Below are 111,910 nucleotides of genomic sequence, written 5' to 3'. Positions count from 1 at the left end.
CGCTGGCCGCGAACTGGCGTCGACCATCAGCGATGCCGAGGGGCGTTTCGCCTTCAGTGCGGTCGCGGCGGGTGATTACGCTGTGGTGGCCGAAGGCGAGGAGGGGCATCGCGCCGAGGCACGTATTGCCTATGCGCCCGCCGCGGGGCCGGTGTCCGCGGCGGGTGTCGAGGACGCGAAGCTGACGGCATTGCTGCGCGCCGAACTGCAGCCCTTGCGCGAGGACATCGCCCGCTTCGAACAGCGCATCCGCCTGCACGACCTGATAGGCGGCATCGGCTTCATCGTCGGCTTGTGCGGCCTGCTGGTCGCCTGGCGTGCGCGCCGTCGTAGATAGGGACAGGACATGCATATTTCCGAAGGCGTACTTTCGTGGCCGGTGCTGGCCGGCGGCGCGGCGATCGCGGCGGCGGCGGTCGGCGTCGGCCTGCGCCGCTTGCCCGACGAGCGCATACCGGTGGCGGGGCTGCTGTGCGCGCTGTTCTTCGTCGCCGCGCTGATCCACATTCCGGTCGGCATCGCATCGGTGCATCTGGTGCTCAATGGCCTGTGCGGCGTGCTGCTGGGCTGGGCCGCCTTTCCGGTCATCGCCGCGGCACTCACCCTGCAGGCACTGCTGTTCGGCTTCGGCGGACTCAGCACCCTCGGTGTGAACATCCTGGTCATGGGCATGCCGGCGCTGATCGCGGCGGCCGCCTTCCGGGCGCCGTGGCCGCGCAGCGCAGCCCTGCGCGGCGCGGTGTGCGGCGCCCTGGCCATCGTCTGCGGCGTGCTGCTGATGGCGCTGGCCTTGTGGCTGTCCGGCGGCGCCGCATTCGCGTCGCTGATCGGCATGGTGATGCTGGCGCATCTGCCGGTGATCGCGATCGAGGCAGCGATGACGGCGGCCATCGTCGGTTCGCTGCAGCGTGCGCGGCCGGCACTGCTGCAGTTCCGGGTGAGCGCATGATCGCCATCGGTATCGCGCCGAGGTCGCCGCTGTCGCACGTCGATCCGCGGGTGCGCCTGCTGTGCGTGCTGACCGCCAGCGCGTGGATCGCGGCGACGCCGCGTCTGTCGTCCTTGCTGGTGCTGACGGCCGGCAGTCTGGTGCTGGCGCTGGTCGCACGCGTGCCGGCACGGACGCTGATGCGCCGGCTGCTGGCGCTGAACGCTTTCATGGCACTGGTGCTGGTGACGCTGCCGCTGTCGCCGGGCGGCGAAGTGGTGTATCAGGTGGCCGGCGTCAGTATCCATGGCGACGGGCTGATGCACGCCTTGCGCATCGTGCTGGCCGGACACGCGCTGGTGCTGCTGTTTGCCGCGCTGGTGGCGACCATGGAGCCGGTCACGCTGGCGCACGCGTTGCTGCACTTGAATGTGCCGGACAAGCTGGTGCGCATCCTGATGTTCGCCATACGCTACATCGACGTGCTGCACGACACCCGGCTGCGGCGTGAGCGTGCGATGCGTGCGCGCGGTTTCGTCGCGCGCTGCGATGCGCATACCCTGCGTACGACTGCGCATCTGGTCGGTGCGCTGGTGGGTGACAGTCTGGCGCGCGCCCAGCGCATCGAACAGGCGATGCGCGCGCGCGGCTGGCGCGGCGGCTTTCCGATGTTGCACCACTTCCACCTGCGTGCGAGCGATCTGGCCTTCGGCCTGTTGTTTGCGGCTTGCCTGCTGTCCATCGGAGTGATCGCATGACTGCCGCCCCGCATGCAATATCCGGCCCGGCGCTGATCCGTGCGCGCGATCTGTCGTTCAGGCACGTGCCGGAGCGGCCGCTGCTGGAGGGCGTGTCCTTCGATCTGCATGCGGGCGAACGGGTCGGTCTGGCGGGCGCCAACGGCTGCGGAAAATCCTCGCTGCTGCAGCTGTTGATCGGCCTGCTGCCGCGTGACGGCGGGGTGCTCGAACTGTGCGGGCAGCCCTGCTGCGACGAAGCCGATTTCCGGCCGCTGCGCGGGCGCGTCGGCCTGATGTTCCAGGACGCCGACGATCAGCTGTTCTGCCCCACCGTGCAGGAAGACATCGCCTTCGGGCCGCTGAACCAGGGGCTTGCCCACGCGGCGGTGCGCCGCATCGTCGGCGACATGCTGGCGCGCCTGCACATCGTGCATCTGGCCGAACGGCCGGTGCATCAGTTGTCCGGTGGCGAGAAGCGTCTGGTGGCGTTGGCCGGCGTGCTGGCCATGGGGCCCGAGGTGCTGCTGCTCGATGAACCGACGACCGGGCTGGATGCGGATGCGCGGCAGAAGGTGACCGCGGTGCTGCGCGCGCTGCCGCAGGCCATGCTGGTGGTGTCGCACGACCGGGATTTCCTGGCGCAGCTGACCACCCGCGTCATCGCGCTGGCCGATGGCCGGGTGGTCGCCGACGGTGCGAGCTTGCCGGCGCAGGTGCTCAGTCTGCGGCGCTGACCGTGCCCCGGCCGGCGCCGGCCTCAGCTTGCCAGCACCAGCCCCCAGACCAGCGCGACATTGATCAGCGACACCATGACGGCGGCCGAGCCGATGTCCTTGGCGCGTTTGGCCAGTGCGTGGTTCTCCAGCGAAATGCGGTCGACCGTGGCCTCGACGGCGGAATTGAGCAGTTCGACGACCAGCACCAGCAGCACCGAGAACACCATCAGCGCACGTTCGACACCGCTGTCGCCGAGCCACAGTGCGAGCGGCAGCAGCAGTACGGCGGCGATCACTTCCTGGCGGAAGGCGTCTTCGTGACGGAAGGCGGCACCCAGACCTTCGGCCGAGTAGCGGGTGGCATTGAGCAGTCGGCGCAGGCCGGTCTTGCCCTTGAACGGACTTTCTTGCATCGGCGAAGCGTAGGGCGGAAATGTTGCAGGGCGCCGGTCGGCGCCCTGCGGAGGGATTACTTCAGCGCTGCGAGCGCGGCGGCGTAGTCGGGTTCCTGCTTGATTTCCGGCACCAGCTCGGCGTGCAGCACGGTGTCGTCGGCGTCGAGCACCAGCACCGCGCGCGCGGTCAGGCCGGCCAGCGGGCCGTCGATGATTTCGACGCCGTAGTTGGCCATGAACTCGCGGCCGCGCAGCGTCGACAGCGACTGCACGTTCTGCAGGCCTTCAGTCTCGCAGAAGCGCTTCATCGCGAACGGCAGGTCGGCGGAAATGACCAGAACGACGGTGTTGGCGATGTTGCCGGCCTGTTCGTTGAACTTGCGGGTCGAGGTCTGGCACACCGGCGTGTCCAGGCTGGGCACGATGTTGAGCACCTTGCGCTTGCCGGCCAGGCTGGCAAGCGACACGTCGGCCAGGTCGGTACCGACCAGCGAGAAGGCGGGTGCCTTGGTGCCCTTGGCAGGGAAGTGACCGGCGAGGTGGATGGGATTGCCGGCGAGCGTGACGGTCTGGGTCATGGGGTGTTCCTCCTGGTGCGTGGCGCTGCGAGGGGCCCGATCGGTTGATCAGGGATAGAAGACGTAGAGGCGGTAGCCGCCGGCGTGGGTGTCCGTCGGGTCGACCAGCACGCTGACCGCCTGTTCCGACGCTGCTGCGAACTCGCTGCCCTGACGGTCGGCCGGCAGATAGTCGGCGGGCGCGAGTACGCGGCGCACGATGGGCCGGTCAGCGGTGTCAGTCAGGCTCAGTTCGAGGTGCGGCCAGTCCTGTGCGTGCGTGGCACCGTTGCGCAGAAGCGCATTCAGGCGCAGCAGTGGTGCGCGTTCGGTGTCCGGATTCAGCTCCGATGATTCGATGCTGATCAGGTCGGCGCGACGCGGCGCCGGCAGCGTGCAGCCGAGGCGGGCGCAGGCCTGCTCGAACAGCGGCTTCAGCGCCGGTTGCGCGATCACCAGTTCGGTGCGGAACAGATAGGCAAGCTGGGCAGCGGCCAGCAGCACCAGCAGCAGGATGCCCAGGCTCCACAGCGCCGTCTTCAGCGCGCTGCGGCGCGGCGTCTGGTCCTCGCCATACAGTTCGCGGCGGATGCGCTGTACCGCCGGGTCGCGCACCGGTTCGAGCGCCGGCGGCGGGTCGAGCAGAGGATCGCGTGCGGGCGCCGCCGGCGCGGCGACGATGTCGTCGTCGGGGGCAGGCGCGGCTTCAAGTTCGACGATGTCCAGCGGCTGCGTGACGTCCGGATCGGGCTCGGGTACCGCCTCGCTTGCGGCGGTCGTGCCTGGATGGTCGTCGACGGGGACTTCGCTTTCGGCGGCAGCTTCGACGGCCTCTGGGGCCTCTGCGGGCGCCGTGTCGTCGACGCGCGTCTGCCAGTAGTCGGTGGTGCGTTCGACCAGTGCCTCCATGCTGTCGCCGGGCAGTGGCGACGGCGGCGCGTCGGCGCTGCCGACGTCGAGGTCCAGCCGGTCGGTGGTGACGGCGGCCGTGTCGTCCGTCAGCAGTTCGATGTCAGGCTCTGCAGCGAAGGTCAGCGTGGCGTGGCTGTGTTCGGGTTCGTCCGCGACCGGGGCGGCGTTCTCGATTTCGGTGGCAACGGGCGGCGGTGCGAGGTCTGCGGCGGCGGGTGCGGGCGTGTCACCGCTTTTCGGGAGCGGAACGTCTACCATCGCGTCGACCGCGTCGAACACCGTGTGGCAGCGACCGCAGCGCACGCGACCTTCGCGTGCCCGGAGCTGCACCGTGTCGACGCGGAAGACGGTGGCGCAGGCCGGGCAGCGGGACAGCATCAGACGCGCGTCCCGGTCAGCAGCACCCAGCCTTCCCGCTCGCCGGCAACCTCCAGTTCGAAGGCCGGGCGATAGGCGGCGCGCACCATGTCGGTCTGCGCGGCGAGGATGCCGGACAGCGCGATACGTCCGCCGCTGCGTGTGAGGCCGCACAGCAGCGGCGCCAGCACGGTGAGCGGGTTGGCCAGGATGTTGGCCACCACGACGTCGGCTGTGTGGTCGATGTTGTCGCGCGAGTGCAGCAGTTCGAGCGTGGCGCCGTTACGTTCCGCGTTGTAGCGGGCGGCGTCCATCGCGTGCGGGTCGATGTCGGTGCCGGTCACCCGCGCTGCGCCCAGTTTGGCGGCGGCGAGCGCCAGGATGCCGGAGCCGCAGCCGTAGTCGATCACCGTTTCGCCGCCACGGATGACCGAATCCAGCCACTCCAGGCAGAGCCGGGTGGTCGGGTGTGAGCCGGTGCCGAAAGCCATGCCGGGGTCGAGCGTGATGTTGATCGCCGCCGGGTCGGGCTGGTCATGCCAGGACGGCACGATCCACAGCCGTTTCGATACCGGTATCGGTTCGAACTGGGCCTGCGTGATGCGCACCCAGTTCTGCTCGTCCAGCGGCGAGGTCGTGTACGGAGGCGGTGCGGTCAGGCCGGCCTGTTCGGCTGCCTCGGCCATCGCCGTCGCGTAGTCGGCGTCGCGATCGAACAGCGCGTGAATGCGCGAATGCGGCCACAGCTCGACGGCGACCGGCATGCCGGGTTCGCCGAACTGCGGCTTTTCGTCCGGCGTACCGGCGTCTGCGTCTTCGATGTCCACCGACAGCGCACCCGCTTCGAGCAGCGCGTCGGACAGCGCCTCGGCGTTGGCCGAGTCGGCCAGCAGCGTGACCGTGATCCAGCGGCCTGCCTGCTGTCCGTCCGGCTGTGCGCTCGACTCGCTCATTTGACCTTGGCCGCTTCCTGCGCCGCGAGCTTCTGCTCGAGGTAGTGGATGCTGGTGCCGCCGTCCATGAAGCGGGTGTCGTGCATCAGTTCCTGGTGCAGCGGGATATTGGTCTTGATGCCGCTGACGATCATTTCCGACAGCGCGATACGCATGCGGCGGATGGCCTGGTCGCGTGTGTCGCCGTAGGTGATCACCTTGCCTATCATCGAATCGTAGTGCGGCGGCACGGTGTAGCCCTGATACACGTGCGAATCGACACGCACACCGGGCCCGCCCGGCGGGTGGTAGCCGGTGATCTTGCCCGGGCTGGGCGTGAACTTGTACGGGTCTTCGGCGTTGATGCGGCATTCCAGCGCGTGGCCGGTCAGCTTGATGTCGCGCTGCTTGAAGCGCAGCTTTTCGCCGGCGGCGACGCGGATCTGCTCCTGCACCAGATCGATGCCGGTAATCAGTTCGGTGACCGGGTGCTCGACCTGGATGCGGGTGTTCATTTCGATGAAATAGAACTCGCCGTTCTCGTACAGGAACTCGAAGGTGCCGGCGCCGCGATAGTTGATGCGGCGGCAGGCTTCGGCACAGCGCTCGCCGACACGGGCGATCAGCCGTGCCGGAACACCCGGGGCCGGTGCTTCCTCGATGATCTTCTGGTGGCGGCGCTGCATCGAGCAGTCGCGCTCGCCCAGATAGACGGCGTTGCCGTGCGCGTCGGCCAGCACCTGGATTTCGATATGGCGCGGGTTCTCGAGGAACTTCTCCATATACACGGCGGGGTTGTTGAACGCCGCGCCGGCTTCGGCACGGGTCATCTGCACCGCGTTGATCAGCGCCGCCTCGGTGTGCACGGTACGCATGCCGCGGCCGCCGCCGCCGCCGGCGGCCTTGATGATGACCGGGTAGCCGATGCCGCGCGCGATGCGGACGATTTCCTTCGGGTCGTCGCCGAGCGCACCTTCAGAGCCGGGCACGCAGGGCACACCGGCCGCTTTCATTGCGTCCTTGGCCGACACCTTGTCGCCCATCAGCGTGATGGTTTCCGGGCGCGGCCCGATGAACACGAAGCCGCTGCGCTCGACGCGTTCGGCGAAATCGGCGTTCTCGGACAGAAAGCCGTAACCGGGGTGAATGGCTTCCGCATCCGTCACTTCGGCGGCCGAAATGATGGCGGGGATATTGAGGTAGGACTGGCCGGACGGCGCCGGGCCGATACAGACCGATTCATCGGCCAGTCTGACGTACTTTGCCTCGGTGTCGGCTTCGGAGTGCACCGCCACGGTGCGGATGCCCAACTCGCGGCAGGCGCGCAGGATGCGCAGCGCAATCTCGCCACGGTTCGCGATCAGAATTTTTCCGAACATGGGAAGGTCGCTCAGCCGATGATGAACAGCGGCTGGCCGTATTCGACCGGCTGGCCGTTCTCGACCAGGATGGCCTTTACGACGCCGGCGGCGTCGGACTCGATTTCGTTCATCAGCTTCATCGCCTCGATGATGCACAGCGTTTCGCCGATGGCCACCGACTGGCCTACATCGACGAAGGCCTTACCGCCGGGCGACGACGAGCGGTAGAAGCTGCCGACCATCGGCGACTTCACGACATGACCTTCAGGCAGTGCGGCTTCGGCCGGTGCGGCAGGTGCGGCGGCGGCCGGAGCGGCTGCGGCGGCGACCGGCGCGGGCGCAGCCACATAGGTGGCCTGGGCGGCCGGTGCCGGCAGATGCTTGGCGATCCGCACCTTTTCCTCGCCCTCGGTCACTTCCAGCTCGGAAATGCCCGATTCCTGGACGAGGTCGATCAGCTTCTTGAGTTTGCGCAAATCCATGGTGTATCCCCGCGTAAGCCGGCCTTCGTTGTGCCGGCGAGTGTTTATTTTCTGGTGTCGAGTCGCCGCAGCGCGAATTCGAGCGCGGCTTCGTAACCGTAGGCGCCCAGACCACACACCACGCCGACCGCGATATCCGACAGGTAGGAGTGATGCCGGAATGCTTCGCGTGCATGCACGTTGGACAGGTGCACCTCGACGAACGGAATGCTCACCGCAGCCAGTGCGTCGCGTATCGCCACGCTGGTGTGCGTGTAGGCGGCCGGGTTGATCAGGATGAAATCGACGCTCTCGCTCCGGGCAGCCTGGATGCGACCGACCAGATCGCCTTCATGATTGCTCTGGAAACATTCGAGCGATACGCCGGCAGCAAGCGCGTTCACCTTCAGCTTCGCGTCGATGTCGGCGAGCGTCAGATGGCCGTAGATTTCGGGTTCCCGCGTGCCCAGAAGATTCAGGTTGGGCCCGTGCAGCACGAGGATGCGACGGGTGTTTGGGGTCGCATCCTGCGCCGCCGGCTGCGTGGCAGGTTTGGTCGCCTTGCGGCGCGTTGTTGGCTGCATGGCGGCAAGTTTGCCGGAATTCGCGTCAGATTGTCCAGCCGGGCCAGGTCCGGGGCGCTCAGCGCAAGCGTGCGAGCAGGATGGCCTCCAGCTCCTCTTCCTTGTAGGTACCCAGCTTGCGCTCGACGATCTTTCCGTCTGGCGAGAAGATGACGGTAAAAGGCATGGCCTGCGCTCCATTGCCCAGATCGGCCGACAACTGGATGGCGTCCGAGCCGCCGATCAGCAGCGGATAGGCGATCTTCTCTTCCTGCAGATAACGGCGCACGTTGTCGGCGTTATCGATGCTGATGCCGACAAACTGCACGCCGCGATCGCGGTACTTCTCGGCCAGGCGGGAAAAGGCCGGCATCTCTTCGCGGCAGGGCGGACACCAGGTGGCCCAGAAATTCACCACCTGCAGCTTTCCGCGCCAGGCGGAGAAGGGCATGGGCTGACCGTTCGCGTCGGCCAGGCTGAGCGCTTCGAGGCGCGCGGCGTCGGTCGTCGCTGCTTCGGTCAGCTGCGGTTGCCGGCTCTGGCCGAACCACACCCCGGCCACACCGGCCGCGACGACCACCGCGGCGATCAGGCCGCGGCGCATCCATGCATTCATTCCGTTTCCTCTTCCTTGTCCAGCAGTGCACGCAGTGACTCGGCGCGCATGCGCTCGCGTCCGCGAGAGCGTTCCAGACCGGCCGGATAGACGGCGAGTTCAACCGGCAGGTCGTCCCAGTCGAACAGCAGCGTGGTTTCCGGACTGTTGCGGTCCGGCCGGCGCGGGTCGCGCGAGTCGAAGTCGACGCCGTTGTTGAGCAGGAAGAGCTCGACCTCCTTGGCGCTGTCGGCGAACACCTGCAGTTCGATCGCGGTGAAGCGTCCGGCCGTGCCGTCGACCACACCGCCGGTCGCATAGGGCTTGAAGCGGTCCAGTTCGACCATCAGCTCCAGCGTGGCGTTACGCAGAGTGCGCAGCTGTTCGGGTTGCTCGTCGGCGAAGTAGATGGCCTGGTAATCGCGTACCGCCTCCTCGATCTCGGCATTGGTGGGCAATTCCTCGTTCGGGCCGACGCCGAGCTGGCGGGCGGCCTTGCGTTTGGCCAGGCCGTAGTCGCGGATGCCTTCTTCCGCGATCAGTCGCGCCGCGGCACTGGCGATCTGGCGTCTGATGTTGCTGGGGCGCATGTCGGGTGCTGCAGGGAAAGGAGGGGCGGGTTGATAGAATCCGCGACCATTCTGTCACATCGACCCACCATGCACATTCACATCCTCGGCATCTGCGGCACCTTCATGGGCGGCATCGCCGCGCTGGCGCGCGAAGCGGGTCACCGCGTCACCGGCTGCGACGCGAACGTCTATCCGCCGATGAGCACGCAGCTCGAACAGCTCGGCATCGAGTTGATCGAGGGCTACGACCCTGCTCAGACAGCGCTGGCGCCGGATGTGTTCGTGGTCGGCAACGCGGTGTCGCGTGGCAACCCGCTGCTCGAGGAAATCCTCGATCGCGGTCTGCCCTATGTGTCCGGACCGCAGTGGCTGGCGGAGAACGTGCTGGCCGGCCGCTGGGTGCTGGCGGTGGCCGGTACGCACGGCAAGACGACGACCACCTCGATGCTGGCCTGGATGCTGGAGGCGGCGGGCCTGAAGCCCGGCTTCCTGATCGGCGGCGTGCCGCAGAACTTCGGCGTGTCGGCACGCCTGGGTGACGCCCCCTTCTTCGTCATCGAGGCCGATGAATACGACACCGCCTTCTGCGACAAGCGGTCGAAGTTCGTGCACTACCGCCCGCGAACCGCGATCCTGAACAACCTGGAATTCGATCACGCCGACATCTTCCCGGATCTGGCGGCGATCGAGACGCAGTTCCACCATCTGGTGCGCACCATGCCGCGGCTCGGCCGCGTCGTCGCGAATGGCGGTGAGGCCGCGCTCAAGCGCGTGCTGGCGCGCGGTGTGTGGAGCGAGGTCGAGTGGTTCAACGATGCCGCCGGCTGGCGCGTCGAGTCGACCGGCGACGCGTTGGCGGTGGTCGGGCCGGCGGGCGAACGCGCGACCGGGCGTCTTGCAATGCCCGGCATGCACAACGCGAACAATGCGTTGGCCGCCATGCTGGCGGCGCGGCATGCCGGTGTGCGGCCGGAGCAGGCGCTGGCGTCGCTCAGTGAATTTGTCGGCATCCGACGCCGGCTCGAGCGCGTCGGCGAGGCCGGTGGCGTCACCGTCTACGATGACTTCGCCCATCATCCGACGGCCATCGACGAAACCCTGCGCGCGCTGCGTTCGGTGGTGGGCGAGGCGCGCATCGTCGCGGTGATCGAGCCGCGCTCCAATACGATGAAGCTCGGTGTCATGAAGGCGCGTCTGCCCGAAGCGCTCGCCGGGGCCGACATGTGCTACTGCCTCGGCGGCCCCGCCCTCGGATGGGATGCGGCCGAGGCGCTGGCGCCGCTGGGCGAACGGGCCAGTGTCGCGTCGTCGGTGGAGGAACTGCTCGATGCGCTCGCCGACGGCGTGAAAGCCGGCGATCACGTGCTGGTGATGAGCAACGGCGGCTTTGGCGGCGTGCATCGCCGCCTGCTTGATCGCCTCGCCAGCAGGGGCTGAAGGCACCCGCTTGGTGCGGGGCAATATTGATAAGGATCAATACCCGTGCTAGCTTATGCCTGTTAAGCGGCCTGCAGAAGCCGTGTCAGGGGGAGATAACACTTCCGGGGCAGTTCAGTGTCCGCAGTGCTCAGCCAATCCAACGAGTTCAGCATCGTTGCACGCCGCAACTGTTCGATGTCGCCGCGTGCGCTTCTGGCCTTCTTCCTGGTCACGGCTGTGTTGTCCCTACTGATCGCGATGGCCTGGGCCATGGCTGGTGTCTGGTGGGTACTCCCGTTCGCGGGCGTCGAAATCGGGGCGCTGGGCATTGCCTTCATCGCTTTCGGCAGACGCGTCGGTGATTTCGAGCGCATCCATCTCGACGAGAGCCGGTTGGTCGTGGAGGTCTGCGAACGGGATCGTGTCTGCAGACATGAGTTTGTGCCCGCATGGGCAAAGGTCGAAACGCGCAGGGTCGGCCTGGGTTCCGAAGTAGTCGTGCGGTGCCGCGACCAGCAGGTCGTGGTGGGGCGGTATCTGGACGAGGGCGGCCGCGAGTTGCTGGTGCGGGAGCTGTCGGCTAGATTGCGGGAAAGACGGTTTTAAGACCGCGGTTTCAGAATCAATCACAACATATATTTGGGGTTGCAATATGGCGCTAACAAGAGGTGGCTCGTCCATCGCCCGCAGGGCGTGGGCCGGGATGGGGTTGTTTCTGCTTGCCGGGCTCGCCCAGGCGGAAATGAAGCTCAATCTGCAGGAGCCGATCACCGAACTGGGTCAGAAGGTGTATGACCTCCACCTGCTGATGACCATCGTCTGTGGCGTCATTTTCGTGGCAGTCTTCGGCGTGATGTTCTGGTCGGTGTTCGTGCACCGCAAGTCCGCCGGCCACAAGGCTGCAACCTTCCACGAAAGCACCACGGTCGAAATCCTGTGGACCATCGTTCCGGTCTTCATCCTGCTCGGCATGGCTTGGCCGGCGACCAAGACCATCCTGGCGATGCGTGACACCAGCAACCCCGATATCACGATCAAGGCCACCGGCTATCAGTGGAAGTGGGGCTACGACTACCTGAAGGGCGACGGTGAAGGCATCAGCTTCACCAGCAACCTGTCGACGCCGCAGCCGCAGATCCGCAACGAAGCGGCCAAGGGCACCGACTACCTGCTCGAAGTTGACAACGAGCTGGTTGTGCCGGTCGGCAAGAAGGTGCGCATCCTGACCACCGCGAACGACGTGATCCACGCATGGTGGGTGCCGGCACTGGCGGTCAAGCAGGACGCGATTCCCGGTTTCATCCGTGACACCTGGTTCCGTGCCGAGAAGACCGGCACCTTCCGCGGTCAGTGCGCAGAACTGTGCGGCAAGGACCATGGCTACATGCCCATCGTCGTCAAGGTCGTGACCGAAGACGAATACGCGGCCTGGGTCGAAAAGAAGAAGACCGAACTGGCCGCTGCTGCTGATGATCCGAACAAGATGTACACCGTCGAGGAACTGACCCCGCGTGGTGCCAAGGTGTTCGCCGCCAACTGTGCCGCCTGTCACCAGGCCAATGGCCAGGGTCTGCCGCCGGCCTTCCCCGCGCTCGACGGCTCGAAGGTGGTGCTCGGCTCGCAGGACGCGCAGATCCATCTCGTGATGAACGGCAAGTCGGGTACCGCGATGGCTGCGTTCAAGCACCTGAGCGATACCGATCTGGCTGCAGTGCTGACCTACACGCGCAACAGCTGGAGCAATGCGACGGGCGAGGTCATCCAACCGTCGGACATCAAGATGGCCCGCGAAGAGTAAGCGGCTCTCTGAACGTTCAGTCACTTTCTAGATTTCCAGGAGATACACATGGCTGCGATTCCGGGCGGTGCCGACCACTCGCACGATCACTCGCATGATCACCACCCCAGCGGACTGATGCGCTGGGTGACCACCACCAATCACAAGGACATCGGCTCGATGTACCTGTGGTTCTCGTTCGCAATGTTCATCGTCGGCGGCATCATGGCGCTGGTGATCCGTGCCGAACTGTTCCAGCCGGGCCTGCAGGTGGTCGATCCCGACCGCTTCAACCAGATGACGACGCTGCACGGTCTCATCATGGTGTTCGGCGCCATCATGCCGGCCTTCGTCGGCTTCGCGAACTGGATGATCCCGCTGATGATCGGCGCATCCGACATGGCGTTCGCGCGCATGAACAACTGGTCCTTCTGGCTGCTGCCGCCGGCCGCCATCCTGCTGACGACCTCGCTGCTGGTGCCGGGCGGTGCCGCCGCGTCGGGCTGGACGCTGTATCCGCCGCTGACCATCCAGATGGGCATCGGCATGGACATGGCGATCTTCGCGGTCCACATCCTCGGCATCTCCTCGATCATGGGCTCGATCAACATCGTCACCACGATCCTGAACATGCGCGCGCCGGGCATGACGCTGATGAAGATGCCGCTGTTCTGCTGGACCTGGCTGATCACCGCCTACCTGGTCATCGCCGTGATGCCGGTTCTGGCTGGCGCGGTCACCATGATCCTGACCGACCGTCACTTCGGCACCAGCTTCTTCAACGCTGCCGGTGGTGGTGACCCGGTGCTGTACCAGCACATCTTCTGGTTCTTCGGTCACCCCGAGGTGTACATCATCGCGATCCCGGCCTTCGGCGTCGTGTCGCAGGTGATTCCCGCCTTCTCGCGCAAGCCGCTGTTCGGCTACGCCTCGATGGTGTACGCGACCTCGTCGATCGCCATCCTGTCCTTCATCGTGTGGGCGCACCATATGTATACGGTGGGCATGCCGGTGGCCGGCCAGCTGTACTTCATGTTCGCCACCATGCTGATCGCCATCCCGACCGGCGTGAAGGTGTTCAACTGGGTGGCCACGATGTGGCGCGGCTCGCTGAGCTTCGAAACCCCGATGCTGTTCTCGATCGGCTTCCTCTTCCTCTTCACGCTGGGCGGTTTCTCTGGCCTGGTGCTGTCGATGACCGCGGTGGACGTGCAACTGCACGACAGCTACTACGTCGTCGCTCACTTCCACTACGTGATGGTGGCGGGTGCGCTGTTCTCGGCCTACGCCGGCGCCTACTACTGGCTGCCGAAGTGGACCGGCCACATGTACGACGAGAAGCTGGGCAAGCTGCATTTCTGGCTGTCGCTGATCTTCTTCAACATGACCTTCTTCGTGCAGCACTTCCTGGGCCTGGCCGGCATGCCGCGCCGTATCCCGGACTACTCGCTGCAGTTCGCCGAGTTCAACATGATCTCGTCCATCGGTGCCTTCGGTTTCGGCCTGTCGCAGCTGGTGTTCCTGGTTGTCGTGCTGAAGTGCCTGAAGGGTGGCGAGAAGGCTTCGGCCAAGCCGTGGGACGGTGCTGAAGGTCTCGAGTGGACGGTGCCGTCGCCGGCGCCGCACCACACCTTCGAAACCCCGCCGGTCTTCAAGTGAGTACTGGCGTGACCGAGATGGATGAAGCACTCCGCCGCCGCAACGTCCGTACGGCGTTGTGGCTGGCGGCCACCGCGGCGGCGGTGTTCGTGCTGTTTGTCGTGCGTTACGGGATGTCGGGTCAATGACCGAGCAAACCCGGGTTGCGGCCGGTTCCGAGCGCCGCAACCGTTCGACGCTGATACGCCTGGTGGTGTCGGCTTTCCTGATGTTCGGCTTCGGCTACGCGCTGGTGCCGTTCTACGAAAAGCTGTGCCAGGTGCTCGACGTCAACAACCTGAACAAGCAGGACAACACGCTGCCGCTGAATACCCAGATCGATCGTTCGCGTAACGTGACGGTCGAGTTCGATGCGAACCTGCACAAGCTGCCGTGGAATTTCAAACCGGTGACCGGCTCACTCGTGGTTCACCCGGGTGAGGTGGTGACGGTGGAGTACGAAGTTTCGAACACGCGCGAGAACGCGGTGACGGGACAGGCGATTCCGAGTTACACGCCGTCGGCGGCGATGCAGTACTTCCAGAAGCTCGACTGTTTCTGTTTCAAGCAGCAGACGCTGGCAGCCGGGGAAACGCGACGCATGCCGATCGCCTTCCTCGTGTCGCCGGATCTGCCGAAGGACATCAACACGATCACGCTCTCCTACACCTTCTTCGAGGTGCCGGGGGCGACTGCAGCGACGACGCAGGACGGTCGCACGGGAGGCTGATATGGCCGGGTTCGTGAAGGGTGTGGTGACAGTGCTTTCGGCCTTCGTCGGCATACGCCGCAAGGGCGATCACGACGCAGCGGTGTCATCGCTGACGCCGTTGCAAGTTATCATCACGGGCGTTGTGGCTGCAGCGCTGTTCGTGATTGCAGTGATCTTGGGTGTAAGAATTCTGATAAGCATCGCTTGAGAGAAACCGGGAAGGAAAAACATAAATGAGCTCGCATACGCCACAACAGGCCCCCTACTATTACGTACCGGCGCCATCGACCTACCCGATCACGGGCTCGATCGCGCTGTTCCTGTTTGCACTGGGTTCGGTGCTGACGATGAACAAGATCACCGGCGGCGGCTTCGTGCTGGGCGCCGGCGTGCTGGTCCTGTTCTACATGATGTATTCCTGGTTCGGCAAAGTTGCGCACGAATCCGAAGGCGGCCTGTACAGCAAGCGCGTGGGGGTTTCCTTCCGCTGGGCGATGGGCTGGTTCATCTTCTCTGAAGTGATGTTCTTCGCCGCCTTCTTCGGCGCGCTGTTCTACGCCCGCGTGCTCGCCGTGCCCGATCTGGCCAGCCTCGAACATCAGGCACTCCTGTGGCCGGAAGCCACGGCCATGTGGCCGAATGCAGGCCCCGGCTATGACGGCGGCCCGTTCACGCCTATGGGTGCCTGGGGCATCCCGGCGATCAACACGCTGCTGCTGCTGACCTCCGGCGTCACGCTGACCTGGGCGCACCACGGCCTGCTGCACAACAACCGCGGCCAGCTCAAGCTGGGTCTGTTCCTGACCATCGCGCTCGGCGTCGTGTTCCTCGGCTTCCAGGCCTACGAATACATGCACGCCTACTCGGACCTGAACGTCAAGATGACCACCGGCGTGTTCGGTTCGGTGTTCTACATGCTGACCGGCTTCCACGGCTTCCACGTGACGGTTGGTGCAACGATGCTTATCGTGATACTGTGCCGCGTCTTCGCCGGGCATTTCAGCCCGGAAAACCACTTCGGCTTCGAAGCGGTCGCGTGGTACTGGCACTTTGTCGACGTCGTCTGGCTGCTGCTGTTCGTCGTCGTGTACTGGATTTGATGTAAAGACGGGATCTGCGAGGAGGAGAGTGGGCCGGTAAGCAAAAAGAGCCCTTATAAAATAAACGCTCGGCGCCGCACATCGTGCGGCGCTTTTTTTCGTGGGTAGGGAGCGTTGGGGCGGGTGTTTCCCGGCGGCGTGGTCCCGCCAGTGTTCAGAGCTTGCCGGTGATGAAGCCGAAGCGGTAGCCGAGCATCAGGAAGATGAAAAGCGCCATCGACAGACCGACGCGGATGGCCAGCGAGCGCAGCATGCGGCTCGAATTGCCGCTGTCGCGAAACAGGAAGAACAGCGCTGAACCGAGGCTGGCGATCACGGTCAGCAGCATGAATATCACGAGATAACGCATCAGGAAGAATCCTTAGTCCGGGCGATCAGTGTACCCGCCGGACGTCCGACAGCAATGTTCCAGTTCCATTTAGCCCGCCGCCGTTTCTGCATTCGCCTGTGGCCGGCGCTGGCCTGCCTGCTGGTGATCGGTGTCACGCTGTCGGCAGCGCGCTGGCAGACCGCTCGCGCGCACTACAAGCAAGCACTGACGGACGCCTACGCCGCGCAGCAGCGGCAGCCGGCGCTCGACCTGGACCAGTGGAGTGATCAGGCGCCGCCCGAGTTCGCGCGGGCAACAGTGTCCGGTACGTGGCGCAGCGAGGTGCTGATCTACGCCGACAACCAGGTCCGCGACGGACAGGCCGGCTTCCTGGTGCACATGCCGCTGTGTCAGACCGCGCAGCGCTGTGTGCTTGTTGCGCGCGGTTGGGTCCGTCACGGCGGGCGGCGAGACGTGTTGCCGCCGGTTGCATCGCCGGCCGGGCTGCAACGCATCGAAGGTGTCGTCACGCGCGCGCAGCCGCGCTTCGTCGAACTGTCGGGCGATGCGGTGCAGGGCGCCGTCTGGCAGAACGTCACGGTCGACCGCGTGGCGAAGACGACCGGCCTGCAGCTCGCGCCCTTCATTCTCGTGCAGACCGGTGATGCCGCCGACGGCTTGAGGCGCGACGACGTGAAGCCGGAGTTCGGCGTCGAGAAACACTGGATGTACGCCGCGCAGTGGTACGCGTTTGCGCTGGTCACGCTGGTATTCGGGCTGTACGCAGCCATGCAGAAAGAGGGAGAGAAGTCTTGAAAGGCAAGAAGGTCCTGATCGTGCTGGCGGCGATATGCGTGTTGCCGCTGCTCGCGTCCTACGCCATGTATTTCCTGTGGCGCCCCGACAGCACGGTGAACTACGGTCAACTGCTGTCGCCCCGGCCCTTGCCGGCCGAAGCGCTGACGACGGTCGATGGCAAACCTTTCGACTTTGCTTCCATCAAGGGGCGCTGGACCCTGGTGCTGGCCGATAGCGGCGCCTGCGACGCGAAGTGCGAGGAACTGCTCTATTACATCCGCCAGGTGCGCAAGGCGCAGGGCGAGCACCAGGAACGCATCGAGCGCGTCTGGCTGCTGACCGACGGTACGCAGCCCAAGGCGGAACTGCTGACCGCGATCGAAGGCATGCACGTGGTCAAGGCGGCTGGCAGCGCGACGCTGGGCGCGTTCGCGACCGATGCGACGCATCCGCGCGCCATTCATCTGGTCGACCCGCTGGGGCAGGTGATGATGCGTTATCCGGATGACCCGGATCCGAAGAAGATGATCAAGGATTTCCAACGTTTGATGAAGTACTCGAGGCTGGGCTGATGAAAACCTACCGCACGCTGTTGCTTGCCACGATTGCAATGACTTTCGCGCTGATCGTCCTCGGCGCCTACGTAAGACTGTCCGATGCCGGCCTCGGCTGTCCGGACTGGCCGGGCTGTTACGGCCACGTCACGGTGATTCATGCGTCCGAGCACATTACCGCGGCACAGGAAGCGAACCCCGAAGGCCCGGTCACCTTCGCCAAGGCGTGGAAGGAAATGATCCACCGCTACTTCGCGGGCATCGTCGGCCTGTTCATCCTGGCGATCGCGGCACTCGCCTGGCGTCACCGTCGTGAAGCGGGCGCGTCGCCGGTGCTGGCGACGGTGCTGGTCGGCGTGCTGTTCCTGCAGGCGATGTTCGGCAAGTGGACGGTGACCATGCTGCTGAAGCCGGCCATCGTGACCGGTCACCTGATCGGCGGCCTGACCGTGTTGACGCTACTGGTCTGGCTTTACGCGTGCACGCGCGGGCCGGCGGCACCGACCGTGTCGCCGGCGACGCGCGCGCTGGCAGTCGTCGCCTTTGTCGTGCTGGCGATGCAGATATCGCTCGGCGGCTGGGTCAGCACCAACTACGCGGCGCTCGCCTGTACCGACCTGCCGACCTGCCACGGCGAGTGGGTGCCGCAGATGGATATCCGCAACGGTTTCCACATCGTGCGCGAGCTGGGGCAGAGCGCCGACGGCGAAACGCTGACCATGGATGCGCTGACCGCCATCCACTGGATGCATCGCGTCGGTGCCATCGTTGCTGCACTGGTGATCGGTGCGCTGGGCTTCGCGCTGCGCGCTGCCGGCCACCGCCCGTTCGGCACGGCACTGCTGGGTGTGCTTGCGCTGCAGATCATGCTGGGCCTGGCCAACGTGTGGTTCAGCCTGCCGCTGCCGCTGGCCGCCGCGCACAACGGTGGCGCTGCAGCATTGGTGATCCTCATGGTGCTGATAAACTACCGCGTCCGCGCCACGGCGCAGCAACGCGTTTCCGGAGTCCTAAATGAAAGCCCTGCGGCTTGATATCCAGCCCTTCTCGCTGAGGCTCGCGAATTACCTGCAGCTGACCAAGCCCCGCGTCGTGTCGCTGATCGTGTTCTGTGCGGTCATCGGCATGTTCCTGGCCGTACCGGCCGGACTGCCTGATTTCGGCATCGTTGCGGCGGCGACCATCGGTATCGCGCTGGTCGCTGGTGCGGCGGCTGCGGTGAACTGCCTGGTCGAGCAAAAGATCGACGCGGTGATGGCGCGCACCCGTGCCCGCCCGCTGCCGCGTGGCGAGGTGAATTCGCTGGAAACGCTGGCTTTCTCGGGCGTGGTCGGCGGCGCCGGTCTGTCCATGCTGTACCACTGGGTGAATCCGCTCACCATGTGGCTGACGCTGGGCACCTTCATCGGCTACGCCATCATCTACACCGTTTTCCTGAAGCCGGCGACGCCGCAGAACATCGTGATCGGCGGCGCCTCCGGCGCGATGCCGCCGGTGCTGGGCTGGGCCGCGGTGACCGGCGAGGTGTCGGCCGACGCACTGCTGCTGTTCCTGATCATCTTCGCCTGGACGCCGCCGCACTTCTGGGCACTGGCGCTGTATCGCACGCAGGAGTATGCCAAGGCGGGTCTGCCGATGTTGCCGGTGACGCACGGTGCCGAATACACGCGGCTGCAGGTGTTCCTGTACACCCTCATCCTGTTCGCGGTGACCATGCTGCCCTTTGCTTCGCGCATGAGCGGCTGGATCTACCTGGTATCGGCGATCGTCCTGTCGGGCATGTTCATCGTCTATGCCTGGCGTCTGATGCGTAATTACTCCGACGAGCTGGCGAAGAAAACCTTCCGCTTCTCGCTGTGGCACCTGTCGCTGCTGTTCGCCGCCCTGCTGGTCGACCACTACATCCCGTTATGAAACGCCGTCTTTTCCTGGCAGTCCTGCTGTCAGCAGGACTGGTCGGCTGCGCGCCGTCCGGTCCGACCTTCCACAGCGTGGACATCACCGGCGCCGACTACGGCAAGGGCTTCGCGCTGACCGATCACACCGGTGCGGCGCGTACGCTGGCCGACTACAAGGGCAAGGCGGTCACGCTGTTCTTCGGCTTCACGCACTGCCCGGACGTCTGCCCGACCAGCCTCGCAACGATGAAGCAGGCGCTGGCCCTGCTCGGGCCGGACGCTGCCAAGGTGCAGGTGCTGTTCGTCACGCTGGACCCGGAACGTGATTCGACCGAACTGCTGGCCGCCTATGTGCCGAAGTTCGATGCGTCCTTCGTCGGCCTGCGCGGCGACGCGGCGGCCACGGCCGCGGTCGCGAAGGAATACAAGATCTTCTACCAGAAGGTGCCGGGCACTACGCCGGACAGCTACACGCTGGATCACTCGGCCGGCACCTATGTGCATGACACTCAAGGGCGTCTGCGACTGTTCATCCGGCACGGCGAAACGCCGCAGAAGATCGCCGACGACCTGAAGGCGCTGCTGGCCCAGGGTTGATCCCCGGTGCCGATGCCAACAAAAAAGCGACCCGCGGGTCGCTTTTTTGTTGCGCCGGGTGAAGATCAGGCGGCCATGCCCAGCATCTTCTGCATCGACGCCTTCATCTTCTGCATCGCCTTGGCTTCGATCTGGCGGATGCGCTCGGCCGACACACCGTACTCGGCGGCCAGTTCATGCAGGGTGGCGGCTTCGCCGTCCTGCACCAGCCAGCGGCGCTGCACGATGGTGCGGCTGCGGTCGTCGAGCGAAGCCAGTGCCGAATGCAGACCTTCTTCCTGCAGGCGCACGTCCTGCGCGGCCTCCAGCACTTCCAGCGGCTCGGCAGCCGAGTCGGCCAGCCAGTGGATGGGCGCCAGACGAGCGCTGTCGCGATCGTCGTCCTCGCTATTGCCTTCGAGCGCGACGTCCTGACCGGTCAGACGGGTTTCCATCTCGACCACTTCTTCCGGCTTCACACCCAGCGTCTTCGCCACTTCCTGCACTTCGGCCGGGTTCAGCGTGTTGCTGCTGCTCTTGAGGCTGCGCAGGTTGAAGAAGAGCTTGCGCTGCGCCTTGGTCGTGGCGACCTTGACCAGGCGCCAGTTGCGCAGGATGTATTCGTGGATTTCCGCCTTGATCCAGTGGATGGCGAAGGACACCAGACGCACGCCGCGGTCCGGGTCGAAGCGCTTCACCGCCTTCATCAGGCCGATATTGCCTTCCTGGATCAGATCGGCGTGCGGCAGGCCGTAGCCGAGATAGCCGCGGGCGATCGCCACCACCAGACGCAGGTGCGACATGACCAGCGCGCGCGCGGCTTCGAGGTCTTCGTCGTCGCGGAAACGGCGGGCAAGTGACTGTTCCTGCTCTTCGCTGAGCAGGGGTACGCGGTTGGCGGCCTGGATATAGCTGTCGATATTGCCCAGCGCGCCGGGCATCGACAGATTCGGAACCATCAGAGCATGGGTCATGATTCATTCCTCCCTTGGGAAGCAAGATTAGCACTCCCCGCGTTTGAGTGCTAACAACTGCGACCGTTCATTGCGTTGCAACATGTAAGCCGAGCGGAGCGCCCCTCCCGCGGTGCGTTCGCGCTGGTTTGGGTTCGCCGGTAGCGCACGCTACAATCCGTGCATTCCCGACCGCTTTCTCGCCCCGGCTCCGATGCGCCTGCCTTCCGCCCTGTGTGCCGTCCTGCTCTGCCTGCCGCTGCTCGCTGCGGCGCAGCTGCGCGCGATTCCGCCGGATGCGATCAAGGCGAAGATGAAGCCGCCGGTCGATGGCATGGTCGAAGTCGGCAAGTACACCTTCAGGCTGGCGCCCGGCGCCCAGATCCGTTCGACCGACAACCGCATCCTGCTGCCGGTGATGATAGGCAGCGAGCTGGTGGTCCGTTACAAGCTCGACAATAACGGCGACCTGTATCGCGTCTGGGTGTTGTCGCCCGAAGAGATCGACCTGCCGGCACCCAAACAGTAATTTCTCCGTCCCCTTCGATGACCCGCAAGATTTACATCAAGACCTTCGGCTGCCAGATGAACGAGTACGACTCGGACAAGATGGCCGATGTGCTCGGCGACGCCGAAGGTCTGGAAAAGACCGACCGCCCGGAAGACGCCGATGTGATCCTGTTCAACACCTGCTCGGTGCGCGAGAAGGCGCAGGAGAAGGTGTTCCACGACCTCGGCCGGGTGAAGCACCTGAAGCGCGACAACCCCAACCTGATCATCGGCGTTGGCGGTTGCGTCGCCAGCCAGGAGGGCGCGGCCATCGTCGAGCGCGCGCCCTACGTCGATCTGGTGTTCGGCCCGCAGACGCTGCACCGCCTGCCTGACCTCATTTCGAAGCGCCGCGCCAGCGGCCGGCCGCAGGTGGACATCAGCTTCCCGGAAATCGAGAAGTTCGACCACATGCCGCCAGCGCGGGTCGAAGGCGCGACCGCATTCGTGTCCATCATGGAAGGCTGTTCCAAGTACTGCACCTTCTGCGTCGTGCCCTACACGCGCGGCGAGGAAGTGTCGCGGCCGCTGGACGACATCCTGACCGAGATCGCCACGCTGGTCGGCCAGGGCGTGAAGGAAGTGACCTTGCTCGGCCAGAACGTCAATGCCTGGCGAGCGCCGATCAGCCGCGGCTCGGACGACATCGGCGACTTCGCCTTCCTGCTCGAATGCGTGCATGAAGTGCCGGGCATCGAGCGCATCCGCTACACCACCTCGCACCCGCGCGAAATGACGCAGCGCCTGTTCGACGCCTACGCGAAGCTGCCCAGGCTGGTGTCGCAACTGCATCTGCCGGTGCAGTCGGGTTCCGACCGCGTACTGGCGGCGATGAAGCGCGGCTACACCGCGCTCGAATACAAGGCGGTCGTGCGCAAGCTGCGCGCGGCGCGGCCCGACCTGTCGCTGACCTCGGATTTCATCGTCGGCTTCCCTGGCGAAACCGAGGACGATTTCGAAAAGACGATGAAGCTGATCGACGACGTCGGCTTCGACGGCAGCTTCAGCTTCGTCTATAGCGCACGCCCGGGCACACCGGCCGCCGATCTGGCCGACGACACGCCGCAGGACGTCAAGCTGGCGCGGCTGGCGCGGCTGCAGAAACGCATCGACGAACAGGCGCAGGCGGTCAGTCAGAGCATGGTCGGCAGCGTGCAGCGCATCCTGGTCGAAGGGCACGCGCGCAAGGACGCCGCCGAACTGGCCGGTCGCACCGACAACAACCGCGTCGTCAATTTCCCCGGCCCGGCGCGGCTGATCAATCAGTTCATCGACGTACGCATCACCAGCGCGTTGCCACACAGCCTGCGCGGCGAAGTGGTCATCCGCGAGGCGGTCAGCGCTTGAAGACGCGACCGCTCGAACTGGTGCTGGAGCCGCTCGACAACGCGCGGCTGGCCAACCTCTGTGGTGTGCTCGACGAAAACCTGCGCCAGCTCGAAACGGCTTACGACGTCGAGATCGCCCGCCGCGGCGAGCGCTTCCGCGTCAGCGGCGAACCGGGCCAGTCGCAACGCGCGGCCGCGGCGCTGCGCCACTTCTACGCGGCGGCCACCGAGCACCTGAGCATAGACGCGATACAGCTCGGCCTGATCGAACTGTCGAATCGCATCGCCGCCGAGCCGGCAGCGCCTGTGCTGATGACGCGCAAGAGCAATCTGCACGGCCGCACGCCCCGCCAGACGCAGTATCTGCGGCAGATACAGGAACACGACATCACCTTCGGCATCGGCCCGGCCGGTACCGGCAAGACCTATCTGGCGGTGGCCAGCGCGGTCGATGCGCTGGAGCGTGAAACCGTCGCGCGCATCGTGCTGACCCGGCCGGCGGTCGAGGCCGGCGAGCGGCTCGGCTTCCTGCCGGGCGATCTGGCGCAGAAGGTCGATCCCTACCTGCGCCCGCTGTACGACGCGCTGTACGACCTGATGGGTTTCGAGCGCGTCGCCCGCGCCTTCGAGCGACAGGTGATCGAGATCGCGCCGCTCGCCTACATGCGCGGGCGCACGCTGAACAACGCCTTCATCATCCTCGACGAGGCGCAGAACACGACGCCGGAACAGATGAAGATGTTCCTCACCCGCATGGGCATCGGCTCGAAGGCGGTCATCACCGGCGACCTGACCCAGGTCGATCTGCCGCGTGGGCACAAGAGCGGTCTGGCCGAGGCGCGCAAGATACTGGCCGACGTACGCGGCATCGCGATGACCGATTTCCTCGCCGAAGACGTGGTGCGCCACCCGCTGGTGGCGCGCATCGTGTCGGCCTACGAACGGTTCGAGGCGCAACGCGAAGCCGAGGAGGCAATGCGCAAGGGGCCGCGCGGCTGATGCGGCTCAATCTGTCGGTGCAGTACGCCTGCGCGCGTGAGGCCTGCCCGCAGCGCGAGGACGTGAAGCGCTGGGTGCGCGCCGCGCTCGACCCGGACGTGGTCGCGCGTGCCGACATCACGGTGCGCTTCGTCGATGCGGAAGAGGGGCAGGCGCTGAATCTCGAATACCGTGGCCGCGACTACGCGACCAATGTGCTGTCGTTTCCGTACGAGCAGGGTGCACACCTCGCCGGCGATCTGGTGGTATGCCAGCCGGTGCTGGCGCGCGAGGCGGTGGAGCAGGGCAAGGCCTTCGCCGACCACGCCGCTCACCTGATCGTGCACGGCACGCTGCACCTGCAGGGCTGGGATCACGAAACGTCGGACGACGATGCCGACGCGATGGAAGCGGAGGAGCGCGTCGTCCTGCAGGGACTTGGCGTGGCCGATCCCTATTCGGACGACTACTCGATTCAATCAACGGAGGTTTGAAATGTCGGATCAGGACGACGACAGCAATGTCGGTTTGAGAGTGGTGGCCATCATCGTGATCGCGGTCGTTGCCGCGGTGGTCGGCTTTGCCGTGTCGCTGGCGGGCAAGCCGGCTGCCGATGCCACCGTGGTCGAGGTGGTGGAGGTGATCGAGGCGCCCGAGCCGGTGGGCGAGGCGCTGGCGCGCATCTATTTCGCCGTCGGCAGTGCCGAGCCCGGCGCCGACCTGGCCGATGCGGTGGCGCGGGCGCAGGCTGCGCTGAGCGCGACGCCGGACGCCATCGTGCTGCTGTCCGGCTTCCACGACCCGTCGGGCGATGCCGCCCAGAACGCCGAACTGGCCAAGGCGCGGGCGCTGGCGGTGCGCGATGCGCTGGTCGCCGCAGGTGTCGCCGAAGCCGGAATCAAGCTGCGCAAGCCGGAAGTCACCGCCGCCGACGGCCCGCCGGAAGAGGCGCGACGGGTCGAGCTGCGCGTCCAGTAAGGCCGTGACATCCGGGAAATTCCGGATGCCTGACTCGAAACCGACACGCTGGCCGGGTTACACTGCCGGCGTGTTCGTCTCCCGCGTCCCGCATGGACAGTAGTTCCTCACCTTCGCAGCGCCCCGGTTTTCTCGAGCGGCTGTCGCATCTGCTGATGCGCGAGCCGGAAGACAGAGAACAACTGCTGGTGCTGCTGCACTCCGCCTTCGAACGCAATCTGCTGGACGCCGACGCCCTCTCCATCATCGAAGGCGCGCTCCAGGTGTCCGACATGCCGGTGCGCGAAGTAATGATTCCGCGCGCGCAGATGGACGTGATCGACATCGACGATCCGCTCGACAAGATCGTGCAGACCGCGCTGCGCACCGCGCACTCGCGTTTCCCGGTGATCGGCGAGAACCGCGACGACGTGATCGGCATCCTGCTCGCCAAGGATCTGCTGCGTCTGCTGTCTGGCGATGACGACAGTCTGCGCGACATGCTGCGGCCAGCGGTATTCATCCCCGAATCAAAGCGCCTGAACGTGCTGCTGCGCGAGTTCCGCGCCAGCCGCAACCACATGGCCATCGTGGTTGACGAGTACGGCGGCGTCGCCGGCCTCGTCACCATCGAGGACGTGCTCGAACAGATCGTCGGAGATATCGAGGACGAGTACGACTTCGACGAGTCGGCCGACAACATCCGGGTCGACCAGACTGGTCGTTACCGGGTCAAGGCCGGCACCGAGATCGAGGACTTCAACGAGGTGTTCGGCACCGCCTTCGACGACGATGCCTACGACACCGTGGGCGGGCTGGTCATCCATCAGATCGGCCGCCTGCCCAAGCGCGGCGAGGTGGTGCAGATCGACGCGCTGCGCTTCACCGTGCTGCGCGCCGACAGTCGCCGCGTGCACACGCTGATGGTCGATCGCATCGCACCTCCGGCCGCACCGTCCGCCGTCGAATGAAGTCGGTCGTCCGACTGGCCGCTGCTACTGCGGCCGGTGCGCTGGCGGTCGGCGGTTTTGCGCCCTTCGGCGTATTTGCGCTGCCGGTCGTCGCGCTGGCCACGCTGCTCTGGCTGGTCGACACGCTTTCTGTCCGCGCCGCCGCGCTCACCGGCTTTGCTTTCGGCATGGGCTGGTTCCTCGCTGGCGTGTCCTGGGTCAATGTCAGCCTGAGCCAGTTCGGCGGCATGCCCTTGCCGCTGTCGCTGCTGGCCACCGTGCTGTTCTGCGCCTATCTGTCGCTGTTTCCCGCGGCCGTTTGCGCCGCCATGCGCACGCTGCGTCCGTCGGTCGCGCTGGCGCCCTGGCTGTTCGCCGCGCTGTGGGTGTCGTCGGAGTGGTTGCGCGGCACGCTGTTCACAGGTTTTCCCTGGCTGGCCAGCGGCTACGCGCACGCGACGCCAAGTCCGCTGGCCGGCTATGTGCCGCTGCTCGGCGTGCACGGGGCCGGCTTCGTCGCCGCGCTGATGTCCGGCGTGCTCGCGCTGTTCGTGCTGCGTCGCATCGCGCTGCGCCCGGTGCTGCTGTCGCTGGCGGCGTTGCTGGTGGTCGGCGGCCTGCTCGGCAGCGTGCGCTGGACCGAAGCCACTGGCCGCCCGCTGACCGTCAGTCTGCTGCAGGGGAATATCGAACAGAGCATGAAGTGGGTGCCGGAGCGCTTACCGGACTCAATGCAGACCTATCTCGATCTCGCGCGCGCCTGGCCGGCCGATCTGGTGGTGCTGCCGGAAACGGCCATCCCCTTGCCCTACGCTGAAATCGATCCGGCCTGGCTGGCGGCCGTGCGTGCCACCGGCCGCGACGTGCTGATGGGTGCGGTCACGCTGGGCGAGGTCGATGGACGCGCGCGCTATTTCAACAGCGCGGTCGCCGTGGGTGCGGACGACGTGCGCTACAGCAAGTCGCACCTGGTGCCTTTCGGCGAGTTCACGCCACCGCTGTTCGCATGGACGCTGCAACTGCTGTCCATTCCAATGTCCGACTTCGGCCGTGGCGCAAAAGTGCAGCCGCCGCTGGCGCTGGCCGGCGAGCAGGTGGCGGTGAACATCTGCTACGAGGACGTGTTCGGCGAGGAACTGATCGCCGCCGCGCGCGACGCGACGCTGCTGGTCAATGTGTCGAACACCGCCTGGTTCGGTGATTCGTGGGCGCAGCCGCAGCACCTGCAGATCGCGCAGGTCCGCGCGCTCGAACTCGGACGCCCGATGCTGCGCGCGACCAACACCGGCATGACCGCGGCGATAACACCCGACGGTCGGGTCGTCGCAGCGCTGCCGCCCTTCACCCGCGCGGCCCTGCGTGTCGAGCTGCAGGGCTATCAGGGCCTCACCCCCTTCATGCGCTGGGGCAATGTGCCAGTGTTGCTCGTGGCGCTTGCCGTCATCATCGTTGCCGCGGTGCAGCGCAAAAGAGGCTGAGCCGGTAAAATCCCGCCTTTCCCTCACGGTCTGGCTCCATGTCTGCTGCACCCACATTCCAGGAAGTGCTGCTGCGTCTGTCCCGTTTCTGGGGCGAGCAGAACTGCGCGCTGCTTCAACCTTATGACATCGAGGTCGGTGCCGGCACCTTCCACACCGCCACCTTCCTGCGCGCCATCGGCCCCGAGCCTTGGCGCGCCGCCTACGTGCAGCCGTCGCGCCGGCCGAAGGATGGCCGCTATGGCGAGAACCCGAACCGCCTGCAGCACTACTACCAGTTCCAGGTGGCGCTGAAGCCGTCGCCGCCGAACATCCAGGAGCTGTACATCGACAGCCTGCGCGCACTCGGTCTCGATCCGTCGCAGCATGACATCCGCTTCGTCGAGGACGACTGGGAATCGCCGACGCTGGGTGCCTGGGGCCTGGGCTGGGAAGTGTGGCTCGATGGCATGGAAGTGACGCAATTCACCTACTTCCAGGAAGTGGGTTCGATTCCGTGCAAGCCGGTGCTCGGCGAGATCACCTATGGCGCCGAGCGCCTGGCGATGTATCTGCAGGGCGTCGAGAACGTGTACGACCTGGTGTGGGCACCGGGCATCCGTTACGGCGACGTTTATCACCAGAACGAGGTCGAACAGTCGACCTACAACTTCGAACATTCGAATGTCGAATGGCTGTTCCGCCAGTTCGGCGATTACGAGTCGGAGGCGAAACGCCTGATCGAGGCCGGCCTGCCGCTGCCCGGTTACGAGATGGTGATGAAGGCCTCGCACAGCTTCAACCTGCTCGATGCGCGCGGCGCCATTTCGGTCACCGAGCGCGCCGCCTACATCGGCCGCGTGCGCGCGCTGGCACGGCTGGTGGCGCAGGCCTACTACGCGTCGCGCGAACAGCGCGGTTTCCCGATGGCCGACCTGAGCAGCCCGCGCCTGCGCGCATTGCTCGGCGAGGAAGAGTGCCAGCGCATCGAAGCGCTGCGCGCCGCCTGAGTTGTCCCGCTCCCGTCCCGATCCGACAGAACTGTTTTGAGGCCGCCGCGGCGGCCCTCTGGAAGAGCTATGCAAGCCACATTGCTGGTCGAACTGCTGACCGAAGAATTGCCGCCCAAGGCGCTGTCGCGTCTGGGCGAGGTGTTTGCCGACGCGGTGTTCAAGGCGCTGGTCGAGCGCAAGCTGGCCGCCGCCGACGCGCGCATGGACCGCTACGCCAGCCCGCGTCGCCTTGCGCTGACCGTGCAGGGCGTGACCGATCGCGCGCCCGATGCGGTGGTCGATGAAAAGCTGATGCCGGTCGCCGTCGCGCTCGATGCCGATGGCAAGCCGACGCCGGCACTGCTGAAGAAGCTGCAGGCGAAGAACATTCCGGTCGAGGCGCTGCCGCAGTTCACCCGTCGCATGGACGGCAAGAGCGAAACGCTTTTCTACGCGATGACGGTGCCGGGTGCCGCGCTCGACGACGTGCTGGCCGGCATCGTGCTCGACGCGCTGAGGAAGCTGCCGATTCCGAAGCTGATGCGCTGGGCCGACTGCGACTTCCAGTTCGTGCGTCCGGTGCACGGTCTGGTCATGCTGCACGGCGAGCGCGTCGCGCCGGGCCAGGCCTTCGGCCACGCCTCGGGTCGCAGCACGCGCGGCCACCGCTTCATGGGCGAGGGCGAAGTGACACTGGCGAACGCCGACGAATACGCGCGTGCGCTGTATGAGCGCGGCGCGGTGATGGCGTCCTTCGACGCGCGCCGGGCGCTCATCGTGCAGCGGCTGGCCCACGTCTGCGCCGACATCGGCAATGGCGTGCACCACGTCGATGACGCAGCGCTGATCGACGAAGTGACGGCGCTGGTCGAGAACCCCAACGTCTACGTCGCGCAGTTCGAAGCGGAATTCCTCGCCGTGCCGCAGGAGTGCCTCATCCTGACGATGAAGGCCAACCAGAAGTACTTCCCGCTGCTCGATGCCAACGGCAAGTTGCTGAACCGCTTCCTGGTGGTGTCCAACATGCAGGTGGCCGACCCGCACAACATTGTGTCCGGCAACGAGCGTGTCGTGCGTGCCCGCCTGTCTGACGCGCGCTTCTTCTTCGAGCAGGACAAGAAGACGCCGCTCGCCGCGCGCATTCCGAAGATGGAGGCGGTGGTCTATCACAATCGCCTGGGCAGCCAGTTCGACCGTGTCATGCGCATCCAGCGCCTGGCCACCGACATCGGCGGCCGCCTTGGCGCCGACGTGATGCAGGCGGCGCGTGCCGGCCTGCTGGCCAAGGCCGACCTGATGACCGACATGGTGGGCGAGTTCCCGGAACTGCAGGGCGTGATGGGTCGCTACTACGCACAGCACGACGGCGAAGCCGAGGTCGTCGCGCAGGCAGTCGAGCAGCACTACCGTCCGCGTTTCGCCGGCGACGCGCTGCCGGACGGTGCGGTGGCCTGCGCCGTGTCGCTGGCCGACAAGATCGACGCGCTGGCCGGTTTCTTCGGCATCGGCCAGATCCCGACCGGCGACAAGGATCCGTTCGCGCTGCGCCGCGCCGCGCTCGGCGTGCTGCGCATCCTGATGGAAACGCCGCTGCCGCTTGATCTCGCCGAACTGGTCGCCGCCGCGCGCGGCGGCTTCCGCGCCGGCCAGGTGGGCGAGGGCGAGGCTGCGAATTTCGAAACGCAGCTGCTCGACTTCATGTTCGAGCGCCTGCGCAACCTGCTGCGCGAAGCCGGCCACGATGCGCGCGCGATCGACGCCGTGCTGGCGCTGCGTCCGACGCGCATCGATCTGGTGCCGGCCAAGCTCGCCGCCGTGGTCGCCTTCTCGGCGCTGCCGGAGGCGCAGTCGCTGGCAGCCGCCAACAAGCGCATCGTGAATATCCTGAAGAAGGCGGATGGCGTGGCGGTCGGTGTCGACGCGGCCTTGTTCGCGGAAGCCGCCGAGCGCGACCTGCACGCCGCGCTGACGGCGGTGCAGCCTGCGCTGCGCGCCGATCTCGACGCGGGCCGCTACACCGAAGCACTGACCGCGCTGGCGCAGCTGCGCGCGCCGGTCGACCGCTTCTTCGACGACGTGATGGTCAATGCCGACGACCTCAAGGTGCGCGCCAACCGCCTCGCGCTGCTCGGCGAACTGGCGGCGGCGATGAATGCAGTGGCCGACATTTCCCGCCTTGAGCTGAAGGACTGAGCGGGTGAAGCTCATCATTCTCGACCGTGACGGTGTCATCAATTACGACTCCGACCAGTTCATCAAGTCGCCGCAGGAGTGGCGGCCGATCGAAGGGTCTATGGAGGCGATCGCGCTGCTGAACCAGTGGGGCTGGCGCGTGGTGGTGGCGACCAACCAGTCGGGCGTGGGCCGCGGCCTGTTCGACATGGACACGCTGGCCGCCATCCATGACAAGATGCACCGCACGGTGGCACAGGCCGGCGGCCGCATCGATGCCATCTTCTTCTGTCCGCACGCGGCCGATTCCAAGTGTTCGTGCCGCAAGCCCAAGCCGGGCATGCTGCTGGAGATCGCCGAGCGCTTCAACGTCGACCTCGAGGACGTGCCGGTGGTCGGCGACAGCCTGCGCGACCTGCAGTCAGCCGTCGCCGCCGGTGCACAGCCGGTGCTGGTGCGCACCGGCAAGGGCGGGAAGACCGAAGCCGATCCGGAACTGCCTCCCGGCACGCCTATCCATGACAATCTCGCCGCCTATGTGCGCGCACTCACGGTGAATACCGACTGATGGCCTTCGTCCGCTCGCTGCTGTTCTTCGTCTTTCTGATCGTCATCACGCCGCCGTTTTCGCTGATCGCCATCGTGGCGCGGCCGCTGCCGCCGCACGTGCGCTATCGCCTGATCGGGTTGTGGACGCATCTGACCATGTTCGCGCTGCGCATCATCGTCGGTCTGCGCCACCGCGTCATCGGCAGCGAGAACCTGCCCAAGGGCAAGGCGGTGGTGCTGTGCAAACACCAGTCGGCATGGGAAACGATGGCGCTGCAGGTGTTCCTGCCGCCGGTCGCCTTCGTGTTCAAGCGCGAGCTGCTGCGCATACCGTTCTTCGGCTGGGGCCTGGGCTGCATGCCGATGATCGCGATCGATCGTGGTGCCGGCAAGGACGCGCTGAAGCAGGTCGAGGAACAGGGCGCACGACTGCTCGACCTCGGTTTCTGGGTGACGGTCTTTCCCGAGGGCACGCGCATGCCGCCCGGGCAGACCAAGCGCTACAAGATAGGCGGCGCGCGGCTGGCCGAGGTGACCGGTGCGCCGGTGGTGCCGATCGCGCACAACGCCGGCGACTTCTGGAAGCGCAATGCCTTCCTCAAGCTCCCAGGCGAGATCACGGTCAGCATCGGACCGGCGATCGACACGCAGGGCTTGACGGCGGAACAGATCAACGGGCAGGCTCAAGCCTGGATCGAAAGTGAAATGCGCAGACTGTTCCCGCATCACTATGGCTCAAACCCACAGCCCGCAGCAGCTTGAATTGGCGCTCGATACGCCGGACAACGCGCCGCCGCAGCCGCGCGGTCGCCACATCGTGCTCGGTCAGCAGATCATCGAGTACGCCCTGCGTCGCAGCCGCCGCAACTCGATCGGCTTTTCCATCGGTGAATCCGGCCTGCGCGTGACTGCGCCGCACTGGGTGACGCTGCCGCAGATCGAAGAAGCGCTGCGCGAGAAGCAGCGCTGGATATTCACCAAGCTGGGTGAAGTGCGCGCCCGTCGCGCCCCAGTGCGCACCGACTGGCGCGACGGTGCCCGACTGCCCTGGCTGGGCACTCACGTCATGCTGCGCCTCGGCGACACCTGCGCGCGCCCGTTGATCGACGACGAGGTGCTGCGCCTGCCGCTACCGGCCGACGCCGACCACGACCGCGTGCGCGACGCGGTGTGTGGCTTCCTGCAGCAGGAGGCGCTGGCGCTGTTCACCCGCCGCGCGACCGAACTGGGTGCGCGCATCGGCGTGGCACCCGAACGTGTGGTGCTCAGTTCGGCCAATACGCTGTGGGGCTCATGCACCGCGCAGGGCGTGATACGACTGAACTGGCGACTGATTCATTTCTCGCCGGCGCTGATCGATTACGTGATCGCGCACGAACTGGCGCACCTGAAGGAACTGAATCACTCGCGCGCGTTCTGGGATACCGTGGCCGCCATCCTGCCCGGCTTCGAGGCGGCGCGGCGCGAACTGCGCGCGCACCACCCGGGGCGCATCGTCGCCCCCTGACACGAGGACTCACACATGCGCATCCTTCACACCATGCTGCGCGTCGGCAATCTCGACCGCTCCATCGATTTCTACACCAATGTGCTCGGCATGCGCGAGCTGCGCCGCAAGGACTATCCGGACGGCAAGTTCACGCTGGCCTTCGTCGGCTACCAGGACGAAGCCGACGGCGCGGTGCTCGAACTGACCCACAACTGGGACACCGACAAGTACGACCTTGGCAACGCCTACGGCCACATCGCGCTGGAGGTCGACGACGCCTACGCCACCTGTGAGCAGGTGAAGGCGCGCGGCGGCAAGGTGGTGCGCGAGGCCGGCCCGATGAAGCACGGTTCGACCGTGATCGCCTTCGTCGAGGACCCGGACGGCTACAAGATCGAATTCATCCAGCGCGGTTCGCAGTCCGCGGGCTGAGTCGCCACCGACGACGCACGTCCGTGAGATATTCACGTGGCGTGCGTGCCTTGCAGGTTTAGGTTGCCGGCTTCCAACATCGGAATCGGAGGTCGGACATGCGTTCCCACATCATCGCGCTGCTGCTGTCGCTCGGCGCGTCCCAGGCGGCCTTTGCCGCGCCGTCGAGCACCTTCGATTCCGGCAACGACGGCTGGACGGTGTCCGACACCAATCCGCCCTTCGATTCCTTCGGCGGCTCCTTCACACCGGACTACGACGAGGAAGGCCAGTTCATCCGCTACACCGATCCGTCGGCGATGAGCTTCTTCTTCGAAGCACCGGAATCCTTCCTCGGCGATCTGTCCGGCTACTACGGCGGTACGCTGCGCTACAGCCAGACCCTGTCGGTGCAGACACCGCAGTGGCGTGACGATCCGGACGTGGTGCTGGTGAATGGCGCGGGCCTGGTGCTGGTGTTCCAGCATGATTACCAGCCGGGCGTCGACTGGACCGACTTCACGGTGTCGCTGGCCGAGGGCAGCTGGCGCGTGGGCGGTCTTGGCGGCAGTTTCGCCTCCGCCGCACAAATGCAGTCGGTGCTCGGCGACCTTCAGCGGCTGCGCATCCGCGGTGAGTACATTTCGGGGGTGGTGGAGACGACGGCGCTCGACAACGTATCGATCACCGCCGTGCCCGAGCCTGCATCATGGGCGCTGCTGCTGTCCGGCGTGGCGCTGGTTGCCGGTGTGGCGCGGCGACGTTTCGGCTGATCAGGCCGCAACGCGGGCGGCCTGCAGTTCCGCCCGCAGTTCGGCGGCCAGGGCCTCCACTTCGGTTTCCAGCTGGTTGATCAGCAGGTCGGTGCCGGCGTCGTCCGGCGCCGTGGCGCCACTGCGTTCGAGCCGCCCGGCGATGCCGGCGGCCCGGGTGCCGCCGAAGTTGCGCACCGTTCCCTTGATCGTGTGCGCCTCGACGGCAAGCGCATCGCGCGATACCGACCGTGCCTCGCGCAACGCACCCAGCATGGTCCGGTAGTCGCGCAGGAAGAGCACGATGATGTCGCGCATCAGCACTTCGTCGCCGCCCAGATTGCCGAGCGTAAACGCGCGGTCGAACTGCGTGGCGTGCGTGTCGTCCGCCTTGCCGATGTTCTCTTCGCGGTGTTCGACCGGCGCCGACGCCGGCTTCTGCAATGCCTCTTCCAGTGCGCGTATCAGTGCCGGAACCTGTATCGGTTTCGACACGTAGGCGTCCATGCCGGCGGCAAAACACTTCTCGCGGTCGCCAGCCATCGCGTGCGCCGTCATCGCCACGATGGGCGTATGCCGCTCGCCGTCCTGTGCGCGGATGTGACGCGTGGCGTCGAAGCCGCCCATCTGCGGCATCTGCAGGTCCATCAGGATGACGTCGTAGCGGATGCAGGCCGCCTTCGCGACGGCTTCGAGGCCGTTCGCCGCCACGTCGACCTCGTGGCCCAGGCGCGCCAGCAGCCGCACGGCCAGCGTCTGGTTCACCGGATTGTCTTCAGCGAGCAGGATGTTGAGGCGCCGTCCTTCGCCGCCCTCGGTCACCGGAATGCTGCGCCGCTCGCCGGTCGTGCCGGTGCCGGTGGCGGCCATCAGCGCGTCGAGCAGGGCGGCGGTCTGCGCCGGTCGGGCGACCAGACCGCTGATGCCGGCCGGCAGGCCACTGGCCTTCGGCGCTTCGCCGTCGTGCAGCAGGATGATGGGCAGTTCGGCGGCGCACTGTCCCTTCAGCGCATGCACCAGCGCCCAGCCGTCGCGTGCGGCGAGGTCCTCGGCCACCAGCAGTGCGCGGAAGCACTGCGCCTCGCTCTCGGCCGCGACGATGGCACCGATGCCTTCGTCAAGGTCGGCGCACACGCGTGCCGCCATCTGCCACTGCGCGAGTTGCGCGGCAAGTTGCGTGCGCGATGTCGGGTCGGGCTCGATCACCAGCAGCGGCATCCGTTCCAGCGATCCGGTCTCCTGCGACGCCAGCTCACCTGCGCGCGCGCTGGTCAAGGGCACGGTGAAATGAAAGGTCGATCCTTCACCCGGTGCGCTGATCACTTCCAGCCTGCCGCCCATGCGCTTGACCAGCCGCGTGCAGATGGCAAGGCCGAGACCGGTGCCACCGAAGCGACGGGTGGTCGAACTGTCAGCCTGTGAGAAGGCGTCGAAGATGAGTGCCTGCTTGTGCGCGGGAATGCCGATGCCGGTGTCGCGCACGGCGAAGCGCAGGCCCTGCACGCCGTCGTCCTGGCTGTCGAGCGTGACCGACAGGTCGACGCTGCCACGCTCAGTAAATTTCAGCGCATTGCCGATTAGATTGGTCAGCACCTGACGCAGCCTTACCGGATCGCCGACGACGCCGTCGGTCACCGACGGATCAATGCGGCAGCCGAGCTGAACCGGCTTGCCCGGTTTCGGAGCGAGCGTGCGCACGATGCTGCCGATCACTTCGCGCAGGCTGAACGGGATATGTTCGAAGTCCAGATGCCCGGCCTCGATCTTCGAGAAGTCGAGGATGTCGTCGATCAGCGTCAGCAGCGTGTCGGACGACTGCTTCACCAGTGTCAGGTACTCGCGCTGCTCGCCGGTCAGGTCGGTGTCGAGCGCCAGTTCGGTCATGCCCATGATGGCGTTCATCGGGGTGCGGATTTCGTGGCTCATATTGGCCAGAAAGTCGCTCTTCGCCCGGCTCGCGGCTTCGGCCGCGTCACGCGCCTGCATCATCTGCTCGTGCACCGCGCGCCGCTCGCTGATGTCGGAAATGAAGGCGGTGAACAGTGCGCGTCCCTTCATGTGCGTCGAGGTGATGGCGAGCTGCGCAGGGAAGCGGCGACCGCTGCGGTGACGGATGTCCAGTTCCATGTGGTGGCCGATCACCGCGTCGAAGCGGCGGCCCAGCCACTGCAGCAGGTCGTGCTGACCCGGTTCGCGTTCGGCAGGTGCGACCAGCAGTTCGATCACCGGATGCTGCATCGCTTCGGCCGCCGTCCAGCCCAGCATGCGTTCGGCGGCCGGGTTGTACTCGATCACGTTGCCGAAGCCGTCGAAGGTGATCACTGCGTCGAGCGCCGCACCGAGAATCGCGCCGGTGCGTGCTTCGCTTTCGGCCAGTGCGCTGCGCTGGTCGTAGAGGCTCAGCGAGGCCCAGTTCAGTGCCCGGGCGAGCCGGTCGGTCTCGTGCGAACCGGTCGCCGTGGGCAGGGTTTCGCCCATCGCGTGGTCCAGTCTTTCGGCGAAGTCGGTGCACTGGTTCAGTGCGGCCAGCGGCCGGCGCAGCAGCAGGTAGAGGGCGCCGGCGCCGAGCAGCAGTGCGAACAGGCCGTGCAGCAGGCTGTCGCGCAGAATGTGCGCACGCATTTCGCGCGCTTCCGGCGTATCGGTCTCGGTGCGCAGCCATGCGGTCTGTCCGCCGGCCACCAGCGGCACCCAGCTGACGATGGTCTGCCGCCCCGCGTCGTCCTCTGCCGCGGCGCGCGCACGCGCGATCAGGCCCGGCGGCGGCGCGTCGGTCGGGCGGGTGTCGGCCGTTCGCCAGGCGCCGTCGCCGGCGCGTCGGAGTGCCGACAGGACTTCGCCGCTCGGCGTGACCAGCGCCGCCGCCGTCAGCACGGCCGTGTCGGGCAGCCGCGGTCGCAGCGCGACCAGCGCGTCGCGGTCGTATTCGATGTCTGCAGCCAGACCCGCCGCGATGGTGCGTGTCTCGGCCAGTGCGCTGCGCTCAAGCAGGTGCAGTGCTTCGTCCGCCTGTTCGCGGGCCGTGTACAGCGCGTTACCCGCTGCGCCGACGCCGAAAGCGAGGGCGAACAGCGCGGTGATGCGCAGCAGCAGGCGGTGCGTCCCGAGGGCAGGCAGCTTCATGACTCAGTCGTCCCGGAAGCGTGCCCGGATCTCCTGCACTTCCTCCCAGCGATCCAGCATGGCGTCCACGCAGTCGGGATCGAAGTGCAGAGAGCGTCCCGCGACGAGGAAATCGTGCGCGCGACCGACCTCCCATGCCTGCTTGTAAGGACGTGACGAGGTCAGCGCGTCGAACACATCGGCCACTGCGACGATGCGCCCGACCAGCGGGATCGCCTCGCCGGCGAGGCCCTTGGGATAGCCGCTGCCGTCGAATTTCTCGTGGTGACTGAGCGCGATCGTCGCTGCCAGCTGCATGTAGGGCGAAGCGGAGTCCTTGAGGATTTCGTAGCCGATGGCGGCGTGCTGCTTCATGATTTCGAACTCGTCCGGGTCGAGGCGACCCGGCTTGAGCAGGATGTGGTCCGGCGTGCCGAGCTTGCCAACGTCGTGCATCGGTGCGGCGATCAGCAAGGCTTCCTGCATGTCGGCGTCGAGACCCATCTCGCGTGCGATCAGCGCCGAGAAGTGCGCCATGCGCAGGATATGGGCGCCGGTTTCCGGGTCGCGGAACTCGGCGGCGCGCGCGAGCTTGTTCAGCGTCTCGCGCTCGCGTTCGAAAATTTCGGCGGTGGCGCGGCGCACTTCGTCGGCCAGCACCCGTGCGTGGTTGGCCAGCACGACCTGGCTGCGACGCAGCGACAGCATGTTCTTGACGCGGGAGGTGAACTCGACACGGTCGACCGGCTTGGTCAGGAAGTCGTTGGCGCCGGACTCCAGCGCGCGGTAGCGCACTTCGCGCTCGTGATCGGCGGTGACCATCAGCAGCGGCGTCTGTGTGCGCGCCAGATTGGAGCGGAAGCGCCGGATGAATTCGACGCCGTCCATGTCGGGCATCATGTAATCGACGATGACCAGATCCGGGTCCTCGCGCATGCAATGCTCCAGCGCCTCGGACGGCGACAGGAAACAGGTCGATTCAACGTCCGGCAGCTTGCCCAGCAGCGCAGACATCAGAACCAGATTCACCTGCGCGTCATCCACGACCACTACATTCATCCAGGGCACCCCGTGTGCGTATCTTGTTCGATGTGCGGCGGTGCCCGATCGGCCCGCCCGATCCATCCTTTCCGCACGAAGGAATAACGGCGCCGCGCGCGGGCGACTTTAGATGCCCCGGATCGCGGCTGACAGAATGAAACAGATGTGCGCGAGGGCATCAGGCTGTGCGCGAGCCCGGTCGGCGCGCTACCCTACTGCCCGATGAATGCTCCGACGCCCTATACGCTCCGTGCCTCCGCGCTGCGCAACTGGCTGCGCCAGCTGTCCTTCCGTGACATGTTCGCGCTCGGTCTGCCGGCCCTGCTCATCATCGCCGCCGGTTTCTGGTTCGCCGCCCGCTACATCAAGCCGGCGCCGCCGGATCAGACGACGATTTCCTGCGGCGCACAGGGTTCAGCCTACGAATCGTTCTGCGCGCGCTACAAGCCGCTGATCGAACCCTTCGGCGTCGGCGTGAAAGCGCTCGAGAGCGCCGGTTCGATCGAGAACCTGAAGCGCCTGAACGACCCGGAACAGACCGTCGATTTCGCTTTTGTCCAGGGCGGCAGCGCGGAAGATCACCCGCCCGGGCTGCTGTCGCTCGGGGCCGCCTATTACGAACCGGTGTGGGTGTTCTACCGCGGTCGGCCCGGGCTGGAGCGGCTGGATCAGTTGAAGGGTCTGCGCATCGGCGTCGGGCCCGAAGGCAGCGGCACCCGCCATCTTGCGCTGCAGATGCTGGCCGCGCACGGCATGGCCGACGACAAGCGGCGCCTGCTGCCGCTGAGCGGAATCGCCGGCGTCACCGCGCTGCGCGACCGCCGCATCGACGCGCTGGTCGTGGTTGGCGCGGTGCATTCGGCCAGCGTGTGGGCGCTGCTCTATTCGGACGGGATTTCGCTGATGAGCATGACGCAGGCGCCCGCCTACTCGCGTCGCTTCCCGCATCTGACCATGCTGACGCTGCCACGCGGCGCCATCGATTTCGTGCGCGACATTCCGCCCAGGGATGTGTCGCTGGTGGCGACGCAGGCTTATATGGTGGCGCGCGAGGACACGCATCCGGCGCTGATCGACCTGATGCTGGGCGCGATGAAGCCGGCGCATGCCGAAGCCAGCGTGTTTCAGCGGCCGGGCGAGTTCCCGAAGCCCGACGGCGGCGATTTCGAACTGCATCCGCGCGCCAAGCGCTTCTATGAGGTCGGTCCGCCTTTCCTGCAGCGCTACCTGCCCTTCTCGATCGCCAACCTGTTCGATCGCATGCTTGTACTGCTGGTGCCGCTGCTGGCCCTGGCCGTGCCGCTGTTCAAGATACTGCCGCAGCTCTACGTCTGGCGCGTGCGCAGCAAGCTGTACCGCTGGTACGGCGAACTGAAGGACGTCGAACGTCAGGCCATGCTGCCCGATCAGACGCGCAGCCGGGCCGAGTGGCTGGACGACATCGACCGCATCGAGGCGGCGGTGGCGCGCATCCACGTGCCGTTGGCGCATTCCGATTACCACTACCAGCTGCGCGCTCACATCCACATGGTGCGACGGCGTCTGCAGGGCATACCGGACGGTGCGGTGCACGAAAATCCGCAGGGCGCAGGAACCGAAACGGCGCCGTCCTGACTCAGTGACAGTTCGCCGGCCGCGCGTTGTACTGTCCGGCTGGGGCAAATTTACAAACATTCGTGCTTGTATATAATTGCAGGCCGAATTCAGGAGAGTTCCCCGATGCCTGTCCGCTCCGCGGCCGCCGTGCCCGCCTCGCGTCCGATTTCCCGCCTGGCCGTGCGCCCGGGACGCCGACTTTCTCCGCTCCACACCTCTTTCGGTTTCGTCGTGCTGATTGCAGCGGCGCTGTTGCTGTCCGCCTGCAGTGGTGACAAGTCAGCGCAGCCGGCAGCTGCGGCCCCGCAGGCACTGCCGGTCACCGTGATCGAGGTGGCGCCGACGCAGGCGCCGCTCGTCGTCGAGGCGGTGGCGCAGGCCGAAGGTGCGCGCGAAGTCGAAGTGCGTGCGCGGGTCAGCGGCATTCTCGAAAAGTGGCTGTTCCGCGAAGGTGAGCCGGTCAAGGCCGGGCAGATGCTGTTCCGCATCGAGCGTGCACCGTTCGAGATCGCACTGGCGCAGGCCAAGGCGCGTCTGGCCGAAGCGCAGGCGGTCGAGGAACAGACGGCGCGCGAAGCGCAGCGTCTGACCGGGCTGGTGGCTGAGAAGGCGATCAGCCAGAAGGAGTTCGACGACGCCCGCTCGGCCAGCGCAGTGGCCCGCGCCACAGTGAAATCCGCCGAGGCGGCGGTGCGCGAGGCGGAACTGAATCTGAGCTACACGCAGGTGACCGCACCGGTGGCTGGCGTGACCGGGCGGGCTCATCGCTCGGAAGGTTCGCTGGTGAATACCGGCAGCGACAGCCTGCTCACCACGATTGCGCAGATCAACCCGATCTGGGTGCGCTTCAGTCTGTCCGACAACGACCTGGCCGCCGTGCCGGGTGGGCGTGCCGCCGTGCGCAGCTTCCGCGAGGTCGAGCTGCAGCTGCCGGACGGCAGCATCCTGCCGCAGCGCGGCCGCATCAATTTCTCCGCCAGCCGTATCGATCCGGCGCTGGGCACGCTGGAAATGCGCGCCGAGTTCGCCAACGCCGACGCCGTCGTGCTGCCCGGCCAGTTCGTCCGCGCGCGGGTGATCGCCGGTGAGCGCGACAATGTGTTCCTGGTGCCGCAGGCTGCGGTGACGCAGACCGAGAGCGGTCCGGTGGTGATGCTGGCCAATGCCGAGGGCAAGGTGGAGCCGCGCCCGGTCAAGCTCGGCCAGTGGCAGGGCAAGGACTGGGTGGTGACCGGCGGCCTGCAGGCCGGCGACCGTGTCATCGTCGATAACCTGATCAAGCTGCGACCGGGCGCGCCGGTGGCGCCGCGCGCGGCGGGTGAAGCCGCGCCGCCGGCGAAGTCCTGAAGGAGCGCCCGCACATGGCCCGCTTCTTCATCAACCGCCCGATCTTTTCGGGCGTCATCTCCATCGTCATCATGATCGCGGGCCTGGTGGCCTCGCTGTCGCTGCCGATCGCGCAGTACCCGGAAATTTCGCCGCCCACCGTCATCGTCACCGCCACCTATCCGGGCGCCAACTCGGAAACGCTGGCGCGCACGGTGGCGGCGCCGATCGAGGAGCAACTGTCCGGCATCGAAGGTCTGCTGTACTTCAACTCGACGTCGACCTCCAACGGCACCGTCACCATCACGCTCACCTTCGAGGTGGGCACCAATCCCGATACCGCGCTGATCGCGGTGAACAACCGAATTTCAGTGGCCGAGTCGCGGCTGCCGGAAGACGTGCGCCGGTCCGGTCTGGTGGTGCGCAAGCGCTCGAACAACCTGCTGATGATCGCCGCGCTGAAGTCGAACGACGGTCAGCGCGACACGCTGTTCCTGACCAACTACGTGCAGGTGAACGTGCTGGAGGAACTGCGCCGCCTGCCCGGCGTCGGTGACGCCATCGCCTTCGACGCGCCGTACGCGATGCGCGTCTGGCTGAAGCCGGACGTGATGGCACGCCTCGGCATCACGACCACCGAGGTGGCGGCCGCCATCCGTGTGCAGAACGCGCAGAACGCAGTCGGCCGCATCGGTCAGGAGCCGGTCACCAACGGCCAGCAGCTCACCTACACGGTGACCGCCAAGGGCCGCCTGCTCGACATTCCGCAGTTCGAGAACATCATCCTGCGCGCCGACGGGCCTGGCGGCGTGGTGCGCCTGAAGGACGTCGCCCGCATCGAACTCGGTGCCGAGAACTACGACCGCACGACCAAGGTGAATGGCACGCCGGTGTCGGGTATGGGTGTCTATCTGCAGTCGGGCGCCAACGCGCTCGACACCGCCAAGGCAGTGCGCGCCAAGCTCGACGAACTGTCGCAGCGTCTGCCCGAAGGGACTGAATTCATCATTCCGAACGACACCACACGCTTCATCAGCGAGTCGATCAAGGAGGTGGTGCATACGCTGGCCGAGGCCACCATCCTCGTCGTGCTGGTGGTGTGGGTGTTTCTGCAGAACTGGCGCGCCACGCTGATTCCGCTGATCGCGGTGCCGGTGTCGCTGGTCGGCACCTTCGCCGGTCTGTGGGCGCTCGGCTTCTCGATCAACACGCTGACGCTGTTCGCGATGGTGCTGTCGATCGGCATCGTGGTCGATGACGCCATCGTCGTGCTGGAGAACGTCGAGCGCCAGATGCGCGAGCACGCGCTGCCGCCCAAGGAGGCGTCGATGGCGGCGATGCGCGAGGTGTCCGGCGCGCTGGTGGCGATGGTGCTGGTGCTGTGTGCGGTGTTCGTGCCGGTCGCCTTCCTCGGCGGCATCGCCGGTCAGCTCTACCAGCAGTTCGCCGCCACGGTGGCGATCTCGGTGACGATCTCCGGCGTGGTCGCGCTGACGCTGACGCCTGCGCTGTGCGCGCTGATGCTGAAGGAGCACGAGGGCGAGGTGAAATTCTTCCGCCCGTTCAACCGCGGCTTCGAATGGCTCACCCGGCTGTATACGGGCACCGTCGGTGCCACGCTGCGCCATCGTGTGGTGGCGACGCTGCTGGTGCTGCTGCTGTTCGCCGGCGCCGGTTTCATGTTCCGCGTCGTGCCCGGTGCCTTCGTGCCGTCCGAGGACCAGGGCTATCTGTTCGGTTTCGTCACGCTGCCCGACGGTGCGTCGGCCGAGCGCACCGAGGTATCGTTCGAGAAGATCCGTCGCGTCATCAACGAGCACCCGGCGGTGGAGAACGTGTTCATGGTGCGCGGCATGGACTTCATCACCGGCAACAACCGGCCCAGCGTGGCGATGACTTTCGTCGTGCTGAAACCGTGGAAGGACCGCGCGACCACGGCCGACGACCTGCAGAAGGTGATCGCGGCCGAAGGCATGAAGCTGACAGACGGCATGGGCTTCATCTTCAATCCTCCACCGATCCAGGGTCTGGGCGCAGCCGGCGGCTTCGAGGCCTATGTGCAGGCGCGCGAGGATTCGGACGCGCGCAAGCTGGCGGCCATCACCGGTCAGCTGATCGCCGAGCTGAACAAGCGGCCGGAACTGGTAGACGTGAAAACCTTCTTCCGCGTGTCGTCACCGCAGCTCGCGGTGGATGTCGACGAGCCGAAGGCGCTGTCGCTCGGCATTCCGCTCGACGCGCTGTATTCGACGCTGCAGGCGACGATGGGCACGCTTTACGTGAATGACTTCAACCGTTCGGGCAAGACCTACAAGGTGCAGCTCGGCGCCGACGCCCCCTACCGGATGAAGCCGGAGGATCTCGGCAAGCCCTACGTGCGGTCGAACTCCGGCGCGATGATTCCGCTGTCGGCGGTGATCAGCGTGCGCACCGTGGTCGGGCCGGAAATGGTCGAGCGCTTCAACGGCTTCGTCGCCGCCAAGATTCTGGGCAATGCGGCCCCCGGTCGCAGCTCCGGTGATGGCATCGCCGCGGTCGAGGAGGTGGCGCGCCAGGTGCTGCCGGCCGGTTACACGCTGGAATGGGTGGGTCAGGCCTACCAGGAAAAGCGCACCGGCATCACCTCGGTGCTGGCGCTCGGTTTCGGCATCATCATGGTGTTCCTGATCCTCGCTGCGCAGTACGAGCGCTGGTCGCTGCCGCTGGCGGTCATCATGGCCATCCCGTTCGCCATCCTCGGCGCGCTGCTGGCGGTATGGATGCGCGGCATGCCGAACGACATCTACTTCCAGATCGGTCTGGTGGTGCTGGTCGGCCTGGCGGCGAAGAACGCCATCCTGATCGTCGAGTTCGCACTGCAGAAGCAGCAGGAAGGCATGGACGCCATCACCGCCTCGCTGGAAGCGGCACGACTGCGCTTCCGTCCGATCTGCATGACGGCGCTGGCCTTCATCCTTGGCGTCGTGCCGCTGGTCACCGCCACCGGTGCCGGTGCCGCGGCGCGCCGCTCGATGGGTACCGGCGTGTTCGGCGGCATGCTGGCCGCCACCTTCATCGCCACGATATTCATTCCGATGTTCTACAGCTGGATGGCCGGCCGCAAGGCGGCGCGCCGCGACGACGGCCCGGCCGACGAGGTGACCGCATGAGTCCCGCCGCCCTGAAAACGCCGCTCGCACTTGCCTGCGCCGCGCTGCTGTCCGGCTGCATGGTCGGCCCCGACTACGTGCGCCCGACGGTCGATCTGCCGGCACAGTACGCGCCGGCGCAGGACGCGGCGCCGGTCGCCGTCGCGCGTGGCTGGTGGAAGCAGTTCAACGACGACACGCTGAACACCCTGGTCGAACGGGCGCTGGCCGACAACGCCGACGTGCAGCGCGCCGCGGCACGGATCGAACAGGCCGACGCGCTGTTGCGCGAAGCCGGTGCCGCATTGTTCCCCGACGTCGGCCTCGAAGCCGGTGCCAGCCGTTCGCGCATCAGTGGCGTCGGTGCGCCGATACCGGCCGGCGCGCCGCTCTACCGCAACAGCTTCCAGACGGCGATATCGACCTCGTTCGAACTCGATTTCTGGGGACGGCTGCGCCGCGCCAGCGAGGCGGCGCGCGCGCAGGCGCTCGGCACGCGGCACGCGAAGGACACGGTGGAATTGACGCTGGTGAGCCAGCTGGTCGGTGGCTACCTGAACCTGCGCGCGCTCGACGCACAGCTCGTGCTGTCGCGCGACACGCTGGCCACGCGACGCGAGAACGTGGACATCCTGCGCAGCCGCGTCGAGCGTGGCCTTACCAACGAACTGGAACTGCAGCAGGCGCTCGGCGCGGTCGCGGCGATCGAGGCGCAGATCGCCGATCTGGCGCGCAGCCGCGGCATCGCCGAAAACCAGATCGCGCTGCTGACCGGCAATCTGGGCATGCATATCGAGGCTGGTGACCTGCGCAGCCTGCCGCTGCCGCCCTTGCCGCCGGCCGGCTTGCCGTCGTCGCTGCTCGACGCCCGTCCCGATGTGCGACAGGCGGAGGCGGAACTGGCGTCGGCCAATGCGCAGATCGGTGTCGCCAAGGCGGCGCTCTATCCGTCGATTTCGCTGACCGGCAACTACGGCTCGCAGAGCCGCGAATTGTCGGACCTGTTCAGCGGCCCGGCCAATATCTGGTCGCTGGGCGTTGCACTCGACCTCCCGCTGTTCGACGCCGGCCGCCGCAGCGCCCGCGTCGATCAGGCGACGGCGCAGCAGAAGCAGGCGCTGGCCGGCTATGTGGCGGCCATCCGCAACGCCTTCACCGACGTGCGTGACGCACTGGTGGCTGCCGAGCAGTACGCGCAGAGCGTGAGCGCGCTGCAGGCGCAGTCCGATGCCGCGGCGCGCAGCCTGCAGCTGGCGCAGAAGCGCTACGACGCGGGCTACTCGCGCTATCTCGAAGTGCTCGATGCGCAGCGCACCGCCAACGAGGCATCGCTGGCACTGGTGCGCGCACGCCAGGGGCAACTGGCCGAAGTGGTGAACCTGTACGCCGCGCTCGGCGGCGGATGGGGTGAGGAGGCTGCGGCCGCGCCGGACGACGCCGCAGCGTCGTCCTCACGCTGATCCGCTTCAACCGGCGAGCGCGGTCAGCGACCGCGGCTCGTCGGCTTTGCGCTCGACCGGCTTTTCCTTGCCGGCGCTGGCCAGCGATTTAATGTCGCCGGAAATTTCGCCGCCTTCCTCGATATGGATCTTGCCGTAGCGGATCTTGCCGCTGACGCGGCCAGTGGCGTGGACGATGAGTTGTTCGCGTGCGGTCAGCTCGCCGTCGAAATTGCCGTGGATTTCAGCCACGTCGATGCTGACGGTGCCGGAGTAGGCGCCGTTCTCGGCGATGCGGATGACGCGGCTGTCCATCGTCGCTTCGACCCGGCCTTCGACCACCAGCGTGTCGCAATCGAGAATTTCCGCGCCACGCAGTTTCACGTCCGGGCCGACGATGAGGCGGCTGCCGTGGGTGGGCGAGGGTTCGATCGCTTCCGGCTTCGACGGCTGCGGCGCGGGGATGTCGCGCTGCGGCGACAGGGCGGCCGGCGACGGTGTCGTGCTCACCGTCATGCCGCTGCCGGACGTGCCGCCGCCGCCCGGTCGTATCGTGCGCGGCAGCGTGGATTCGGTGGATTTCGGGAACAGGCCGGGCTTGTTGAACATGTCTTCTCCTTGAAAGTGGCTCGCACCGTGCGGCACGGCGCGCACCGACCGTTCGCAAGTCGTGTGCCTGGAGTTAAATCTAATATTGAATCAATGATTTACATGCTTCGATTCGACCTTTCCCGGCGCCTCTGCAGCGAATGCCCGCGATTCTGTCGCCGCAGCGCGACAGTCGGCTGCGTGGAAGGGGGCGCAGCGCCCATCACGACGTGCGCTGCGCCCTGTCGCCGAGGGGCGACACACCGCCCAGGCGTGGCGGATTTAACGTTCTGTTGCATTCCATTACCGGGCCTTACCGCGGCCCGCGTCCGGGCTGCCTAGACTCGGACGTTCACCGGAAATCCCTCGACCCATGCCTCATGCATCCTTCCGTACCACCCTGCTGCTGACCGTGCTGCTGATCGCCGGCGCGCTCGGTGCCGCAGCAGCAAGTGGCTGGATCATGCTGCAGGACTTCGCCCGCGCCAGCCGTGAGGCCGGCAGTGGGGCACTGAACCTGACGACGGCGATGCAGCAGATCGACGAACGCTCGCTCGACATGGCGCGCAGCGCGCGTCAATACGCCGTGCTGCGGGACGACGGTTTGCGTCACCGCTACGATGAGGCCCAGGCTCAGGCGCTGGCCTCGCTGGCGACGATGACCGCGAGCTTGCCGCAGATCGCGCAGCACGCGGACACGTGGCGACGTACTGAAGCTCAGTTGCGTGCCGTGTTCGACCTGCCAGCCGAGGCCGCCGTCGGCGACGCGTTGCCCGATCTCGCTTCGATCAACGATCGCCTTGCCGCCGGCGTGCGCGAGGCCATCGATGGCCGCAATACGGCGCTGCTCGACACGCTGGAGTCGAGCCGCGACACCTTGGCGACGCAGGTGCTGGCGGCCATCGCTCTCGCGCTCCTGCTCGCAGTGGCCACCGGCTGGTGGATACTGCGGCCGCTGAAGCGTGTAGAGCAGGCCATCGCTCGCCTCGGCGAGGGGCAGTTCTCGATGCCGGTGCGGGTGGGTGGCCCGGCCGATCTGCGCCGACTCGGTGAAAAGCTCGAATGGCTGAGGGTGCGGCTGGCCGATCTGGAGGCGCACCGCAATCGCGTGCTGCGCCATGTGTCGCACGAACTGAAGACGCCGCTCGCGTCGCTGCGCGAGGGTATCGCGCTGCTGCAGGACGGTGTGACAGGACAGCTCAGCGACGAGCAGATCGAAGTCAGCGGCATACTCGACGCCAATGCGCGCGCGCTGCAGGAACGCATCGAACAGCTGATCGGCTATAACGCGACGCAGTTCGACGCCCGCCACCTCGAGCTGAAGCCGACCGCGCTGCGTGCGCTGGCGCGCGAAGTGGCGGCCGACCTCAAGCTGCAGGCGCAGGCCAAGGATATCCGGCTCGACGTCAGCGGCTACGCACCACCGGTGCGCGGCGACGCCGCCAAGCTGCGCATCGCGCTCACCAACCTGCTGTCCAACGGTATCGCCTTCAGCCCGCACGGCGGTACCGTGCGGCTCGAACTGAGCAGCGACGGCGACACCACGCGCATCGACTGCATCGACGAAGGTCCGGGGGTCGCACCGGACGAGACCGAACGCATCTTCGAACCCTTCTTCCGCGGCAGCCGCCGCGCCCCGCGCCCGGACAAGGGCAATGGCCTCGGATTGGCCATCGTGCGCGAGTTCATCGCCGCGCACGGCGGTCGCGCACTGGTGCTGCCGGCCGAGCGCGGCGCCCACTTCAGGATTGAATTGCCCCATGCCAGCTGACGCCCGTCTGACCCGTCTGATCCGTCTGATCCCGATCGCGCTTGCGCTCACGCTCGCTGCCTGCGCCGGCGTGAAGCCCGCTCCATCCGCGCCGGCGGCGGCCGAAGCGCCGCAGCCGGCGGCGCTTGAGACACACACCAACACGGCGGAACGACAGTTGCAGCAGGCGATGCAGGCAGCTCAGCCGCGCGGCGGCAATCTGACGCGCGCGCGCACACAGCTGGAGGCACTGGTCGCATCTACCGACGATGAGGCGCGCGCATTGCAGCCCTATGCGAAGTCGCTGCTCGAACAGGTGGTCGAGCGCCAGCGTCTGGACGCTGCCAACGTCAAGCTGACGCAGCAGCTCGAACGCAGCAGCCAGCAACTGAAGGACAGCCAGGCGCGGGCGGACGAACTGCAGCGCAAGCTCGACGCACTGGCCGACATCGAACGCAGCCTGCCGCCCGCGCGCATTCCGTCGCGCGGCGTACCGCGGTGAGGGCGGACGGGCAGCATCGCCTGCTGCTGGTCGACGACGATACCGATCTGCTGCGTCTGCTGTCGCTGCGGCTCAAGGCCAGCGGCTATCGCGTCAGCACCGCCGAAACCGCCGAAGCGGCACTGACGCGACTCGCGGTCGAGCGCTTCAGCCTGGTGCTGAGCGACGTGCGGCTGCCGGATCGCGACGGGCTCGCGCTGTTCGACGACATCCGAGCGCAGCACCCGGCGTTGCCGGTCATCCTGCTGACCGCGCACGGCAGCATTCCCGATGCGGTGGAGGCGACCTCGCGCGGCGTCGCCGGATATCTGACCAAACCTTTCGACAGCGCCTCACTGCTTGACCGCATCACGCAGGCGCTGTCGCACGCCGCCCCGGCCGGCGCGGTGACGGCGATTGACGCCGGCTGGCGCGATGGCTTCATCAGCCGCAGCGCACGCATGGAGGCGCTGCTCGACGAGGCGCGGCTGGTCGCCGCCTCCGATGCCAGCGTACTGATACGCGGCGACAGCGGTACTGGCAAGGAATTGCTGGCGCGCGCCCTGCACCGCGCCAGCCCGCGCGCGCAGGCGCCTTTCGTCGCCATCAACTGCAGCGCGATACCGGACGCGCTGCTCGAATCCGAACTGTTCGGCCACGAGCGCGGTGCCTTCAGCGGGGCGGTGTCGCGCCACACCGGTCTGTTCCGCGCCGCGCACGGCGGAACGCTCTTCCTCGACGAGATCGGCGACATGCCGCCGGCACTGCAGGTGAAGCTGTTGCGCGTGCTGCAGGAGCGGGCGGTACGGCCGGTCGGCGCGACGCAGGCGGAGCCGGTCGATGTGCGCATCGTGTCGGCCACGCACTGCGATCTCGACGCCCTGCTCGCGCAGGGGCAGTTCCGCGAAGATCTGTATTACCGCATCAACGTGGTCACGCTGTCACTGCCGCCACTGGCAGAGCGGCGCGAAGACATTCCGCTGTTGGCCGAACACTTCCTGCGCACACTGGCGAGGAAGTACGGCAAGCGCCTGCGCGGCTTCGCGCCCGACGCGCTGGAGGCGCTGGCGACCGCGCACTGGGCCGGCAATGTGCGCCAGTTGCAGAATGTGGTCGAGCAGGCCTGCGCGCTGGCCACCACGCCGCTGGTACCGCGCGCGCTGGTCGATCGCGCGCTGCGTGTGAAGCCGATGGAGGCCTTGGGCTACGCCGAGGCGAAACAGCGCTTCGAGCGCAATTACCTGGTGCAGCTGCTCAAGCTCACCGCCGGCAATGTGACCGACGCGGCGCGCATCGCCGGCCGCAACCGCACCGAGTTCTACCGGCTGCTGCAGCGCTACGACCTGAATCCCGGCCTGTTCCGGGGCGATGTCGCCGAGATGCGACAGGCCTGAACGGCGCGGCGCGCGAGATTGCCGCCGACGGTCGTGCGCGCGTCGCCGCAGCCCGACGCAAGGCGGGCGCCGCCGTGCTCAAGTATCTGAATTCAAAGGCGGGCACGGTGTGGCACGACGCATGCTGGTGCGCGCACTCCCGCCGGCCGGACCGCGCCGCCAAAACAGATACGGAGGCACACCATGATCACCCGCCAGTCCATCGCGACCTTGATTACCACGACGGCCATCGCCTATTCGATCTGCTCGCCCGCTCAGGCGGCCAGTCTGGTCGCCGCCACGCAGGCGACATTGCGCGATCCGGTCACCGATGATCACGACCGCGGCCTGCAGCAGGCGATCAAGGGCGCTCTTGGCGACGACGAGGCCTTGCGCGGCTGCTATGTCGCGGTGAGCGCCCGCGACGGGCGCGTCACTTTGAGCGGAGTGGTGCGCGACGCGTCGCAACTGGCGCGTGCGCTGCAGACGGCGATGGCGGTCCCCGGCGTGCGCTCAGTCGACAACGCGCTGGAAGTGGCCGGGCGCTGAGTACGCTCCGGCGCGCCGGTTCAGGGCGCCTTGTAGTGAGCCTGCGTCATCAGGTCGACGCCGCAGGGCAGGTTTTCTATCCAGTCGACGAAGCGCTTCACCATCGCCTTGCCCTCGAAGCGGGCGCCGTGCTGCGGCACGATCATGTCGATGTCGAGTCCGCGCACCATGCTGGCCCAGTAGCGGCAGATCTTGTTCGACACCATATAGCGGCGGTGGAAGCCGAACATGTGCGGAATGTGCGCGTCGAAATCGCTGACCGGCGGCAGCGCTTCGCTGTGACCGATCATCGAGGCGCCCATGTCGCCGGAGAACAGGATTTTCGACACCGGGTCGTAGAACTGGAAATTGCCTTCCGAGTGCATGAAGTGCGCCGGCAGCGCCAGCATTTCCATGCCGCCGAGCGGAATCCGCATGCCTTCGTCCGGAATCGGAATGATGCGCGCGGTGTAGTCGCGGCCGGTCGTGAAGTGCGGCAGGAAGCGCGCCCACAGCTTCGAGATCATCACCTTGCACGAAGTGCTCACCATCCACTTGTTCATCGACGCGATGATGTCCGGGTCGGCATGCGAGGCGAGGATGAGATCGAGGTCCTTCGACGGGAAGTAGCGCTGCATCGACATCATCAGCCCGGTGTAGGTCATGTTGCCGCCGGGGTCGATCAGCGCGCCGTGTTCGCCGTCCACCACCAGGAACTGGTTGCACTGCACTGCATGGTCGGCGCCTTCGTCGACCAGATCGTAGAAGGCCAGGCAGACGTGCTTGCCGTTGTTGAACAGTTCGACTGCCATTGCCCATCACCCCCTGCCGAAATGCCGACTGATTACCAAGGCGACAGTGTGCCGCAAATCGGCGAGCTTTTAGGCGCCGGCCGCGGGGGGCTTGATGACGATCAATGGGCGGGCGGCCGGAGCGGGGGGCCCCAGCCGCGTGCGGGCTGGGGCGGGCGATCTGGTGGGCCCCCTGGGAGTCGAACCCAGCACCAACGGATTATGAGTCCGCTGCTCTAACCAAGCATGAGCTAGAGGCCCGGAAGGGAGCGGTACTATAGCAAAGGGGCGCCGTATCGGGGCCTGCGGAGCGGGTTTCGGAGGAGGGTGCCGGACGATGTGGCCGGATTTCGAGGGCGGGTCGATCGCCGATCTGATGCAGGATGTGGTGCGCGCGTGCGGTGGCGGGAGCGCCGGCGAGGGCTTGCGCGATGTGGACGCGTCAGCCTGGCGTGACGCGCGCAGCGTCGTTTTGTTGGTGCTCGACGGCGTTGGCATGAAGCAGCTCGAACTGCTGCCGGAAGACAGCTTTCTGCGCCGGCACTGCATGACGACGCTGACTTCCGTGTTCCCGTCGACCACCGCCGCGGCCATCACCACCTTCATGACGGCGCGGCCGCCGGCGGTGCATGGGCTGACCGGCTGGCACCTGCGTTGTACCGAACCGAGCCTGGACGGTCGCGTGCTCGCCATCCTGCCGGTCACACTGCGCGGCGACGGCGAGCTGCCCTGTTCGCAGGAGGAGGTGCTGGCGCGGGTGTGCCGGGCGCCGTCCGTGTTCGCGTCGCTGCCTGCGGCGTCACAGGTGATTTCGCCCGCCGACATTGCGCACTCGCCGTTCAATACGCTGCACAGCGCCGGTGCGGGGGTCGTCGGCTATACCGGACTGGAGGGGATGCTTACTGCGCTGACGGACGCGCTGCGTGCCCCGTCACCGCCTGCTTACGTCTACGCCTACTGGCCGGACTTCGACCATTGCGCCCACGTGCGCGGATGCGCCTCCGACAGCGCGCGCGCACTACTGTGTGCGGCCGATGCCGCGCTGGCCGCCTGGGCCGCGACGATGGCGGGCTGCGGCGTTCAGCTGCTGGTGACGGCCGACCACGGCTTCATCGATGCGCCGACGGAGCGCCTGATCGAAGTCGAACACCTGCCTTCGCTGGCCGACTGTCTCGCCGGTCCGCTGTCGGGCGAGCGGCGCGCGGTGTTCTGTCACCTCAAGCCGGGTCGGGCGCGCGATTTCGAAGGTGCGCTGCAGGCGCTGGACTGCGCCTGCATCCCGTGGCGATCGAGCGACCTCGTCGCGGCCGGGCGTTTCGGTCCGGGCGAGCCGCATCCGCGCCTGCTTGAGCGCATCGGCGACTACACGCTGGAAATGAAGGCGGACTGGACCTTGCGCGACACCGTGCCGGGCGAACGTGCGCACCGGCTAATCGGCGTGCATGGGGGCACGAGCGAAGCGGAAATGACGGTGCCGCTGGTGGGGAAGGTGCTCTGAGGGGTGCGGGAGCGCGTTCGCGCTCCCGCCGTGAAGGTCAGCTCGCGATATAGCTTTCGAGCTGCTTGATCAGGAACTGCTGGTACTCGATCGTTTCCTTGACCATGTCACCGATGGACACGACGCCGACCAGCGAACCTGCTGGGTCGAGCACCGGCAGGTGACGGATGCGCTTGTCGCTCATCAGCTGCATCGCCTGATCGACCGTCATGTCCGGCGTCACATGGATGAGCTTGCTGGTCATGATGTCGCGCACCGGCGTGGTGGCCGAATCCTTGCCCTGCAGCACCACCTTGCGCGCATAGTCGCGCTCGGAAAAGATGCCGGCCAGCGCACCGTTGTCGGTCACCAGCACGGCACCGATGCCGCGGTTGGCCATCACGCGCAGCGCGCTGATGACCGTGTTGTCCGCTTCGACGGTCGCGATCGGACCCTGCTTGCCTTCTATCACCTGAGCGATGGTCTTCACGGTAGGCCTCCCTGTTGTTTTCCGTGACGATGGGGTCGCTCAAGTTTCACACGAAAATCAGGTTTCCGTGTCGAGGAAGCTGCGCAGTTTTTCGCTGCGCGACGGGTGACGCAGCTTGCGCAGCGCCTTGGCTTCGATCTGGCGGATGCGTTCGCGCGTCACGTCGAACTGCTTGCCGACCTCTTCCAGCGTGTGGTCGGTGTTCATTTCGATGCCGAAGCGCATGCGCAACACCTTGGCTTCCCTCGGCGTCAGGCTGTCCAGCACTTCCTTCGTGATGTCGCGCAGGCTGGCGAACAGCGCAGCGTCGGTCGGCGCCAGCGTCGCGGTGTCCTCGATGAAGTCGCCCAGATGGGAATCGTCGTCGTCGCCGATCGGCGTTTCCATCGAGATCGGCTCCTTGCTGATCTTCAGGATCTTGCGGATCTTCTCTTCCGGCATTTCCATGCGGATGGCCAGCGTCGCCGGATCCGGCTCGGCACCGGTCTCCTGCAGGATCTGGCGCGAAATGCGGTTCATCTTGTTGATCGTCTCGATCATGTGCACCGGGATGCGGATGGTGCGCGCCTGATCGGCGATCGAACGCGTGATGGCCTGGCGGATCCACCAGGTCGCGTAGGTCGAGAATTTGTAGCCGCGACGGTATTCGAACTTGTCCACCGCCTTCATCAGGCCGATGTTGCCTTCCTGGATCAGGTCGAGGAACTGGAGACCGCGGTTGGTGTACTTCTTCGCGATCGAGATCACCAGACGCAGGTTGGCTTCGGTCATTTCGCGCTTGGCGCGGCGCATCTTGGCTTCGCCGGTGGACATCTGCTTGTTGATGTCCTTCAGTTCCTTCAGCGGCAGGCCGATGCGGTCCTGGATGTCGATCAGCTTGCCCTGTTCCTCGATGATGGCGGGGGCGGCACGCAGCAGCTGCGCGCCATTCGACTTGGCCGCGGTGATTTCGCCCTTGAGCCAGTCGATATTTACCTCGTTGCCCGGGAACACCTTGATGAAGTGGGCGCGCGGCATATTGCCCTTGTCGACGCACAGTTCGAGGATCTTGCGCTCGTGCTTGCGTGCCGATTCCACCATGTTGCGCACCGAGTCGCACAGCTTCTCGATCATGCGCGCGGTGAAGCGGATGTTCATCAGCTCATCCGACAGCTGCTTCTGCAGCTTCAGATAGGTCTTGTCCTGCGAGCCCTTCTTGTCCAGCGTCGACTGCATCTTGGTGTACAGCGCGCGGATGCTTTCGAAACGCTCCAGCGCGTCGGCCTTGAGCTGGATCAGCGATGCGCTCATCGCGCCACCTTCGCCGTCCTCGTCCTCTTCGTCGCTGTCCTCGTCCTCTTCGTCGGACGCTTCGGCGCTGGCGGCCGCTTCTTCCTCTTCCTCGACCGCGTTCGGGTCGATCAGGCCGTCGATCAGTTCGTCGATGCGCATCTCTTCGCGCGCGACGCGATCGGCCATGTCGAGGATTTCGGCAATGGTCGTCGGGCAGGCGGAAATCGCCTGGATCATGTGGCGCAGGCCGTCCTCGATGCGTTTGGCGATTTCGATCTCGCCCTCGCGCGTCAGCAGTTCGACCGTACCCATTTCACGCATGTACATGCGTACCGGATCGGTCGTGCGACCGAATTCGGATTCGACCGTCGACAGCGCCTGTTCGGCTTCCTCTTCGACTTCCGACGCGTCGACCACGGCCGGCGCGTTCTCGCCCATGAGCAGGTCTTCCGAAGCGGGTGCTTCGTCGAAGACACGGATGCCCATGTCGTTGAAGGTCGAAATGATGGATTCGATCTGCTCGGCGTCGACGATGTCGTCCGGCAGGTGATCGTTGATTTCGGCGTAGGTGAGGTAACCGCGTTCCTTGCCCAGCGCAATCAGCGTCTTCAGACGCAGGCGCCGCTGATCGGCGTCCATCGGTAGGGCGTTCGCTTCGGCGGAACCCGCCTTCGCTTTCAGATCCTTGGCTTTGGCGTCTTTGGCGGCCTTTGCACCGCGGGCGGTGACGGGCTTTGCGGCTGCAACAGGCTTTTCTGCGACTTCAGCCTGCTTGCGTGTATCCTTCGACTTGTCCTTGGCGACCATGTATATCCTCAGATCTGCGTGTAACCAGCGGCGAACCCGGCAAGGCAAAACCCTCACCGGATTGCCGTCCGCCTGCGCACAGGACCCCGTCGTACCGGGCCGGCAATGAGCCCGACCTATGTAAGCGGTCGACAGGGAAAACCCGTCATTATACCCGTTTTAGGGGTTGGCTTCTCGTCTTTCAAGTCCGCGCCTTCTCCCTGAGCAGACGGCCGAGTTCGGCCTGTTGCTCTGCGGTCAGCGGCGTCTGACGACCGAGCATCGTCAGATGGTTGATTGCGCGGGAAATTCCCGTCTTCCTCAGGTGCTGCAGGGTGTCGTCGAACATGTGCGGCAACGCACCTTCGTCCGCCGGGTCGTCGATCGCCGCGGCGACCGCGTCCTCGATCAACGGTCCGTGCGGGCCGTCCCTGAAGTACTCCACCAGTGCCGCCGTATTGCCGGCATCGATGTCGCCATGCTCGATGCAGTCGGCGATCGCCTGCACCGCCCGCAGCCAGGGGTCGTCGTCGATGTCTTCCAGGTGTCCGACCTTGCTGCCGAGCGCGGGGCGCTGCATCAGCATGCACAGCAGCTTGCGCGCCGGCGTCGTCGGTGCGACGCGCGGTGCGGCCGGCGCCGGCGGTGCGTTGTAGCGGCCGGTTCGGCGCGGCATGCGCAGGCCGCAGGCTTCGGCCAGCTCCTGCGCCGACAGCCCGACGGCCGGCGCCAGCAGGTGCAGCAGCTGGGTGCGTAACGCACCGGCAGGAATCTGCGTCACCAGCGGCTTGGCCTCGTTGATGAACTGCGCGCGCCCTTCGGCGCTGCGCGTGTCGCAGCGCGACTGCAGTTCGTGCAGCAGGTATTCGCTGAGCGGTTGTGCAGACAGTGCGAGCTGACGGAAACGTTCGGCGCCCTGTTCGCGCACGAAGCTGTCCGGATCGTGTTCGGTCGGCAGGAAGAGGAAGGATGCGCTGCGTCCGTCGCTCAGTTCCGACAGCGCTGATTCGAGGCCGCGCCACGCGGCCTTGCGTCCGGCGCGGTCGCCGTCGAAGCAGAACACGATGCGGTCGGTCTGGCGGAACAGCTTGTGGATGTGGTCGGGGGTGGTCGCCGTGCCCAGTGTCGCGACCGCGTTACCGACGCCGAACTGGGCCAGTGCCACCACGTCCATATAACCTTCGACCACCAGCACGAAGCCGTTGTCGCGGATCGCGGCGCGCGCCTGGGTCAGGCCGTACAGTTCGCGGCCTTTGGAGAACAGTGGCGTTTCCGGGGAATTCAGGTACTTCGGCTCGCCACGGTCGAGCACGCGGCCGCCGAAGCCGATCACGTTGTTCCGTGCGTCGAGGATGGGAAACATGACTCGGTCGCGGAAGCGGTCGTAGCGTCGGCCCTTGCTCTGGCCTTCTGACGGCTCGGCATCGATCACCAGCCCGCATTCGGCCAGCGCTGCAGCTTCGTAATCGTCGAAGGCTTCGCGCAGGCCCTGCCAGTCGTCCGGTGCGTAGCCGATGCCGAAGCGGGCGGCGATCTCACCCGAGAGCCCGCGGCCTTTCAGGTAGTCGATCGCGCGCGGGCTCTTTTTCAACTGCTGCTTGTAATGCTGTGCGGCGCGCGCCATCACCTCGGTCAGCGACGCCGCCTGCTGGCGGCGCTGTGCCATTTCCGGCGTGAAGTCTTCGCGCGGTACGGTCATGCCAGCGTTGCGCGCCAGTTCCTCGATCGCGTCCGGATAGCTCAGTCCGGAATATTCCATCAGGAAGCCGATGGCGCTGCCGTGCGCACCGCAGCCGAAGCAGTGGTAGAACTGCTTGGCCGGGCTGACCGTGAAGGAGGGGGTCTTCTCGCTGTGGAAGGGGCAGCAGGCCTGATAGTTGGCGCCGGCCTTCTTCAGCGGGACGTAGCGCTCGACCACGTCGACGATGTCGACACGGTTGAGCAGTTCCTGGATGAAGGACTGCGGGATCATCCCGCGGTTGCTCAGCCGGCGTTGCCGCTCAGCGCGGCCTTCACCAGTGCGGACGCCTGCGCCATGTCGGTGCGACCGGCCAACTTCGCCTTCAGCGGACCCATCACCTTGCCCATGTCGGCAGGGCCGGCGGCACCCACCGCTGCGATCACCTCGGCGATGACGGCACGTACTTCGTCCGCGCTCATCTGCTGCGGCATGTAGGCGGTCAGCACTTCGAGTTCGAACTTCTCGGCGTCCGCCAGATCCTGGCGGCCGGCGCTTTCGTACTGGCTGATCGAATCGCGACGCTGCTTCAGCATCTTGTCGATCACCGCCGTGACCTGGGTGTCGTCGAGCGTGATGCGCTCGTCCACTTCCTTCTGCTTGATCGCGGCCAGCAGCAGGCGGATGGTGCCCAGACGCGCGCTGTCTTTAGCGCGCATCGCGGTCTTCATGTCTTCGCTGATCTGTTCCTTCAGGCTCATGGTGTCACTCGCAGCAGCGGTTGAAGGGAAGCAACAAACACAAAAAGCCGAATGCGTCACTGCGCATCCGGCTTTTTGGTTTCAAGCCCTGCAGCCTTGCAGGGCCCGGCGATCAGTACAGCTTCGGCGGCAGGGTCTGGCTGCGCAGCCGCTTGTGGTGCCGCTTCACCGCGGCAGCCAGCTTGCGCTTGCGCTCAGCCGTCGGCTTTTCGTAGAACTCGCGCGAACGCAGTTCGGTCAGCGTGCCAGCCTTTTCGATGGTGCGCTTGAAGCGGCGGATCGCAACTTCAAACGGCTCGTTTTCCTTGACGCGAATACCCGGCATACAAACAGCCCTCAATGGCGCACCCGCTGCTCGATGCAAGCGGATGCATAACGGAAAGCCGGCGAGTATATCTCGGTGCCGGCGATGTGCCAAGTCCGATTTGTGGGGCACGCAAGTACAATGCGTCGCATGTGGATACTTGGCATCGAATCGTCGTGTGACGAAACAGGGCTGGCGTTGTACCACGACCAGCGGGGCCTGGTCGCGCACGCCGTGCACTCGCAGATCGATCTGCACCAGGCGTACGGCGGCGTGGTGCCGGAACTGGCGTCGCGCGATCACGTGCGGCGCATCGTGCCGCTGTATCGCCAGGTGCTGGCCGAAGCCGGCATTGCCGCCGGCGATATCGACGCCATCGCCTACACGGCGGGGCCGGGGTTGGCCGGCGCGCTGCTGGTCGGTGCGGCGTTTGCCGAATCGCTTGCCTTCTCGCTCGGCAAGCCAGCCATCCCCATTCATCACCTGGAAGGGCATCTGCTGTCACCGCTGCTGTCCGCCGACCCGCCGACCTATCCTTTCGTCGCCTTGCTGGTGTCCGGCGGCCACACGCAGCTGATGCGCGTGTCGGCGGTCGGCGATTACGAAATGCTCGGCGAGACGCTGGACGACGCGGCCGGCGAGGCCTTCGACAAGACGGCCAAGCTGCTCGGACTGCCCTATCCGGGCGGACCGCACCTGGCGGCGCTGGCGCAGCAGGGCACGCCGGGACGTCTGAAGCTGCCGCGGCCCATGCTCGGCAGCGGCGATCTCGATTTCAGCTTCTCCGGGCTGAAAACGGCCGTACTGAACGCGGTGAACAAGGGCCTGGACGAGACCGGACGCGCCGATCTGGCGGCCGAGTTCCAGGAAGCGGTGGTCGATGTGCTGGTCGCGAAGTCGCTGGCTGCGCTGCGGCATACCCGGCTGAATCAGCTGGTGGTCGCCGGTGGGGTCGGTGCCAACCGGCGTCTGCGCGCGCGGCTCGACGTCGAACTGGCGCAGCGCAAGGGGCGCGTGTTCTATCCGGAACTGGCCCTGTGCACCGACAACGGCGCGATGATCGCCTTCGCCGGCGCGCAGCGGCTGGCTGCGGGCGTGGCAGCGTCGTCGTCGCAACACGCCATCGCGGTGCGGCCGCGCTGGCCGCTCGACACGCTCTGAGCGGGGTCAGCCCGCGTTCTGGGCCTTCTTGCCGCCGATGCGGCTTTCGGTGCCATTCATCAGCCGGCGGATGTTGTCTGCATGACGCCAGATCAGCAGTCCCGACATCGCAGCCAGCGCGCCGCAGACGATGGCGGATTGCGTGTATAGCAGCCCGCTGATCGGCGCGCTGCAGGCCGCCACGAGCGCCGCCAGCGACGAATAGCGGGTGATCAGCGCAACCGCCAGCCAGATGCCCAATGCAATCAGGCCCACCATCGGCTCGGCAGCCAGCATCACGCCAGCTGCGGTCGCCACACCCTTGCCGCCACGAAAACCCAGCGTGACCGGGAAGACGTGTCCGACGAAGGCTGCCACGCCCGCCAGCAGTGCGGCACTGTCGCCCATGCCCAGCGCGCGCACCAGCCATACCGCGATGCAGCCCTTCAGCGCGTCGCCGATCAGCGTCAGCAGCGCGGCCTTCTTGTTGCCGGAGCGCAGCACGTTGGTGGCGCCGGGATTGCCTGAGCCGTAGGTGCGCGGATCGGCCAGGCCAAACAACCTGCTGCTGACAACGGCGAAGGGGATGCAGCCGAGTGCGTAACCGAGGGCGATCGCGATGGCGATGCTGAAAGCTGAATTCACGATGGGCGACGGGTCGGACGTAGAATCCGGCAATTCTAGTTCGACACGGGCAACTGGGCAGACATGGACTGTATTTTCATCGAAGGCATGAAGGTGACCGCATCGGTCGGCATCTACGCGCGCGAGCGTGCGCACACGCAGCAGCTGGAGATCAGCATGACCTTCGGCGTGCCCGACGCCGCGGCCCAGAACGACGACATCAACGACACGATCGACTACGCCGAAGTGGTCAATCGCATCCGCGCCGAACTGGCGCAGCGCCACTTCAATCTGCTCGAAACGCTGGGCGAGTTCGTCATCAACATGATGCTGAACGACTTCCGCGCGTCATGGGTCAGGATTTCGATCGCCAAGACCGGCATCATGAAGGACGTGCGTCAGGTCGGCGTGACGATAGAGCGGGGGCGTTCGCCGACAGCCTGAATTCGCGCGTCGCGGTCTCGTGTGCGAGCAGCCAGCGCTTGATGCCGGGCAGAAAGCCCTGCGTTGCGTGCGCGAAGCCGCCGAGTGCGCCACCCGCGCCGACGATGCGGTGACAGGGAATCACGACTGGCAGCGGATTTGCGCCGCAGGCCGCGCCGACGGCGCGCGGCGCGGAACCGATCCGTCGCGCCACCTCGCCATAGGTCAGTGTGTCGCCGACCGCGATCTGCTGCATCACCGCCCACACCGCGTTCTGATGTGCGCTGCCGCCGGGAGCCAGCGGCAGATCGAAGCGATGCCGGGCATCGCGCAGGTAGGCGTCGATCTGGCGTGCGGCTTCAGCAGCGAGGGGCGTGCGCGCCGGTTGCGGCGACTGCGGCGGCAGGAACTCGATCAGCGTGAGCGCATCGTCCGCGGTGCGGATACCCAGCGCGAAGCCGGGCGCCGCGACCACCGCGTCCCAGTCGGTTGCGTCGGCATCCTTCATCATTGCGCCTGTCTGGCGCCGAGCAACTGCTGCTTCAGGTCGTCCTGGGTCGGCTTCGGGCCTATCCAGATGGCGAGCAGTGCGCGGTAGAAATCGTCGCCCTCGACGGTCTTGCTGACCTCCTTGCCGTCGATCACGGCACGGGTGCCCCGACCGGGCAGCCATTCGAGGCCGATGCGGCTGCCCTTCTTCACCTCCTGCACCGCCATCAGATCGTCGACGAAAGCGCGGATGCGCGGCTGCATCGCTTCGAATTCCGCTGGCGGCAGGTTTTTCTTCATGCCCTTGACCAGCGGTTCGGTGAATTGCGTTGCGGAAAAGCTCATCAGCGGCACGATCTCGATGCGCTTCGGGCCTGCTGCGCCCATTGCCGCGTCCAGGCTGTCGGCCGGTGCGCCGAGGTAGAGCGCGACGGTATAGGCCTTGATGATGAAGCGCGTGCGCACGCCGGCGCCATTCAGCTGAAGCGTCGAATCAGACAGTCGCGTCGTCGGATCGAAACGCGTGCCTTCGACTTCGATGGCCGTGACGACCGGGGAGAGCATCAACATCGACACGAAACACAATGCGCGCAGATTCATGGGGACTCCGTCGGGTTCGGGTCTCGAATTATCCGGCGGACCGGCACTGATCGTGCTCGCGAGATGTGAGAAATGACGGCTTTCTTCAGGAATCAACCTTAATAAGACCCCGCAAGCTATTGTTTTTCAATCAATGAAATGCAATCATCCGACCGTTACGGTCAGTCAGTTGTCGGTCATGCGACAACAAGGAGGGCGCATGCGCGCACAAAAAAGAACACATCCGCTGCTGTTTGCACTGCTGCTGGGCGCGTCGGTCGCCACGCATGCTCAATCCTTGACCGAACAGGCGGCCGCGCACATCGAGGCCGGGCGCTACGCGGCGGCCTACCAGCTGCTGTCTCCGCAGGAGTCGGAGCGGGCGGGTGATCCGCAGTTCGATCTGTTGCTGGGCATCTCGGCGCTTGAAACGGGGCGGCATACGCTCGCCGTGTTCGCGCTCGAACGCGTGCTCGCCGTGCAGCCGGACAACGCGCGTGCCCGTGCCGAAATCGGCCGCGCCTACCTGGCGCTCGGCGAATCGGTCGGCGCCCGGCGTGAGCTGGAAACGGTGCGCAATCAGAACGTGCCGCCGGAGGTCGCCCGTGCCATCGATCGCCTGCTCTCTGCCATCGACCGCGCCCCCGATACAGGCAAACCGTCCTATTCCGGCTTCATCGAAGCGGCGGTCGGGCGTGATACCAACGTGAACAGCGCGACCTCGCAGAACGCGGTCGCGGTGCCGGGTCTGGGCGCCTTCCTGCTCGACCCCGCCAGCCAGAGCCGCGATGCGTGGTTCGGCGCGCTGTCCGGCGGTGTCAATGCGCGCGTGCCGCTGAATCGCGAATGGGCCTTCCTCGCCGGCGCCACCGGCGCCGCGCGCTTCAACGGCGGCGAGTCACGTTTCGACACCACGGCGCTGGACGGTAACGCCGGTGTGTCGTGGTCGCGTGGTGCGAACCGGATCACCGCCGCGCTGCAGCTCGGCATGTTCGAGGTCGATGACGACAAGTTGCGTGACTACACCGGCGGCTCGCTGCAGTGGCAGCACACGCACGACGCGCGCAACCAGACCACCGTGTTCGCCCAGCAAAGCCGTCTGCGTTACGAAGGCACGAACGACGTGCGCGACGTCAATCGCAACATCTATGGCGTTGGTCACGCGCTGGTGCTGCCGAACGATCGCACAATGCTGTTCGGCAGTTTCTACCTCGGCGCCGAAACCGGGCGCAACGACCTGCCCTCCGGCGTGAACATCGCTGCCAACGACGTGATCGGTTTTCGCGTCGGTGCTCAGCACACGCTGGACGAGCGCTGGATGCTGTTCGGTGCGCTGGCGCACGAAGCGCGCGAGTACAAGAATGTCGACCCGATCTTCGCCCGGGTACGTGACGACAACCTGACCTCGCTGTCGCTGGGCGCGAGTTACGCCTTTGCCAAGCAGTGGCTGCTTACGCCGTCGGTGTCTCTGGTGCGCAACGACTCCAGCATCAACCTCAACGAATACCGTCGCGGCGTCGCCCAGCTCGCCGTGCGCCGCACGTTCTAGGAGAGCGCCATGGCGAAACCCTTCACTCCCGCACGCCTTGCGCTCGCCATCGCACTGGCCTTTCCGCTGCATGCGATGGCCGATACGGCGGCGCGCGTCGAATTCACATCGGGCGACGTGCGCGCGCTGGCAGCCGACGGCAGCAGTCGCGTGCTCGCACGCGGCGCCCAGGTGGGTAGCGGCGACACCGTGGACACCGGCAGCGGTCGCGCCCAGATGCGTTTCACCGACGGCTCGCTGGTGTCGCTGCAGCCGCAGACGCAGTTCCGCATCGACCAGTACGCGTTTGCCGGCAAGCCGACCGAAGACCGTGGCTTCTTCAGCCTGATCAAGGGCGGCCTGCGCACCATCACCGGTCTGGTCGGCAAGGGCAACCGCAGCAACTACAAGCTCACCACCTCGGTCGCTACCATCGGCATCCGCGGCACCGAGTTCTCCGTCGTCTACGGCAACAGCATCAACGTGACGACCGGCGATGGCGCGGTCGATGTCTGCAATGGAGGCGGCTGCCTCACGGTGTCCGATGGGCAGAGCGCCTATGTCGCTGACCAGAGCACGCCGCCTGTCATTACCGAAGTGAAGACCGACCTGCCGCCGCCGCCGCCGTCGAACAGCGGCAACCTGACGCCGCCGCAGGGAGACGACACCTTCCTGGTGTCCGAGAACCGCAGCGAAGGCGGCGGGCTGGACGTGCTGGACGGCTATGCTGGCGGCCTGCAGTCCGGTGACGGCTATTACGTCTATGGCCAGTACGTCGACCAGTACGGTGGCTATGGCGGCGACGTCATGCTGGATTCGGCGACTGCCTCCTTCGAGGGCAATGCGCTGGTGTCGGCGTCGAATTCGAACGGTGACATTCAGGCCTCATCGGTCGCCGAAGCGCATCAGGACGGCATCATCGGCTGGGGACGCTGGACCAGCGGATCGTGTTCCGGCGAGTTCGACTGCGCCGGCGACACACTGCTCGACGTGCATTACATCGCCGGCCGACCGACGCCGGATCTGGCAGCGCTGGGCGGTGCGAGCGGCACCTACTCGCTCAGCGGCTACACCACGCCGACCACGACAGGCGGTGCGAGCGGCGGCGCGGTCAGCGGCTCGATGACTGCTGACTTCTCGGCCTACACGCTCAGTGTCGGCATGAATGTCACGGTCAGTGCCACCACCTTCGGACTGACCGGGTCGGGCAGCATCAACAGCGGCACCGCGGCCTTCTCGGGTTCGTTCTCGAACTGCAGCGGGTGCTCGTTCAGCCCGCCCAGCGGCAGTTTCCACGGCTTCTTTGCCGGTGCAGGGGCCGAGCGCGCCGGCATGGTCTACACCTTCGACAGCGGCATTGGCGGCATCAACAAGGTCAGCGGCGCGGCGGTGTTTACGCAGACCTCGCTCGGCCTGGGCAACTGACGGCATGGCATCCGGCCGCCCCGGGCGGTCGGATGTGCGCCGCTCAGAGTGACCCGGCGAAGCTGCGGATGCCGGTCAGCAGCATTTCGACGGCGACCGCGCACAGCAGCAGACCCATCAGGCGCTCCAGCGCCGACGTTCCGCGCTCGCCAAGACGACGGATCAGCGGTCCGGCCGCCAGCAGCACGCAGGCGGTGACCGCCATCGCCGCACTCATCGCGCCCGTCCAGGTCCAGAACCGTTCCGGTTCGCGCGACACCAGCAGCATCACCATGGCCATGGCCGAGGGCCCGGCGATCAGCGGAATCGCCAGCGGCACGACGAAGGGCTCGCCGCCCGACCACTCGCCGAATACGCCTGCCGGCTGCGGGAAGATCATGCGCAGCGCGATCAGGAACAGCAGTACGCCGCCAGCGATGCCGAGCGAGGTCTGCGACAGCTGAAGTACCCGCATCACCGATTCGCCGGCCCACATGAAGGCGAGCAGCGCCAGCCAGGCGAAAAAGCACTCCCTCAGCACGACACGCTGACGCCGCTCCTTCGGCACGTCCTTCAGCAGCACGGTCATGACCGGTGCGTTGCCGAACGGATCGAACAGCAGCAGGAGCAGGATGCTGGCGGAGAGGAAGCTGTCGGACAATGCTTGGGGGCTAGGGGCTAGGTGTGAAGCTTCAATAGGTTGTTTCGGGTGTTCACCCGGAGAAGTTCTGAGAGACTGGAAATCGCCAAACCCCCAAGCTCTCTCGAACAGGATTCCGGATGAACACCCACAAGAATGCCCGATTGACCTACCTTCGTCGCCTAGAAATGGTGTTGGACATGCTTGAGCGAGGTCTGTCGGCCTCTGATGCGGCGAAGCGTAGCGGCGTCAGCAGTGTCACTGCCCGCAAATGGCTGGGGCGCTACCTGGCCGAAGGTCCGGCTGGACTTGCAGACAAGTCGTCCCGTCCCGCCCGTTCTCCCCGAAGCATTGCCCCAGAAGTCGCGCTGACCATCATCGAGCTGCGCCGCAAACTCTTTCTTCAATCCCGGATCGCCTCCTACACCGGCGTATCCAAAGCAACGGTCAGCCGGGTGCTCCGACGAGCCGGCCTCTCAAGGTTCAGCGATCTGGCCCCGACTGAGTCCATACAGCGCTACGAGCGCCAGACGCCCGGCGAACTGCTCCACATCGACATCAAGAAGTTGGGCCGCTTCACCGCTGTGGGTCATCGAATCACGGCCGATTATCGCAAGCGCACCCGCGGCGTAGGCTGGGAACACTTGTTTGTGGCCATTGACGACCATTCGCGCATTGCTTTCACCGACATGCACCCCGATGAGCGCAAAGACAGCGCCGTGAGCTTCCTGCGAAATGCCGTCGCCTATTACGCAACGCTCGGTGTCACCGTACAGCGCGTGCTCACCGACAACGGACCCGCCTTCCACTCGTTCGCCTTCGCTCAGGCCTGCAACGAGCTGGGGATCAAACACAAGTTCACACGAGCCTATCGGCCACAGACCAATGGCAAGGCCGAGCGCTTCATCCAGTCAGCTCTGCGCGAGTGGGCCTACGGCCATTCCTATCCCAACTCCGACCTGCGCAAAGCCGCTTTGCCTCTCTGGAACCACTTCTACAACTGGCACCGACCTCATCACGGCATCGCTTGCAACGTCCCTATGTCCCGTCTCTCAAATTCGCAGAACAACCTCTTGACTCTTCACAGCTAGGGGCTAGGGGCTAGGGGTCAGGGGTCAGGGGTCAGGGGTCAGGGGTCGACGGGACGGCGTGCCATCCCGTCGCCGGGTTCAGCTGCGCACTTGACCGTCGCCGAGCACCACCCACTTCTGACTGGTCAGCCCATCCAGACCGACCGGGCCGCGGGCGTGGATCTTGTCGGTCGAAATGCCGATCTCGGCACCGAGCCCGTATTCGAAGCCGTCGGCGAAGCGGGTCGAGGCGTTGATCATGACCGAGGCCGAGTCCACCTCGCGGATGAAGCGCATCGCCCGCGTGTGGTTCTCGGTCACGATGGCGTCCGTGTGCTGCGAACTCCAGCGGTTGATGTGCTCGATTGCGTCGTCCAGCGTATCGACGATGCGCACGGCGAGAATGGGGGCGAGGTATTCAGTCGCCCAATCCTCGTCGGTCGCCGCCTTCATCGCCGGCACCAGCGCGCGCGTGCGCTCGCAGCCGCGCAGTTCGACGCCCTTGCCAAGGTAGATGTCAGCCAGACGGCCGAGCACGCGCGGCGCCGCGGCGACATGCACCAGCAGCGTTTCCATCGTGTTGCAGGTGCCGTAGCGATGGGTCTTGGCGTTGTCGGCGATGCGCACCGCCTTGTCGTCGTCGGCGAACTCGTCGATGTAGACGTGGCAGTTGCCGTCGAGGTGCTTGATCACCGGTACCTTGGCTTCGCGCGAGATGCGCTCGATCAGGCCCTTGCCGCCGCGCGGCACGATCACGTCGACGAACTGCGGCATCGTGATCAGTGCACCGACCGCCGCGCGGTCGGTGGTGCCGACCACCTGTACTCCGGCTTCCGGCAGACCCGCAGAGACCAGACCTTCGCGCACGCAGGCGGCGACCGCCTGGTTGCAGCGCGCAGCTTCTGAGCCGCCGCGCAGGATGGCGGCGTTGCCGCTCTTCAGACACAGCGCGGCTGCGTCCGCGGTCACGTTCGGCCGCGCTTCGTAGATGATGCCGATCACGCCCAGCGGTACCCGCATCTTGCCCACCGTGATGCCGGTCGGCCGGCGCTTGAAGTCGGTCATTTCGCCGACCGGGTCGGGCAGCGCAGCGACCTGTTCCAGGCCCTGGGCCATCGCCTCGACGCCCTTGGCGGTCAGCGTCAGCCGGTCGATCATCGCCGCGTCCAGGCCGTTGGCGCGTGCCGCGTCGACGTCGGCCGCGTTGGCTTCGAGCAGCTGCGGTGCGCGCTCGCGCAGCAGTGCGGCGATGCGGATCAGCGCGTCGTTCTTGGCGGCGGTGGAAGCCTGCGACACGATGCGCGAGGCGGCGCGGGCCTGGCGGCCCAGCGTGTTCATGTAGTCCTGGATGTCCATCTTGATTCCCGAAATGCCCGAGCCGCGCACCTTATGGAAACGGCGGCCAAACACGGATGAAAGCAGAAAGCGCGGCGACTTGCCAGTCGGCCACGCTCAGCGTGCGCACAGGCGCAGCGCGATCTGCAGGAACTCGTCCCACACGTCGCCACGCGCCACGCCCTTGATCATGCGGTCCAGTCGCGCGGCCTGCATCAGTGCGGTGCGGGTGGCGGCTGAGGACAGGCGCTGCAGCGCCCGCTTGTACGGCGACTGGCGGGCGCCGAAGATGCGTGCCGCGGCCAGCGCGTCGTCGGCGTTGCGGCCCGCATCCATTTCGGCACGCGCGGTCGCCAGCACACGCAGTTCGGCGACGATGATCCACAGCACCAGTGGAGCGGCCACGCCCTCGGCGCGCAGGCCGTCGAGCAGGCGGCTGGCGCGCGCGGCGTCGCCGGCGAGCAATGCCTGACGCAGGTCATCGACGTCGTAACGGGCGACGTCCATCACCGCGTTGCGCACTTGCTCCAGCGTCAGTTCGCCCGGCGGATGCAGCAGCGCGAGCTTCATCACTTCCTGATTGGCCGCCAGCAGATTGCCTTCGACGTGGCCGGCCATGAACTCCAGCGCTTCCGGTGTCGCGCTCTGCTGCTGACGGGCGAGACGGCCGGCCAGCCAGGCTGGCAGGCGGGCCAGTCCGGGGGCGTTCAGTTCCAGCTCCATGCCGGATTCGATCAGTGCGGCGAACCAGCTGCTCTTCTTCGCCTTCCAGTCCATCAGCGGCAGCGTCACCAGCGTGATGGTGCCGGCCGGCGGGTTGGCGGCGTAGCGGGCCAGTGCGTCGCTGCCTTCGCGCCCCGGCTTGCCGGTCGGAATGCGCAGGTCGATCAGCTTGTCGCCGCCGAACAGCGACATATTGCCGGCCGCTTCGGCCAGCGCAGACCACTTGAAGTACTGCGTCACCACCAGCACCTCGCGCTCGCTGAAACCGCGCGCGCGGGCGGCGGCGCGGATGGCGTCCGCCGCCTCGATCACCAGCAGCGGCTCGTCGCCGTGCAGCACGTAGAGCGGCGCGAGCGTGCCCTTCAGGTGGGCGTCGAGCTGTTCGGCGCGCAGCTGCATCGCGCTCAGGCGGGTTTGCGCTTGATCGCCTGCAGGCGGCGCAGCAGTTGCTGGATCAGGTCGGACTGCATTTCGTCGTACAGCACCTGTTCTTCCTGCTGCTTGGCCAGCATTTCGGTATCGCTGTAGGTCAGGTCGCGGCGCAGTTCGATCGACGACACCGGCGCGATCTCGACATTGTTGCGATCGCGCACGCGGAACGAGAAGCGCTGGCGCAGTTGATATTCACGCACGCGGCCGGCCGAGTTCAGGCTCAGGATGACTTTTTCGACCTTGTTCTCGGTGATGTCGACGATCGCGTCGGCGGCTGACGGTTCGTCCGCCACCTGGGTCGAACTCTGTGTCTGTATCGCGCGGCGGATCTGCGTGGTCAGCTCCGTGTTGCTGCGGCTGCCGTTGATGTACAGCGTCTGGAAAGGCAGATCGCGCACGCCGCGCAGGTGGAAACCGCAGGCGGCCAGCGGCAGCGCGGCGGCGACGGCCAGCAGCAGGCTGCGGCGGGACGGGTTGGCGGGGGCGCTCACGGGCATCTCCTGCTTCAGCACACGATATTGACCAGACGGCCGGGCACGACGACCACTTTCTTCGCCGGCTTGCCTTCCATGAATTTCTGCGCCGCCTCGTTCGCCAGCGCAGCCGCCTCGATGGCGTCCTTGGCCGCATCGGCGGCGACGCGCAGGCTGCCGCGCAGCTTGCCATTCACCTGCAGCATCAGTTCGACCTCGTCCTGCACCAGCGCCGATTCGGCCGGCTCAGGCCACTCGGCGCTCAGGATGTCGCCGCCGAAACCGCAGTCGCACCACAGCACGTGCGTGATGTGCGGGCAGATCGGCGACAGCACGCGCAGCAGCATGGACAGGCCTTCGCCGATCACCTCGGCGGCGTCGCTGCCTTCCCGTGGCGCCTTTTCCAGCGCGTTGAGCATCTTCATGCAGCCGGAGGCCACCGTGTTGAACTGCTGCTTGCCGAGGTCGTAACTGGCCTGCTTCAGCACCAGATGCAGTTCGCGCCGCAGGTCCGCCAGCGCGGCCGGCAGCTTCGCCTTGCCCAGCGTCGATGCAGCCGGCACGCGGGCGCGCAGTTCGGCGTTGTAGTCCTGGGCGAAATTCCACACCCGTTTCAGGAAGCGGTGCGCGCCTTCGACACCGGCGTCGTTCCATTCCAGCGTCTGTTCCGGCGGGCTGGCGAACATCATGAAGAAGCGCGCGGTGTCGGCGCCGTACTGGTCGATCAGCGCCTGCGGGTCCACGCCGTTGTTCTTCGACTTCGACATCGTGGTCAGTTCGTGCTCGAGCACGGTGCCGTCGGCCTTCAGCCGGCCGCCGGTGATCTGGCCCTTGGCGTCGCGCTGGACGTCTACATCGCTTTCCCAGTAGTAGTTCTTGCCGCCGCCCTCCGGCTTGTGCAGCCAGGCGTGGTTCAGCACCATGCCCTGGGTGAGCAGGCGGGCGAAGGGTTCCTTCACCGTCATCAGCCCCATGTCGCGCATCACCTTGGACCAGAAGCGCGAGTACAAGAGGTGCAGGATGGCGTGTTCGATGCCGCCGATGTACTGGTCGACCTGCATCCAGTAGTTGGCGCGCTCATCGACCATGGCTGCGTCGTTGCCGACCGAGCAGTAGCGGGCGTAATACCAGCTCGAATCGACGAAGGTGTCCATGGTGTCGGTTTCGCGCTTCGCCGCGGCGCCGCACTTCGGGCAGGCGACGTTGATGAAGTCGTCGCGCTTGAGCAGCGGGTTGCCCGAGCCGTCCGGAATGCAGTCTTCCGGCAGCACCACCGGCAGCTGCTCGTCCGGCACCGGCACGTCGCCGCAGTGATCGCAGTGGATGATGGGAATCGGGCAGCCCCAGTAGCGCTGGCGCGATACGCCCCAGTCGCGCAGGCGCCACTGCACCTTCTTCTCGCCACCCTTGGCGGCGAGGTCGGCTGCGACCGCATCGACCGCGGCGGCGTAGCCCAGGCCGTCGTACTTGCCGCTGTTCACGCAGACGCCATCTTTCGAGCCGTACCACTCGGCCCAGGCGTCGGTCGAGAAGGCGTTGTCGCCGACTGCGATCACTTGCTTGATCGGCAGGTCGTACTTCTTCGCGAAGCCGAAATCGCGCTCGTCGTGCGCCGGTACGGCCATCACCGCACCGTCGCCGTAGCTCATCAACACGTAGTTGCCCACCCACAGCGGCACCGATTCACCGGTCAGCGGATGCACGACGGTGAGGCCGGTCGGCAGACCTTCCTTTTCCATCGTCGCCATGTCGGCTTCCATCACCGAGCCGTGCTTGCATTTCTCGATGAAGGCGGCCAGTTCCGGGTTGTTGCGGGCGGCGTGCGTGGCCAGCGGATGTTCGGCCGCCACCGCGCAGAAGGTGACGCCCATGATGGTGTCGGCGCGGGTGGTGAACACCCACAGCTTGCCGTCGTCGATCAGCGCGCCGCTGTCATCGCGGACGTCGTGACTGAAGGCGAAGCGCACGCCGGTGCTCTTGCCTATCCAGTTCGCCTGCATGGTCTTCACGCGCTCCGGCCAGCCGTCCAGCGTGTCCAGGTCGTCAAGCAGTTCGTCGGCGTATTGCGTGATGCCGAGGTAGTAGCCAGGAATTTCGCGCTTTTCGACCAGCGCGCCGGTGCGCCAGCCGCGGCCGTCGATCACCTGTTCGTTGGCCAGCACGGTCTGATCGACCGGATCCCAGTTCACCACCTGGGTCTTCTTGTAGGCGATGCCCTTTTCCAGCATGCGCAGGAACAGCCACTGGTTCCACTTGTAGTAGGCAGGCTGGCAGGTCGCGAGCTCGCGGCTCCAGTCGATGGCAAAGCCGAGCGCCTTGAGCTGCTGGCGCATGTAGTCGATGTTGTCGTAGGTCCATTTCGCCGGCGGCACCGCGTTCTTGATCGCCGCGTTCTCGGCCGGCAGGCCGAAGGCGTCCCAGCCCATGGGTTGCAGCACGTTGTAGCCACGCATCCGGTGGAAGCGGGTGAGCACGTCGCCGATCGTGTAGTTGCGTACGTGACCCATGTGCAGCTTGCCCGACGGGTAGGGGAACATCGACAGGCAGTAGTACTTGGGCTTCGACGCGTCCTCGACGGCCTTGAAGGTCTGGCTGTCGTCCCAGTAGCGGCGTGCGGCGGCTTCGACCTCGGACGGGGTGTAGGCGGGTGTCTGTTTTTCTGACATGAGGCGGGATGCGGCGGAAATGAACGCTAACCCGCGATTATAGGGGCTGCGGCCGCATGAAAGGCCGGCGGCCGCTGCGCTCGCTGCCGCCGGCCTCCCGTTCAGCCCGCCGGATCGGGCGTCAGCATGCGTGCAGCCTGGTCGGTCAGCACCGCTTCGGTTTCGCGGGCGAGCGACAGCGTCACCTGCGGATACGGAATTTCATGACCGGCGGCGTCAAAACGGGCCTTGAGCCTGCGCAGGAACTCGCGCCGGACTTCCCATTGCGCCAGCGGCAGCGTCTTGATCCGGGCGCGTAGCGTCACGGCCGACGCGTTCCAGTCCTGTACGCCGGCGATTTCGAGGTCGTCGAGTATCTTGAGCGCGTAGTCCTTGTCCTTGCGCATGTCGGCTGCGACCGCCTTCATCAGCGCGAACATGTCATCCACGTCGTCACGGTAGTGCACGCCGACGTCCAGCACCGCGTGCGCGAACTCGCGCGAACGGCTGGTGACGACGGTGATTTCGCCATTCGGCACGAAATGCACGTCGCCCGCATAGTCGCGCAGGCGCACATAGCGCAGCGTCACCTCCTCGACGGCGCCATCCCGGCCGGCGATGCTCACCACGTCGCCGACGCGGATCTGGTTCTCGAGCAGCACGAAGAAGCCGGAGAAAACATCCTTCACCAGTGTCTGCGCGCCGAAGCCGATGGCGATGCCGGCGACGCCCGCGGTGGCGAGCAAGGGGGCGACCGAAATGCCGAGCACGCTCAGCGCAAGGCCGGCCGCCAGGATGAAAATGACGACCGAGGCCGCGTAGCGGGCCACCCGCACCAGAGTGTCGATGCGCTTGATGTCCTCGATGCTGTCGGTACGGTTGCGCACGGTCGCATGAATCAGCCGGATCGCTCTGCGCGCGATCAGGCGCAGTACCCAGGCGAGCGCCAGGATGAAAGCAAGCCTGATCGAAAGATCGAGCAGCAGGGGCAGTCTTTCCATTGCCCAGGTGTAAAGCCAGCTGGAGGCATTTGCCCAATCGGTCACTGTTGTGGTCTCCCTGTTGATTCAAGTGGCACAAGCCCGACCGGCGCAGACCGGTCGGGTTCCGCTCTGTCGGACAAGGACTACAGGCGCCGTGCCGACCTTCGGCCGGTAGAATCCGCCCATGACCACCAATCCTCTCCTGTCCGGCCTGAACGAACAGCAGTTCCAGGCCGTCACGCTGCCGTCGCAGTCCGCACTCATCCTCGCCGGCGCCGGTTCCGGCAAGACGCGCGTGCTCACGACCCGGCTGGCCTGGCTCATCTCCACCGGTCAGGTGTCGCCGCACGGCATCCTCGCGGTCACCTTCACCAACAAGGCGGCCAAGGAAATGCTGGCGCGGCTGACCGCGATGCTGCCGATGAATGCGCGCGGGCTGTGGATAGGCACCTTCCACGGTCTGTGCAACCGCATGCTGCGCGCGCACTGGAAGGAAGCCGGGCTGCCGCAGCTCTTCCAGATCCTCGATTCGGCCGACCAGCTGTCGGCCATCAAGCGCATGCTGAAGGCGCTGAACATCGACGACGAGAAATTCCCGGCGCGCGACCTGATGTATTTCATCAACTCGGCCAAGGAGCAGGGCCTGCGCCCGCACGAGGTCGAGGCCTTCGACGATTTCGCGCGCAAGCGGGTCGAGCTCTACCAGGCTTACGAGGCGCAGTGTCAGCGCGAGGGCGTGGTCGATTTCGCCGAACTGCTGCTGCGCTGTCACGAGCTCCTGCAACGCAACGAGCCGATACGCGCGCACTACCAGCGCCGCTTCCGCCACATCCTGGTCGACGAGTTCCAGGACACCAATGTGCTGCAGTACCGCTGGCTCAAGCTGCTGGCGGGCCTGGGCACCGAAGGCCAGGCGGCCGTGATGGCGGTCGGCGACGACGACCAGAGCATCTACCGCTTCCGCGGCGCCGAGGTCGGCAATATGCGCGACTTCGAGCGCGAGTTCCATGTCGACAACGTCATCCGGCTGGAACAGAACTACCGCTCGCACGGCAACATCCTCGATGCCGCCAACGCGGTGATCAAGCACAACAGTGGCCGGCTCGGAAAGAACCTGTGGACCGAAGCCGGTCACGGCGAGCCGCTGCGCGTCTATGAGGCTTTCAACGACATCGAGGAAGCGCGCTGGGTGGTCGAGGAAATCCGCGCGCTGATCCACGACGGCACCGCGCGCGACGACATCGCGCTGCTCTACCGCAGCAACGCCCAGTCGCGCGTGCTCGAACACGCGCTGTTCTCGGCCGGCATTCCCTACCGTGTCTACGGAGGCCTGCGCTTCTTCGAACGGCAGGAGGTGAAGCACGCGCTGGCCTATATGCGGCTGATCGCCAATCCGCACGACGACACCGCGTTCACTCGCGTGGTGAACTTCCCGACCCGCGGCATCGGTGCCCGTTCGCTGGAACAGTTGCAGGACGCCGCGCAGGCGCATTCCACCAGCTTGTATGGCGCGCTGAATTTCCTGACCGGCAAGGCGGCGCAGTCGGTCGGCGCCTTCGTCAAGCTGGTCGACCAGCTGCGCTTCGCCTGCGAGGGGCTGAAGCTGCCGGAAATGGTCGAGCAGGTACTCGAACTGTCCGGCCTGCGCGCGCACTACCTGACCGAGAAGGAAGGCCAGGAGCGCGTTGCCAACCTCGATGAAATCATCAACGCGGCCGCCAACTTCATTTCCGAAGAAGGCTACGCCCAGGTTGCGGCCGAGGACGAGGCGGCGCCGCCCGATCCGCTGTCCGCCTTCCTGTCGCACGCTTCGCTCGAAGCGGGCGAACACCAGGCCGACGCCGGCCAAGCGGCGGTGCAGCTGATGACCGTGCATTCGGCCAAGGGGCTGGAGTTCGACGTGGTGTTCATCGGTGGCCTCGAAGAAGGCCTGTTCCCGCACGAGAACTCGGTGCTGGAGCGCGACGGTCTGGAAGAGGAGCGGCGGCTCATGTACGTCGCCATCACCCGTGCCCGCAAGCGGCTCTATCTGTCGTTCGCGCAGTCGCGCATGCTGCACGGCCAGACCCGCTACAACCTGCGCAGCCGCTTCTTCGACGAAATTCCGGCCGAACTGCTGAAGTGGCTCACGCCACCGGCGAGCGCGCGCGGCTACGGCGGCTTCGGCAGCAGCGCCGTACCGTCGGTACCGGCGAGCAGCAATCCGCGCAGCTTCGGCAGCGGTCGCCGGACGACGGCGGTCAATGACAGCGGCTTCCGCGTCGGCCAGCAGGTGAGCCACGCCAAGTTCGGCGCCGGCGTCATCGTCAATGCCGAAGGCTCGGGTTCGGATGCCCGGGTACAGGTCAATTTCGGTGCGTCGGGCGTCAAGTGGCTGGCGCTCGCAGTGGCCAAGCTGTCGCCGGCCTGATTGCTCATGAGCGCGCGCTTCCGTCTTTTCTGTTTCGCAGCGCTGCTGTCGGCAGCCAGTACAGCTGCGGCGTCGGAACAGTGGCGCACCGCCCACCTGCGCGGCGACTGCGATACGGCGCTGGCGGAGGCGCGCGGCGCCGCCGAGAAGGGCGAGCCGGAAGCGATGCTGCAGATGTCCGACTGGCATTTCTTCGGCACCTGCCTCGACAAGAACGACACCGAATCGGCGCGCTGGGCGCTGTTGTCGGCCGAGGCCGGGCTGGCGCGTGGCCAGGTCGTCGCCGGACAGATCCGCGCCAGCGGCATCGGCGTCGAGCGCAATGCGGCCGAGGCACGCCGCTGGTACACGCTGGCGGCCGAAGGCGGTGACCCGGAAGGCATGTTGCTGCTGGCCAAGATGATCGAAGCCGACACCGCCGACCCGCTGGCGCCGGAACTGGCGCTGGCCTGGGTGAGGCGCGCGGCGGACAAGAATTACGCGCCGGCCTATGTCCATCTGGCGGCGATCTACAGCGGCGGCGGCGCCCAGACCGACTACGCCGAATCGGCACGCTGGCTGGAGAAGGCGATGCAGGCCGGCTACAAGGACAATTCGGTCTGGGTCGCCTGGTCCTGGGCCTGCCTCAACCTCGGCCGTTACGACGAGGTGCTGCAGGCGGCGACCAAGGTGCCGAACGACGCGCCGGAATTCAAGGCAGCGCAGATCAATCACGCGCACGCGCTGTTGCTGAACGGACAGATCGGCAATGCGCGCGAGGTGTACGCCGCCAACATGACCCTGCGTGGCACCGACGAATTCCGCCGCATCCTGCGCGAAGACTTCGCCGAACTGCGCCGTTCCGGACGCGATCACCCGGGCATGGCGCGCATCGAGAAGCTGTTCCTGTCCGGCAAGCCCTGAGCGCCGTGCACCGCGACCGCCATCGCAGCTATGCCGAACTGTCGTCCGCGCATCGCGAGGGCATCGACTACCACGTCACCGTCGAGCGACGCGGCAGCGGGGTCGCCATCGTCGCGCCGCATGGCGGGCGCATCGAGCGCGGCACCTCGGAAGTGGCGCGCGCGATCGCCGGCGACGACTTCGATCTTTACCTGTTCGAAGGCGCGTTGCCGACCATGAACTTCGAAACGCTGCACATTACCAGCACCCGCTTCGACGAGCCGCGCGCCCTGGCGCTGATCGCCGACTGCGACGCGGTGCTGGCGGTGCATGGCGTGGCCGATACCGGCGAGCGGGCGCTGCTCGGCGGCCGCGATCGTGCGCTCGTCTGCGCCATGGCTGATCGTCTGTACGCACGCGGCGTGCTCGCGCAGACCAGCGGCCATCGCTACGCCGGCCTTGACCCGCGCAATCTGTGCAACCGCGGGCGGCAGGGGCGCGGCGTGCAGATCGAACTGAGCGACCGGCTGCGCGGCGGTCGCTACGAAAAGGCGGTGATCGATGCCGTTCGTGCTGCCCTGCATGGACGGGTCATGACGCGACGCTAGAATGCAAGGCTGACCTCGTCAGCAACCCGTCATGCGCACCCCCTACCTGCTTGCCGGATTCATCGTTGCCCTCGTCGCGTTGGTGCTCGGCCGGATCATCTACGACGATCCGGCGCGATCGGGCGCTGCGCCGACCTTGCGTGCGCTGTATTCGATCGAGCCACCGTTTGCCTACATCGACGCGCGCGGCCGCGTTACCGGCGAGGCGCCGGAAATGCTGCGCGTGCTGGCCAAACGGGCCGGCCTCGGCGAGGTCGAGTTCATCCATACCGAGTTCGGCCAGTTGCTGCACGATCTGCAGGTCGGACGCGCCGACATCGTCGCCAGCGGCCTGTTCGTGACGCCCGAGCGCGCCCAGCGCGCCCGCTTCACCCGGCCGACCGCGCAGGTGTCGTCGGCGCTGCTGGTGGGTACCGGTAATCCGCTCGACCTGCACGGCCTCGACGACATCGCCGCGCACCCGGATGCCGTGCTGGCCGTCATCGACGGCGCAGTCGAACTGACGGTGGCCAAGCGTGCCGGCGTGCCGCCTGCCCGCATACAGCGTCACGGCGACGCGACCAGTGCGGCGGTAGCGGTAATCGAGGGCCGGGCCGACGCGCTTGCGCTGTCCGACGTGTCTTTGCGCCACATGCTCGCGGTATCCGGCCTGACCGGTGTCGAACTGGCGCAGCCCTACCGGCCGCCGCAGCGCGAAGGGCGTGGCGAAGCAGGTTGGCCCGCCTTCGCGCTGCGTCCGCAGGACGAGGCGATGGCGCGCCGCATCGACGAGGCGATGGCCGGCTACCTCGGTTCGCCCGAGCATCGCGCGTTGGTGGCCGCCTTCGGCTTCGGTCCGGACAACCTGCCGGCGCCTGCACAGCGATGAACGGGCGCAGCGCAATGGCGGGCGGCCCGCCGGTGTTCGGTCTCGCGCTGCTGCTGTGTGCCTGCATGGGCCTGATGAGCTATGCGCACGTGCGCTGGGACGACAGCCTCGCCGCGGCGCTGACCGCGCGCGACAACCTGGCGCAGTCGCGTCGTTATGCGCTGCTTGCGCAGCTCGACACCGAGCGCCTGCTGACCGGTGTGACGACCGTACCGCGCACCCGCGTGATCGCCCATCTGGACCGCGCCCTCACCACCGCGCGCGACCTGCGCAGCGGCGGCGGTGCCATCGCCGGCTTCTCGGCGCGGGCGCCGGTCGCTGGCGACGTGGCCGCGGCGGCTGATGCCTACGTCGCGGCGCTGGCCGATGCGCGCGCCATCATGGAACGCCAGCTCGACGGGTTCGAGGCGGGCGGCAGTGCGCTGCTGCTGGCGCAGCGCGCGGTCGATGGCCGCGCCGTTGCGCTGGAGGACGCATTGCTCCGTCATCTGGCGGCGCAGCGCCGGTTGCTGAGTCAGCATGACACGGCGACGCTGGCGCTGGTGGCGGGACTTGGCCTGTTCGTGCTGTTCTATCTGTACGTCGCGCACCGGCGGCGCGATGCCGCGGTCGATGCGCTGCTCGCCAGCGAGTCGCGCCTGCGTGCCTTCGTCGACAGCCTGCCCGAGGTCGCCTTCATGCTCGACCGTCACGGTCGCTACATCGAGTCCTTTGGCAATGGCGGCGCCGTGCTTGCGTCGCCGGCGGAAACCCTGGTCGGTCGCACCGTCGAGGAGGTGTTCCCGGCCGACGTGAGCAGCCGCTTCCTCGCGGTGATCCGCCAGGCGCTGGCGCGGCAGCGCACGCAGTCCTACGAGTACACGCTCGAGCTGGCGGGCCGGCAGGTGGTGTTCGATGCCCGGGTGTCGCCGGTACCCGGCAGCGACCGCGTCGTCTGGGTGTCGTGGGACGTGACGGCGCGCCGCCGCGCCGAGGCGCACGTGCAGGCGCTGGGCCGGCTGTACAACTTCCTCAGCCAGGTGAACCAGACCATCGTCTGGTCGGCCGACGAGGACGAGCTGTTCGAACGCATCTGTCGCGTCGCCATCGAGTTCGGCGCCTATCGCTTCGCCTGGATCATGCGTACCGACGACAGCGGCACGCTGGCGCTGCGCGCCAGCGCCGGCAGCGCGGTCGCCGACCGCGCGCTGCTGGTCAGCGCATCGTCCACCGACGCCGGCAGCGTCACCGCCGCCGTCATGCACAGCGGCAAGCTGTGCCGTCTGTCGACGCTCGACGGCGACGACGCGTGGATGCCGGCCGCGCGGGCCGCCGGTTGCACGGGCTATGTGGGCATGCCGATCCGGCTCGACGACCGGGTGGTTGCCGTGCTCGGCCTGATCGCACGCGAAGTCGACCCGGATGACGAGGATGAGGCCCGTCTGCTCGACGAGGTGATGATGGATCTGTCCTTCGCCGTGCGTCGCCTGCGCGACGACCGCGACCGCGCGCGCGCCGAACAGTCGGCGCGCCTGCTGGCGGCGGCGCTGCGCAGCACGCGCGACGGCGTCGTCGTGACCGATCTCGACGGCGTCGTGGTCACCGTGAACGAGGCCTTCTGCGAACTGAACGGCCTCGATCCGGCTGCCACCGAAGGATGCACGCTGATGTCGCTGCTCGATGTCGAGGGCGCCGAGGGGCTGTATGCCGACATCGACCGCGCCCTGCGCGGCGGCGGCTTCTGGCAGGGCGAGGTGGCGGCGCGGCGGCGCAACGGCGAGGCGTGGTCGGGCTGGCTGTCGTGCGCCACCGTGCGCGACGACGACGGCCGGGCGACCCACCGCGTCAGCGTGCTCACCGACATCACGCAGGCGCGGCGCACCGAGGAAATGCTGCACCACCTGTCGCAGTACGACCCGCTGACCGACCTGCCCAACCGCGTGCTCATCCAGTCGCGCCTGATGCACGCGATCGATCTGGCGGCGCGGCGCGGCACGCGCGTGGCCGTGCTGTTCCTCGATCTGGACAACTTCAAGACCATCAACGACGGCCTCGGCCACGCCGCCGGCGACGAGGTGCTCGCTGCCGTCGCGCAGCGTCTGCGCGCGCGTTTGCGCCGGCAGGACACGCTGGGCCGGCAGGGCAGCGACGAATTCGTGCTGCTGCTCGAAAACCTCGACCAGCCGGGCGAGGCGGCGCTGGTTGCCCAGGGCGTGTTCGACAACCTGAGCGCACCGGTGCGTCTGGCCTCCGGTCAGGACATCTACCTGCAGGCGAGCATCGGCATCAGCCTCTACCCGGACAACGGCAACAGCGCCGAGGACCTGATCCGCGACGCCGACGCCGCGATGTACCAAGCCAAGCGCAGCGGCCGCAACACGCTGCGCTTCTACACCGACGCCTACACCGATGAGGCGACGCGGCGGCTGTCGCTGGAGACGGGCCTGCGGCGCGCGCTGGAGAACGATGAGTTCGAGCTGCGCTTCCAGCCGCTGGTCGATCTGTCCGATGGCGCGCTGATCGGCGCCGAGGTGCTGGTGCGGCTGTCCGCGGCGGCCAGCGTACACGCCGGCCCGTCGCAGTTCATCCCGATCATGGAAGCCAACGGACTGATCGTGCAGCTGGGTGAGCGCGTGCGCGAGCTGGCCTGCCGCCAGGGGCGTGCCTGGCTCGACGCCGGTTACCGGCTCGGCACGCTGGCGGTGAACATGTCGGTTGCCGAAATCCGCCGCGGCGGGCTGGAACGGCGCATCGAGCGGCTGCTCGGCGATACCGGCTTTCCGGCCGCGCTGCTCGAACTCGAAGTGACCGAATCCAGCCTGATGGAGCAGGGCGACGAAGCGCGTCACTTCCTCGATGCGATCAAGCGGCTCGGCTTGCGCATGGCGATCGACGATTTCGGTACTGGCTACTCGTCGCTCGCCTACCTGAAGCGGTTGCCGGTCAACAAGCTCAAGATAGACCGCAGTTTCATCTGCGACCTGCCGGGCGACGCCAGCGCGGTCGAACTGGTCGACACCATCATCACGCTCGGTCACAAGTTGGGCATGTCGGTGCTGGCCGAGGGCGTCGAAACCGAGGGGCAGCGCGATCTGCTGCGCGCGCACGGCTGTGACGCCTGCCAAGGCTATCTGTACGCCGAGCCGCTCACCGCTGCCGAGTTCGAACGCCGCTTCCTGCGTCCGGCGCCCCGCGTGCAGTGAACGCACGACACCAATCCTTTCAGGCGGTGACCGGCGCCCCCGCTAAAATGACGGGTCGCGGGTCCGCCTCCCGGGCCCGGTCCGATTTCAGCGAGTTGCCCGTGCAGTCCGCAATGTCCCCCGATGCTTCGTTGTGTCCACGCCCGAACAGGGTGACGGCATGAACACCGCTGTCGCAGGCGGTGGCGAGCACACGCCGCAGCTGGGTTTCGCGCAGCGCAGCTATCGCGCGCGGCAGGCCGGGCTGCTGTTTGGCTTGCCGATGGTGCTCGCCGTGCTGTACGAGCGCGGCGACCTGTCGTGGCCGTCCTGGCTGCTCTGGCTCGGCCCCATGCTGCACGCGCTGCTGTGGCCGCACCTGGCCTGGTGGCGCGCCCGGCAGTCGCGCGATCCTTTCCGCGCCGAAGGCGACAACCTGCTGGCCGATCACTTCTTCGGTGGCGCGTGGACCGCGCTGATGGCCTTCAACGCCGTGCCCTCGCTGCTCATCCTCGCGCTGATGAGCATGGACAGCGTCGCCGGCTGCGGCCCCCGTCTGATGCTGCGCGGCCTGCTGGTGCATGCGGTGGGGGTGTTCGCCGGCGTGCTGCTTTACGGATTCGACTGGCAGCCGCTGTCCAGTCTGGTTGTCGTCGCGGCCAGCGTGCCGATGCTGCTGCACCCGATCGCCATCGGCTTCGTCACCAACCAGGCGCTGCGCAAGCTCCAGCGTCAGCGCGAGGCGCTGGAGACACTGAGCCGGATCGACGCACTGTCCGGCCTCGCCAACCGCGGTCACTGGGAGGTGCTGGTGCGCAAGGAGTTTGCGCGCTACCGTCGCTACGGGCATACGGCAACGCTGGTGATGGCCGATCTCGATCATTTCAAGTACATCAACGACCGCTACGGCCATGCCGCCGGCGACGAGGCGATCCGCCGCTTCGCCGCGCTGCTCGGCCGCGAACTGCGGGCGAACGATACGGCGGGCCGCTATGGTGGCGAGGAGTTCGGCATCCTGCTGCCGGACACCACCGGTGAGGGCGCGCGCGACATGATGGCGCGGCTGCGCCGATGCCTGCACGACGAACCGCTGATCGACGGCCACGTGGTCACCGCCAGCTTCGGTGTGGCCGAACTGACGCCGATGCTCGACACCTGCGAGGCGTGGATGCGGGTGGCCGACCAGATGCTGTACCGCGCCAAGCACGCCGGTCGCGACCGCATCGTGCTGCCCGGCCCGGGCGGCAGCGAGGCCGAAGACGGTCCGCTGAACGGTGAGGAGGAGGTGCCACCGCACCTGGCGGTGGCGGCCGCGCGGCCGGACGTGCTGCGTCAGCTGCTGACCGGCATAGACATGAGCGAAACCGCCTTCGCGCTGTTCGATCCGGTCGACCGGCTGGTGCTGGCCAACGCTGCCTTCATCGAAATGTACTGCGTGCCGGCCGGCGATCTGCGCTTTGCCGACCTGATGCGAAATTGCTACACGCACCGCATCGGGCCGCGCATCGAAACCGACGACATCGACGCCTGGCTTGCCGCGGCGGACAGCAAGCGGCGCAGCCGGCCGTGGCGCTCTTTCGACGTCGACATGATGGACGGGCGGATACTGCGGGTCGAGGAAACCTCGTTCGGCGAAGGCTGGGTGCTGACGGCGATCAGCCGCTGAGCGCGGCCTTAGCTGCCGTTGCGGAAAGGCGCGGCGAGGTCGCCGGCGCAGTTCAGGTACTGCCCCGTCACGTCGCGTGGCGCCGGGCCGTTGAAGGGCAGCTCGACGTCGCCGCCGACCTGTCCCAGCACCAGGCGACCGCCGAAGAACAGGAAGTTGCGCATCAGTGTCGCCCAGTCGAGCTGCTTGTCGGCCTCGAAGCCGGGCAGCGTGAGCCGGCCGTCCTGTGCGACGAGCAGTATGGCGGGGCGGAACTGCTCGACTTCCAGCCGCGCCAGCACCGGCAGTCCAGGATTGCCCGGCGGCGGCTGAACCTCGACGCGGGCATTCACCTCGTCGCCGTCGCGCTGACGCACGATGCGGATGTCCCAGCCGGACACCGTCACCGCGCTGCCGCAGCCACGCGGCCAGCCGTTGTCGAGCTCGACCACTGCGCGGTAGCTGTCCGCGGCCGCCAGCGGCGCTGCGGCCAGACATGCCAGCAAGGAGAGGAGCAGGGTGCCGTGTTTCATGCCGGCTCAGACGCCGCAGGGCGTCCGGAGTTCGCAGTGCTCGCCCGCAGCCCGCTCGGCCTCAGTCACCGCCGCCACCGCCATCGCCACCACCTCCACCGCAATCGCTGCCGCCGTCGCCAACATCGGTGCAGCCCGAATCGTTGCTGCTGCCGGGGATGCCGCTGTTGTCCGCGTGCGCGTCATGCTGGCGCTCGCGTCGGCGGCGCAGACCGCCGGTCAGCAGCCATACCAGCGCCGCGATCGCGATCAGCGCGACGACGAATCCGCTCACGCGCCGTTCAGCAGCGTGTGAAGTGCGACGAATTCCTGCGCCAGCTTGTGCGACGGCGCGAAGTGGATCAGCGGCAGCGCCGCCTCGTGCGATTCCTTCACCTTGACTGACGGCGACAGCGTCGCGTCGAGCACTGGCAGGCCTTCGTCGCGCAGTTCCTGCACCACGCGCGCAGGCAGACTGGAGCGCGCCTGGTACTGGTTCACGACGATGCCTTCGAGCTTCAGCGCCTCGTTGTGGTCGGCGCGGATCTCTTCGATGTTGTCGATCAGCTGGTATAGCGCCTTGCGCGAGAACTCGTCGCAATCGAACGGAATCAGCACCGATTCGGCCGCGATCAGCGCGCAGCGCGAGTAGAAGTTCAGCGCCGGCGGCGTGTCGATATAGATGTGGTCGAACTGGTCCAGCGCTTCCAGCGCCTCGCGCAGCTTGTAGATCTTGTAGCGCGATTCCAGCTTGTTCTCGAGCTCGGCCAGCTTGGCGCTGGCGGTCATCACGGCGAGGCCCGGGTGGGCGGTGTCGGTGATGAATTCGGTGGTGTCCTTCGGCGTCAGCTTGAAGTTCAGGATCTGGTCGAAGAAGTCGGCGGCGCCCAGTTCGACGCTGTCCGCCGCCTTGCCCAGCAGGTAGTTGCTCGAATTGCCCTGCGTATCGAGGTCGATCACCAGCGTACGTTTGCCGCTTGCCGCGCTGATGGCGGCGAGATTGCAGGTGATGGTGGACTTGCCGACGCCACCTTTCTGGTTGAACACGACGCGACGCATGACGGACTCCCTGACCGAAAGAGGCATTCTGCCAAATCATTGGGTGCAGTGCACAATAAGCGTGCCGATTGCGGTCGTCGCGCGTGCGTGCCGCGACGCGAAGGGCAACAGACCCCGATCATGACCGGTAGAATTCCGCGCCAATCACCATGAGGGCAGGATGACCATGACGGATTTCGCTGTACGCATGCACCGCACCGGTGGCCCCGAAGTGTTGCAGTACGAGGCGGTCGAGCCGGGCGCACCGGGGCCGGGCGAAGCGCGCGTGCGCCAGCACGCGGTCGGCGTCAATTTCATCGACATCTACCACCGAAGCGGCCTCTATCCGGTACCGCTGCCGAGCGGACTGGGGCAGGAAGCGGCCGGCGTGGTCGAGGCGGTCGGTGCAGGCGTCAGCGAGGTCGCGGTCGGTGACCGCGTCGCCTACGCAGGCGGTCCGCTCGGCGCCTACGCCACGGCGCGCAACATCGCGGCCGACCGGCTGGTGCGCCTGCCGGATGGCATTTCCTTCGACACGGCTGCCGCGCTGATGCTCAAGGGGCTGACCGCACACTACCTGCTGCGCCGCACCTGCCGCGTCGAAGCCGGCGATGCGGTACTCATCCATGCCGCCGCCGGCGGTGTCGGCCTGATCGCCTGCCAGTGGGCACGCGCGCTCGGCGCCACCGTCATCGGCACCGTCAGCATGCCGGACAAGGCGGCGCTGGCGCAGGCCAACGGCTGCGAACACGTGCTGACCGGCGTCGCACCCGCCGATCTGCCGGCGCAGGTGCGCGCGCTGACCGGCGGCCGCGGCGTGCGCGTGGTCTATGACGGCATCGGCCGCGACACCTTCATGGCCTCGCTCGACTGCCTGCAGCCCATGGGCATGATGGTGAGCTATGGCAACGCGTCCGGTCCGGTCGCGCCGTTCGAACCCGGCATGCTGGCGCAGAAGGGCTCGCTCTTCCTGACCCGGCCGACGCTGTTCCATTACATCGCCGCCCGCGCCGACCTGGTCGCCGCGGCCGACGAACTGTTCGCCCGCGTGCTCGACGGCACGCTGCAGATCAACATTCAGCAGCGTCATGCGTTAGCCGACTGTGCCCGCGCGCATGAAGCACTGGCCGCGCGCCGCACGACCGGCTCGACCATCCTGTTGCCGCAGTGAAGCATCCGCTGCACCGGCGACACCCTCTTTCGGAGCGCTTTTCGATGAAGTTTCTGTTGTCGCTGCTCGCCTGCTGCTGCATCCTGTCTCCCGCCGCGGCGCAGACGCCGGCGCAGACGGCCTTTCTGAAGGCCGAAACCCGCCGCATCGACGAGCAGTTCGTGCGTCGCGTGGTCGACATCACGAAGTTGCCGGCAGCACAGGTGCGCGCCGCCATGCCGGCGGAAGGGCGCATCACCGAGCCGTCGGCGCGGGTGGCTGCCGGCATCGAGAAGCAGATGGGCGAGCCGCTGAGCGACGAACAGAAGCAGGCCATTGCGCAGGCGGACGAGGAACGTCGCAGCGCACTGGCCGCGGCACGTGCGGCAGCAAAGAACAAGTAAACACGCGGAAGCGCAGCAGGTCGGGAGAGAACTATGGGTTCGAAAGTGTGTGCCATCGTCGGCATGGGCTCGGGCGTCGGTGCGGCGGTGGCGCGGCGTTTCGCGGCCGAGGGCTATTGCGTGGCGATGATTTCCCGCGACGCCGGCAAACTCGAGCGCTATGAGCACGAACTGGCCGCGCGCGGCGTCACCGCGCAGGGCTTCGTGGTCGATGCCGGCAGCGACGAATCCATCGTTTCGGCCATCGAGAACATGCGGCAGGCGATGCCGCCGCCGGAAGTGCTCATCTTCAACGCCTCGGTGCCGCGCGAATGCGCGCCGTCGGTGCTCGACCCGGAAGCGCTGGCGTCCGACCTGCGCATCGGCGTGCTCGGCGCGCTGACCGCGGCGCGCGCGGTACTGCCGGCGATGCGAGCGACCGGACAGGGCAGCATCCTGTACACCGGTGGCGGCCTGGCGATGGAGCCGGTGGCCGCCGCCGCTTCGCTGTCGGTGCAGAAGGCGGCGCTGCGCAACCTCGTGTTCAGCCTGCACCAGGAACTGTCGCCGGCCGGTGTGCATGCCGCCATCGTCACCATCGCCGGCGTGCTGCGCGAGGGCAGCCTGCTCGACGCCGCCCGCGTGGCCGACGCGTTCTGGACGCTGCACGCGCAGCCGCCGGGCCAGTTTGCGCGCGAGATCGTATTGTCATGACGGAACGTGCGCTGCGCAGCGTGCTGATCGCCAACCCCAAGGGTGGCGCCGGCAAGAGCACGCTGGCCACCAATGTTGCCGGTCACTGGGCCACTCAGGGCGCGCGCGTCATGCTGGGCGACATCGATCGCCAGCAGTCGGCCCGTCACTGGCTGGGCATGCGTTCACCGTTGCTGGCGCCGATTTCCACATGGGAGCTGGAGCCGGAACAGCCGGCCCGGCCACCGCGTGGCACCACCCATGTCGTGCTCGACACGCCGGCCGGCCTGCGCGGCAAGCGGCTGGAAGTCATGCTGAAAATGGTCGACCGCGTGCTGATTCCGGTCCAGCCCTCCATCTTCGACATTCTCGCCACCGGCGACTTCCTGACCGAACTGGCCGAGCACAAGCGGGTCGCCGCGAACAAGGTGAAGATCGGCATCGTCGGCATGCGGGTCGACACCCGCACCCGCGCCGCGCACGAACTGGAGCGCTTCTGCGCCGGGCTCGAACTGCCGGTGCTGGCCTATCTGCGCAACTCGCAGCTGTACGTGCAGACGGCGGCGCACGGCATGAGCATTTTCGACCTGTCGCGATCGCGCGCGCAGACCGACCGCGAACAGTGGCAACCCATCATCGACTGGCTGGATTCCCCATGAACAACTCGACACGCAACAGCAAGAGCCTGGCCGTCGTTCGCGACAGTTCCGAGCTGGATGGCGCCAAGGCGCGCATCCTGGTGTTCGCCGGCAGCACGCGCGAGGCGTCGTTCAACCGCAAGCTGGCGATCGCCGCCGCGCGCGCGATCGAGGAGGCGGGCGGTGAGGCGACGCTGATGGATCTGCGCGACCATCCGCTGCCGCTGTACGACGGCGACCTCGAAGCGTCGGCCGGGCTGCCGCTGGGCGTGCGTCCGCTGAAGGAGCTGTTCAAGTCGCACGACGGCCTGTTCATCGCATCGCCGGAATACAACGGGTCGATGAGCGCCGTGCTCAAGAACACGCTGGACTGGGTGTCGCGCCCGGCCGGCGACGAGGCGGGCACCGTGCCCTACGCCAACAAGACGGTCGCACTGGGCGCTGCCTCGCCCGGCGCGCTCGGTGGCCTGCGCGGACTGGTGCATCTGCGCGCGGTACTGCAGTCGGTCGGCGCGCTGGTGCTGTCGGAGCAGATCGCGGTCGGCAATGCCGCGTCGGCCTTCACCGCCGAGGGCGGGCTGGCGGACGAGCGCATGCGGCAGATGCTGGAACGCATCGCGCTGCGTCTGGTCGATGTCGCCGCACGCCTGCGGGACTGAAGATTTTCACAACTACAAACACGAGCCTGGAAGAGACATGAAATACCTGCGCCTGCGCCACAACGGCGCCGAACGCCTGGGCCGCATCAATGGCGATGCGGTCGAACTGCTGTGCGGCGATCTGTTCGCCAACCCGGTACCGACCGGTGAGACCGTGCCGCTGGAGGGCATCGAGTGGCTGATGCCCTGCCTGCCGCCGAAGATGGTCATCATCGTGCACAACATCCGTGCCGCCGTGGAAAAGGCCGGTCACCCGATTCCGGAAGATCCGCTCTACCTGGTGCGCTCGCCGCAGGCGCTGAACTGGCACCAGCAGCCCATCCCGAAGCCGGCCGGTTTCGACGGTCGCGTGTTCTACGAAGGCGAACTCGGCGTCGTGGTCGGCAAGGTCGCGCGCAATCTGGACGAGGCACAGGCCGCCGACGCCATCTTCGGCTACACCTGCATCAACGACGTCAGCGCACTCGAGCTGGTGGACAGGAATCCGTCCTTCGGCCAATGGACGCGCGCCAAGAGCTTCGACGGCTTCGGCTGCTTCGGCCCGGTCATTTCGACCGATCCGCTGCCGGCCGATGCCGAAATCGTCACCACGGTCGGCGGCCGCGAGCGCCAGCGCTACCCGGTGAGCGACATGATCTTCAACCCGGTGCAGCTGGTGTCGCGCATTTCGCGCGACATGACGCTGATGCCCGGCGACGTGATCTGCTGCGGCACCTCGGTCGGCGTGCTGCCGATGAAGCCCGGCACCACGGTCGAGGTCACCGTCAGCGGCGTCGGCACGCTGAGCAACGTGTACGCCCCGACCGAGTAAGGCGGCCGCGGCATGAACAGCCGCGCGCCGACCGACCTGCGTCAATACGGCGGGCCGCGCGTCGAGGCATCCTGAAACCATGGACGCCCACGCCGGCCTGCCTCATCTGCAGCCCATCCTGCTCTTCCTCGCTATCGCCGGTCTGGTGATGCCGCTGCTCGCCCGCGCGCGGGTGAGCCAGGTGGTCGCCTTCCTGGTGATTGGCGCGCTGGTCGGGCCGAACGGCCTGGGCCGCATCGCGGCCGACCACGCCTGGCTGCGCGGGCTCACCATCGCCGACGGTGAGGGCGTGCGCGTACTGGCCGAACTGGGCGTGGTGTTCATGCTGTTCGTGATCGGTCTCGAACTGCCGGCGCGCCAGCTGTGGTCCTTGCGCCGCTGGGTGCTCGGTGTAGGCAGCGCGCAGTGGCTGGGCTGCGCCGCGCTGATCGGTGCGGTTGCGCTGGCCTTCGGTCACAGCGAGGAAACGGCAGTCGTTCTCGGCCTCGGTCTGGCGATGTCGTCGACCGCGGTGGTGATGCAGCTGCTGGCCGAATCAGGCCAGACCCGTTCCACCGTCGGCCGCATGAGTTTTGCGGTGCTGCTGCTGCAGGACATCGCCGTGGTGCCGCTGCTCATCCTGCTCGGTCTGATGGCGGGAGAGGGCGGCGGCGGCCACTTCCTGATGCTGATGCTGACTGCGCTGCTGAAGGCGGCCGCGGCGGTGGCCTTCATCCTGCTGGTCGGACGGCTGGTGCTGACGCCGCTGTTCCGTCGTGTGTCGGCGACCACCCAGGCCGACAGTTTCATGGCGCTGACGCTGTTCGCGACCCTCGGCGTGGCGGCGCTGACCGGCGCCGCCGGCCTGTCGATGGCGCTCGGCGCCTTCCTCGCCGGCCTGATGCTGGCCGAAACCGAGTACCGCCACGCGGCGCTGCTGGCCATCGAGCCCTTCAAGGGGCTGCTGATGGGCCTGTTCTTCGTGTCGGTCGGCATGAGCCTCGATCTGCTGCAGGTCGCCGGCGATGCCGGCTGGCTGATCGCCTCGGTGCTCGGTCTGTACGCGATCAAGAGCGCCACCATGTATGGCCTGTTCCGCCGCAGCGGCCTGAGCCGCGGCGAGGCGACCGAGGCGGCGCTGCTGCTCGGTCAGGCCGGCGAATTCGGCTTCATCGTCATCGGCGTGGCCATCGCGGGCGGCGTGCTGGCCGGCGCGGTCGGCAACTTCATGCTGCTGGTGGTCACGCTGAGCATGTTCCTGACGCCGCTGGCGGCGCGCGCCGGGCGCGCATTGCGGCAGAAGCTCGACGCCAGACGAGACGATGAAACAGCGTCGCAGCCGGGCGTCGATGTCGACGATGGCGTGGTCATCATCGCCGGCTTCGGTCGCGTCGGCCAGCTGGTGGCGCGTCTGCTCGACCGCGCCGACGTGCGCTGGGTGGCGATCGAGCGCCACGTCGCCGCGGCGGCCGAACATCACGCGCAGGGGCGGCCGGTCATCGTCGGCGACGCCGGCCGCCCGTCCCTGCTGCATCACCTCGGCGCAGGCCGCGCGCGCGCCATCGTCGTTACGATGGACGACACGGCGGCGGCCCGTCACGTGGTGCGCAGCCTGCGCGCGGAGTTTCCGGCGCTGCCGCTGATCGCCCGCGCGCGCGACGCCACGCACGCACGCGAACTGATGGAAGCGGGCGCCAGCGAAGTGATTCCCGAAGCGCTAGAAGCGGCGCTGCAGATGGGTGTGCACGTGCTCGACCGTGTCGGCGTCGATGCCGACACAGGCGAGCGCCTGATCAATGCGGAGCGAGCGGCCGGCGGCGCCTGAGCGCCGTCCGCCTCCGGCTCAGGGCTTGACGCCCGGCGGCAGTGCCGGCTTGCTCTCGGTGGCCGACGGCAACGGGTGGTCGTGACCTTCGATCGCCGGGTGTTCGTAGCCGGCATGCACCTTGTGCGTCGCCGTGGTCGCGCCCGGCGGCAATGCCGGGGTGTTCTCGACGGCAGTCGGCACATGCTGATCGTGACCTTCGACTGCGGGATGCTCCTGACCGGCATGCACCTTCTTCGTCTTCGTGCTGACACCCGGCGGCAGCGCAGGCGTGTTCTCGACCGCGGTCGGCACGTGCTGGTCATGCCCTTCGACCGCCGGATGCTCGTAGCCTGCGTGCACTTTCTTCGTCTGCGTACTGACGCCCGGCGGCAGCGCAGGCTTGGCGGCGACATTGGCCGGCTTCTTGCCCTTGACGGCCTCGGCCGGGTGGTCGGCGCCGGCGTGCTTGCCCGACGCGTCGGCCCATACCGGGCCGCTCATACAGAGGGAGAGCGCGATGACTGCCCATTCTCTTTTCATGATGTCTTCCTTCCGATTGGTGGGTTGTTTATAACCAGTCTGCGCTGGATTCCGCGCCGCAACATTGACATGACTCAAACGGCAGCAGGGAGCATTCTGCCGGCCAGCGTTATGCTTCCGATCCAATGAACATACCCTCTTCCCGGCTGCTTTTCCTGCACGCGAACGGCTACCCGGCTGGCGTCTATCGCGCCTTCCTCGAGCCGCTGGCGGCGCGCTGGACGGTCGATGCGATTGACGCGATCGGCACCGAAGCGCGGCACCGGCCCGGTCACGGCTGGCGGCGCATGCGGGTGCAGGTGATGGAGCGCATCGAGGCGCTGCCCGACGGGCCGCTGGTGCTGGTCGGCCACTCGATGGGCGGCTATCTGGCGGCGATGGCGGCAGCGCGGCTGCCGCAGCGGGTATCCCAGGTGGTGCTGATCGACTCGCCGATGGTGCTCGGCTGGCGGGCGACGCTGGTGTCGGCCGCCAAGGCGACCGGACTCACCTGGAAGCTCGGCCCGGCGCCGGTGGCAGCGCGTCGGCGCAACCACTGGGCGTCGCGCGAGGAAGCGCGCGCCCATCTGGGCAGCAAGGATTTCGTGCAGCGCTGGGCGCCCGGCGTGCTCGACGACTTCATCCGCGCCGGCCTGCACGAACATCCGGGCGGCGGCGTTACGCTGGCCATCCCGCGCGAAACCGAGCGCGACGTCTACGCGACCATCGCCCACCGCGACGCGCTGCTGGCGGTACGCCGGCTACGTGCCCGCGGCACGCCGGTCGGTTTCATCACCGGCAGTCATTCCGAAGAAACCCGCCTCGCCGGCCGCGAACAGAACCGCCGCTTCTGGGGCCGCGACTGGGTCGAACTGCCGACCGGCCATCTGGTGCCGATGGAGGCGCCGGAGGCGTGTGCGCGGGCGGTGTTGTCTTTCCTCGACAGGATTAATGCCGATGTCACGACGGGGTAATGCCGGCGCTTGAAATTGGCATCTTCGATTCTGGAGGATGTCATGAATTCGTTCCGGTTCACGCCCCATGCACTCGCTGCTGCCATTGCCATGGCGTGCACCGGCTTCGCCAGCCTCCCGGCACACGCGGGTCTGTACGACGGCGGCGCCGAGGCGGGCCTTGATGAGGCATTCACTGCATGGCAGCGCTTCGATTTCGAGCGGGCCCAGATACCTCTCTGGTGGGCGCCGGTCTCGGAAGAAGGACTCTGCGGCTGCACTTCCGGCTGGTGGGGCGTGGTCATCTCGACCGGCGGAGATTGGTACTCCGGTTGGAGTGGAACGGAGATCGGAGGGTATGGCTATGAGTTCCAGCTTCCGGTTCTGCAGACTGTCGATGCCGGAAGCGATGCCGAACTCGGTCCGCAGGGCGATGCCTTCGTCCTCGCGCGCCATAGCAAGCTGTTCGTAACCGCCAGCTTCGAAACCTTCCGCGATGTGGTGGTCGGTTCGACGACGCCGGGATACGGCAGGGCGGGCATCGATACCGATTCGTTCGACCTGGCCATACACGGGCGGCTGACGGTTTACGACCCGCTCGACAAACACGGAAGCGGGCGGCTCGATGTCACCTCCGGCCAGAATGTATGGAACGCGACACCACGGATTCATGAGGGCACGCTGGCCGGCAGCGTGTCGTCATTGCGCACTGATATCCAGCTGCGGGGTGGCCGCATCGAGTTCGTTCAGCGGGAGGACGCCACGTATGAGCACACCCTGTCGGGTCATGGCGACCTCATCAAGAGCGGTGAGGGCCGGCTGTCCCTGAACAGCGCCCAGACCTTCGCCGGGCTGCTCCGGATCGACGCCGGAACGCTCGCGTTCGGCAGCGGAGCCATGCTGGCACACGCCCTGGATGTCGAAGTCGCCGCCGGGGCGACACTGGATCTGTTGTCGACGACGGCACCACAAACCTTCCGGACCCTGAGTGGCGGCGGTCATGTGGTGCTGGGCGAGAGCGTGCTCGAACTGGCGTCCGGCAGCGATACCTGGACGCGCTTCGACGGCAGCATGTCGGGGCGCGGTACGCTGCGCGTCGGCGCCGGTGTCCTGCTGGACTTGAGCGGCGAACATCTGCAGGAGGGCGGCACTGAAGTGCGTGGTGCGCTTCGGGTTGCGAAGGATGTCTCACTCGGTGCCGTGGGCGCCGATCTCGTGCTGCGCGGTGGTCAGTTGCAGACGCTGGATGCGATGGAGCTGCAGCGCGGCGTTCATGTCGTCGAGCACGGAGAGATCCTCAGTGCGCCGGGGGCCCTGGTGATCCGCGGCGCGTTGAGTGGCACCGGTACGCTGAGCCACCGTGGCGCGGGCGATCTCGTGCTGGGCGCCGCAGGGGCTTTCGACGGACTGCTCGACGTGGTGGCTGGCAGACTGGTGTTCGACGGCGCAGGCAGTTCGGGCGAGCGCAGCAGGATAGCGCTGGGTGCCGGCACGATGCTGGACCTGAGCACGGCAGCTGGCGAGCGCACACTGACCGCGATCGACAGCGCTTACGACGACAGCGTGCTGCGTCTCGGGCGACACGCCCTTACGCTGAACGTCGACGACAGTTCGGCCTTTGCCGGACGCATTGAGGGTCACGGCGATCTGATCAAGACCGGCGGTGGAACCCTTGCCCTGAGCGGACAGAACTCGATGAGCGGCCGGATGAACGTGGCCGCCGGCGAACTGCTGCTTTCGCCGGGTGCCGCGGCGAAGGCGATCAGGAACGACGCCGTGGTCCGGATGATGGTCGACGGTGGCGCTCAGGCGTGGTCAGGCGAACTTTCCGGCAGCGGCCGCTTCGTCAAGGAGGGTGGTGGACTGCTGTGGTTGCGTGGCACCAACCGCCAGGCAAGCGTCGTGGTGCAGGAGGGCGCGCTGGTTGGTCGCAGCGCCACGCTTGGTGCCGACATCCAGGTCGCGAACGGCGCCAGTGTCGGGTTCTACATCGACGCCGACGAAACCCACACCGGCCACATCGGCGGTGCCGGGGTGATGTACGCCCACGGGCCCGGCGTGCTCACGCTGGCGGGTGAGTACACGCACACCGGCGGCACGTCGGTCGCCAATACTGTGCGCATCGATCATGACGCGCGGCTCGGCGACGTCGCCGGCGATCTGTTGCTGTCGGGAGGCACGGTGCAGGCGCTGGCCGACCTCGACCTGCAGCGCCGCGTGTTCATCGGTCCCGACGGCGGCAAGCTGGACAGCAATGGGTACGACATCGTGCTGTCCGGCGGCGTCGCCGGCCCGGGTGGGTTGACCAAGGCGGGCGAGGGGCGCGTCACCGTGGCTGGCCCTTACCGGGTGCAGGGGCTGACCAGCGTTCAGGGCGGGGAACTGGCGTTCGAGGGCGCGCTGGCCGGCAGTTTCGAGGTCATGGCCGGCGGGCGGCTGGTCGCAGACAGCTTCACCGGCGGTTCGATCGACGTGCATGCGGGCGGCGAACTGTGGCTGGGGAGTGACGCTGCACTGGAGCTCGACACCTTGCTGCTGGATGGCCGTCTGACCATTACCGGGCGCAACCTGGAGATCCCCGGAGGCATCGGCGACCGGCCGTTGCTGTCGGCCGCCTCGGTGATGCTCTCCGGAGCCGCGTGGCTCGACGTCGATCCTGCCCTGTTGTTGCCGGCAGGTGGGCGTATCGAGGTCATCCGTGCCGGTGAAGTCCGCGTGGCCGATGGCGGAACGCTGGCGCTCAGCGAGCGCCTCGTCGTCGCCGGCCATCGGCTGGAGGTGAGCGACGGCGCGCTGTTCCTGGTCGCCGCGCCGGTGCCCGAGCCGTCTTCCTGGGCCCTGCTGCTGGCCGGTTTCGGACTGCTGGGCTGGCGCGCGCGGCGACGCTGATCAGACGCGGAAGCGGGCGATGGTCGAATCGAGTTCGCTGGCCAGTGCGCTGAGCTGATGCACGGTCTGTTCGGCCGCCAGCACTGAGTGGTCGGATTCTTCGACCATGTGGGCGATACGTTCGACGTTGCTGGCGATGCTGTTGCTGGCCTGCGTCTGTTCCGCGGTGGCGTGGGCGACGCTGCGGATCTGGTGCAGCGCTTCGGTCGCACCGTCGTTGATGCTGCGCAGTGCGGCTGCGGCCTCGCCGGCCAGGGCCACGCCCTTCTGAATCTGCGGGCGCACCGCTTCCATGCTGTGCACGACGGCGTCGGTGTCGGTCTGGATCGCCGCGATGGTCTGCGCGATTTCGCCGGTCGCCTGCGTGGTGCGTTCGGCCAGCTTGCGCACTTCGTCGGCGACGACCGCGAAGCCGCGGCCCTGTTCGCCGGCACGTGCCGCCTCGATTGCCGCGTTGAGCGCCAGCAGATTGGTCTGTTCGGCAATTTCCTTGATGGTCTTGGCGATGCCGCTGATCTGGCGCGAGCGTTCGGCCAGTTCGCCGATGCGTTCCGATGCGTCGGTGACCTGCCGGGATACGTCCTCGATGGCGCCGGCGGCCGACTGCACCCGCTGTTCGCCGACGATGGCCAGTTCGGCCGAACGGCTGGAGTGGCTTTCAGAGTCGCGCGCGCTGTCGGCGATCTGGCTCACGCTGACCGTCATTTCCTCGATCGCTGCGGCGGTCGATGAGGTCGCGGACGACGACTGGCCGGAAGCCTCGCGGATCTGCTGCATGCGTCCGGCGATGTCCGAGGCCGCCGCGGTCAGCGACTTCGAACCCTGTTGGATGCCGCCTATCATGGTCTTCAGGCTGTCGCGCATGATGGACAGCGAATGCAGCAGACTGCCGTTGCGTGCGACGGGCATCGCCACGTCGAGTCGCCCGGCGGCGATTTCGGTGGCGGCCCGCATCGCCACCTCCGGTTCGCCGCCGATCTGCGCAAAGATGCGGCGCGACGCGGTGATGGTCAGTGCCACGGTGGCTGCGATCACCGCCAGCGCGATGAACAGCAGCTTCAGTGCGTAGGACTTGAAGGCCTGTTCGATGTCATCGACGAAGAAGCCGGTGCCCAGGGTCCACGCCCACGGCGCGAAATGGGTGACGCCGTTCATCTTCGGCAGCGCTTCGCTGCCGCCCGGCTTCTTTGCCGGCACGGTGACGAAGGCGGGGTCGGCCTTGGCCAGCGCTTCGCGGTAAACATCGGTATTGGTGCGGCCGTCGGGGGCCACGCCACCGTTGTCCTTCTGGCCAAGCTTTTCCTTGCGTACGTGGGCCAGCAGCACATCATCGGCGCTGCGCGCGAACATGTAGTGATCGTCGCTCTGCAGGCCGAGCAGGGCCTCGCGGGCGTGGGTCTGTGCCTGTTCGCGGGTCAGCGTGCCAGCCTTTTCCTGCTCGTGATAGCGCTGCAGGATGCCGGTGGACAGCTTGAGCAGCGTGACGATGCGCGCCTCGCGCTCCGCCATCATGGTCGAGCGGATTTCATTCAGTGCGATGCCGCCTATCAGCACCAGACCGATGGCGGAGCACGACACGATCAGTGCCAGGCGAGTGGATATCTTCACGGGAAAAGCCCTTCAGTTCGCTATGGACGAAGGGTTCACGACAGGACGCGGCATTACTTGACGCCGCAGCGGCGGCGCAGGACGGATTCCCGACGGACGGTACGGCTTCGCGCTCAGTCGCCGTCGGTCTGACCGGACAGGCGCTCCGCCCGCTCGATCGCCGCTTCGAGCGATGCGTCCGGGTGGTTGGCCGGCAGACGCGGCGTGCCGTCCGCACGTTCGTAGCCGTCGTCCATGTAGTCGCCGCTGCCGGCCGCCCGCGCCGGACCTCCGAGGTTGGCGGTGACCAGCTGAGGCACCGCCAGCACCAGCGCCACCATGACGATCTGGATGCCGACGAAAGGTACGGCGCCCCAGTAGATGTCGCGCGTTGGCAGCGTCTTCGGCGCCACCGAGCGCAGGTAGAACAGCGCGAAGCCGAAGGGCGGGTGCATGAAGGAGGTCTGCATGTTCACCGCCAGCAGCACGCCGAACCACACCAGGTCTATGCCCAGCTTCTCGGCCACCGGCGCCAGCAGCGGCACGATGATGAAAGCCAGTTCGAAGAAGTCGAGGAAGAAGGCGAGCACGAACACCAGCAGCATGACCGCGATCAGGAAGCCGGTCTGGCCGCCGGGCAGCGACAGCAGCAGGTGCTCGACCCACAGGTGGCCGTCGATGCCGTAGAAGGTGAGCGAGAACAGCCGGGCGCCGATCAGAATGAATAGCACGAAGCAGGTCAGCCGCACCGTGCGGTCGAGCGCCTGGTTCAGCAGTTCGCCGCTGAGCCGACGGCGCGCCAGCGCCATCAGCAGCGCACCGGCCGCGCCCATCGCGCCGCCTTCGGTCGGCGTCGCCAGGCCGAGGTAGATGGTGCCGAGCACGAGGAAGATGAGCGCCAGCGGCGGCATCAGCACGAAGGCGACGCGGCGCGCCAGATCCGGCAGCAGGTTCAGGCGCAGCAGGCGGTCGGCCAGCGCCAGCAGCCAGGCCACCGCGCCACCGGCGGTGACCGACAGCAAAGCGCGCGCGTCGGCGGCGTGCGCCTGCAGCGCCGGCAACTGGCTGGCGCCCACACCGGCCGCCAGCGCGACCGCGAACAGCGCCCAAACGCCGCGCCGCTCGGCGGCGTCGTGGTCGTCCGCCTCCGGCAGCGCGGGCGCGCGCTGCGGACTGAACCAGGCGACCGCCAGCACGTAGATCAGGTAGAAGCCGGTCAGCACCAGGCCGGGCAGCAGCGCCCCGCGATACATGTCGCCGACCGGCCGGTTCAGCTGGTCGGCCAGCACGATGAGCACCAGCGAAGGCGGAATGATCTGCGCCAGCGTGCCCGACGCGGCGATCACGCCGCTGGCCAGCCGCGCGTCGTAACCGGCGCGCAGCATGATGGGCAGCGAAATCAGCCCCATGGAAATGACCGACGCCGCGACCACGCCGGTGGTGGCCGCCAGCATCGCGCCGACCAGTACCACCGCCACCGCCAGCCCGCCGCGCAGCGTGCCGAACAGCCGGCCGACGGTATCGAGCAGGTCCTCGGCCATGCCGGAGCGTTCGAGCAGCAGGCCCATGAAGGTGAAGAAGGGGATCGCGAGCAGCGTGTCGTTGCTCATGACGCCGAACACGCGGTCCGGCATCGCCTGCACCAGCGACGCCGACAGCAGGCCGAGTTCGATACCGATCAGCCCGAACACGATGCCGCAGGTGGCGAGCGCGAACGCCACTGGCGCCCCCGACAGCAGGAACAGGATCATCGCGAAGAACATGACCGGGGCCAGATTGGCGGCCAGCCAGGCGGTCATTGGACGCCCCTCTGCTCGCAGCGTGACCGGCGCGCAGCCCGTGCGACGGCGTTCACGCGTCGGTCTCCGCCAGCGCGGCGATCCGGCGCACGATCAGCGCCAGCGCCTGCAGTGTCAGCAGCGCAAAGCCGGCCGGCACCAGGATGCGCGCCGGCCACAGCGGCAGGCCGCCGGCGCTGGCCGACACTTCATTGCTGATCCACGAGGACAGGAACCAGGGCCAGGACAGCCACAGCATCAGCAGGCATACCGGCAGCACGGTCAGCGCGAGCGCGGCGATGTCGGCTTTCAGCTTTCCGCGCGGCGACAGGCGCGCGGTGAGCAGATCGATGCGCACGTGCTCGTCCAGCTTCAGCACGCGACCGGCGCCGAGCAGGAAGGCGGCCGACACCAGATACCACTGCGCCTCCAGCAGCGCATTCGAGCCGGCGTCGAACTTGCGCGCCAGCGCATTGCCTACCGCCAGCAGCACCGCCGCCAGCACGGTCCACGGCAGCACGCGGCCGCAGGCCTCGTTCAGTCGGTCGGTCAGATCGGCGAGCGTCAGCAGGGCGCGCATGGCGTCGGGGTGGAGGTGAAGGCGCGATGGTAACCGCTGGCGGCGCTTTGGCGCGTGTGTGCTGGGGTTGGGGGCGGCAGCCACGACGCATTGTGGGAGCGGTCTTCTGACCGCGACGCGGCCGCGGCAGTCCGCGGGCTTCGATTCAGGCCGCAGTCGGGGTCAGAAGACCCCTCCAACAGAACCCGGACTCAGGCTTCGCCCCTTGATGGGGCGCAGCGTCTCTGAGGCAGCGGCCTTGGCCGCGACGCGGCCGCTGAACGGAGCAGCTGCCGACGCCCTACAATATTGCATCGCACAAGGATCGCTCCATGACCGCCACCACCCGCATCTGCCTGGTCCGCCACGGCGAAACCACCTGGAACGTCGATCGGCGCGTGCAGGGCCAGATCGACATTCCGCTGAACGAACGCGGCCTGCTGCAGGCGCAGGCCACGGCGCAGGCGCTGCTGGCAGAGCGCATCGACACGCTCTACGGCTCGGACCTCGGCCGTGCATGGGTGACCGCCGGTCGTATCGCGGTGCCGCGCGGCCAGCCGGTCATGCCGGAGCCGGCGCTGCGCGAGCGCCATTACGGCGCCTTCCAGGGGCTGACCTACGCCGAGGCGCGCGAGCGCCATCCGGAGGACTTCCACCGCTTCGAGGCGCGCGATCCGGCGGCGCAGTTTCCCGGCGGCAGCGGCGAAAGCCTAATCCAGTTCGACGCCCGCATCTGGGGCCTGGTCGAGGCGCTGCGCGCCCGCCACGCCGGCCACACGGTGCTGCTGGTGACGCACGGCGGCGTGCTCGACATCGTCGCCCGTCGCGTGCGCGACCTGCCGCTCACCGGCAAGCGCGACTTCGACATTGCCAACTGCGCGCTGAACTGGATCGCGCACGACGCCAGCGGCTGGCGCATCGAGCGCTGGGGCGACCAGACCCACCTCGACGGCGCGCTGGACGAGTTGCCGGCGTAAGCGGCGCGGCGTTGCAAGCCACCGGCTTCGATCCACCCCGCAATCGCGAGCAAGCTCGCTCTCACCAGAGCCCCGCTCCGACAGTGATCTGGGACTGCTTTCGTGGGAGCGACCTCTGGTCGCGATGGGGCTTCGGCAGGCCGCTGGCTCCGTTCTACGCCGCAATCGCGAGCAAGCTCCCACAAGGCCGTGCGCCGCTCGACAACGGACGCTATCTGCCCGCCGCCGGATTCAGGAAGCCGCGCATCAGCCGCGTCAGCCGCGGCATCACCACCCAGGTCATCGTGATGACGATCAGCGCGGTGAGCAGCGCGACCCGCGGCAGGAAGGGCAGCGGCGTAAGCCAGGGCGCCACCAGCCAGAGGAAGAGCGACACCGTCGGGAAGATGCCCATCCAGGTCACCAGCGCCATGCGTGCGCGCGGCGGGTGAGCCGACGGCGCCACCACCTGCGGACCGAACCACGCTTCAAGCCCGGTCACCACGCGGTATTCAGGTTCGTTCTCGCCAGCCGCGCACAGCCGCGGCTGCAGCGCCGCACGCGCGGGGCTCTCGTCCCAGGCTTTAAGATCCGCCTCCGAGCGGAAATGCGCGATCACCTGGTAGTCACCGCCCGGCTGCTCGGGCGTGATCATCTGCGCGCCGAGAAAGCCGGGTGCTTGACGCATGGCCTCGAACATTTCGCGGATCAGCGCTTCGTATTCGACCTCGAACCCGACCCGTGCCCGGCGGCGGGCGATGCGGGTGACATGGGCTTTCGGTGGTGCGGCGCTCATGATGATCTCCGTTATCGGTATGACGTTTGACAGCAAACCGTGGCGCAGATGACTCTACCCTGTGGGCGCGCCCCTGGCCGCGACAGTGCCTACAGGTAACCGCCGCTGTCGGGGTCAGAAGACCCCTCCCACAGAACCCCGGCTCAGGCTCGGGTCGTGGATCAGGCGCACTACCCCTGTAGGAGCGGTCTTCTGACCGCGACGCGGCCGTTGCAGCCCGCAGGCTTCGATCCAGGCCGCAGTCGGGGCCAGAAGACCCCTCCCACAGAACCCAGGCGCAGACTCGGGTAGTGGATCAGGCGCACCACCCCTGTGGGAGCGGTCTTCTGACCGCGACGCAGCCGTTGCGGTCCGCAGGCTACGATTCAGGCTGCTGCCGGGGCCGGAGGACCTCTCCCACAGAAACCCGCCCCGGCCGCAGCTCGGGCGCATCTCCCGCCGATTATTCCTTGATCGCCTCGACCGCGATGTCGATGGTCACGTCATCGCCCACGTTCGGCGCGTACTTGCCCATGTTGAAGTCGGTGCGCTTGACGGTGACCGTGGCGTTGGCGCCGATGGCGTCCTTCTTGGTCATCGGGTGCGGCATCGAGTGGAAGCTGGTCACCTTGAGCGTCACCGGCTTGCTCACGCCCTTCAGCGTCAGCGTGCCGTCGACCGCGACCGGCTTGTCGCCGTCGAACACCACCTTGGTCGACTTGAAAGTGGCGGTCGGGTAGCGGGCGGTATCGAGGAAGTCCTCGGCCTGGATGTGCTCGTTGAACAGCGTCGAACCGGTGCTCACCGACTTCGTGTCGATGGTGATGTCCACCGCGCCGGTCTTCGCCGCGCGGTCCAGCGTGATCGTGCCGCTGGTCTTGTCGAAGCGGCTCAGCTGGGTCGAGTAGCCGAAGTGGCTGTACGAGAAGCGCGGGAAACTGTGGTTCGGGTCGAGCTTGAAGGTTTCCGGCGCGGCCAGCGCGGGGGCGGCGACAGCGGCGAGGGCGAGCGAGGCGATGAGGGCTTTCAGTGAGGTCATGGCGGTTCTCCGGTTTGGGTACATCTATATATATGCAGCGAGGGTGAGGGCGGCTCAGCCGCCGGAAGTCATCTTCACCAGCGTGCGGTCACGCAGGACGAAGTGGTGGTACAGCGCGGCGCCGGCGTGGCCCAGTACGAGCAGCCAGATCAGCCAGGCGCCGAGCACATCCTTGTGGATGAAATCGATCGGTTTCTCGAAGGTCTTGAAATCAAGCCCCAGACCTTCGGCCACCACGCTCTGGAATAGCGCTGTGTTCTCGAACTTCGGAATCTCGAACAGGAAGAAGAAATCGGTATTCACGCCGGTGCCGAGGTAGCCGGTGATGGGCGCGACGATCATCACCGCGTACAGCGCCAGATGGCCCAGGTGGGCGGCGCGGTGCGCCAGCGGCGTGCCCGGTTCGTCGGCCGGCGCGCGGTTCATCAGGCGCCAGATCACGCGCAGCGCCACGATGACGGCGATGCTCACGCCGACCGACAGGTGGATCTGCAGCGCCGTCATGTTTTCCGGCGTCTGCTTCTCGGTGAACCACTGGCGGTAGTAGACCGACACATAGGCGGCGAGAAAGAGCGCGGCGGTTGCCCAATGGAACCATTTGGCGATGCGGCCGTAGTTGGCGGCAGTGTTCTTCAGGCTCATTGCAGCGCTCCTCGATCAGGGGTGAAGGCCCAGGCGTCCATCGCCAGCACATAGTCGTCGATGCCGGCGTGGAAGCGCTCGGCGGTCGCTCCTTCGCCCGCCGCACCGAGTGCGACGAAGAAGGGCAGCAGGTGCTCCTCGCTCGGGTGGGCACGCACGGCGTCCGGCGCGCGCCGGCGGTAGTCGAGCAGCGCCTCGGTGTCACCGGCGGCCAGCCGCGCGGCGAACCAGTCGGCGAAGGCGCGCACATAGGCGGGCGTGCGGCCGTCGCCGTGGGCGACGATCTGCCAGTCGCGCAGGTTGTGCGTCAGGTTGCCGGAGCCGAGCACGCGCAGACCCTGCGCGGCCAGCGGCGCCAGCGCCCGGCCCAGCCGGTACGCGCCTTCGGCGCCGCCGCGGCTCTGCAGCGACAGCGGAATCACCGGCACGTCGGCGTCCGGGTACATCAGGCGCAGCGGCACCCAGGCGCCGTGATCGAGACCACGCTCGGCGTCGAGCTGCACCGGCAGGCCGGCGTCCTCGATGGCCGAGGCGACGATGCCCGCCAGTTCGCGGCAGCCGGTCGCCGGGTAGCGGATCGCGTACAGCTCGGGCGGGAAGCCGTAGAAATCGTGGATGGTGTCCAGCCTGTCGGCCGTGCCGACCGTGGGCACGGCGCTGTCCCAGTGCGCGCTGACCGCGACGATGGCGCGCGGCCGCGGCAGCAGGTCGGCCTTCGCCTTCAGCGCTGCGCCGGCCGCGCCCGGGCGCAGCGCGAAGGTCGGCGCGCCGTGCGGTACGAAGAGACTGGCGGGGTAGGTGTGCGGTGCGGCGGTGCTCATGGCAGGCATCCGTGATTCGATGACTGCAGCTTAGTCATTCCGGCTTGTCCGAAATAGACGACAATCTGCAAATACTCGTTGCCGGAATTGCAACAATGGACCGTCTCGACGCCATGCAACTTTTCGTTCGCGTGACCGAACTGGGCAGCTTTTCCGCCGTCGCCCAGCAGATGGGTGTTGCCCGCTCGGTGGTCACCCGGCAGATTGCCGCGCTCGAAGCCCACCTTGGCGCCAAGCTGCTGGCGCGCAGCACGCGCCGGCTGTCGCTCACCTCGGCCGGCACCGCCTATCTGGAAAAGTGCCGCGTCATCCTGAATCTGGTCGAAGCCGCCGAAACCGGCATCGCCGAAGAGCGGCAGACCCCGCGCGGCCCGATCCGCCTCGGCGCGCCGCTGAGCTATGGCCTGAAGCGCCTGTCGCCGCTGCTGCTCGACTTCGCCGAGCGCTATCCCGAAGTCACGCTCGACATCGACTACAACGACCGCCGCGTGAACCTGATCGAAGAGGGCATGGACCTCGCCATCCGCGTCACCGCGAAGCTCGACCCCGCCACCGTCGCCCGCCGCATCGGCACGAGCCGCCTGATCGCGGTCGCCTCACCCGACTACCTCGCCCGCCACGGCACCCCGGCCACGCCCGAAGACCTGGCGAACCACGCCTGCCTCGGCTACACCGCCGTCGCCACCCAGCCGAGCTGGACCTTCACCACGCCCGACGGCCGCACGGTCACCGTGCCCCTGCGCAGCCCGCTCACCGCCAGCAACGGCGACGTCCTGACCGAAGCCGCCGCCCGCGGCATGGGCCTCACCTGCCAGCCCGATTTCATCCTCGACCCCTGGCTGGCCGACGGCCGCCTTGTTCCGGTGCTCACCGACTGCGCGACGCCCGAACTGGGCGTGTACGCCGTGCTGCCGGGCAACCGGCACGTGCCGCACCGGGTAAGGGTACTGATGGACTGGCTGGCCGAAAGGCTGATGGCATAGTTGGAGGCAGCCTGTTCGGGTACATTCCGGACGACCCCTTCGGCTACAGGGAAGGGGTGAGGTTTTTTGTCGTTGTTTAATACTGTATGGATGTCGGAATGACGCACCGAAAAGCCCCACCGCAAGCCGTTTCAGAACGATCACGTCCGCCTGTTTACCCGGCGGCGTCCGTAGTTATGGCGCAGAATTGCGCCAGAAAACAAAGTTAGGTGTAGGCATGGACCCGATAGATCCCGATGACGAAATCGCAAAAGGCAGAATTGCTCTTTGGCTTTCCCCAGAGCAAATCGCATTTATCGCTAATGAATGGCGAAAAATACCCAACGATGCGCCGCCGGAAGTGAGCGAATGCTGGAGCGATATCGCCTTTAGATCAATGGCTGCGCTGCATAAGGCGGGCGTTACGTATGAGCCGTTGTTTCCTGACGAAGGTGATGCGTACCACCTAACTACTCACTGCAGCGGACCCGCTAAAGCGGGCCGCTGAGTTCAAACGTTAGGCGTCTATGTCGCATATCGAAGAACTTCAGCAAGTTCTGCTGCTGGACGAAGAGCAGTACTACTCTGAAGACAGATTCATTGAAGTCGAAGAGCTGATTGAAAGGCTGTCCGAAAAAGACGTTCCGGCGCTGCTGCACGCGTGGTCAACACAGACTCGTAGCTGGCGCGAGCGGTTTGTGCATGCAAGCAGAAGGATTGACCGTGTCGTTGTTGAAGCTCTTTTGAGAGAAGCAACTGCGAGAAGCTCTGAGCCCGATCTGGTTCTGTCACTCATGACAAATCTTCCGCGCGTCGCAGAAGAGTCAGAACTCAATACTCTTCTTGTGCAGTACTTAGCTGCTGTATGGGCCGATCATCCAAACCTTCATCGTCAAATCCAAATGTGCTCTTGGAGCTGCGGCCTATCTCGTCGAATTCTCACTGCCCTTGGGTACAAATCATGGAAGGAAGCAGGTCTATGAGCCAAAGGCCCGAGACGCCTAACCCTTCCATCGAGAGGACGTGCCCCGGCAAGCCGGGTCACGCCTCTCATGTCAAACGTTGGGCAGCAGGAAGATGAACTTACTCTTGACGGTCGAGGACGCTTTCGATATTCCCGCCTGGGGCGGCTTGGTTGTCGTTCCCGGTCCGCTCGCGCACGACTACGACGGCCCAGACACCTTGGAGGTTCAACTGCGAAAACCGGATGGCTCGGTTGCGCATGCAACGCTTACGGTTCAATGGATCTCCCAAACACCGCCACCAAAGGAGTTGCGGTGGGGTTGCATCTTCCGGGGACTTTCTAAGCCAGATGTTCCAGTGGGCACAGAGGTCTGGTTCCACACTGCGGCCCAACCGGTCGCTCCAGCGGACGGCTGCGCCGCCCGCTGAGCTTCAACGTTAGGCGCCGCAGGAGAGAGTCGTCGTGCATCCATCGAAAGTCAGCCACGATTGGCCAAATGCTCTGCGGTGGTTCCTGTGCCAGGAACTCGTTCATTTCACGCCATGGCACTTCTTCACGGAGCCCGATCAGTTTGCTTTCGCCGCTCGCGCCTTTGCACGAGAAGATGTGAGTCGCGGTCAAGTCTTAGTGTTCGCACAACGTCAAGACTGCGATGATTTCGCGGGATTGGAGATACAGGCGGGAAAGGTGATGAATCGTGTCATTTGCTTTCACCCCGTCTTCGCCTCAGGGTCCAGTGAGTCGCCGAGATCCTGGAACATAGTGTCCGAGACGTTCGACGATGTCTTTGACTTCGTCGCTAAGTGCGTCGTCACCGATATGAAAGATTGGGCAGAAACAGAAGATGCCCGAGACCTCGATGGCGGCGCCTAACCCTTCCATCGAGAGGACTCGCCCCGGCAAGCCGGGTCGAGCCTCTCATGTCAAACGTTAGAACGCTATGGCCCCTTTGTTCACAGCATTGGTAGTTGTCCCCGGTGCGGCGCTCGTGCTGACACTCGCCTTCTTAGTTGCTCGTTTCCTTCAGCCAACGTCCGTTGCCATTCGCATAGCTGTCGTGTTCGTTGCAGGCGCGGCCATTGGTGGCGTCGTCACGCTTGTTGGCCTCTCGTCTTTTGTGCCGGCAACGTTGGCGGCTCCTTGGCTGGTCATCACCTACTTGGCGTCTCTTGCTGTGGGCAGCCTTCTTGGTGGTGCATTGTTGCTTGTGTTCTGCATCAAACATCGCGTTCTAACCTTGCGCTCAAGCGGACCGCCGCAAGCGGCGTCCGCTTAGCTCAACGTTGAGGCTGTAGAAAAACCCCTGCCCACCCTCATCCGTTCACATGCCGTTGTTATGATTCCGCATCGCCTCTCCGGAGCCCTGCGATGCCGCGATTCAAGACGCCCGACTACGGTCTGAAGCTCATTCCGGTTGATTTCGCACAGCAGGTGCTGCCCGGCACCTTCGAGTTCGCGCTCTGCCATCTGGTCGACAACGACCTCGATCTCACTGCACTGCGTGCCCGCTACGCCAACGACGCCGGTGGTGCCCCGGCCTTCGATCCGGCCGTGCTGCTCAAGATCGTGCTGCTTGGCTATTCGCGCGGGCTGATCAGCTCCCGATCCATCGCCACCGCCTGCCGCACCAACGTGCTGTTCATGGCCGTCTCCGGCGACAGTGCGCCGCACTTCACCACCGTCGCGCACTTCATCAGCAGTCTCGGCAACGAGGCCCAAGCGCTCTTCACCGAGGTGCTGCTGGTGTGCGACCGCGAAGGGCTGATCGGGCGCGAACTCTTCGCCATCGACGGCATGAAGCTGCCGTCCAACGCATCCAAGGCAAAGAGCGGCACGCGTGCCGACTTCGAGCGCGAGGCGGCGAAGACGGAAGCGGCCGTGCAGCGCATGATCGGTGAGCAGAAGACGCGCGATGCCGCCGGCTGCGACGACGAGGCAGCCCGCGCACAGCGCACCCGCGAACGCTTGAGTCACGAGGCGGCAAAGATCCGCGACTGGCTCACCCGCAATCCCGACGACCGACGCGGCGCCAAGGGCGCTGTACGCCTCTCCAACCGCACCGACAACGACTCGGCCAAGATGGCCACCGCCAAGGGCGTGATCCAGGGCTATACCGGCGTGGCCGCCGTCGATGCCGCCCACCAGATCGTGGTCGATGCCCAGGCGCACGGCACCGGATCGGAACAGGAGCTGCTGCTGCCGGTGATCGATGCAAGCAGCGCACAGCGCAAACCCAACACCGCGATCTGCGCCGACGCGGGCTATCACTCCGAGAAGAACCTCGCCGAACTGGACAAGCGCGGCATTCCCGCCTGGGTGTGCGACAACGGCTACCGGCAGCGCGACCCCAGATACGCCGATCAGGCCAAGCACAAGACAAAACCCGACGCGCTGTGGGACAAGAGCGAGAAGGCGAAGGAAGCACGCACCGCCAGCAGGAACCGGCGCTACGCCAACACCGACTTCACCGAAGCGCCGGACCGCAGCCGCTGCCTGTGCCCGGCGGGCAAGCACCTCTATCGCAACGGGGGCGAGTGCACGATCAACGGCTACGCCGCCACCAAGTACACCGGTGCTGCGCGCGACTGCGTGCCGTGCGAGCAGCGCACCCGCTGCCTGCGCACGCCCGGAACGACGAAGGTGCGACAGGTCACCTTCTTCCGCGGCAAGCGAGGCCCCACCGAATCACACACCGAGCGGATGAAACGGCGCATCGATTCCACGGAAGGCAAACGGATGATCGCCGCGCGCTTCGCTACGGTCGAACCGGTGTTCGGCAACCTGCGGCACAACAAACGGCTCGCCCGCTTCACGCTGCGCGGGCGGGAGAAGGTAGATGGACAGTGGAAGCTGTACTGCCTGGTGCACAACATCGAAAAGCTCGGGCACCACGGATGCGCGAATTAGGTAAGCTGGCGGGAGAGGCCGGCGCCATTTCGAGCGCGCCGGGCAGCGGCCGGGGCTGACGTCAGGGGACAACGATGAAGCGAAGATCGGAAGGCTGAGAAGATGATGAACGACTTCGAGCCGGCATGCGCCGGTCACAACCGCTTGGCCCGAGATGGGGTTTTTCTACAGCGTCGTTAGACCTATGCATTTCGGACCGCGTCTTATGCGATGTCGACCTCCGTTTGGCGATCCGTCGGAATCGGTCGAGGCCCTTCGCAGGGTCCTGTTATCTGCCCCAGGCGTTTCTGATGTGCTTTCGATCAAACGACACCACAAGGGCGGACTCGTCGCTGTGATGGACTTCGACAGAAGTGCCTTCGACGGCTTCATCAATCATCTAGAGGCCGAGGGATGGAGATCTGTCTTTTGAAGACAGCCACCGTCGGTCTAACCTGGCGCTCCAGCGGACGGCCTTCGGCCGTCGCTGAGCTTGCACGTTATGGGTCCTGAAGCTACGTCGCTCTTCTGCGAATATGACCGCAGAGACTCTTGCGTTCTCGAAGCGCGCTTTTCCGTCGTTGGCCTATATGTGATCGCGGAGGCTTACCCAAAAGAGGCCGACCAGTCGGTTCACCTAGAGGTGTTCTTCCCGGATCATCGTGGGTTCGCTCTTTTTGATGAAAGTGACATGCCGTCTTGGCTAGGGGCCGAGTGCTTTCGGACAGGTCATCTCGTCTATCGCGTTCTACATGGCGGCTGGTTCGATAGCCTTGATCAAAAAGACTGCTTTCTACAAATTGCTAGCTCTCAGTGCAATGAATGGTTGATCGTCACCGCTAATGAGTGTGTAAGTGTCTTTTCCTCGTCGGAACCCAGAATTCGGGAGGTATCAGTTTGAAACCGACGCATAACCCTGCAGTCGAGCGAGCCTGCGCGAAACGCCGCGCAGGCCGCTCACTTCCACGTTAGCCCGCCAATATCATGACTGATTCAAATCTCTCAAAAGCCGCTAATTGGGCCGCCATCGCTACTGCGGGGATTGCAGTTGCAGCTCTCTGCATTGCCGTCTGGCAAATTCGTGTAGGTCAGCAAACCCAGCGCGAAGCATCAGCACGCGACGCATTTAAGGAATATCTGAAATTAGCAATGGAAAAGCTAGATTTCGCCGACGCGCGCTTGGGAAAGGTCGCCAAATCTGAAAACGAGCGATCTCGCTACAGTTGGTTCGTTAGCTACTTTCTCTTTAGCGCAGAACAAATCTATACGTCATTTCCGGATGACCCGGAGTGGTCAGCCGCACTATCTGATCAAGTCTGCTATCACAGAGCATATCTTCAGGGCTACGAATATCAAAGGACATTAAAGGCTCACTATGCTCAGCCGTTTTATGAATTCGTCGAAAAATCGCTTAGTCACTGCCCCAATTGAACGGGCGTTACGCAATCCGGGCTGACCCATCACTCCACCGGACCTTGCGCATAAAACCGCGCAAGGCAGGTGAATTCAAACTTTAGTCAAATATCATATGAGCGTTACGACTCACTACGGCCGTGTTTCCGAGGAACAGTACACATCCATGCGAAATGACCCCGATGGTTTGGCTCAATTCTTGACGGGTGTTCTGCCCGAGGATCAACTTCTCTATCTGGACAAAGCAAGTGCAGTAATTGCTTGGCTTCTTTCTCCTCTCAAACGGCACGAACAAGCGCACTTCGCCGCCGTTGTTCGTGCTGACGACATCGAGAGCTTCACCCCGCCAGACCTTGGGCCAGAGCCCCCTGTGGATGAGTTGCTCATTCCCCTCGAGGGCCGTGGAGCCAAGGACGAGAATCTTGATGCGGGAATGGGGCCTGCTTGCGTTATCGATGCCAAAGACGTGCATCGATACGCCTTGCTGCTTGAAGAAATCAGCGAAGAGAAACTAAGAGAAAAACTGAATTTTCAAGAGTTAGAGGAAGCAGCACTGCCAATTGACTACTGGCTCGAAGAAGGCGAAGAGATTTTTGCCGGGTACATTGTCCCTCTTTTCGAACAACTCAAGACGTTTTATCGCGTTGCAGCTTCCAACAATCAGAAGGTACTGGTGTGGTACAGCTAGTGCCTAACATTACGGTCAAAGCCGTTTCGGCCTTCGGCCTCCACTGGACGCTGCGCGATAAAGCGCCGCGCAGCGCCCTTTACCTACAGCGTTAGGCCTGTATTGCTATGTCTAGCGCATCGAATGCGGAAAGTGACTTGCCGGTGCAGGAGTGGCCTGAGTGGGTCTTCTTTAATACGGTCAACGCGTTGCTTGCCGATGTAGTTGCAAAGACAAGGGAAGCTGACTCACATCGAGTAGGGGCGCTGTACCCATTTCTTGACTCGGTTCGAGAGTCGGCTACATCACTTCAATTTTTAGTAATCCGTCAGGCGCTTCGCGACTCGTACGTCATTGCACGCGTGATCTACGAAACCGCGGTCAACGCCTGCTTCCTGCTAACTAGCCCAATCGAGCTTTCAGCGCGCGCAAACGCCCATGCTAAGCAAAAGACTCTTCGAAGTTTGGTGCGCAGAATAGAGATTGCGGGTACGCCGCTGTTCGAGTTCAAGTACAGCGGTGCAGATGAGCTGATGCAAGAACCCGAACACAAGAAGTTGCTCGACGAGTTCACGTCGAAGTCCGGCAGAGAGATTTCATCGTGGACTTCGGAGAATGTTCAGCAACGTCTAGACGCAGTGCATCTAGCGTTCGGTGCCGAGGCTACAAAAGGGCTGGCGTTCGGGCTCCTGATGTACCGGCACGCCTCAGAAATCGCTCACGGAACACTGTACGGCACCTTGTTCTCATGGGGCGCACTTGCACCTAACCGCCCTTTAAAGTCGCCTGGCGACTTGGGAATTTTCCGACGCGCAGAACTGCGTCATCTGTTGAAGCTCGTGTGCTTTTCGCTGGAGTCCTTAGTGCGGGTGACTTCGAGCGTACTTGATGCTCCGAGTTTGGGCGAATCAGCAGAGAGAGCCCTTCAAGACTATTACAAGGACAAGAATGAAGGTGCCTAACACCTCCATGGAGCCGACGTTTGACGGCGCGGCTCATGTTCATGGTTGAGGCTGTAGAAAAGCCCTTCCCTACCCTCATCCATTCCTATGCCTTTGTTATGATTCCGCATCGCCTCTCCGGCGCCCTGCGATGCCGCGATTCAAGACACCCGACTACGGCCTGAAGCTCATCCCGGTCGATTTCGCACAGCAGGTGCTGCCCGATACCTTCGCGCTCTGGCATCTGGTCGACAACGAGCTCAATCTCTCCACGCTACGCCAACGCCGCGGGCGGTGCCCCGGCCTTCGATCCGGCCGAGCTGCTGAAGGTCGTGCTGCTCGGCTACTCGCGCGGGCTGATCAGCTTCCGATCCATCGCCACGGCCTGCCGCAACAACGTGCTGTTCATGGCCGTCTCCGGCGACAGTGCGCCGCACTTCACCACCGTCGCGCACCTCATCAGCAGTCTCGGCATTGATGTCCAAGCGCTCTTCACCCAGGTGTTGCTGCTGTGCGACCGCGAAGGACAAGAGCGGCACAACAAGCGGCTCACCCGCTTCACGCTGCGCGGGCGGGGGAAGGTGGATGGGCAGTGGAAGCTGTACTGCGTGGTGCACAACATCGAAAAGCTCGGGCACCATGGATACGCGATTAGGTAAGCTGGCGGGCAACACCGACGCCATTTCGAGGGCGTCGGGCAGCGGCTGGGGCTGACGTCACGGGACGACGATGAAACGAAGATCGCGGGAGTGAAGCGATGATGAACGACTTCGAGCCGGCAAAGGCGGGAAGCAACCGTTTGCCCCGAGATGGGGTATTTCTACAGCGTCGTTAGGTGTGAAGAGTCAAGAGGTTGTTCTGCGAATTTGAGAGACGGGACATAGGGACGTTGCAAGCGATGCCGTGATGAGGTCGGTGCCAGTTGTAGAAGTGGTTCCAGAGAGGCAAAGCGGCTTTGCGCAGGTCGGAGTTGGGATAGGAATGGCCGTAGGCCCACTCGCGCAGAGCTGACTGGATGAAGCGCTCGGCCTTGCCATTGGTCTGTGGCCGATAGGCTCGTGTGAACTTGTGTTTGATCCCCAGCTCGTTGCAGGCCTGAGCGAAGGCGAACGAGTGGAAGGCGGGTCCGTTGTCGGTGAGCACGCGCTGTACGGTGACACCGAGCGTTGCGTAATAGGCGACGGCATTTCGCAGGAAGCTCACGGCGCTGTCTTTGCGCTCATCGGGGTGCATGTCGGTGAAAGCAATGCGCGAATGGTCGTCAATGGCCACAAACAAGTGTTCCCAGCCTACGCCGCGGGTGCGCTTGCGATAATCGGCCGTGATTCGATGACCCACAGCGGTGAAGCGGCCCAACTTCTTGATGTCGATGTGGAGCAGTTCGCCGGGCGTCTGGCGCTCGTAGCGCTGTATGGACTCAGTCGGGGCCAGATCGCTGAACCTTGAGAGGCCGGCTCGTCGGAGCACCCGGCTGACCGTTGCTTTGGATACGCCGGTGTAGGAGGCGATCCGGGATTGAAGAAAGAGTTTGCGGCGCAGCTCGATGATGGTCAGCGCGACTTCTGGGGCAATGCTTCGGGGAGAACGGGCGGGACGGGACGACTTGTCTGCAAGTCCAGCCGGACCTTCGGCCAGGTAGCGCCCCAGCCATTTGCGGGCAGTGACACTGCTGACGCCGCTACGCTTCGCCGCATCAGAGGCCGACAGACCTCGCTCAAGCATGTCCAACACCATTTCTAGGCGACGAAGGTAGGTCAATCGGGCATTCTTGTGGGTGTTCATCCGGAATCCTGTTCGAGAGAGCTTGGGGGTTTGGCGATTTCCAGTCTCTCAGAACTTCTCCGGGTGAACACCCGAAACAACCTATTGAAGCTTCACAGTTAGGGCGCACGACTATGACTGAAGCCTTCTTGTCGGTCATCGGCATCCTCGTAGGGTGGTTCCTTGCTGAGGTTAGTGCGTCTTGGCGTGCGAGCGGCGAGCGGAGGCGACGGCTTGGTCGGGCGCTTGCAGCGCTAAGCTATTTGAACCACGAGATGGTGCTACTTCAGAGGATGTTTGAGAAGTTCAAGGACTTCTCAAGCGGCGTTTCTGAGTACGAACGCTATCGGCAGTACATATTGAAGCGCTACCCGCGTCAGGATGAGAAGTTCCGTGCCTCACTTGAGGAGGCAAGTGAGACCATCGCTGAGGAACTGCCGCTCCAGTCCCTGGAACTCACACAGATAGTCACGCGCTACTATTTCTTGCACACAACCAAGCTTCAGGAGTCCGTAAAGATTCCTGAGCTATATATTTTGCAGATCTCTTCTCTTGAAGTGGGCTACGAGTTATTTCAAAAACGACTGGGGTCGATCGTGACTCGCTTGGCCTTCCGGCATGGCATTGGCACCGGCATCAAGCATCTGTGGCTGATGCGAAAGCTCAATCGGCCGGACAAGGCTGAGCAGAACAAGCTGGTTGATCTCGTGAAGCAGTTTAAGGATGGTATGTCGCCTCGAACTAGCA

Annotated in this window: 111 protein-coding genes, 1 tRNA gene and 1 pseudogene (2 of these 113 cut by a window edge); 71 read left to right on the top strand and 42 right to left on the bottom strand. The window is 66.1% G+C overall.

What is annotated here, in order from left to right; genetic code table 11:
• The 4 genes in view from METFAM1_RS0111825 to METFAM1_RS0111810 are tightly spaced (at most 9 nt apart) and all read left to right on the top strand, a layout consistent with a single transcriptional unit that may run on beyond the window.
• Positions 1-337 carry the 3' portion of a NikL family nickel/cobalt ECF transporter subunit gene (locus METFAM1_RS0111825; RefSeq protein ID WP_019915479.1) on the top strand. Its footprint begins 164 nt before the window's first position, so 337 of the gene's 501 nt are visible here — the last part of the coding sequence; its start codon lies off the left edge, out of view; it ends in the stop codon at positions 335-337.
• A gap of 9 nt (positions 338-346) precedes the next feature.
• On the top strand, positions 347-949 hold the full coding sequence (gene cbiM, locus METFAM1_RS0111820) for a cobalt transporter CbiM (protein WP_019915478.1): 603 nt from the start codon (positions 347-349) through the stop codon (positions 947-949).
• Positions 946-1,686, top strand: coding sequence for a cobalt ECF transporter T component CbiQ (gene cbiQ, locus METFAM1_RS0111815; RefSeq protein ID WP_019915477.1), 741 nt, complete (start codon positions 946-948; stop codon positions 1,684-1,686). Before cbiM ends, cbiQ begins: the two co-directional genes overlap by 4 nt.
• Positions 1,683-2,402, top strand: a complete 720-nt coding sequence (locus tag METFAM1_RS0111810) for an energy-coupling factor ABC transporter ATP-binding protein (RefSeq protein WP_019915476.1) — start codon at positions 1,683-1,685, stop codon at positions 2,400-2,402. Before cbiQ ends, METFAM1_RS0111810 begins: the two co-directional genes overlap by 4 nt.
• 23 nt (positions 2,403-2,425) lie before the next feature.
• Here METFAM1_RS0111810 and METFAM1_RS0111805 read toward each other — a convergent pair whose 3' ends face one another.
• From METFAM1_RS0111805 to METFAM1_RS0111765, 9 genes are read right to left on the bottom strand one after another with little or no spacing between them, the layout of a single operon-like run.
• Positions 2,426-2,797: a diacylglycerol kinase gene (locus METFAM1_RS0111805; RefSeq protein ID WP_019915474.1), complete on the bottom strand. Its 372-nt coding sequence runs from the start codon at positions 2,795-2,797 to the stop codon at positions 2,426-2,428.
• A gap of 56 nt (positions 2,798-2,853) precedes the next feature.
• Complete coding sequence (gene tpx, locus METFAM1_RS0111800) at positions 2,854-3,357, bottom strand: thiol peroxidase (protein WP_019915473.1); 504 nt, start codon at positions 3,355-3,357, stop codon at positions 2,854-2,856.
• 48 nt (positions 3,358-3,405) lie between these two features.
• Entirely contained in the window at positions 3,406-4,626 is a 1,221-nt protein-coding gene (locus METFAM1_RS0111795; protein ID WP_019915472.1) for a DUF3426 domain-containing protein, read from the bottom strand.
• The gene (prmA, locus tag METFAM1_RS0111790; RefSeq protein ID WP_019915470.1) at positions 4,626-5,558 is read right to left on the bottom strand and encodes a 50S ribosomal protein L11 methyltransferase; all 933 of its coding nucleotides are present in this window, start codon (positions 5,556-5,558) and stop codon (positions 4,626-4,628) included. The genes METFAM1_RS0111795 and prmA overlap by 1 nt, the downstream gene beginning before the upstream one ends.
• The gene (gene accC, locus METFAM1_RS0111785) at positions 5,555-6,916 is read right to left on the bottom strand and encodes an acetyl-CoA carboxylase biotin carboxylase subunit (protein WP_019915469.1); all 1,362 of its coding nucleotides are present in this window, start codon (positions 6,914-6,916) and stop codon (positions 5,555-5,557) included. The genes prmA and accC overlap by 4 nt, the downstream gene beginning before the upstream one ends.
• Before the next feature lie 11 nt (positions 6,917-6,927).
• Positions 6,928-7,380: an acetyl-CoA carboxylase biotin carboxyl carrier protein gene (gene accB / locus METFAM1_RS0111780; RefSeq protein WP_019915468.1), complete on the bottom strand. Its 453-nt coding sequence runs from the start codon at positions 7,378-7,380 to the stop codon at positions 6,928-6,930.
• Positions 7,381-7,424: 44 nt separating this feature from the next.
• Positions 7,425-7,943 carry a type II 3-dehydroquinate dehydratase gene (gene aroQ / locus METFAM1_RS0111775; protein ID WP_019915467.1) on the bottom strand — a complete coding sequence of 173 codons (519 nt, stop codon included), beginning with the start codon at positions 7,941-7,943 and terminating at the stop codon, positions 7,425-7,427.
• A gap of 58 nt (positions 7,944-8,001) precedes the next feature.
• Positions 8,002-8,538 carry a TlpA disulfide reductase family protein gene (locus METFAM1_RS0111770; RefSeq protein WP_019915466.1) on the bottom strand — a complete coding sequence of 179 codons (537 nt, stop codon included), beginning with the start codon at positions 8,536-8,538 and terminating at the stop codon, positions 8,002-8,004.
• Positions 8,535-9,107 (bottom strand): hypothetical protein, encoded by a 573-nt coding sequence (locus METFAM1_RS0111765; RefSeq protein ID WP_024300658.1) that lies wholly within the window; start codon positions 9,105-9,107, stop codon positions 8,535-8,537. The genes METFAM1_RS0111770 and METFAM1_RS0111765 overlap by 4 nt, the downstream gene beginning before the upstream one ends.
• 69 nt (positions 9,108-9,176) lie before the next feature.
• Between METFAM1_RS0111765 and mpl the strand changes: the two genes are divergently transcribed.
• The 8 genes from mpl to METFAM1_RS0111725 all read left to right on the top strand — a co-directional run bounded on the left by mpl (position 9,177) and on the right by METFAM1_RS0111725 (position 15,735).
• Positions 9,177-10,526: a UDP-N-acetylmuramate:L-alanyl-gamma-D-glutamyl-meso-diaminopimelate ligase gene (gene mpl / locus METFAM1_RS0111760; protein WP_019915464.1), complete on the top strand. Its 1,350-nt coding sequence runs from the start codon at positions 9,177-9,179 to the stop codon at positions 10,524-10,526.
• A gap of 117 nt (positions 10,527-10,643) precedes the next feature.
• The gene (locus METFAM1_RS0111755; protein ID WP_232419747.1) at positions 10,644-11,114 is read left to right on the top strand and encodes a DUF2244 domain-containing protein; all 471 of its coding nucleotides are present in this window, start codon (positions 10,644-10,646) and stop codon (positions 11,112-11,114) included.
• Positions 11,115-11,250: 136 nt separating this feature from the next.
• Positions 11,251-12,306 (top strand): cytochrome c oxidase subunit II, encoded by a 1,056-nt coding sequence (gene coxB / locus METFAM1_RS0111750; protein ID WP_024300657.1) that lies wholly within the window; start codon positions 11,251-11,253, stop codon positions 12,304-12,306.
• A 48-nt stretch (positions 12,307-12,354) separates the two neighbouring features.
• A complete protein-coding gene (gene ctaD / locus METFAM1_RS0111745; protein WP_019915461.1) occupies positions 12,355-13,944 on the top strand; it encodes a cytochrome c oxidase subunit I in 1,590 nt (529 codons plus the stop codon).
• A gap of 17 nt (positions 13,945-13,961) precedes the next feature.
• Entirely contained in the window at positions 13,962-14,072 is a 111-nt protein-coding gene (locus tag METFAM1_RS21215) for a cytochrome oxidase small assembly protein (RefSeq protein WP_019915460.1), read from the top strand.
• Positions 14,069-14,653 carry a cytochrome c oxidase assembly protein gene (locus METFAM1_RS0111735; protein ID WP_019915459.1) on the top strand — a complete coding sequence of 195 codons (585 nt, stop codon included), beginning with the start codon at positions 14,069-14,071 and terminating at the stop codon, positions 14,651-14,653. Before METFAM1_RS21215 ends, METFAM1_RS0111735 begins: the two co-directional genes overlap by 4 nt.
• A gap of 1 nt (position 14,654) precedes the next feature.
• The gene (locus METFAM1_RS0111730; protein ID WP_019915458.1) at positions 14,655-14,843 is read left to right on the top strand and encodes a DUF2970 domain-containing protein; all 189 of its coding nucleotides are present in this window, start codon (positions 14,655-14,657) and stop codon (positions 14,841-14,843) included.
• A gap of 25 nt (positions 14,844-14,868) precedes the next feature.
• Positions 14,869-15,735, top strand: coding sequence for a cytochrome c oxidase subunit 3 (locus tag METFAM1_RS0111725; protein ID WP_019915457.1), 867 nt, complete (start codon positions 14,869-14,871; stop codon positions 15,733-15,735).
• 154 nt (positions 15,736-15,889) lie between these two features.
• Here METFAM1_RS0111725 and METFAM1_RS0111720 read toward each other — a convergent pair whose 3' ends face one another.
• Positions 15,890-16,084: a twin transmembrane helix small protein gene (locus tag METFAM1_RS0111720; protein ID WP_019915456.1), complete on the bottom strand. Its 195-nt coding sequence runs from the start codon at positions 16,082-16,084 to the stop codon at positions 15,890-15,892.
• 54 nt (positions 16,085-16,138) lie between these two features.
• Here METFAM1_RS0111720 and METFAM1_RS0111715 point away from each other — a divergent pair, with 54 nt between their 5' ends.
• The 5 genes from METFAM1_RS0111715 to METFAM1_RS0111695 are packed head-to-tail and all read left to right on the top strand — an operon-like array spanning position 16,139 to position 19,892.
• Entirely contained in the window at positions 16,139-16,861 is a 723-nt protein-coding gene (locus METFAM1_RS0111715) for an SURF1 family protein (protein WP_019915455.1), read from the top strand.
• Positions 16,858-17,415 carry an SCO family protein gene (locus METFAM1_RS0111710; protein WP_019915454.1) on the top strand — a complete coding sequence of 186 codons (558 nt, stop codon included), beginning with the start codon at positions 16,858-16,860 and terminating at the stop codon, positions 17,413-17,415. The genes METFAM1_RS0111715 and METFAM1_RS0111710 overlap by 4 nt, the downstream gene beginning before the upstream one ends.
• The gene (locus METFAM1_RS0111705) at positions 17,415-18,431 is read left to right on the top strand and encodes a COX15/CtaA family protein (RefSeq protein ID WP_019915453.1); all 1,017 of its coding nucleotides are present in this window, start codon (positions 17,415-17,417) and stop codon (positions 18,429-18,431) included. Before METFAM1_RS0111710 ends, METFAM1_RS0111705 begins: the two co-directional genes overlap by 1 nt.
• On the top strand, positions 18,412-19,311 hold the full coding sequence (gene cyoE, locus METFAM1_RS0111700; RefSeq protein ID WP_019915452.1) for a heme o synthase: 900 nt from the start codon (positions 18,412-18,414) through the stop codon (positions 19,309-19,311). Before METFAM1_RS0111705 ends, cyoE begins: the two co-directional genes overlap by 20 nt.
• Positions 19,308-19,892 carry an SCO family protein gene (locus METFAM1_RS0111695; RefSeq protein WP_019915451.1) on the top strand — a complete coding sequence of 195 codons (585 nt, stop codon included), beginning with the start codon at positions 19,308-19,310 and terminating at the stop codon, positions 19,890-19,892. Before cyoE ends, METFAM1_RS0111695 begins: the two co-directional genes overlap by 4 nt.
• A gap of 65 nt (positions 19,893-19,957) precedes the next feature.
• On the opposite strand, the gene rpoH is transcribed toward METFAM1_RS0111695, so the two are convergent.
• Positions 19,958-20,845, bottom strand: a complete 888-nt coding sequence (rpoH, locus tag METFAM1_RS0111690) for an RNA polymerase sigma factor RpoH (protein WP_024300656.1) — start codon at positions 20,843-20,845, stop codon at positions 19,958-19,960.
• A 193-nt stretch (positions 20,846-21,038) separates the two neighbouring features.
• Between rpoH and METFAM1_RS0111685 the strand changes: the two genes are divergently transcribed.
• The 14 genes from METFAM1_RS0111685 to METFAM1_RS0111620 all read left to right on the top strand — a co-directional run bounded on the left by METFAM1_RS0111685 (position 21,039) and on the right by METFAM1_RS0111620 (position 33,429).
• Complete coding sequence (locus METFAM1_RS0111685; protein WP_019915449.1) at positions 21,039-21,353, top strand: hypothetical protein; 315 nt, start codon at positions 21,039-21,041, stop codon at positions 21,351-21,353.
• A gap of 17 nt (positions 21,354-21,370) precedes the next feature.
• Complete coding sequence (gene miaB / locus METFAM1_RS0111680; protein ID WP_019915448.1) at positions 21,371-22,720, top strand: tRNA (N6-isopentenyl adenosine(37)-C2)-methylthiotransferase MiaB; 1,350 nt, start codon at positions 21,371-21,373, stop codon at positions 22,718-22,720.
• On the top strand, positions 22,717-23,700 hold the full coding sequence (locus METFAM1_RS0111675) for a PhoH family protein (RefSeq protein WP_019915447.1): 984 nt from the start codon (positions 22,717-22,719) through the stop codon (positions 23,698-23,700). Before miaB ends, METFAM1_RS0111675 begins: the two co-directional genes overlap by 4 nt.
• Positions 23,700-24,173, top strand: coding sequence for an rRNA maturation RNase YbeY (gene ybeY, locus METFAM1_RS0111670; RefSeq protein ID WP_019915445.1), 474 nt, complete (start codon positions 23,700-23,702; stop codon positions 24,171-24,173). Before METFAM1_RS0111675 ends, ybeY begins: the two co-directional genes overlap by 1 nt.
• A gap of 1 nt (position 24,174) precedes the next feature.
• Positions 24,175-24,657 (top strand): OmpA family protein, encoded by a 483-nt coding sequence (locus METFAM1_RS0111665; RefSeq protein WP_019915443.1) that lies wholly within the window; start codon positions 24,175-24,177, stop codon positions 24,655-24,657.
• Between the two features lie 92 nt (positions 24,658-24,749).
• Entirely contained in the window at positions 24,750-25,607 is an 858-nt protein-coding gene (locus METFAM1_RS0111660) for a CorC family transporter (protein ID WP_019915442.1), read from the top strand.
• Positions 25,604-27,064 carry an apolipoprotein N-acyltransferase gene (lnt, locus tag METFAM1_RS0111655; protein ID WP_019915441.1) on the top strand — a complete coding sequence of 487 codons (1,461 nt, stop codon included), beginning with the start codon at positions 25,604-25,606 and terminating at the stop codon, positions 27,062-27,064. The genes METFAM1_RS0111660 and lnt overlap by 4 nt, the downstream gene beginning before the upstream one ends.
• A gap of 38 nt (positions 27,065-27,102) precedes the next feature.
• Positions 27,103-28,053 (top strand): glycine--tRNA ligase subunit alpha, encoded by a 951-nt coding sequence (gene glyQ, locus METFAM1_RS0111650; RefSeq protein WP_019915440.1) that lies wholly within the window; start codon positions 27,103-27,105, stop codon positions 28,051-28,053.
• A 69-nt stretch (positions 28,054-28,122) separates the two neighbouring features.
• Positions 28,123-30,228 (top strand): glycine--tRNA ligase subunit beta, encoded by a 2,106-nt coding sequence (gene glyS, locus METFAM1_RS0111645; RefSeq protein ID WP_019915439.1) that lies wholly within the window; start codon positions 28,123-28,125, stop codon positions 30,226-30,228.
• 4 nt (positions 30,229-30,232) lie between these two features.
• A complete protein-coding gene (gene gmhB / locus METFAM1_RS0111640) occupies positions 30,233-30,775 on the top strand; it encodes a D-glycero-beta-D-manno-heptose 1,7-bisphosphate 7-phosphatase (RefSeq protein ID WP_019915438.1) in 543 nt (180 codons plus the stop codon).
• Positions 30,775-31,518, top strand: coding sequence for a lysophospholipid acyltransferase family protein (locus tag METFAM1_RS0111635; protein ID WP_019915437.1), 744 nt, complete (start codon positions 30,775-30,777; stop codon positions 31,516-31,518). Before gmhB ends, METFAM1_RS0111635 begins: the two co-directional genes overlap by 1 nt.
• Positions 31,487-32,263, top strand: coding sequence for a M48 family metallopeptidase (locus METFAM1_RS0111630; RefSeq protein ID WP_019915436.1), 777 nt, complete (start codon positions 31,487-31,489; stop codon positions 32,261-32,263). Before METFAM1_RS0111635 ends, METFAM1_RS0111630 begins: the two co-directional genes overlap by 32 nt.
• 15 nt (positions 32,264-32,278) lie before the next feature.
• On the top strand, positions 32,279-32,677 hold the full coding sequence (gene gloA / locus METFAM1_RS0111625; protein WP_019915435.1) for a lactoylglutathione lyase: 399 nt from the start codon (positions 32,279-32,281) through the stop codon (positions 32,675-32,677).
• 98 nt (positions 32,678-32,775) lie between these two features.
• A complete protein-coding gene (locus tag METFAM1_RS0111620; RefSeq protein ID WP_019915434.1) occupies positions 32,776-33,429 on the top strand; it encodes a laminin B domain-containing protein in 654 nt (217 codons plus the stop codon).
• Here METFAM1_RS0111620 and METFAM1_RS0111615 read toward each other — a convergent pair whose 3' ends face one another.
• Together METFAM1_RS0111615 and METFAM1_RS0111610 are read right to left on the bottom strand one after the other, a co-directional pair.
• Positions 33,430-36,531, bottom strand: a complete 3,102-nt coding sequence (locus tag METFAM1_RS0111615) for an ATP-binding protein (RefSeq protein ID WP_019915433.1) — start codon at positions 36,529-36,531, stop codon at positions 33,430-33,432.
• A gap of 3 nt (positions 36,532-36,534) precedes the next feature.
• Entirely contained in the window at positions 36,535-37,569 is a 1,035-nt protein-coding gene (locus tag METFAM1_RS0111610; RefSeq protein ID WP_019915432.1) for an HD domain-containing phosphohydrolase, read from the bottom strand.
• A gap of 147 nt (positions 37,570-37,716) precedes the next feature.
• Between METFAM1_RS0111610 and METFAM1_RS0111605 the strand changes: the two genes are divergently transcribed.
• The 4 genes from METFAM1_RS0111605 (at position 37,717) to METFAM1_RS0111590 (ending at position 45,061) form a co-directional block, all read left to right on the top strand.
• A complete protein-coding gene (locus METFAM1_RS0111605; protein WP_232419745.1) occupies positions 37,717-39,165 on the top strand; it encodes a TAXI family TRAP transporter solute-binding subunit in 1,449 nt (482 codons plus the stop codon).
• 105 nt (positions 39,166-39,270) lie between these two features.
• A complete protein-coding gene (locus tag METFAM1_RS0111600) occupies positions 39,271-40,494 on the top strand; it encodes an efflux RND transporter periplasmic adaptor subunit (protein ID WP_019915430.1) in 1,224 nt (407 codons plus the stop codon).
• Positions 40,495-40,508: 14 nt separating this feature from the next.
• Positions 40,509-43,622, top strand: a complete 3,114-nt coding sequence (locus METFAM1_RS0111595) for an efflux RND transporter permease subunit (RefSeq protein WP_019915429.1) — start codon at positions 40,509-40,511, stop codon at positions 43,620-43,622.
• A complete protein-coding gene (locus tag METFAM1_RS0111590) occupies positions 43,619-45,061 on the top strand; it encodes an efflux transporter outer membrane subunit (protein ID WP_019915428.1) in 1,443 nt (480 codons plus the stop codon). Before METFAM1_RS0111595 ends, METFAM1_RS0111590 begins: the two co-directional genes overlap by 4 nt.
• A gap of 6 nt (positions 45,062-45,067) precedes the next feature.
• Here the strand turns inward: METFAM1_RS0111590 and METFAM1_RS0111585 are convergent, their stop codons facing one another.
• A complete protein-coding gene (locus METFAM1_RS0111585) occupies positions 45,068-45,649 on the bottom strand; it encodes a bactofilin family protein (RefSeq protein WP_019915427.1) in 582 nt (193 codons plus the stop codon).
• Between the two features lie 352 nt (positions 45,650-46,001).
• Here METFAM1_RS0111585 and METFAM1_RS0111580 point away from each other — a divergent pair, with 352 nt between their 5' ends.
• The 4 genes from METFAM1_RS0111580 to METFAM1_RS0111565 all read left to right on the top strand — a co-directional run bounded on the left by METFAM1_RS0111580 (position 46,002) and on the right by METFAM1_RS0111565 (position 49,781).
• Entirely contained in the window at positions 46,002-47,399 is a 1,398-nt protein-coding gene (locus METFAM1_RS0111580; protein ID WP_019915426.1) for a HAMP domain-containing sensor histidine kinase, read from the top strand.
• The gene (locus METFAM1_RS20385) at positions 47,389-47,880 is read left to right on the top strand and encodes a hypothetical protein (protein WP_019915425.1); all 492 of its coding nucleotides are present in this window, start codon (positions 47,389-47,391) and stop codon (positions 47,878-47,880) included. The genes METFAM1_RS0111580 and METFAM1_RS20385 overlap by 11 nt, the downstream gene beginning before the upstream one ends.
• Complete coding sequence (locus tag METFAM1_RS0111570; RefSeq protein WP_019915423.1) at positions 47,877-49,253, top strand: sigma 54-interacting transcriptional regulator; 1,377 nt, start codon at positions 47,877-47,879, stop codon at positions 49,251-49,253. The genes METFAM1_RS20385 and METFAM1_RS0111570 overlap by 4 nt, the downstream gene beginning before the upstream one ends.
• Positions 49,254-49,436: 183 nt before the next feature.
• Positions 49,437-49,781 carry a BON domain-containing protein gene (locus tag METFAM1_RS0111565; RefSeq protein ID WP_019915421.1) on the top strand — a complete coding sequence of 115 codons (345 nt, stop codon included), beginning with the start codon at positions 49,437-49,439 and terminating at the stop codon, positions 49,779-49,781.
• Between the two features lie 20 nt (positions 49,782-49,801).
• On the opposite strand, the gene METFAM1_RS0111560 is transcribed toward METFAM1_RS0111565, so the two are convergent.
• The gene (locus METFAM1_RS0111560; RefSeq protein WP_019915420.1) at positions 49,802-50,572 is read right to left on the bottom strand and encodes an oxygen-binding di-iron domain-containing protein; all 771 of its coding nucleotides are present in this window, start codon (positions 50,570-50,572) and stop codon (positions 49,802-49,804) included.
• 161 nt (positions 50,573-50,733) lie between these two features.
• Positions 50,734-50,812 (bottom strand) — tRNA-Ile (locus tag METFAM1_RS0111555).
• Between the two features lie 76 nt (positions 50,813-50,888).
• Here METFAM1_RS0111555 and METFAM1_RS0111550 point away from each other — a divergent pair.
• Positions 50,889-52,049, top strand: coding sequence for an alkaline phosphatase family protein (locus tag METFAM1_RS0111550; protein ID WP_019915419.1), 1,161 nt, complete (start codon positions 50,889-50,891; stop codon positions 52,047-52,049).
• 37 nt (positions 52,050-52,086) lie between these two features.
• On the opposite strand, the gene METFAM1_RS0111545 is transcribed toward METFAM1_RS0111550, so the two are convergent.
• The 5 genes from METFAM1_RS0111545 to rpsU form a co-directional block, all read right to left on the bottom strand.
• A complete protein-coding gene (locus METFAM1_RS0111545; protein ID WP_019915418.1) occupies positions 52,087-52,518 on the bottom strand; it encodes a CBS domain-containing protein in 432 nt (143 codons plus the stop codon).
• A 57-nt stretch (positions 52,519-52,575) separates the two neighbouring features.
• A complete protein-coding gene (gene rpoD, locus METFAM1_RS0111540; RefSeq protein ID WP_019915415.1) occupies positions 52,576-54,597 on the bottom strand; it encodes an RNA polymerase sigma factor RpoD in 2,022 nt (673 codons plus the stop codon).
• A gap of 181 nt (positions 54,598-54,778) precedes the next feature.
• The gene (dnaG, locus tag METFAM1_RS0111535) at positions 54,779-56,548 is read right to left on the bottom strand and encodes a DNA primase (protein ID WP_019915414.1); all 1,770 of its coding nucleotides are present in this window, start codon (positions 56,546-56,548) and stop codon (positions 54,779-54,781) included.
• An 11-nt stretch (positions 56,549-56,559) separates the two neighbouring features.
• The gene (locus METFAM1_RS0111530) at positions 56,560-57,015 is read right to left on the bottom strand and encodes a GatB/YqeY domain-containing protein (RefSeq protein ID WP_019915413.1); all 456 of its coding nucleotides are present in this window, start codon (positions 57,013-57,015) and stop codon (positions 56,560-56,562) included.
• A gap of 112 nt (positions 57,016-57,127) precedes the next feature.
• Positions 57,128-57,340: a 30S ribosomal protein S21 gene (gene rpsU / locus METFAM1_RS0111525; protein ID WP_008061479.1), complete on the bottom strand. Its 213-nt coding sequence runs from the start codon at positions 57,338-57,340 to the stop codon at positions 57,128-57,130.
• A gap of 129 nt (positions 57,341-57,469) precedes the next feature.
• On the opposite strand from rpsU, the gene tsaD reads away from it, so the two are divergent.
• Positions 57,470-58,480, top strand: coding sequence for a tRNA (adenosine(37)-N6)-threonylcarbamoyltransferase complex transferase subunit TsaD (gene tsaD, locus METFAM1_RS0111520; RefSeq protein WP_024300654.1), 1,011 nt, complete (start codon positions 57,470-57,472; stop codon positions 58,478-58,480).
• A gap of 6 nt (positions 58,481-58,486) precedes the next feature.
• Here the strand turns inward: tsaD and plsY are convergent, their stop codons facing one another.
• Entirely contained in the window at positions 58,487-59,104 is a 618-nt protein-coding gene (gene plsY, locus METFAM1_RS0111515; RefSeq protein WP_019915411.1) for a glycerol-3-phosphate 1-O-acyltransferase PlsY, read from the bottom strand.
• A gap of 63 nt (positions 59,105-59,167) precedes the next feature.
• Between plsY and folB the strand changes: the two genes are divergently transcribed.
• Positions 59,168-59,527 carry a dihydroneopterin aldolase gene (folB, locus tag METFAM1_RS0111510; RefSeq protein ID WP_019915410.1) on the top strand — a complete coding sequence of 120 codons (360 nt, stop codon included), beginning with the start codon at positions 59,168-59,170 and terminating at the stop codon, positions 59,525-59,527.
• On the opposite strand, the gene METFAM1_RS0111505 is transcribed toward folB, so the two are convergent.
• Entirely contained in the window at positions 59,466-60,017 is a 552-nt protein-coding gene (locus METFAM1_RS0111505; RefSeq protein WP_019915409.1) for a methylated-DNA--[protein]-cysteine S-methyltransferase, read from the bottom strand. The two genes, folB and METFAM1_RS0111505, sit on opposite strands and share 62 nt — an antisense overlap.
• The gene (locus METFAM1_RS0111500; protein ID WP_019915408.1) at positions 60,014-60,595 is read right to left on the bottom strand and encodes a chalcone isomerase family protein; all 582 of its coding nucleotides are present in this window, start codon (positions 60,593-60,595) and stop codon (positions 60,014-60,016) included. The genes METFAM1_RS0111505 and METFAM1_RS0111500 overlap by 4 nt, the downstream gene beginning before the upstream one ends.
• A gap of 199 nt (positions 60,596-60,794) precedes the next feature.
• Between METFAM1_RS0111500 and METFAM1_RS0111495 the strand changes: the two genes are divergently transcribed.
• Complete coding sequence (locus METFAM1_RS0111495; protein WP_019915407.1) at positions 60,795-62,123, top strand: tetratricopeptide repeat protein; 1,329 nt, start codon at positions 60,795-60,797, stop codon at positions 62,121-62,123.
• Between the two features lie 9 nt (positions 62,124-62,132).
• Positions 62,133-63,527 (top strand): FecR family protein, encoded by a 1,395-nt coding sequence (locus METFAM1_RS0111490; protein WP_019915405.1) that lies wholly within the window; start codon positions 62,133-62,135, stop codon positions 63,525-63,527.
• A gap of 43 nt (positions 63,528-63,570) precedes the next feature.
• Here the strand turns inward: METFAM1_RS0111490 and METFAM1_RS0111485 are convergent, their stop codons facing one another.
• Positions 63,571-64,167 carry a MarC family protein gene (locus METFAM1_RS0111485; protein ID WP_019915404.1) on the bottom strand — a complete coding sequence of 199 codons (597 nt, stop codon included), beginning with the start codon at positions 64,165-64,167 and terminating at the stop codon, positions 63,571-63,573.
• A 119-nt stretch (positions 64,168-64,286) separates the two neighbouring features.
• On the opposite strand from METFAM1_RS0111485, the gene METFAM1_RS0111480 reads away from it, so the two are divergent.
• Entirely contained in the window at positions 64,287-65,237 is a 951-nt protein-coding gene (locus tag METFAM1_RS0111480; RefSeq protein ID WP_019915403.1) for an IS481 family transposase, read from the top strand.
• A 78-nt stretch (positions 65,238-65,315) separates the two neighbouring features.
• On the opposite strand, the gene METFAM1_RS0111475 is transcribed toward METFAM1_RS0111480, so the two are convergent.
• The 5 genes from METFAM1_RS0111475 to METFAM1_RS0111455 form a co-directional block, all read right to left on the bottom strand.
• Positions 65,316-66,572, bottom strand: coding sequence for a glutamate-5-semialdehyde dehydrogenase (locus tag METFAM1_RS0111475; protein ID WP_024300652.1), 1,257 nt, complete (start codon positions 66,570-66,572; stop codon positions 65,316-65,318).
• Between the two features lie 96 nt (positions 66,573-66,668).
• Positions 66,669-67,673: a DNA polymerase III subunit delta gene (gene holA, locus METFAM1_RS0111470; protein ID WP_019915401.1), complete on the bottom strand. Its 1,005-nt coding sequence runs from the start codon at positions 67,671-67,673 to the stop codon at positions 66,669-66,671.
• Positions 67,674-67,678: 5 nt separating this feature from the next.
• On the bottom strand, positions 67,679-68,203 hold the full coding sequence (locus tag METFAM1_RS0111465; RefSeq protein ID WP_029644349.1) for an LPS-assembly lipoprotein LptE: 525 nt from the start codon (positions 68,201-68,203) through the stop codon (positions 67,679-67,681).
• An 8-nt stretch (positions 68,204-68,211) separates the two neighbouring features.
• Positions 68,212-70,845 carry a leucine--tRNA ligase gene (gene leuS, locus METFAM1_RS0111460; RefSeq protein WP_019915399.1) on the bottom strand — a complete coding sequence of 878 codons (2,634 nt, stop codon included), beginning with the start codon at positions 70,843-70,845 and terminating at the stop codon, positions 68,212-68,214.
• Positions 70,846-70,946: 101 nt separating this feature from the next.
• Positions 70,947-71,825, bottom strand: a complete 879-nt coding sequence (locus METFAM1_RS0111455; RefSeq protein WP_019915398.1) for a mechanosensitive ion channel family protein — start codon at positions 71,823-71,825, stop codon at positions 70,947-70,949.
• A gap of 166 nt (positions 71,826-71,991) precedes the next feature.
• Here METFAM1_RS0111455 and uvrD point away from each other — a divergent pair, with 166 nt between their 5' ends.
• The 6 genes from uvrD (at position 71,992) to METFAM1_RS0111425 (ending at position 81,402) form a co-directional block, all read left to right on the top strand.
• Entirely contained in the window at positions 71,992-74,217 is a 2,226-nt protein-coding gene (uvrD, locus tag METFAM1_RS0111450; protein ID WP_019915397.1) for a DNA helicase II, read from the top strand.
• A gap of 6 nt (positions 74,218-74,223) precedes the next feature.
• Positions 74,224-75,120, top strand: coding sequence for a tetratricopeptide repeat protein (locus METFAM1_RS0111445; protein WP_024300649.1), 897 nt, complete (start codon positions 74,224-74,226; stop codon positions 75,118-75,120).
• 5 nt (positions 75,121-75,125) lie between these two features.
• Complete coding sequence (locus tag METFAM1_RS0111440; RefSeq protein WP_019915396.1) at positions 75,126-75,707, top strand: poly-gamma-glutamate hydrolase family protein; 582 nt, start codon at positions 75,126-75,128, stop codon at positions 75,705-75,707.
• 31 nt (positions 75,708-75,738) lie between these two features.
• Complete coding sequence (locus METFAM1_RS0111435) at positions 75,739-76,575, top strand: transporter substrate-binding domain-containing protein (protein ID WP_019915394.1); 837 nt, start codon at positions 75,739-75,741, stop codon at positions 76,573-76,575.
• The gene (locus METFAM1_RS0111430) at positions 76,572-79,757 is read left to right on the top strand and encodes a sensor domain-containing protein (protein ID WP_019915393.1); all 3,186 of its coding nucleotides are present in this window, start codon (positions 76,572-76,574) and stop codon (positions 79,755-79,757) included. The genes METFAM1_RS0111435 and METFAM1_RS0111430 overlap by 4 nt, the downstream gene beginning before the upstream one ends.
• Positions 79,758-79,917: 160 nt before the next feature.
• Positions 79,918-81,402, top strand: coding sequence for a diguanylate cyclase (locus tag METFAM1_RS0111425; RefSeq protein WP_019915390.1), 1,485 nt, complete (start codon positions 79,918-79,920; stop codon positions 81,400-81,402).
• 8 nt (positions 81,403-81,410) lie between these two features.
• On the opposite strand, the gene METFAM1_RS0111420 is transcribed toward METFAM1_RS0111425, so the two are convergent.
• From METFAM1_RS0111420 to METFAM1_RS0111410, 3 genes are all read right to left on the bottom strand, one after another.
• The gene (locus tag METFAM1_RS0111420; RefSeq protein WP_019915389.1) at positions 81,411-81,914 is read right to left on the bottom strand and encodes a hypothetical protein; all 504 of its coding nucleotides are present in this window, start codon (positions 81,912-81,914) and stop codon (positions 81,411-81,413) included.
• A 61-nt stretch (positions 81,915-81,975) separates the two neighbouring features.
• Positions 81,976-82,188, bottom strand: coding sequence for a hypothetical protein (locus METFAM1_RS0111415; RefSeq protein ID WP_019915388.1), 213 nt, complete (start codon positions 82,186-82,188; stop codon positions 81,976-81,978).
• Positions 82,185-82,952 carry a ParA family protein gene (locus METFAM1_RS0111410; RefSeq protein ID WP_019915387.1) on the bottom strand — a complete coding sequence of 256 codons (768 nt, stop codon included), beginning with the start codon at positions 82,950-82,952 and terminating at the stop codon, positions 82,185-82,187. Before METFAM1_RS0111410 ends, METFAM1_RS0111415 begins: the two co-directional genes overlap by 4 nt.
• 166 nt (positions 82,953-83,118) lie before the next feature.
• On the opposite strand from METFAM1_RS0111410, the gene METFAM1_RS0111405 reads away from it, so the two are divergent.
• From METFAM1_RS0111405 to METFAM1_RS0111375, 7 genes are all read left to right on the top strand, one after another.
• The gene (locus METFAM1_RS0111405; RefSeq protein WP_024300648.1) at positions 83,119-84,102 is read left to right on the top strand and encodes a quinone oxidoreductase family protein; all 984 of its coding nucleotides are present in this window, start codon (positions 83,119-83,121) and stop codon (positions 84,100-84,102) included.
• 44 nt (positions 84,103-84,146) lie between these two features.
• Complete coding sequence (locus METFAM1_RS0111400) at positions 84,147-84,485, top strand: hypothetical protein (RefSeq protein ID WP_019915385.1); 339 nt, start codon at positions 84,147-84,149, stop codon at positions 84,483-84,485.
• 33 nt (positions 84,486-84,518) lie between these two features.
• Positions 84,519-85,178 (top strand): SDR family NAD(P)-dependent oxidoreductase, encoded by a 660-nt coding sequence (locus tag METFAM1_RS0111395; RefSeq protein ID WP_019915384.1) that lies wholly within the window; start codon positions 84,519-84,521, stop codon positions 85,176-85,178.
• Positions 85,175-85,816, top strand: coding sequence for a nucleotide-binding protein (locus METFAM1_RS0111390; protein ID WP_019915383.1), 642 nt, complete (start codon positions 85,175-85,177; stop codon positions 85,814-85,816). Before METFAM1_RS0111395 ends, METFAM1_RS0111390 begins: the two co-directional genes overlap by 4 nt.
• Positions 85,813-86,454, top strand: a complete 642-nt coding sequence (locus METFAM1_RS0111385; RefSeq protein WP_019915381.1) for an NADPH-dependent FMN reductase — start codon at positions 85,813-85,815, stop codon at positions 86,452-86,454. Before METFAM1_RS0111390 ends, METFAM1_RS0111385 begins: the two co-directional genes overlap by 4 nt.
• 37 nt (positions 86,455-86,491) lie before the next feature.
• Positions 86,492-87,265 (top strand): fumarylacetoacetate hydrolase family protein, encoded by a 774-nt coding sequence (locus METFAM1_RS0111380; RefSeq protein WP_019915380.1) that lies wholly within the window; start codon positions 86,492-86,494, stop codon positions 87,263-87,265.
• 79 nt (positions 87,266-87,344) lie between these two features.
• On the top strand, positions 87,345-89,069 hold the full coding sequence (locus METFAM1_RS0111375) for a cation:proton antiporter domain-containing protein (RefSeq protein WP_019915379.1): 1,725 nt from the start codon (positions 87,345-87,347) through the stop codon (positions 89,067-89,069).
• A gap of 18 nt (positions 89,070-89,087) precedes the next feature.
• On the opposite strand, the gene METFAM1_RS0111370 is transcribed toward METFAM1_RS0111375, so the two are convergent.
• Positions 89,088-89,591 carry a hypothetical protein gene (locus METFAM1_RS0111370; RefSeq protein WP_232419743.1) on the bottom strand — a complete coding sequence of 168 codons (504 nt, stop codon included), beginning with the start codon at positions 89,589-89,591 and terminating at the stop codon, positions 89,088-89,090.
• Between the two features lie 125 nt (positions 89,592-89,716).
• On the opposite strand from METFAM1_RS0111370, the gene METFAM1_RS0111365 reads away from it, so the two are divergent.
• A complete protein-coding gene (locus tag METFAM1_RS0111365; RefSeq protein WP_019915377.1) occupies positions 89,717-90,544 on the top strand; it encodes an alpha/beta fold hydrolase in 828 nt (275 codons plus the stop codon).
• A gap of 42 nt (positions 90,545-90,586) precedes the next feature.
• A complete protein-coding gene (locus tag METFAM1_RS0111360) occupies positions 90,587-93,412 on the top strand; it encodes an autotransporter-associated beta strand repeat-containing protein (RefSeq protein ID WP_019915376.1) in 2,826 nt (941 codons plus the stop codon).
• On the opposite strand, the gene METFAM1_RS0111355 is transcribed toward METFAM1_RS0111360, so the two are convergent.
• The 3 genes from METFAM1_RS0111355 to METFAM1_RS0111345 form a co-directional block, all read right to left on the bottom strand.
• Positions 93,413-95,020 carry a methyl-accepting chemotaxis protein gene (locus METFAM1_RS0111355; protein ID WP_019915375.1) on the bottom strand — a complete coding sequence of 536 codons (1,608 nt, stop codon included), beginning with the start codon at positions 95,018-95,020 and terminating at the stop codon, positions 93,413-93,415.
• A 113-nt stretch (positions 95,021-95,133) separates the two neighbouring features.
• The gene (locus METFAM1_RS0111350; RefSeq protein WP_019915373.1) at positions 95,134-96,798 is read right to left on the bottom strand and encodes a TRAP transporter large permease; all 1,665 of its coding nucleotides are present in this window, start codon (positions 96,796-96,798) and stop codon (positions 95,134-95,136) included.
• 52 nt (positions 96,799-96,850) lie between these two features.
• The gene (locus tag METFAM1_RS0111345; RefSeq protein WP_019915372.1) at positions 96,851-97,357 is read right to left on the bottom strand and encodes a TRAP transporter small permease subunit; all 507 of its coding nucleotides are present in this window, start codon (positions 97,355-97,357) and stop codon (positions 96,851-96,853) included.
• Between the two features lie 311 nt (positions 97,358-97,668).
• Here METFAM1_RS0111345 and METFAM1_RS0111340 point away from each other — a divergent pair, with 311 nt between their 5' ends.
• Positions 97,669-98,313 carry a histidine phosphatase family protein gene (locus METFAM1_RS0111340; protein WP_019915371.1) on the top strand — a complete coding sequence of 215 codons (645 nt, stop codon included), beginning with the start codon at positions 97,669-97,671 and terminating at the stop codon, positions 98,311-98,313.
• 211 nt (positions 98,314-98,524) lie between these two features.
• Here the strand turns inward: METFAM1_RS0111340 and METFAM1_RS0111335 are convergent, their stop codons facing one another.
• The 4 genes from METFAM1_RS0111335 to METFAM1_RS0111320 form a co-directional block, all read right to left on the bottom strand.
• Positions 98,525-99,088, bottom strand: coding sequence for an antibiotic biosynthesis monooxygenase (locus METFAM1_RS0111335; RefSeq protein ID WP_019915370.1), 564 nt, complete (start codon positions 99,086-99,088; stop codon positions 98,525-98,527).
• Between the two features lie 442 nt (positions 99,089-99,530).
• The gene (locus tag METFAM1_RS0111330; RefSeq protein ID WP_019915368.1) at positions 99,531-100,106 is read right to left on the bottom strand and encodes a YceI family protein; all 576 of its coding nucleotides are present in this window, start codon (positions 100,104-100,106) and stop codon (positions 99,531-99,533) included.
• A 54-nt stretch (positions 100,107-100,160) separates the two neighbouring features.
• Entirely contained in the window at positions 100,161-100,748 is a 588-nt protein-coding gene (locus tag METFAM1_RS0111325; protein WP_019915366.1) for a cytochrome b, read from the bottom strand.
• Entirely contained in the window at positions 100,745-101,569 is an 825-nt protein-coding gene (locus tag METFAM1_RS0111320) for a DODA-type extradiol aromatic ring-opening family dioxygenase (RefSeq protein ID WP_019915365.1), read from the bottom strand. The genes METFAM1_RS0111325 and METFAM1_RS0111320 overlap by 4 nt, the downstream gene beginning before the upstream one ends.
• A gap of 95 nt (positions 101,570-101,664) precedes the next feature.
• On the opposite strand from METFAM1_RS0111320, the gene METFAM1_RS0111315 reads away from it, so the two are divergent.
• The 9 genes and pseudogenes from METFAM1_RS0111315 to METFAM1_RS21445 form a co-directional block, all read left to right on the top strand.
• Positions 101,665-102,552 carry a LysR family transcriptional regulator gene (locus METFAM1_RS0111315; protein ID WP_019915364.1) on the top strand — a complete coding sequence of 296 codons (888 nt, stop codon included), beginning with the start codon at positions 101,665-101,667 and terminating at the stop codon, positions 102,550-102,552.
• A 217-nt stretch (positions 102,553-102,769) separates the two neighbouring features.
• A complete protein-coding gene (locus METFAM1_RS20885; RefSeq protein WP_157256619.1) occupies positions 102,770-103,039 on the top strand; it encodes a hypothetical protein in 270 nt (89 codons plus the stop codon).
• A 19-nt stretch (positions 103,040-103,058) separates the two neighbouring features.
• Positions 103,059-103,514, top strand: a complete 456-nt coding sequence (locus tag METFAM1_RS20880) for a hypothetical protein (RefSeq protein WP_157256618.1) — start codon at positions 103,059-103,061, stop codon at positions 103,512-103,514.
• A gap of 443 nt (positions 103,515-103,957) precedes the next feature.
• Entirely contained in the window at positions 103,958-104,368 is a 411-nt protein-coding gene (locus METFAM1_RS20875; protein ID WP_157256617.1) for a hypothetical protein, read from the top strand.
• Positions 104,369-104,863: 495 nt separating this feature from the next.
• Positions 104,864-106,402, top strand: a complete 1,539-nt coding sequence (locus METFAM1_RS0111295) for a transposase (RefSeq protein ID WP_019915361.1) — start codon at positions 104,864-104,866, stop codon at positions 106,400-106,402.
• A gap of 963 nt (positions 106,403-107,365) precedes the next feature.
• Positions 107,366-107,812, top strand: a complete 447-nt coding sequence (locus METFAM1_RS20870) for a hypothetical protein (RefSeq protein WP_157256616.1) — start codon at positions 107,366-107,368, stop codon at positions 107,810-107,812.
• 97 nt (positions 107,813-107,909) lie between these two features.
• A complete protein-coding gene (locus METFAM1_RS20640; protein WP_081627154.1) occupies positions 107,910-108,482 on the top strand; it encodes a DUF1877 family protein in 573 nt (190 codons plus the stop codon).
• Between the two features lie 143 nt (positions 108,483-108,625).
• Positions 108,626-109,423 (top strand): DUF5677 domain-containing protein, encoded by a 798-nt coding sequence (locus METFAM1_RS0111280; RefSeq protein ID WP_232419871.1) that lies wholly within the window; start codon positions 108,626-108,628, stop codon positions 109,421-109,423.
• A 130-nt stretch (positions 109,424-109,553) separates the two neighbouring features.
• Positions 109,554-109,929: pseudogene (locus METFAM1_RS21445) on the top strand (transposase); the annotation flags it as partial.
• 304 nt (positions 109,930-110,233) lie between these two features.
• Here the strand turns inward: METFAM1_RS21445 and METFAM1_RS0111265 are convergent.
• A complete protein-coding gene (locus tag METFAM1_RS0111265) occupies positions 110,234-111,184 on the bottom strand; it encodes an IS481 family transposase (RefSeq protein WP_019915355.1) in 951 nt (316 codons plus the stop codon).
• 113 nt (positions 111,185-111,297) lie between these two features.
• On the opposite strand from METFAM1_RS0111265, the gene METFAM1_RS0111260 reads away from it, so the two are divergent.
• On the top strand, positions 111,298-111,910 hold the 5' portion of the coding sequence (locus tag METFAM1_RS0111260; RefSeq protein ID WP_019915354.1) for a hypothetical protein. 107 nt of this gene lie beyond the right edge of the window; only the first 613 of its 720 coding nucleotides appear in the window; its start codon is at positions 111,298-111,300; the stop codon falls past the right edge of the window.

The organism is Methyloversatilis discipulorum (genome assembly GCF_000527135.1).
Lineage (GTDB): Bacteria > Pseudomonadota > Gammaproteobacteria > Burkholderiales > Rhodocyclaceae > Methyloversatilis > Methyloversatilis discipulorum.
Note: the sequence above shows the minus strand (reverse complement) of the source record. Positions and strands in the feature narration are given on the sequence as shown.

Coding starts and splice junctions, on each gene's coding strand:
- cbiM (WP_019915478.1), top strand. CDS start 347: ATGCATATTTCCGAAGGCGTACTTTCGTGGCCGGTGCTGGCCGGCGGC.
- cbiQ (WP_019915477.1), top strand. CDS start 946: ATGATCGCCATCGGTATCGCGCCGAGGTCGCCGCTGTCGCACGTCGAT.
- METFAM1_RS0111810 (WP_019915476.1), top strand. CDS start 1,683: ATGACTGCCGCCCCGCATGCAATATCCGGCCCGGCGCTGATCCGTGCG.
- METFAM1_RS0111805 (WP_019915474.1), bottom strand. CDS start 2,797: ATGCAAGAAAGTCCGTTCAAGGGCAAGACCGGCCTGCGCCGACTGCTC.
- tpx (WP_019915473.1), bottom strand. CDS start 3,357: ATGACCCAGACCGTCACGCTCGCCGGCAATCCCATCCACCTCGCCGGT.
- METFAM1_RS0111795 (WP_019915472.1), bottom strand. CDS start 4,626: ATGCTGTCCCGCTGCCCGGCCTGCGCCACCGTCTTCCGCGTCGACACG.
- prmA (WP_019915470.1), bottom strand. CDS start 5,558: ATGAGCGAGTCGAGCGCACAGCCGGACGGACAGCAGGCAGGCCGCTGG.
- accC (WP_019915469.1), bottom strand. CDS start 6,916: ATGTTCGGAAAAATTCTGATCGCGAACCGTGGCGAGATTGCGCTGCGC.
- accB (WP_019915468.1), bottom strand. CDS start 7,380: ATGGATTTGCGCAAACTCAAGAAGCTGATCGACCTCGTCCAGGAATCG.
- aroQ (WP_019915467.1), bottom strand. CDS start 7,943: ATGCAGCCAACAACGCGCCGCAAGGCGACCAAACCTGCCACGCAGCCG.
- METFAM1_RS0111770 (WP_019915466.1), bottom strand. CDS start 8,538: ATGAATGCATGGATGCGCCGCGGCCTGATCGCCGCGGTGGTCGTCGCG.
- METFAM1_RS0111765 (WP_024300658.1), bottom strand. CDS start 9,107: ATGCGCCCCAGCAACATCAGACGCCAGATCGCCAGTGCCGCGGCGCGA.
- mpl (WP_019915464.1), top strand. CDS start 9,177: ATGCACATTCACATCCTCGGCATCTGCGGCACCTTCATGGGCGGCATC.
- coxB (WP_024300657.1), top strand. CDS start 11,251: ATGAAGCTCAATCTGCAGGAGCCGATCACCGAACTGGGTCAGAAGGTG.
- ctaD (WP_019915461.1), top strand. CDS start 12,355: ATGGCTGCGATTCCGGGCGGTGCCGACCACTCGCACGATCACTCGCAT.
- METFAM1_RS21215 (WP_019915460.1), top strand. CDS start 13,962: ATGGATGAAGCACTCCGCCGCCGCAACGTCCGTACGGCGTTGTGGCTG.
- METFAM1_RS0111735 (WP_019915459.1), top strand. CDS start 14,069: ATGACCGAGCAAACCCGGGTTGCGGCCGGTTCCGAGCGCCGCAACCGT.
- METFAM1_RS0111730 (WP_019915458.1), top strand. CDS start 14,655: ATGGCCGGGTTCGTGAAGGGTGTGGTGACAGTGCTTTCGGCCTTCGTC.
- METFAM1_RS0111725 (WP_019915457.1), top strand. CDS start 14,869: ATGAGCTCGCATACGCCACAACAGGCCCCCTACTATTACGTACCGGCG.
- METFAM1_RS0111720 (WP_019915456.1), bottom strand. CDS start 16,084: ATGCGTTATCTCGTGATATTCATGCTGCTGACCGTGATCGCCAGCCTC.
- METFAM1_RS0111715 (WP_019915455.1), top strand. CDS start 16,139: ATGTTCCAGTTCCATTTAGCCCGCCGCCGTTTCTGCATTCGCCTGTGG.
- METFAM1_RS0111705 (WP_019915453.1), top strand. CDS start 17,415: ATGAAAACCTACCGCACGCTGTTGCTTGCCACGATTGCAATGACTTTC.
- cyoE (WP_019915452.1), top strand. CDS start 18,412: ATGAAAGCCCTGCGGCTTGATATCCAGCCCTTCTCGCTGAGGCTCGCG.
- METFAM1_RS0111695 (WP_019915451.1), top strand. CDS start 19,308: ATGAAACGCCGTCTTTTCCTGGCAGTCCTGCTGTCAGCAGGACTGGTC.
- rpoH (WP_024300656.1), bottom strand. CDS start 20,845: ATGACCCATGCTCTGATGGTTCCGAATCTGTCGATGCCCGGCGCGCTG.
- METFAM1_RS0111685 (WP_019915449.1), top strand. CDS start 21,039: ATGCGCCTGCCTTCCGCCCTGTGTGCCGTCCTGCTCTGCCTGCCGCTG.
- miaB (WP_019915448.1), top strand. CDS start 21,371: ATGACCCGCAAGATTTACATCAAGACCTTCGGCTGCCAGATGAACGAG.
- ybeY (WP_019915445.1), top strand. CDS start 23,700: ATGCGGCTCAATCTGTCGGTGCAGTACGCCTGCGCGCGTGAGGCCTGC.
- METFAM1_RS0111665 (WP_019915443.1), top strand. CDS start 24,175: ATGTCGGATCAGGACGACGACAGCAATGTCGGTTTGAGAGTGGTGGCC.
- METFAM1_RS0111660 (WP_019915442.1), top strand. CDS start 24,750: ATGGACAGTAGTTCCTCACCTTCGCAGCGCCCCGGTTTTCTCGAGCGG.
- lnt (WP_019915441.1), top strand. CDS start 25,604: ATGAAGTCGGTCGTCCGACTGGCCGCTGCTACTGCGGCCGGTGCGCTG.
- glyQ (WP_019915440.1), top strand. CDS start 27,103: ATGTCTGCTGCACCCACATTCCAGGAAGTGCTGCTGCGTCTGTCCCGT.
- glyS (WP_019915439.1), top strand. CDS start 28,123: ATGCAAGCCACATTGCTGGTCGAACTGCTGACCGAAGAATTGCCGCCC.
- METFAM1_RS0111635 (WP_019915437.1), top strand. CDS start 30,775: ATGGCCTTCGTCCGCTCGCTGCTGTTCTTCGTCTTTCTGATCGTCATC.
- METFAM1_RS0111630 (WP_019915436.1), top strand. CDS start 31,487: ATGGCTCAAACCCACAGCCCGCAGCAGCTTGAATTGGCGCTCGATACG.
- gloA (WP_019915435.1), top strand. CDS start 32,279: ATGCGCATCCTTCACACCATGCTGCGCGTCGGCAATCTCGACCGCTCC.
- METFAM1_RS0111620 (WP_019915434.1), top strand. CDS start 32,776: ATGCGTTCCCACATCATCGCGCTGCTGCTGTCGCTCGGCGCGTCCCAG.
- METFAM1_RS0111615 (WP_019915433.1), bottom strand. CDS start 36,531: ATGAAGCTGCCTGCCCTCGGGACGCACCGCCTGCTGCTGCGCATCACC.
- METFAM1_RS0111610 (WP_019915432.1), bottom strand. CDS start 37,569: ATGAATGTAGTGGTCGTGGATGACGCGCAGGTGAATCTGGTTCTGATG.
- METFAM1_RS0111600 (WP_019915430.1), top strand. CDS start 39,271: ATGCCTGTCCGCTCCGCGGCCGCCGTGCCCGCCTCGCGTCCGATTTCC.
- METFAM1_RS0111595 (WP_019915429.1), top strand. CDS start 40,509: ATGGCCCGCTTCTTCATCAACCGCCCGATCTTTTCGGGCGTCATCTCC.
- METFAM1_RS0111590 (WP_019915428.1), top strand. CDS start 43,619: ATGAGTCCCGCCGCCCTGAAAACGCCGCTCGCACTTGCCTGCGCCGCG.
- METFAM1_RS0111585 (WP_019915427.1), bottom strand. CDS start 45,649: ATGTTCAACAAGCCCGGCCTGTTCCCGAAATCCACCGAATCCACGCTG.
- METFAM1_RS0111580 (WP_019915426.1), top strand. CDS start 46,002: ATGCCTCATGCATCCTTCCGTACCACCCTGCTGCTGACCGTGCTGCTG.
- METFAM1_RS20385 (WP_019915425.1), top strand. CDS start 47,389: ATGCCAGCTGACGCCCGTCTGACCCGTCTGATCCGTCTGATCCCGATC.
- METFAM1_RS0111565 (WP_019915421.1), top strand. CDS start 49,437: ATGATCACCCGCCAGTCCATCGCGACCTTGATTACCACGACGGCCATC.
- METFAM1_RS0111560 (WP_019915420.1), bottom strand. CDS start 50,572: ATGGCAGTCGAACTGTTCAACAACGGCAAGCACGTCTGCCTGGCCTTC.
- METFAM1_RS0111550 (WP_019915419.1), top strand. CDS start 50,889: ATGTGGCCGGATTTCGAGGGCGGGTCGATCGCCGATCTGATGCAGGAT.
- rpoD (WP_019915415.1), bottom strand. CDS start 54,597: ATGGTCGCCAAGGACAAGTCGAAGGATACACGCAAGCAGGCTGAAGTC.
- dnaG (WP_019915414.1), bottom strand. CDS start 56,548: ATGATCCCGCAGTCCTTCATCCAGGAACTGCTCAACCGTGTCGACATC.
- METFAM1_RS0111530 (WP_019915413.1), bottom strand. CDS start 57,015: ATGAGCCTGAAGGAACAGATCAGCGAAGACATGAAGACCGCGATGCGC.
- rpsU (WP_008061479.1), bottom strand. CDS start 57,340: ATGCCGGGTATTCGCGTCAAGGAAAACGAGCCGTTTGAAGTTGCGATC.
- tsaD (WP_024300654.1), top strand. CDS start 57,470: ATGTGGATACTTGGCATCGAATCGTCGTGTGACGAAACAGGGCTGGCG.
- folB (WP_019915410.1), top strand. CDS start 59,168: ATGGACTGTATTTTCATCGAAGGCATGAAGGTGACCGCATCGGTCGGC.
- METFAM1_RS0111505 (WP_019915409.1), bottom strand. CDS start 60,017: ATGATGAAGGATGCCGACGCAACCGACTGGGACGCGGTGGTCGCGGCG.
- METFAM1_RS0111500 (WP_019915408.1), bottom strand. CDS start 60,595: ATGAATCTGCGCGCATTGTGTTTCGTGTCGATGTTGATGCTCTCCCCG.
- METFAM1_RS0111495 (WP_019915407.1), top strand. CDS start 60,795: ATGCGCGCACAAAAAAGAACACATCCGCTGCTGTTTGCACTGCTGCTG.
- METFAM1_RS0111490 (WP_019915405.1), top strand. CDS start 62,133: ATGGCGAAACCCTTCACTCCCGCACGCCTTGCGCTCGCCATCGCACTG.
- METFAM1_RS0111480 (WP_019915403.1), top strand. CDS start 64,287: ATGAACACCCACAAGAATGCCCGATTGACCTACCTTCGTCGCCTAGAA.
- METFAM1_RS0111475 (WP_024300652.1), bottom strand. CDS start 66,572: ATGGACATCCAGGACTACATGAACACGCTGGGCCGCCAGGCCCGCGCC.
- holA (WP_019915401.1), bottom strand. CDS start 67,673: ATGCAGCTGCGCGCCGAACAGCTCGACGCCCACCTGAAGGGCACGCTC.
- METFAM1_RS0111465 (WP_029644349.1), bottom strand. CDS start 68,203: ATGCCCGTGAGCGCCCCCGCCAACCCGTCCCGCCGCAGCCTGCTGCTG.
- leuS (WP_019915399.1), bottom strand. CDS start 70,845: ATGTCAGAAAAACAGACACCCGCCTACACCCCGTCCGAGGTCGAAGCC.
- METFAM1_RS0111455 (WP_019915398.1), bottom strand. CDS start 71,825: ATGGAAAGACTGCCCCTGCTGCTCGATCTTTCGATCAGGCTTGCTTTC.
- uvrD (WP_019915397.1), top strand. CDS start 71,992: ATGACCACCAATCCTCTCCTGTCCGGCCTGAACGAACAGCAGTTCCAG.
- METFAM1_RS0111445 (WP_024300649.1), top strand. CDS start 74,224: ATGAGCGCGCGCTTCCGTCTTTTCTGTTTCGCAGCGCTGCTGTCGGCA.
- METFAM1_RS0111435 (WP_019915394.1), top strand. CDS start 75,739: ATGCGCACCCCCTACCTGCTTGCCGGATTCATCGTTGCCCTCGTCGCG.
- METFAM1_RS0111430 (WP_019915393.1), top strand. CDS start 76,572: ATGAACGGGCGCAGCGCAATGGCGGGCGGCCCGCCGGTGTTCGGTCTC.
- METFAM1_RS0111425 (WP_019915390.1), top strand. CDS start 79,918: ATGAACACCGCTGTCGCAGGCGGTGGCGAGCACACGCCGCAGCTGGGT.
- METFAM1_RS0111420 (WP_019915389.1), bottom strand. CDS start 81,914: ATGAAACACGGCACCCTGCTCCTCTCCTTGCTGGCATGTCTGGCCGCA.
- METFAM1_RS0111410 (WP_019915387.1), bottom strand. CDS start 82,952: ATGCGTCGCGTCGTGTTCAACCAGAAAGGTGGCGTCGGCAAGTCCACC.
- METFAM1_RS0111405 (WP_024300648.1), top strand. CDS start 83,119: ATGACGGATTTCGCTGTACGCATGCACCGCACCGGTGGCCCCGAAGTG.
- METFAM1_RS0111400 (WP_019915385.1), top strand. CDS start 84,147: ATGAAGTTTCTGTTGTCGCTGCTCGCCTGCTGCTGCATCCTGTCTCCC.
- METFAM1_RS0111395 (WP_019915384.1), top strand. CDS start 84,519: ATGGGTTCGAAAGTGTGTGCCATCGTCGGCATGGGCTCGGGCGTCGGT.
- METFAM1_RS0111390 (WP_019915383.1), top strand. CDS start 85,175: ATGACGGAACGTGCGCTGCGCAGCGTGCTGATCGCCAACCCCAAGGGT.
- METFAM1_RS0111385 (WP_019915381.1), top strand. CDS start 85,813: ATGAACAACTCGACACGCAACAGCAAGAGCCTGGCCGTCGTTCGCGAC.
- METFAM1_RS0111380 (WP_019915380.1), top strand. CDS start 86,492: ATGAAATACCTGCGCCTGCGCCACAACGGCGCCGAACGCCTGGGCCGC.
- METFAM1_RS0111375 (WP_019915379.1), top strand. CDS start 87,345: ATGGACGCCCACGCCGGCCTGCCTCATCTGCAGCCCATCCTGCTCTTC.
- METFAM1_RS0111370 (WP_232419743.1), bottom strand. CDS start 89,591: ATGAAAAGAGAATGGGCAGTCATCGCGCTCTCCCTCTGTATGAGCGGC.
- METFAM1_RS0111365 (WP_019915377.1), top strand. CDS start 89,717: ATGAACATACCCTCTTCCCGGCTGCTTTTCCTGCACGCGAACGGCTAC.
- METFAM1_RS0111360 (WP_019915376.1), top strand. CDS start 90,587: ATGAATTCGTTCCGGTTCACGCCCCATGCACTCGCTGCTGCCATTGCC.
- METFAM1_RS0111350 (WP_019915373.1), bottom strand. CDS start 96,798: ATGACCGCCTGGCTGGCCGCCAATCTGGCCCCGGTCATGTTCTTCGCG.
- METFAM1_RS0111345 (WP_019915372.1), bottom strand. CDS start 97,357: ATGCGCGCCCTGCTGACGCTCGCCGATCTGACCGACCGACTGAACGAG.
- METFAM1_RS0111340 (WP_019915371.1), top strand. CDS start 97,669: ATGACCGCCACCACCCGCATCTGCCTGGTCCGCCACGGCGAAACCACC.
- METFAM1_RS0111335 (WP_019915370.1), bottom strand. CDS start 99,088: ATGAGCGCCGCACCACCGAAAGCCCATGTCACCCGCATCGCCCGCCGC.
- METFAM1_RS0111330 (WP_019915368.1), bottom strand. CDS start 100,106: ATGACCTCACTGAAAGCCCTCATCGCCTCGCTCGCCCTCGCCGCTGTC.
- METFAM1_RS0111325 (WP_019915366.1), bottom strand. CDS start 100,748: ATGAGCCTGAAGAACACTGCCGCCAACTACGGCCGCATCGCCAAATGG.
- METFAM1_RS0111320 (WP_019915365.1), bottom strand. CDS start 101,569: ATGAGCACCGCCGCACCGCACACCTACCCCGCCAGTCTCTTCGTACCG.
- METFAM1_RS0111315 (WP_019915364.1), top strand. CDS start 101,665: ATGGACCGTCTCGACGCCATGCAACTTTTCGTTCGCGTGACCGAACTG.
- METFAM1_RS20885 (WP_157256619.1), top strand. CDS start 102,770: ATGGACCCGATAGATCCCGATGACGAAATCGCAAAAGGCAGAATTGCT.
- METFAM1_RS20880 (WP_157256618.1), top strand. CDS start 103,059: ATGTCGCATATCGAAGAACTTCAGCAAGTTCTGCTGCTGGACGAAGAG.
- METFAM1_RS0111295 (WP_019915361.1), top strand. CDS start 104,864: ATGCCGCGATTCAAGACGCCCGACTACGGTCTGAAGCTCATTCCGGTT.
- METFAM1_RS20870 (WP_157256616.1), top strand. CDS start 107,366: ATGACTGATTCAAATCTCTCAAAAGCCGCTAATTGGGCCGCCATCGCT.
- METFAM1_RS20640 (WP_081627154.1), top strand. CDS start 107,910: ATGAGCGTTACGACTCACTACGGCCGTGTTTCCGAGGAACAGTACACA.
- METFAM1_RS0111265 (WP_019915355.1), bottom strand. CDS start 111,184: ATGAACACCCACAAGAATGCCCGATTGACCTACCTTCGTCGCCTAGAA.